Origin of the sequence: Saccharibacillus alkalitolerans, assembly GCF_011090185.1 — a bacterium.
In the GTDB taxonomy this organism is placed as follows: domain Bacteria; phylum Bacillota; class Bacilli; order Paenibacillales; family Paenibacillaceae; genus Saccharibacillus; species Saccharibacillus alkalitolerans.
This window is the reverse complement of record NZ_JAAFGS010000004.1, coordinates 461,374-576,716: the sequence shown is the minus strand read 5'-3', so window position 1 is coordinate 576,716 and position 115,343 is coordinate 461,374. Positions and strand designations below refer to the sequence as shown.

Sequence of the window (115,343 nt, the reverse complement as noted above, 5' to 3'; positions counted from 1 at the left end):
ATCGACCCGGAGCAGCGCGAAGTAAAAGTGTACGGAAAGGTCGTCGAACTGACGCCGAAGGAATTCGATATTTTATACCTGCTCGCCGGCCACCCGAAAAAGGTGTTCAGCGCGGAGAACATTTTCCGGCATGTGTGGGGCGACGATTATTACGAGAGCGGCAATACGGTCATGGTGCATATCCGCACGCTGCGCCGCAAACTCGGAGAGGACGCCGAGAAAAACAAATGGATCAAAACGGTCTGGGGCGTCGGGTACGCGTTCAATGGCTAGATTGACAAGCAGCTTCCGTTTCCGCATGATTCTGCTGCTGGGGCTCAGCATGCTGCTGTCCGGCGGCGTCACGTACGCGATCTACAAGGCGCTGCAGATCTACTATGTGGAAAACGCGAAAGTCGGCGACCCGCTGGCCCAATTCCGCAGGCTGATCCGCGACTTCGGCGACCTGAACTTTTTCCTGATCTTTTTCGTGCCGCTGGCGATCCTGTTCTTTTTCTGGCTCACCAAGCCGTATTCCCGCTATTTCCGCGAAATTTCGATCGGCATCAACCGGCTGGCGAGCGGCGATTTCGAGGGGCGCGTGGAGATCCATTCCAACGATGAGTTCGGCAGCATCGCAGCGGATATGAACGCGGCCGGCGAACAGTTGAAAATGGCGGTGAAGCGCGGCGACTTTGCGGAGAGCAGCAAAGACCAGCTTGTGCTGAATCTCGCCCATGATCTGCGAACTCCGCTGACTTCCGTGCTCGGTTACCTGGACTTCATTCTGCGCAGCGAAGAACTGACGGAAGAGCAGGTTAAGCATTATGTAACGATTGCATTCACCAAATCCCGGCGGTTGGAGCGGCTGATCGACGAGCTGTTCGAGATCACGCGAATGAATTACGGCATGCTGACGATCGATACGCAGCCGTTGGATCTGAGCGAGCTGCTGGTACAGATGAATGAGGAGATGTATCCGGTATTTGAAAAAAGTCTCCTGATCACCCGCACGGATGTCGAGCCGGAGGTGCAGATTCAGGGCGACGGCGAGCTGCTGGCCCGCGTATTCGAGAATTTGCTGACCAACGCGGCCCGCTACGGACGGGACGGCCGGTATGTCGATATCGCCTGCCGGGCCGAAAATGGGGAAGCAATCGTATCCGTGACCAATTACGGAGACTTTATCCCGCCCGAGGAGCAGCCGCATCTGTTCGAGATGTTCTATACCGGTGATCGTGCGCGTACGCAGCAGAGCGGAAGCACGGGGTTGGGGCTGTTTATCGCCAAAAATATCGTGGAACGCCATCAAGGCCGTATATCCGTGCAAAGCGACGCGATTCGGACAGAGTTTGAAGTGCGTCTGCCGCAGGCCGGACCTATCGATCAGGGATAGGTTCGGCTTTTTGTATGGATGGCACGGGAAAGAACGGATGGCGAAGAGGGGTTTGACAATAGAGGTTTACTCGGATAAACTTCTTAGCATTAGGTTTACTTCGATAAACCTTTTTGCGCAATTCGAAATTCAGGAAGTTCGAAATTTGTAGAAGTTCGACAGTGGAGAGAATCCGAAAATGAACGGGGAAAGTGGGAAGAGTCCGATGGAAACGTACAAGCTGTTCGATGCCGAGTACAAGTTTGCCAGTCTGGTATGGGATAACGAACCGATCAATTCGACGGAACTTGTCAGAATCAGTCAAGAAGAACTGGGCTGGAAAAAGTCGACGACCTACACGGTGCTGCGCAAGCTGTGCGAGAGGGGGATTTTGCGCAACGAAGAGGCTGAGGTTACGGCAATCGTCAAAAAAGAAGAAGCGCAGCGGCACGAAAGCCGGGCGGTCGTGGATCGAACGTTCGGCGGTTCTTTGCCGCAGTTCATGACCGCTTTTCTGGGCGGCAAGAAAATATCCGCAGCCGAGGCGCAGGAGCTGAAGCGGATTATCGAGGAGGCGACCGATGAGTGACCTGATCACCGGCCTGTTCCTCAAAATTGTGAATATGAGTGTCACAGCCAGTTATATTGCGGCCTTGGTCATTCTCGTAAGACTGCTGCTGTTAAAGGCACCCAAAGCTTATTCTTACGCATTGTGGTTGGCGGTGGCGGTCCGTTTGATGCTTCCTGTCAGCTTCACTTCGGAATTGAGCCTGCTTCGTCTCGCCGATACCGATGCCGCATCGGCCGCTGGCTACATAGGTACGCTGCCTAAATTTACGGCGGTGGAGAAAGTCGATCTGATCTCCGTCGGTACAGAAAAAGTCGGGACGCTGATCCGCGAGTCGAATTTGCCGGCTGCCGGCATGCTGGACCAATTGGTTCGTTGGCAGTTTCAGCCGGCCAAGGCAGTCTGGATTTGGCTGTTCGTCGCGGCCGCGCTGCTGCTCTACAGCTTGATCTCTTATATCCGTCTTCGGATACGAATTCGTACAGCGACCAAGGTGAGGATCACGGGATACGGACGCGTATACGAAAGCGACCGGATCGATACGCCTTTCGTCTGCGGCTTTCTGAAGCCGAGCATCTACCTGCCTTCCGGCATGGACCCGGACCAACTGCCCGGCATTCTGGAACATGAGCGCAAACATATTTCGCGCGGCGATCATTGGATCAAACCGTTTGCTTTTCTGCTGCTGACTCTTCATTGGTTTAATCCGCTCATGTGGCTGAGTTATCGTCTGATGAGCAGAGATATGGAGATGTCCTGCGACGAAAGCGTACTTCGGAAAATGGGGGCCGGAGCGAAGAAGCGGTATGCGTCGTGCCTGCTGTCGATTTCCGAAGGGAAAGACAGCCAGCTGCCGGGCAGTCCGCTATTTTTTGGCGAAAATGACGTCAAGTCGCGGATTAAGCGCGTCTTGGCCTACCGCCGCCCTTCTGCCCGGATGCCGATTCTGTTCGTTCCGGCGATCGTGCTGCTGATTGTAGGCTGTACAGCCGATCCTGCGCCGCCTTCCGCAGTCCTTCAAGCTCAGAGAACTTACTTGGGCTACGAGGTTGAATCGCTGCGGGAAGGTAAAACCCTGTATGTCGGAAACTTTTCAAAAGTAGGCAATCTGCTGGGGCAGCTGCCCCAGCCTGCCGGACTCCAGTGGGCAGGGATGCGGCTTGAAACGACAGACCGTCCATATGGGATTATTGCCCGCTATAGCCTGGACGATTCCGCAGAGACGGGAGACACGGAGGAACGTTCGGAGCAGGCGGAGCGGGTGCAGGCCTACCGCAATTCGGTTCTGCTGCTGAGCCTGATCGACAATGTGGACCGGATTACGTATTCGCTGCCCGACTCCGACGACCCCTCCGGCGAACAAAAGCTTGACCTGGTCGTTACACGGGAAGAAGCGGAGAAGCGGCTTGGACAGGATGTGCGCCGATATGCCGAAACCGAAGAGGGACTCAAGACATTGATCGACCGCTTGGAGAAGACGGAAGTTGATTCTTTCTAAACTGGAGAAGCGGGGAATATCGCCAGCTTTGTAAGGATCGCCGTTTCCATATTTAAGAAAAATTTTAACTTTGCCTCGCTTTTTCTTAACCGACTTCTTCTATACTTGGGGAAGAGAGCGACGGGAAGGAAGATCGGAATGAAAAAAGGAATAAAAAGATGGGGAGTCATAACAGGGATCGTCGCGCTTCTGCTTGTCTTGGCGGTCTTTAAGCTTCTGGATCAGCGGGGAGTACTGGGCGATCATTACGAATCGGCGGACGGCCTGATTCAGGAGATCGCGCTGCGCAGCAGCGGCGAGAAGCTCAAGCCGGAGGAAAATCGGCCGTACGAGGGCGACCTGCTGCTCGTGAACGGCGATCATCCGGTTCGGGCGGAAGGCACGCAGCCCGACGTCACGGAGCTGTACGGACATCCCGAGCTGACAGGCCGTGCCTCGCTGATGGACAGCGGCATCCGCCTGTCGCGCCGGGTCGCGCTGAAGTTCGTCGTCATGCTGGACGCGGCGGCGGAAGACGGCGTGTCGCATTTTCTGATCAGCAGCGGGTACCGGGACAAGCTGGAGCAGAGCCGGCTGTATAAGGAAAAAGGAGCGGACTACGCCCTGCCGGCCGGGTACAGCGAACATCATCTGGGACTGGCGCTCGATATCGGATCGACGGAAGGGCAGATGGGCGAGGCGGACGAAGGGAAATGGCTGGAGCGCAACGCGGCGAGATACGGCTTCGTGCTGCGCTATCCGGCCGACAAGACGGACGTGACCGGCATTTCTTTCGAGCCGTGGCATTTTCGCTACGTCGGACTGCCCCACAGCGTACTGATGCAGAAAAACGAGCTGGTGCTGGAAGAGTATCTGGATTTGCTGCAGCAGAAAAAGGCGATCTCGACCACGATCGGAGGCTCGAAGTACGAGGTCTGCTACTACGGACCGGACGACCTGTCCGAACTCCGGGTACCGAAAAACCGCGATTACGCCCTCTCGGGCGACAATCGCGGCGGTCTGATCCTGACGGTGTATCCGTAAAAACATTTGAAATCAGACGTGCTCGAACATGCGATCGAGGGCGTCTTTGGCGTCTTCGGCGATAGGAGCGGGGACTTTGATGATGCCGGTCGGCTCGCCGCGGTCGATGCATTCCAGCGACCAGAGCAGATGCGGCAGGTCGATCCGGTTCATGGTGAGGCACGGGCACAGATCCGGATTGAGCGAGACGATCTGCTGCTCCGGATGCCGGGCCGCCAGGCGGCGGACCAGGTTCATCTCCGTTCCGACCGACCATTTGCTGCCGGCCGGCGCTTCGTTGATCCGGTCGATGATATATTTGGTGGAACCGGCGTCGTCCGCGGCCGTCACGACGTCATGCGTGCACTCGGGATGCACGATGACGCGAACTTCCGGGTCCCGCCGCTTCGTTTCTTCGATCTGCGCGGTCGTGAACTTTTCGTGTACCGAGCAGTGGCCTTTCCACAGGATGATCCGGATTTCTTCAGGATCTCGGTCGGTCAGCAGCCGCTGCGCGTAAGGGTCCCATACCGCCATCTCGTCCAGCGGAATGCCGAGCTGATAGGCCGTGTTGCGACCCAGATGCTGATCGGGCAGGAACAAGATCCGTTTCTTCTGCTTCAAGGCCCAGGATATGACCTGACGGGCGTTGGACGACGTGACGGTGGCGCCGCCGCGGCGTCCGACGAACGCTTTGATCTCGGCCGTGGAATTGACGTAGGTCAGCGGCAGGATCGTATCGCCGACCTGTTCGGTCAGCAGGCGCCAGGCGATTTCGGTCTGGGCCATGTCGGCCATATCCGCCATCGAGCACCCCGCCCGCATATCGGGCAGGATGACGGTCTGGTCCGGCTGCGTCAGGATATCGCAGGTCTCGGCCATGAAATGCACGCCGCAGAACACGATATGGCGCGCTCTGGTGTTCTGGGCGGCCAGGCGCGCCAGCTCCAGCGAGTCTCCGGTCACGTCGGCGAATTGAATGACTTCGTCGCGCTGATAATGGTGCCCCGGGATAAGCAGTTCGTCGCCGTACTTCTTTTTAATCTCCGTAACCCGGCGTTCCATCTCCGCGACCGGAAGCTCCCGGTACGCATCGGGCATCAATTGATATTGGGGCATGATTTCATTGAATATGGACATGCGATTCTCCTACCTTTCCGATTCCGGCCCGCGTTCGGAGCCGGGAACGATATCCATGCTGATGTCGAGACTGGTCACCGAATGGGTCAAAAACCCGAGCGAGATGTAATGGACGCCCGTGCCCGCATACGCCGGCAGCGTGCGCATATCGATTCCGCCCGAAGCTTCCGTGACGATGTGCGGCGGGGTCATCTGCGCGAATCGTCTGACCGTATCGGGACCGCAGTTGTCGAACATAATGATGTCCGCGCCCGCGGCGATCGCTTCCTGCAGCTGCTCTTCGTCTTCGATCTCGACCTCGATCTTGACCATGTGACCGCTGTACGCCCGGGCTTTGGCGACGGCGGCCGTAATGGAGCCTTCCGCCGCGATATGATTGTCCTTGATCATGATGCCGTCGTACAGCCCGAAGCGGTGATTGTATCCGCCGCCCGCCGTGACCGCGTATTTTTCCAGCATGCGCAGACCGGGCGTCGTCTTGCGGGTGTCGCAGATGCGGATCGACGGATCGTTCAGCGCCTCGACCGCCCGGCGGGTCGCCGTGGCGATCCCGGACATGCGCTGCAGCAGATTCAGCGCGACCCTTTCTCCCGTCAGCAGGGTGGACGGATTCCCCGTCAGCACGGCGATATTTTCGCCCCGGACGACGGGGTCCCCGTCTTTTTTCAGCAGGGAGACGTCAATGTCCGCATCCAGCAGGGCAAACGCTTCGCGAATCACTTCGACGCCGGCCACAATGCCGTGCTGCTTGGCATGGATGACGGCCTGCTGCGGACCGGAATCCGAGATCAGCTGCGCGCTGAGATCCCCGCTTCCGATATCTTCCATATAAAAGTGTTCCAACATTTTTCTTAAAGGGATACGCTGCATTCGCTGGTGGTCCTTTCTTTGGCTAAAATGGGGGCTGCCGCCGCCTTCGTATGGGTAACGGTCCGGCCCGACCACTCGGAATCGAGCCGCGCCGGGTAATCCGCGCGATAGTGCGCTCCGCGGCTCTCCGTACGCAGCAGGGCGGAACGGACGACAAGGCGCGCAAGCTGCCAGAGACGGGCCAGCTCCGCTTTTTCACGGGTCAGATCGGATAGCGGAACAGACTCAGTCGGCAGATTCCGCAGCCATTGTTCCAATTGGCGCAGTCCTGCGTCATGACGGACGATCGAAGCATGCAGGCTCATCTGCCGCTGAAGCTCGGCCGGCTCCGCCAGCGGAACTTCGAGCGCGCCGAGGTTTTCGGCGGGCGGGAGACGGGAGAACTTCGGCTCCGTCCGTTCCGAGTGCCGGCGCGCCGCATAGCCGAAGCTGTGCCGCGCCGCTCTCTCGCCCAGTACGAGAGCTTCGAGCAGCGAATTGCTGGCCAGCCGGTTGGCGCCGTGCAGGCCGGTGCAGGCGGCCTCTCCGATCGCGTACAGTCCGGGAACGCAGGTGCTTCCCGAGCCGTCGACCTTGATTCCGCCCATCATGAAATGCATGCCGGGAGCGACGGGAATCCTGCCGGCTTCGATGTCGATGCCCGCCCGTTCCAGAATGCCGGTGATGGTCGGGAACCGCTCGCCGAAGCGCTCGCAGCCGCTGATGTCCAGATGGATGTCACGGCCGTTTTGCATCTCCGCGTGAATCGCTCTGGCGACGACGTCCCGCGGGGCCAGATCGCCCAGAGGATGCCGGCCTTCCATGACGGCGCGGCCTTCTTCGTCCCGCAGCACCCCGCCTTCTCCCCGCACCGCTTCGGAGATCAATCCGTAGGTTGTGCCGTTTTTCACCAACACGGTCGGATGAAACTGCATGAATTCCAGATCGCACAATTCGGCTCCCGCTTCGTAAGCGAGCATCAGGCCGTCTCCCGTGATGCCGGAATCCCCGGTGTAGCGGGCATACAGGCTTCCGCAGCCGCCGCTCGCGATGACGACCGCGTCCGCCCGGAACTCGGTCAGCCTGCCTTCGTGCAGAGCCAGCGCGCCGGCGCAGCGGCCTTCTTCCACAATCAGCTTCAATACGGTCGTATGCTCCAGAATCGAAGCGCGTCCCGAAGTCCGGTCGAGCAAGTATTCCATCAGCACGCGGCCCGTGGCATCTCCGCCCGCGTGAAAGATGCGATGGAACGAATGGGCGCCTTCCAGGCCGAGCCGAATGCGGTTCCGCGCGTCCCGGTCGAACGGGAATCCGTCCCGGGCCAGCCGGTTGACGAGTGCGCTGCCTTCCGCAAGAAGATCTTGGACGAGAGCGGGATCGTTATGGCCGTCTCCTGCCGTCAGCGTATCCCGAACGTGCGAATCCACGGAATCTTCGGGCAGGCGGACGGCGGCGATCCCGCCCTGCGCATACATGGAATTGCCGCTTCGGACGGAGGCTTTGGTCAGGAGCCGCCCGCGGCAGCCGCCCGGCAAGGAAGCGATCAGCGAGAGGGCTGCCGCTCCGGCTCCGATAATCAATACGGATGGCTTGGACAAGATGAATCCACTCTCTTCCTTGTTTGTTTATCCCATTTATTTACATGATAAATTACAGGTGTCTTGACACCTATATTTACACAAACATAAACTAAACTCAAGTCCATTTGCATAAACCGCTGGATTTATGCCGGAAGAGAGGTTATCCATGATTTATCTCGATTATGCGGCTTCTTCGCCCCTATGCGAAGAAGCGCTGCAAACGTTAATGACGATGAGCCGCGACGTCTATGCGAACTCGAACAGTCTGCACGACGGGGGCGGACATGCCTCGCATATCTTGGAACGAAGCCGGGAATTCGTGGCGGAATCGATCGGGGGCCGTGCCGAAGGGCTCTTTTTCACGAGCGGCGGCACGGAGTCCAATCTGCTCGCGATTCAAGCGTTGGCGAAGGGGCTGCCTCCGGAACGCAGGCATATTCTGACTTCCGTGCTGGAGCATCATTCGGTCAAACTTGCCTTTGCCGGGCTGTCGGCGCTCGGATACGAAGTGGATTATATTCGGCCGGACGCTTCGGGACGCCTAACGCCGCAGCAGATCGAGCCGCTGCTGCGCCCCGACACCGGCCTGGTCTCGCTTCAGCATGCCAATTCGGAAACGGGGCTGGTGCAGGATCTGCCCGGCATCGGCGCCTTTTTGCATGAGCGCGGCATCCTGCTGCATACGGATGCCGTGCAGTCGTTCGGGAAAATCCGCTTCTCCGCCGAAGAGCTCGGCGCGGACGCGATCTCGATCTCGGCCCACAAAGTTCAAGGCCCCAAAGGAGTCGGCGCGGTGTATATCCGTCCCGGCGTTCCTTACGTTCCCGTCCATCCCGGATCTTTGCACGAACGCGGTTTCCGTCCGGGAACGGTCAATGTGCCGGGGATCGCCGCCTTCGCCTCCGCCGCCGTCTATACGTGCGGCCAGCTCGAAGAACGAGCGGATCGTTATCGGCTGCTCAGGCGGCATCTGAAGGAGCGGTTCCGCGAATTCGGCCTCTCCGCTTATGTGGTGACCGACCGTCTGCCGGGCGGCGAAGCGAACGTTCTGCCCCATATTGCAGGCTGCGCCGGCTTGGGCTACGAAGGCCAATATGTTATGCTGGAATGCAACCGAAAAGGCATCTGCATCTCTACCGGAAGCGCCTGTTCGTCGGGACAGCATGCCGTTCCCGAAACGCTGATCGCGCTGGGGCTGTCGGAGGGCGAAGGCCATTCTTTTTTCCGGATTTCCTTCGGTCCCGACACGACAACGCGGCATCTGGATCTTCTGGTTCGGACGCTGCATGAATTGGAGCAAACCAAGTAAGGCATACACCTACACGAAGAAGGGAGGTTCCTGCCGATCCCTATGGAAGAAATCAAATTGACGGGAGAACAGCGTCGCGGCAAGCTGCTGGAATGGCTCAAGCAGTCGTCTCCGCTGACCGGAAGCGAGCTGGCCAGAAGGGCTTCCGTATCCAGACAGGTCATCGTTCAGGACATGACGCTGCTCAAAGCCCGCAATCATCCTATCCTGGCCACGAGTCAGGGATATCTGTATTTGACGGGCAGCGAAGAGCCGAAGATCGAGAAGGTCATTGCCTGCAAGCATGATCGTTCCCGCACGGAAGAAGAGCTGCTGCTGCTGGTGGATCACGGGGTCAGCGTCGACGACGTGATCATCGAACATCCGGTATACGGGCAGCTGACGGCGCTGATCCGGGTCGGCACGCGCAGCGAAGCGTTCGAATTCATCGAAAAAATCACGTCGACCGGGGCTTCTTATTTGTCGGAATTGACGGGCGGCATCCATCTGCATACGATCTCCGCGCCCGATGCCGACCGAATCGAAAAAGCCTGCGCCGCGCTCCAACAAGCCGGCTTTTTGGTCGAGGACTGAAAGCCGGGCCATACAAGCACAAGCAGGTCAAATAGACGTTCATACCGGAGGCACGGGAGGAATTATGGGGAAAATCAAATTGGCCGTCATCGGCCTCGGCAATATGGGACGGCACATGATCCGCAGCCTGGTGCCGCAGTATGCGGACCGGGTCGAATTGGTCGCGCTGTGCGACAGCCGGGAAGACGTGCTGCGGAGCGAGAGCGAAGCGGCCGGCGGAGCAGCCGCGCCGTCGCTGTATACGGATTATCGCGAGCTGCTGGCGGAAACCGACGCGGATCTGGTCTATATCGCGGTTCCTCCTTCCATGCACTTCGATGCCGCGCGTCTGGCATTCGCACGCGGCATCCATGTCTTTTGCGAGAAGCCGCTCGCGAACAGCCTCGAGGAAGCACAAGAGATGGTGAAGCTGGCGCAGCGGGCGGAAGGTCTGCTGAACGTCGTTCACTTTTCCTTCCCGCTGGAAGCGCCGGTTCTGGAATTCCGGCGGCGGGTCGAACGCGGAGACGCCGGAGATATCCGCAGCATCGATCTGTATCTGGAGTTCCCGCAGTGGCCGAGGGCCTGGCAGCAGAACGATTGGATCTCGACGCGCCGCGAAGGCGGTTATCTGCTCGAAGTGGGCGTCCATTGGATTCAGATGATCCAGCAGACGTTCGGCCCGATCGTAGCGGTGCGAAGCGAGATCGAATTCCCGGAAGACGAGAACCTGTGCGAGAAGACGGTGCGGGGAAGTCTGCGTCTGGAAAGCGGATCGGAGATTCGCGTCACGGGCAGCGACCGCCGCGAAGGCGGCGAACGCGTCTCGCTCGTCGTGCAGGGTTCCGGAGGCACCGTCGCGTTGGAGAACTGGGGCAGCTTGTTCGCCGGCCCGGCCGGCGAAGAGCCGCGGCCGATCGAAGTACCGGAGGAAGACGGCGAACTGCCGATCTTCGGGCAGGTGCTGAACCGACTGGAAGGCAAGCCCGGCACCGCGTACGACTTCCGCGACGGATACAACGCGCAGGTGGTGCTGGAAGCGCTGCGGAATCCGGCGGAAGGTTGGACGGACTTGAAGGAGCGGTTGATCTCGGCAGAAGTCTGAGCATCCCGCAGCCTCGCCGGACGAATGGACGTATTCCAAACCGAAAAAACCCGCCCTCCTGACGGAGAGCGGGTTCCCGGAAACCAAGCGGTTTACAGCCCTCGCTGAAAACCGCTTTTTTTATCGTGCGAATCGATCGTGCCGGAGAAGGCTCAGTGATCCTCCGAATGCCGCTCCCCGACCTGGAAGTCGTCCGCGTGCTCGAACATGTGGCGGACCGTCAGCGCGTCCTGCCCGGTCAGCTTCCGGAAGTCGTCCGTGAACAAGTCCATCTTGCCCTCGCGGATCGCCTGGCCGAACGTAACCATGCCTTCGGACGAGAACGGAGCTTCCGATCCTTCTTGGAATACGCCGTCCGTCGTTCTCGGCACGCCCATGGCGTCGAACACGGCGTAGTTTTCTTCGTCCGTCGTTTCCAGATACGAGACGGAGTGGCCTGTCACTTCGTTGCCGATATGGATAAAGTCCGTGATCGTCATCAGCTCCGGCCCGTTCATGTTCAGAATCGCTTCGTGATACTCGGTCGATGCCAGCGCGTATGCGACCGCTTTGGCGCAGTCTTTACGGGAAATGTAGGCCATTTTGCCGTCGCCCTGGTTGTTTTTCAGCACGCCGTCGCCTTTGACGTACGTAAAGTAGTTGGTGATCATCGCTTCGGCGTATTGGGAGTTGCGCAGGAACATATAATCCAGTCCGACCTTTTTGACGTAGTCCTCGGTGTAGACGTGATCCAGTTTCTCGACGCTCGGATTGCTCTCGTCGTCGGCGTTCACGAGCGACGTGTACACAATCTGCTTCACGCCCGCTTGTTTGGCCGCATCCACGACGTTTTTGTGCGCCCGCCGGCGCTTTTCGCCGACGAACGGCATGGAGATCAGAGCCAGCTTGTCCGCGTTCGCGAACGCCTCGGCCAGTCCTTCGCTATGATTGAAATTCGTGACGTGCGTTTCGATGCCCATTTCCGCGTATTTTTGCAGGGAGGCCGGGTTATAGGCGCAAAAGATCAGTCGGTCTTTATCCACGAGATTGACGAGAAATTCGGCGGCTTGTCCGCCCAGGTTTCCGTCGACTCCGGTCAGCAGCAGTTTATCCATGAGAATCGTCACTCCTCGATCTGTTTTGGTGTCGAATGAATCGGTTCATCTTTACACCCTCATATTATGTGAAAATAATTACAAAGTCTAACGCAAAAACCGAATGACCCATTGGGAAATCAAATCGGTTCGCGAAGATGGTCGAGGAAAGCCGCAAGCGCGGGATTGGCGTTGCCCGCCAGATAGCCGGCTTCGATGCGGAACGCGTGGTGCGAGTCTTCGATCGGAATCAGCCGAATGTCTTCATGCAGCGCGGGCAGCTCATAGCGTTCGGGGAAAAAGCCGATCAGAAGCTCCGTCACGATATAAAAGAGTTCCGTCTCCACGTCGTCGACGCTGCGCGCGATGTCGGGACGGTAGCCGTCCTGCGCGGCATGCTCGATCATGAGGTCGTACGAGCCGCCGATGGCGTCCTGATTCAGCATGACGAGCGGATGGCGGTACAGTTCCTCCTTCGGGATGGAATTCAAGGCATGCAGCGGATGGCCGGTGCCGACCGCCGCGCAGTAGCGTCCCTCGTACAGGGGAACGGTCCGGATGTCCGGTCGGCCGGCGAACTCCGAATCGAATGCCAGCGCAACGTCGCAGATCCCTTTTTGCAGATGATCCGCCGCATCCTTAAGCCGCCCCTTGTTGAGTTCCAGCCGGATGTCGGGATGTTTGCTTCGAAAAGAAGGGATGCGCGGCAGCAGGTTCTGCACGTCGGTCACCGCGGCGTACCGGATGCTGAGCGAGCGGGCCTGTCGGCTGCGGTAGTTGTCCATGTTCGTCTTCATGCGGGCGTACTGCTTCCAGAGGAGGACGGCTTCCCGGTAAAAAAGCATGCCCGCCTCCGTCGGCTCGATCGGCGTTTGTTTGCGGTCGATCAGACGCGCGCCGAATTCGTCTTCGAGCGCGGCGATCTGCTGGCTGACCGTCGTCTGCGAAACGAAATTTTTGCGCGCCGTTTCCGTAAAGCTGCGGCATTCGACAAGGTCGATCAAATAACGGATTTTGCGCATGTCCATGTCGGGGACTCCTTTCTCGGCTTCGGACGCGTCCGAACCGGGCATGAATGGGCCTGGCGAGCAGATCGGGATCAGGAAAAGTCGATATCGAACTTCTCGTAGCGCGCGTCGTCGAACAGATGCCGGAATCCGCGGAACGGCCGGCCGCAGTCCAAGACCATGAGACTGTTCAGCGGAAGCTCGGCTATCCTGTCCGGACGGTTCCACTTCCTCGAATTGAGGATTTGAAGTTCGCGCAGCGCGCCCAGATCGGCCAGGACGTCGGCGTCGACGATGCTTCGGATGCCGTTCAGAAGCAGCGCCTCCAGGTTCGCGAACGGTCGCAGTAGGGCGGTATCGAAGTCGAGCCCCATCCCGAGCAGGGCCAGCGCCCGGAGTCCGGCCGGCGCGTCTTCCAGCCATTCGCCGTTTCCCCCGCCCGAAACGAGCAGCACTTCCAGATCGGGAGCGTAAGAGGCCAGATCGCCGTGCCGGCGCCGGTCGAAGCTCAGGTAGCGCAGGCGGGGCAGCAGCGCTTCGATGCCTTCGAGCGCCGCTTTGCAGTCCGGCGAATCGGCGTCGTCATAAAGGATGAGACTGTCGATCGAGGTGTCGCCGAGCATATCCCAGTCGATCCGACCGTCCGGCAGCGGGCCCTCGGTGTTGATCACCATAAGCTTGCGCAGGCTCTGCGGCAGATCGCCGGGCTGCAGCCGCGTCAGCAGGGCAAGCGGAAGCTGCAGGAAGTCGAGCCGCGAGCAGCCGCCCAGCGCCTTGGGCAGACGGAACTTGGCCGCCTGCATTTGCTTGTATGTAGGCATCAGCCGCAGGGCGAGCGTCCGCGGATCGAGATCCGGCTGCCGGCTCCAGCGGGCCTCCGCCGCGCCGTCATCGACGAAGACTTGACAGTCGGCGGCGCGGCCGACGCACAAGTAATGTTCGCGGTCGATAGCGGTATAAGGTTCGCTTAAACGGTCGAACAAATCCGTATGCACGAAAAGGCCTCCTTTGTCGGAAAACGGGTATATTTCCATCATACCGGAAAAAGGCGGCCGGGCGCCATGCCGCGCCTTTAACCGTAATCGCAGCGCAATCGAACCCTATTTTTTATAAACAAGGAGCTGATTCCATGTCCGTCCCGTCCGCTTACAACGCCGCATCGGATGCGAAAAATCCGCAGAAAGGCCACCGTCTCGCCGATATGCCCGTCCACGATCCGTTTATCCTCGCCGACCGGAGAAGCGAGACGTATTATTTGTACAGCGGGGCATCCCCGCGGCTGAACGGCGTCGATCGCCACGGCGTGCTGTTCTACAAAAGCACGGACCTGGAAGAATGGGAAGGCCCGTACGTCGCGTTCGCGATTCCGGACGGCGTATGGGCGAATCCGCGGCACGGCGCCTGGGCGCCGGAAGTGCACGAGTACATGGGGCAGTATGTGCTGTTCGTGACGCTGCACAACGAAGATCGCCCGCTCGAAGGCGGACCGGTCGACGGATACGCCAGACACTGGCGGGGAACGGCGGCGGCCGTCTCCGATTCGCCGGAAGGTCCGTTCGAGCTGCTGAATCCCGAAGGTCCGGTGCTGCCGCCCGAACTCATGACGCTCGACGGCACGCTGTACCTCGACGAAGGCGGGGCGCCCTGGATGGTGTACTGCCACGAATGGGTGCAGACGCTGGACGGCACGATCGAGGCGGTCCGGCTGACGGACGACCTGTCGTCGACGCTCGGGGAGCCGATCGTGCTGATGCGGGGCTCGGACGCGCCGTGGCTGAAGCCGTCCGCCGGCAGGAAAGCGGCGAAAGCTTCCGGCGGAACCAAACGGACCGAAGGCGGCTCCGAGCCGAGCGAAACGGAAGGCGTGTTCGTGACGGACGGCTGCCAGCTCTGCCGGACTTCGGACGACAGCCTGGTCATGCTCTGGTCGAGCTACGAAGACGGCAGCTACGTGCAGACGATCGCGCGTTCGGAGAGCGGAAGGATCGAAGGGCCGTGGGAGCAGCTCGATCCGCTCGTGAAGGAAGACAGCGGTCACGGCATGCTGTTCCGCGCGTTCGACCGGGAATGGAAACTGGTGCTGCACCGCCCGTTCGCCATGCCGGAGTCGCGGGCGTATCTGTACGACATGAAGGACGCCGGCGACCGGTTCAAGCTGGCGAAGAAGAAGTAGCGGCCCCCGTTCGAACGCCGGCTTCCGAACCGGACCGGACGAAAAGACCGGAAGCGGCGCGGCGGATTCCCGCCGGCTGCCTCCGGTCTTTTGCCGCGTTCCGGCCTTTTTGCCGCGCCGAACCGCCGCTTGCTCCCGACTTTTCTACCTGCCGCCGCGCCTGTCGCGAGGAGTGCCGCCGTCGCCGCCGTTTTGGCGCATGTCCACTCTCAGCCACAGGATGCCGCTGACCAGCGCATACAGCGCGACGAACAGGACGAAGAGGCCGGCGAGCAGATTGTCCAGCATCAGAATGCCGGTGACGAGCAGGATCGCCGCCAGGACGAAGCGCAGAACGGAACGTTTATATTTCATGAGTCGCTCTCCTTTGTATGGAAACTGTCCCACCTGCTACGCGGCAGAAGCCCGATCGGTTTCAAACCGGGGAAGCGGCGCGCAGGCGAACCGGATGTCGGCTGCCGGGCAAATGGTGTACAATGACAATAGGATTTGAATGATTTTTGGTTTATAGTAAATATAGACAAGATATAGACACAAATTTTCCGGAGTGGAGCCTTACTTCTTGTAGCACCCGGGCAGGCAGACCTGCTCTTTTTTGCAAATATACGAGATAAGGAAGGTTTTATATGAGCAGCGTACAGAAAAAAACAGACGTGATCTTAATCGGAGCCGGAGTCATGAGCGCGACGCTGGGAACCCTGCTGAAAGAGCTGGCGCCGGATTGGGAAATCAAGGCGTTCGAAAAGCTTCCCAGCGCGGGCGAGGAAAGCTCCAACGAATGGAACAACGCGGGCACGGGCCATGCGGCGCTGTGCGAACTCAATTACACGACGGAAAAAGCGGACGGTTCGGTCGATATCTCGAAAGCCGTCAATATCAACGAGCAGTTCCAGCTGTCCCGGCAGTTCTGGGCGAACCTGGTCAGCCGGGGATTGATCGCCGACCCGCGCGAGTTCATCCGTCCGATTCCGCATATGAGCTGGGTCACGGGCGAGAAGGACGTCGAATTTCTAAGCAAGCGATTTAAAGCGCTGTCACAGAATCCGCTGTTCCAGGGCATGGAATATTCCGAGGATCAAAGCAAGCTGAAGGAATGGATTCCGCTGATGATGGAAGGACGCGACCCGAACGAAAAAGTGGCGGCGACCAAGATCGATTCCGGCACGGACGTCAATTTCGGCGCGCTGACGCGGCTGCTGTTCGATCACCTGAAAACGAAAGGGGTCGAAGTGCAGTACCGCCACGCGATCCGCGACATCAAGCGGGCGGGCGACGGCGGCTGGCAGGTCAAAGTGCAGAATCTGCAGAACAACAAAATCGAGTATCATCATGCGCGCTTCGTCTTTATCGGCGCGGGCGGCGGCAGCCTTCCCCTGCTCCAGAAGACGGGCATCCCGGAATCCAAGCGGATCGGCGGATTCCCGGTCAGCGGATTGTTCATGGTCTGCAAAGACCCGGCGATCGCCGAGAAGCACCATGCGAAAGTGTACGGCAAAGCGAAGCTGGGCGCGCCGCCGATGTCCGTTCCCCATCTGGACACGCGCTACATCGACGGCAAAAAGGCGCTGCTGTTCGGTCCGTTCGCGGGCTTCACGCCGAAGTTCCTGAAGACGGGCTCCAATATGGACCTGATCGGTTCGGTCAAGCCGAATAACCTGTTCACGATGCTGGCCGCCGGGGCGAAAGAAATGGGACTGACCAAGTACCTGGTCCAGCAGCTCATGCTCTCGAACGCCCAGCGGATCGGCGAGCTGCGCGAGTTCATTCCGGACGTGAAAGACGCGGACTGGGAAGTCGTGACCGCCGGCCAGCGCGTTCAGGTCATCAAGGACACGCCGCAGGGCAAAGGCACGCTGCAGTTCGGCACGGAAGTCGTCAGCGCCGCCGACGGCTCGGTCGCCGCGCTGCTCGGCGCTTCGCCGGGCGCTTCGACGGCGGTGCACGTCATGCTTGAAGTGATGCAGCGCTGCTTCCCGCAGCAGATGCCGCAGTGGGAGCCGAAGATCAAGGAAATGATTCCTTCGTACGGCCTGAAGCTGACGGACCATCCGGAACTGTTCGAACAGATCTTCGATTCGACGGCGGACGCGCTGGGGCTGGAGAAAGTGGCGGCGGTGCGGGGCTGATTTCTACTAAATGACCATAATGTGATGAACCTAATATGTATCTACTTGTTTTTAGTTTATGTTAAATATATCTTTTCAAGGAATTATATTAAAAAAGATGGAAGTGACATGATGGCTGAATTGATACAAGTTTTTGGAGTAAGTAAGGATATGGTATTGAGTTACATTGAAAGAGAACAAGTTGATGGAAAATTCAAGGAAGCATTAGAATCAGACAAGCACATTATAGTTTATGGTTCTTCAAAGCAAGGGAAATCAGCACTCCGCCGAAAGCACTTGACAGAAGAAAATGAAGTTTTAATACAATGCGGGCCACAACACGATACAGCAGGAATATATTCCTCTATCCTAAGACAGTTAGATGTTTTACTGGAAGACTCTTTTTCTGAAAAAAGAGCGAGTAATGGCGAAATAAATGCCAGCATTAAAGTGAAGGCAAAGTTGCCTTTTATCGGCGGTGTTGAAGCTGACCTTGGTGGCAAAAGTGTAGGTGGCTCAGAAACTACAATAGGTTATAAAACTATTGATATAAACTTAGAATTAGCTCAAGATATTGGAGAAGTTATCAAAGAAACTAACAAGAACAAATTTGTTATATTAGAGAATTTTCATTATCTAAATGATGAAGTTCAACAGAAATTAGCCTTTGACTTACGTTCCTTTCAAGAAATCGGCATCAGATTTATTATTTTAGGAATATGGAGAGAAAGAAATCGGTTAAATCAGTTTAATGGTGATTTAGTCGATAGAATTATTGAAATTCCAGTCGAGCCATGGGAAGATGAGGATTTTGAAAAAGTAATTCATAAAGGTTCTAAAATTCTTAATATCGCCTTTTCCGATGAGATCAAAGACAAGATAAAAGAAATATCCTTCGGAAATATTGGAATTGTTCAAGAACTTTGTAAACAGTTCTGTTTAGAATCTAACATTAAAAATTCGGTACGTGATATTGTAACTCTAGAAGATTTAGATAAACTGGATAAAGCAGTGTCAACCAAAGTTAGAGACTATAGTTCAAGACATCACAGAGCTCTAGAGAGTATAGCAGATGCTAGTCGTTTGTATGAAAGAGGGCTTTTCCTGCCTTATTATATAGTGAAAATAATAATACAATCCGATATTGATGATTTAAAGCAAGGCCTTCAGAGGGGTACTATTCATAGTAAGATAAAATTAGCCCATTACCGACCGGATGATGTGCGAAATGGAGACATGACAAATCTTTTACATGGATTAGGTAGTCTTCAAAATAAAAAGAAAATTGTACCGCCTTTGTTTGACTATGATTTGTCTAATAGAACGCTACGTGTGATAGACTCGACATTGCTTTTTTACCTCAAATTTACTGATACTAACACGCTAGTGGAAGAACTTCCTGATCCTTCAGAGAATTTAAGTTAGTTGTTACGTAAGTAGCTTTAAAAGTGCCATTTTAAAAAGAGTGGCACTTTTAATTTATCCGTTTTTGTTTTGTCGCGCGAAGTAATGATTTACTGCTTTTAGCTATGCCATCGTCTTCGTCCCTTTCAGAGTAAATGGAAAATCCTTTCCTTACCATACTGGAAGAAAGTTTCTGCAGACGGCGGGCTGGGATTAAACGGATACCCGGCACGCATTCGTTCAAGCATTGAATTAAGGAGACCGCGCCGGTGGATTGATTCTTCATTTACCCCAGCGAACAGAAAATAAAGAAAGCCGCTTCGAGAAAGGAGCGGTTTTTCGGCATGCGCATTCAAATCCCGCTTCGCGGAATCGGCCAAGCGTTCCTCACACCGTCCGCTTCACGTCGTCCGCGTCGGTCGAACACGCTAATTCTTCCTACGCATCCAACGCGGCGAGCCGCTCTACCAGCGCTTGGCGGATCTCCAGATAAGCATCGCTTCCCAGTGCCATGCGCAGCGGACTATCGCACGCGTCGGAGCGGTCGACGATAGCCTGCGCCATCTTATCGGGATGGCCGATCACAAGCCGGTTGAACATTTTTGGATCGTCCATGCCTGGCATCTCGCCCCTCATCGTGCGGGTAAGCAGGCCGGATTCCTGTTCGCGGTAAACGACCGTCGGCTCGCCGTATTTGGCGCTGCCGGTGACGAACGGCGGCGGATGCCGCCCGGCTGCACTATCGTGGCCCGGATGCTGAAAGGAGCGGCTTCTTTGGCCAGCGCCTCGAACGCGCCTTCGATCGCCCACTTGGTCGAACAGTAAAAGCTATGCCGGGGATCGAATAGTGGCCGGCCATGCTGTAGATTTGGATCAGATGTCTGCGGTCCTGCGCGCGCAGATAAGGCATCGCGGCGCGAGCCGCTCTCAGTGAACCGAGCACGTTCGTATCGTATTGATGCCGGAGCTGCTCGTCGCTGGTTTCTTCGATCGCGCCGGCCCGGTCGCCTCTTTCGAGCAGAATGCGGGCCATAGCGGCTTCCAGACCGCCGGATGCGCAGGTAATGAACCAAGTTTGCATTCCCGTATTTGAATTCCTGTCCAGCATACCCCGGGAGCGGAAAGGCAGCCGCGCGGCGTTTATACGGGTAACAGCGTTAACATGCTAAATGCCGCGCTCCAACATCTCGTCCAGCAGCGTCTCGGCCTATTCGTCGACGGGCACGAATATGCACCAATGCAGCCACGGATGGCTGTCGATCACGTCAGCGGAATGGACGTTGAATTCCAATATTCGGTTCCCGGGTATCCGGAAAAGCGCCCAACTGACCTGCTTTTGCTGGACTTTGTACAGCTCCCACTAGCGACGGAACCATTCGCTTTCCCGTTTCAGATGTTCAAACCGCTCCATGTGCACGGGGTTTTGACGAACCTGCTCCATATGCGTGCGCACCCAAGCCTCGCTGTAGCGGGCGAAGTCTTCCCAATTTACGAGGCGCTCCCGATAATCGGAATCCAGAAACGTCGTATTAAGCATATAGCGCTCGCCTTCCGGTAGGCGGCTGAAATCCGCGACGATAAGTTTGGCGGACTGGTTCCAGGCGAGCAGATCCGTGCCTTCGGAAGTAATGAAGGACCGGTAACGCATCTGGTCGACCCAACGCTGCAGAACCCGGCTGTCGGTGCGCTTATTTTCCGGCGGCGCCGAAGAGGCAGCCGGCTTTGGTTCGGTGAGATCGAACAAATACTTATGCTCCGATTCGTCGAGTTGCAGCGCCCGGATGATATTGAGGAGGATATCGGGCGAATGATTCACTTCTTTGTCCTGTTCCAGCCAGAATAATAGGTTACGCTTATATTTGCGAGATAAGCGACTTCTTCACGGCGGAGCCCCGGCGTGCGCCGACGGCCGGGCAGCGGTCGAATGACCGTGTCTTCCGTCCGCAGGCGCTGTCCGCGCGAACGCGGGAAGCCGCCGAACCGAGCCCGGATGAGGAACGGTACGTTTCCAGGGGATTTCGCCTTTCCGCACAGCGCCTGCCGATTGTCCGGCGCCGCGCGCGTTTTTCTGTATTGCCTTCAGTTTAGACGATCACAGGCCGCAGCACAAAAAGGCCGATGCGGGGGTGGGGGGCTGCATCGGCCTTTTTGGCTTGACGATCATTTGGAGAGAGTCTGCCGACCGGCCTTATTCTTCGATCGGCAGGATATCCATGCCGCCGTCGTCGATCGGCATGATCGTCATCGGCTGCTTCATCTGCTTCATGTAATCGATCGCGTTATAGAGCATAACGGCCGCTTCCGCGCGGCTGATCTCGTCCTGCGGACGGAATTTCTTGTCCGCGTCCAGCTGCACGATTTCGAGCGCGATCGCGAGCTGCGTGGAGCCCAGCGTTTCGATATCGAACTGCTCCTGATCGGCGATTTCCGGAATAAGAATGTTGATCATCGGCAGGCCGCCGGCCGTCTTGAGCGCGTCCATCAGATAATCGACGTAAGCTTCGCGGGTGATTTTGGCCGACGGATCGACCGTTTTCGGAATGCTTACGCCGCTGGCCGCGGCATCGAGGAACGCGGCCGCGTACCAGGCGTCATTCTTGACGGCCGGGAACAGGTCATGCGCCGTCTTGCTCTTGTCGACATCGGGATGTTCCAGCGCCGCGAGGCCGAGGCCGTTCGAGATGAACTGCAGCGCCTGCGCCTGGGTAACCGAAGCTTTCGGGGCGAACGCGTTCGCGCTGACGCCTTTAATAATCCCCTGTTCCTGCAGCGATCGGATCTTTTCCCGGCCGTCCACGTTGTTCAGATCGTTGAACGGAGTCGGAGCGGCCGCGAAGGCGGAGACGCCGATCGAAGCGGTCAGGATGGAGAGAGACATCAGGGAAGCGGCGAATTTCTTTTTCATAAAATAAAACCTCCTAGGGGGGTGGATGGTCGTAAGTCGAAGTGTACCTTATCTGACTACCCAGACGAAGCTTTTTCGGAAAAGGTTGCAGGTTGCGAAAAGTCGAGGCGGAAGGTCCGGGAATCGAAGCCGCGTACAAAAAATGTTACTTTTTGCCGTTCGCGCACATCCAATCCATGTCGACACCCGAACGGGGAGCATCGCATCAAGAGGACCCGGGTCCTTCAAGGAGAGGAAGAACACGATGGCCAATACGGATAAACACCCGGAGCGGGCGGACGTTCATCGGAACGCATGGCGATAGAGCGGGCGGACATCGAGCGCTGCGCCGTTCTGGCGCAGGAAGGCGACGCCGAAGCGTTTTTGCTGCTGATCGAGGAATGGAAAGGACCCATGTACCGGATCGCCAGGAGCATTCTGGGCAGCGACGCCGACTGCGCCGACGCGCTGCAGGAGAGCGTTCTGAAAGCGTACCGGGCGATCGGAACGCTGAAGGAACCGGCCTTTTTCAAAACGTGGATATACCGCATTCTGATTAACGAGTGCAACGATATGCGGCGCAAAAAGTCGCGGCTGTCGCTGCCCGGCGTGCTGCCGGAACCGGCCGTCGAAGAACCCGATTACCGGGCGGTCGAGCTGAGGGAAGCCGTCGATCGGCTGAAGGAGCCGCTGCGTCTCGCCGTCATGCTCGTGTATATGGAAGACATGAAGATCGCCGAAGCGGCGCGGGTTCTGGGCGTCAGCGAGGGGACGTTCAAAATGAGGCTCAAACGAAGCCGGGTCCAGCTGCGCAAGTGGCTGGAGCCGGCGCAGGAGGGGGAGGACGGTTATGAAGCGGCAAAATATCGGGCATGAACGAAGCGGGGAACGGCAGGAAGAAGCGTCTCCGGCGGAGCGGCCGGGGAAGCACGACCCTATGACGAGGCTGCGGCGTACCGATGCGGCGGACATTCCGACGGTCGTCGAAGAACGGCTGGAGGAGACGTATCGGATCATCCGGTCGGGCGAGGCGGGAAGCGTGACGACACCGGATTCCGCCGAAACTCGCTTTGCCGGACGCAGACGCCGCGGAAAGTTCCGTCGGTCGCGAAAAGCTTCGGCGGCGGTCGTTCTCCTGCTGCTCGTTCTGAGCACGGCGGGGCTCGGCTTCCTGTCTCCGACGTTTGCCCAGGTGCTGCAGCGGTTTCCGCTGCTGGATACGTTGTACCGCGACAAAGGATTGGAGTCCACCGTCACGCGGAATCTGATCCAGCCTTACGCGGCGGAGAAAACGGAAGGCGATATTACGATCGGCGTCCGGAACGTCATTTATGACGGAACGCGCATCGTGTTCGAAGTATACCGGAACGCCTCGGACGCGAACGGACGGTCCGGCGGCGCAGGCGCGGCGAACGGGGTGGGCGACCTGTCCGTCCTCTATGCCGGCCAGCCGGTCGGCTTCTCTTATTCGCCCTACGAATCGCCGGGCGACGACGGGGCGGTACGGGGCGGTACTGGCCGCCATCGACCGCCTTCCGGATACGGAGCCGCCCGCCCGCTTCGCGTTGGCGCTGAAGGTCGAGACGCCGGGCGTGAGCGAACCGATCCGGTTCGACGTTCCGGTGGAGCAGAACACGTCGAACACCGTCATCGAGAATCCCCAGATGCCGCGAGAGCTGAAGGCCAGAGGGATCAAGGTGGACCGGATCGTGCTGACGCCGATCGCGACGCAGATTTCGTACCGCTGGACGACGAACGTTCCGTATACGAAGCTTGCTTTCGACAAGCAGAAAGGCTACCCGGCCGCGAACCGGATAACGGACGGTCTCGGCAGCGGCGTCTCCTCGCTCGGCGGGCAGAGCGAAGGGCTGCCGGGAGGGAAGGGACTGCGGGTGCGCGAGTCGTTCATGCCTATCAATAAGCGGGCGGGAGCGCTGAAGCTGCGAATCGGCTTCTTCGACAAAGCCGGCGGCGACAAGCTTGATTGGATCCAGATGAACGTTCCTATTCCGAAAGAAAAATAAAACCGGGACCGCCAGACGCGGAGTCTGCCGGTTCCCGGTTTCGATGGCCGCCTCCTCCGGGAGGTGGTCATTTTTCGCGGTTTGCTCTAAGATGAAAGGAAATTACGGGAGGATGAGCCGATGAAGCAGCTGCTGGACAAGTATCTCGTTCGCTTGACTTCGCTCGGCGAAAGCGAGCGGCAGGCCATTTTGGGCGAGCTGACGATCAAGGTCTATGCCAAAGGAACCGTTCTGTTGGAGCAGGGGGAACCGTCGGATAAATGCTGGTTCGTGCTGCGGGGATGCGTCAGGCAGTACAGCCTCGACGAAGAAGGACGGGAGAGCACTTCGGCCTTTTATACGGAGGAGCAGGCGATCGCCGGATTCGACCGGGGCAATCCGGAAGAAGGTTCGGCATGGTCGCTGACATGCCTGGAGGAATGCGTGCTGGTCGTCGGGGACTTCTCGGCCGAGCCGGATATGTTCGGCCGGCACGCGCAGCTGGAGTCGATGACCCGGCGCATGATGGAGGAGCATCTGGGACGGATGCAGCGCGAATTTGCCGCCTTTATCGCCTCTACGCCCGAAGAACGCTACCGGATGATGCTGCGGCAGCGTCCGGATCTGCGTGAACGGGTGCCGCAGCACCAACTGGCCAGCTATCTGGGGATGACGCCGGAATCGCTCAGCCGGATCAAGAAGAGGATCGCGGACTCCTGACGCCGGCGTCTCCGACATCTTCGGCATTCGGCGCCGGAAGCGGCCGGACTGCCGTTTCCCGGCCGCCCCGAATCAGCAGCCACAAGGCCAGACCCAGTTCGCCGGCCGCCATCGGCACGCTCAGCGCCGTTTCGAGCAGGGCGGGGATTGCCATGCCGCCGGGCAGAAGAAGCCGGGCCAGATGAACGATCAGGTAGCCCGGGCCGGCGATCAGCAGCAGGACGCCGACCCAGCGCGGCATAAAAGCGGCGCGCAGCGCCAGGATGCCGAGAACAAGCAGATGGAGGCCGAACACGACCAGCCCGATCGACCACACCAAATCGAACGTCCCGGTCAGCAGCGCGGCCGAGTCGTCGAGCAGTCCGTTCATGACGGTCTCGCTTCGTTCCGCCCACAGCAGCGCCAGGACCAGGAAAGCCGCAGCCGTGCCCAGAACGGCGGTGTAAGCGAAGCGCAGCCCGGCCGCCAGCAGCGATAGGCCCCGCTGAACCGGCTCGAAGTATACATACAGCGCCCAGGCGGCGACGACGTCGCAGATCAGGATGACCAGCCAGCCGAAGATTTCCGTCCGAAACAAACCGGAAGAAGCTCTAAGATTGGCAGCCGTGGCGGCCGGGTCGTCCGGCAGGATCAGGCGGCTGTGCACGAATCCGTAAGCGTAAGCGGCCGCCGCGGCCATCAGCAGCAGCGAAATTCCCGAAGCGAGCGCCGCGCTTCGGCGGGTTTCGCTGTTTGGCTTGTTTGCGTTCATGAATGTTCCTCCTGTGGGGATGACTTTTACTGCTTTTACTGTAAGGGGAGAGGTTCCGTTCCGCCTTGACTTAAGTCAAGACGGAGTGCGGAGACCGAGAGTGAAACTGACTGTTGTCATATATTATTCTCTTTATCGGATTTTTTTATGAATGAAACGGCACTTGATAAGAGATACATAAAAATTTTATCTTTACAATCTGACCGCAGTCAGTTAAAATTCGGTTCGTATCAAATTCCGAAAGATAACCGGAGGTAAAGATGAGCACAAAGATTTTGACGGCGCCGGCTGCCCGGCTGTGGAGCCGATCTTTTATTTTTATTATGACGGCGAACGCCCTGCTGTTCATGGTGTTCGAAATGATGCTGCCGACGCTGCCGCTGTTCGTGTCCCGGCTGGGCGGGGGCGCGTCGCAGGTCGGCCTGGTCACGGGCATTTTCATGTTTTCCGCGATTCTGATCCGTCCGTTCGCGGCCAAACTGGCTTCGAAGATCGACAAGAAATATCTGCTGATGATCGGGATGGCGATCTGCGCGCTGATGACGGGAGCTTACTACCTGTCGACCGGCGTCGGCATGCTGCTGCTGTTTCGCCTGCTGCACGGCGCCGGATTCGGTCTGGCCACGACGTACTTCGCGACGCTTGCCGCCGAGAACATTCCGAAAGAGCGCCGCGGCGAAGGCATGGGCTATTTCGGCGTAGGCGAGACGGTGGCGGTCTCGGTCGGCCCGTTGATCGGCACGGCGATCTTGACGCGGTACGATTTTCACAATCTGTTCTTCGGAGGAGCGCTCGTTCTGCTGCTGGCGCTCGTCATGACCCTGTTCATTTCGCGGAAGGCGAAATCGGGAACGGCCGACGCGCCGCGGGCGGAAGCCTCCGTCAAGCTGATCGAGCGCAAGGTGCTGTTCCCGTCGCTGCTCATTCTGCTCGTCGGCATCGCCGCCGGATCCATCATGTCGTTTATCGCGCTGTATGCGGCGGAAAAAGGCTTCGGCGTCGTAGCCTGGTTCTTCTTCATTGTCGCCGCTGCGAGCTTCGTCGTGCGCCTCGTCTCGGGCCGCCTGTTCGACCGTTTCGGTCCGGGTTCGGTGCTCGTGCCTTCGGCCTTCCTGATGATCGCCGGCATTTGGATGCTGACGCTGTCGGGCAGCGAAACGATGTTTCTGCTGTCTGCGGCGCTGTACGGCTTCGGATTCGGCGCGGTATTTCCGGCTATTCAGACCTGGTGCGTCAATCTGGTCGAGGAACATGAGCACGAAAACGCGATGGCGTCGTTTTTCAACTTTTTCGATCTCGGGATCGGCGGCGGAGCCATGATTCTGGGCATGGTCGCCTCGGCGTTTTCCTACGAAGTGGTGTATGATATGGCTATCGCGGTTATGGTCGCGTATCTGCTGCTGTATGCGGGATATGCGGCGAGAACCGGAAAAAAGAGAGCTTAACGAGCTCTGCGGAGGGCTGTCATTGAGCAGGGAAAAGATCAAGGAAGTCGCGATTTTGCATTTTAACCGCTACGGCTACGAAGGCGCGAAAATGTCGCAGATCGCCGAAGAGGCGGGCATCCGCAAGCAGTCGATGGCGTACCATTTTTCAAGCAAAAAAGAGCTGCTGACGGAGCTGTACGGAGAAATCGTCGAGGAGGAAATCGCGTTCGTTCGCCGCTATTTCGCGGAAAGCGCGGACGCCGCCTGGGAAGACCGGCTGCACGGGTTTCTTGTCGAGCATAAAAACCGCTTCCTGACGAGTCCCAACGTGAACCTGATGTTCGTCTTCTCCTTTACGACGCCGATCGAAGTTCATGATTACGTGCTGACGCAGTATCGGCGCTATCTGGCGGCGCTGAAAGAAGAAGCGACGGCGCTGTTCTCGGCTGCCGCCGTCGGCAGTCTGCCGCCGGAGGCCTGTACGGTCGCCTACGTCACGATGCTCGACGGGCTCGACGTGCAGCTTGTATACGAGACGAAGCATGCTTACGAGCAGACGCTTTCCATCGTGTGGAATTTGTTTTTAACCGGCATTCGGCACGCGGAACGCAGTTAGAAAAAGACGAACGCGCAAGAAGAGGCGTCCTTCGGCGGAAGGATGCCTCTTCTTCTTTGCACGGGTCCGCTGTTTCAACTCCTTCTTTCCGGTCCTTTTACATACATAGGAAAGAAAGCGATTAGGAGGTCTTTCGATGATTACTGCCGCATCGGCTGCCGTGCTGCTGCTCGTCGCCGTGCTCGCCCTGACCGTCCGCATGCCGGCCGTGCCGACCGCGGGCGGAGCCGCCGTCATGGCGTTCGCGATTTTCACGCAGGGCGTTATCGTTCATTTTGCCGGAAAAGGTTCGGCTTGGGCCGCCGCTTTCGCCGCCTTTACGCTGCTGCTCTGGCTGTGCCTGCTGGCCGCTTATCTGGGCTCGGTCCGGGACGAAAGCTTCAAGGCGCGCCACTGGGACGATCCCGTCGGACGCTTCGCCATCGGCACCTGGATCGCCGGCACGTCGTCCGCCCTGACGGCGGCCCACGTCAACTTCCCGCAGCTTCATCCCGTCCTGGTGCCGCTCGGCATCCTGAACGCCGGTCTGCTGATCTTCTACCTGTTCGGAGCGTCGCTGGCCGCCGGCGAGATCGCCGCCCGCGGGCTGCACGGCAAACTGCACGGCGTCATCCTGCTGACGACCGTCGCGCTGCAGTCCGTGTCGCTGCTGCTGCACGAGCTGTTCGGCGCAAAGGAGTACATGATCTACCGCGTGCTGATTCTGCTCGGCATTCTGTTCTACGCGGCGGGGCTGGCGCTGCTTGTCGTCCGCTACCGCCGCCGCGATTGGAATCTGGCCGACGACTGGCCGGAGACGAACTGCATTCTGTACGGCGCGGTCGCCATCACCGGCGCGGCGGCGTTGAAGTCGTCCGTGTTCCCGGACGGCGCGCTGCTCGGCATCTGGGTCTTCGCGCTGCTGATGCTGCTGGCGGTCGAAGGGACGGAGGTCGTTCGCGCCGTATTCCGAATAAGGAAGTACGGATGGAGCCGGGGAATCGGGGTTTACGCCCCCGCCCAGTGGTCGAGACTGTTTACGCTCGGCATGTTTTACTTTTTCACGCAGCAGGCGGAACGCCTCTTCCCGAAAAATGCGGATTCGATGCTTCATGTCCTCAGAGAGTGGACGCTATACGGCGGGGCGTGGATCGTTTCATTTCTTCTTGCCGCAGAGATCCTGCTTTGGATGTTAAGGGTCTCCCGAAGAACGTCCTCCTCCGAGAAACAACATGCTTAAAATTTTGCGTATAAATATACAAAACTCGCTCCGGAAAGAGTATGATGGAGTCATCGGATTTTTACCTTAGAGAAGAAAACGGAGAGATGAACGATGACCCGATTCGAATGCGATTATACCCAGGGCGCGCATCCGCGCATTCTCCAGCGTCTGCTGGAAACGAACATGGACCAGACGAGCGGCTACGGGACGGACGAATACTGCGAACGCGCCCGCGACCTGATCCGCCGCGAATGCGAAGCGGACGCCGCGGACGTGCATTTCCTTGTGGGCGGCACGCAGACCAACACCACGGTCATCGCGGCGCTGCTGCGTCCTCATCAGGGCGTGTTGTCGGCCGATACCGGGCATATCGCCGGCCACGAGACCGGAGCGATCGAGGCTGCCGGCCATAAAGTGCTGACGCTGCCGCATCAAGACGGCAAGATCACGGCGGAGCAGGTGCGTCGGGCGTACGAGGCGCATGAGAACGACGGAGCGAAGGAACATACGGTTCAGCCGGGCATGGTCTATATCTCGCAATCGACGGAAAACGGTACGGTCTATACGCTGTCGGAACTGGAAGCGCTCAGCGAAGCGTGCCGCGAGTGCGGGCTTCCGCTGTTCGTCGACGGCGCGCGGCTCGGCTATGCGCTGGCGGCGGAAGGCGGCGACGTGACGCTGGCCGACCTCGCCAGACTCACCGACGTCTTCTACATCGGCGGCACGAAGCTGGGCGCGCTGATGGGCGAAGCGGTCGTCATCTTGAACGAAGCGCTGAAGCGGGACTTCCGCTATCTGATCAAGCAGCGGGGAGGTCTTCTCGCGAAAGGTCGGCTGCTCGGCGTCCAATTCGAGACGTTTTTCGAAGACGGGCTGTACTTCGAGATTTCCCGCCATGCGGTAAGCCTGGCGATGAAGCTGCGCCGCGGGCTGGAGGAGCTTGGCTTCGGCTTCCTGCACGATTCTCCGACCAACCAGCAGTTCCCGATCCTGCCGGACGACCTGCTGGAAGGGTTGAAAGCGAAGCATTCGTTCACGATATGGGAAAAGGTCGACGCCACGCATACCGCCGTCCGCTTCTGCACCAGCTGGGGCACGACGGAAACGGAAGTGGACGGGCTGCTGGGGGATCTCGCGGCGCTTCGGCATGCGGCGGCCGGATTGAACGGCAGCGCGGTCTAGGCGGCCCGGCCGCTCAACCTTCGGGCCGTTCGGGCTTCGACTTTCTTCTACTAAGCGCCTTCTCCGCTGTGGTATAGTTAACCTGACAATTCATTTCCTCAACCGAAGGAGAACGGCATGACAGAACTAGTCTACAAGCAGATCGTCGACGACCTGAAGCGCAAAATTCTGGACGGCCGATACGCGGATATGCGCCTGCCCGACGAACGCAGCCTCAGCGAGTCGTACGCGGTCAGCCGAAGCTCGGTAAAGCGCGCGCTGGCGAAAATGGAGAATGAAGGCATCATTTTCAAAAAGCGCGGCTCCGGCACGTTCATCAACCCGCTGTATCTGAAAAACGAATCCGTCTTCAACTACGAAGGCTCCAATCTCGGCGTAACCGACAACTTTCATATGCACGGCAAAAAGCCGGGCATCAAAGTGCTGAGTTTCGAAGTGGTGCCGCCGACGGAAGAACTCCAGCGGGACCTGTTCCTCGAGCGGCACGATTTCGTCTACAAGATCGTCCGGCTGCGGCTGTTCGACGAAGAGCCGTTCATGATCGAGACGGGATATATTCCGATCAAGATCGTGCAGAACTTGAACGAGAGCATTATCGAAGGTTCGATCTTCAACTATCTTCAGGACGCGCATAATATGGCCGTGACCAAGTCGTACCTGTCGATCTTCGCCGAGCCGTCGAATCCGGAAGATCGGGAGCTGCTGAACTTGGCGCCCAACGAGCCGGTCGGCATTATGGAAGGCATCTTTTTCCTCGATAACGGGACGCCGTTCGAGTTTTCGCATATGCGGCTGCATTACAAGTACCTCAAGTTCAATACGTTTGTGTCGGTGCATTAAGCATCGCGCTAAGCAGGCCGGAAACTCCGGTCTGCTTTTTTGTTTTTACATTACCTGCAGGTTAAGTTGTTCATATCTTGTTCACCTTTTTCTAAAATTGGACCGGTTCAATTGTGAAAAAGGTTGAATTCAACCCTCAAAGGAGTAAGATGAACTTGTGAAAAGTGTAACTTAGTCGAAAAAAGCTTGAAGCTTGAACCTCTGAAAAAAGAAGAATGGAAGTGGAGAACATGGGAGTACCGACATTGGAAACGGATTATTCGTCCAAAACTTACCTGAACAAACTTGACGCTTACTGGCGCGCGACTAACTATATCTCGGTAGGACAGCTGTATCTGAAAGACAACCCGCTGCTGAAAAGACCGCTGCAGGCGGACGACGTGAAAATCAAGCCGATCGGCCACTGGGGCACGATTCCGGGCCAGAACTTCATTTATGCGCACCTCAACCGCGTCATCGTGAAGTACGATCTCGACATGTTCTATATCGAAGGACCGGGCCACGGCGGTCAGGTCATGGTCTCCAACTCGTACCTGGACGGCAGCTACACGGAGATTTATCCGGAGATTACGCAGGACGAAGCCGGCATGAAAAAACTGTTCAAGCAGTTCTCGTTCCCGGGCGGCGTCGCTTCCCACGCCGCGCCGGAAACGCCGGGTTCCATCCATGAAGGCGGCGAGCTGGGCTACTCCCTGTCCCACGGCGCCGGTGCCGTTCTCGACAACCCGAACCTGATCGCCGCGGTCGTGGTCGGCGACGGCGAAGCCGAGACCGGACCGCTGGCCGCGTCGTGGTTCGCGAACCGCTTCATCAATCCGATCACGGACGGCGCCGTGCTGCCGATCCTGCATCTGAACGGATTCAAGATCAGCAACCCGACCATCCTGTCCCGTCAGACGAACGAAGAGCTGACCCACTACTTCCGCGGCATGGGCTGGGAGCCGTTCTTCGTCGAAGGCGAAGATCCGGACAAGATGCACCCGCTGATGGCCGAGCAGCTCGATGCGGTCATCGAACGCATCTCGTCCATCCAACGCGGCGCGCGCGAAAACAACGAAGCTTACCGTCCGCTCTGGCCGATGCTGATCTTCCGTACGCCGAAAGGTTGGACCGGTCCGAAGCAGTGGGACGGCGTGCCGAACGAAGGATCGTTCCGCGCTCACCAGGTGCCGATTCCGGTCGACCAGAACCATATGGAACACGCGCCGGCGCTGCTGGACTGGCTGAACAGCTACCGTCCGGAAGAATGCTTCGAAGAAGACGGCCGTCTGAAAGCCGAACTGGCCGAAATTCTGCCGCGGGGCGACCGCCGCATGGGCATGAATCCGGTCACGAACGCCGGCCATCTGATCAAAGATCTTAAACTGCCGAACTTCCGCGATTACGCGCTGGACAATTCCAAGCCGGGCGAAGTGACCGCGCAGGATATGTCCGTACTGGGCAAATATATCCGCGATGTCGTGCTGCTGAACGAAAACAACCGCAACTTCCGCGTCTTCGGACCGGACGAAACGATGTCCAACCGTCTGGCGCCGGTATTCGAAGTGACTAAGCGCCAATGGCTGGATGCTATCCATGAGCCGCAGGACGAGTTCCTGGCTTCGTACGGCCGCGTGATCGATTCGCAGCTGTCCGAGCACCAGGCGGAAGGCATGCTGGAAGGCTACGTCCTGACCGGCCGTCACGGCTTCTTCGCGAGCTACGAAGCGTTCCTGCGCGTCGTTGACTCCATGCTGACCCAGCACTTCAAGTGGCTGCGCAAAGCGACGGATCAAGGCTGGAGAGCGGATATTCCTTCCCTGAACGTCGTGGCGACTTCGACCGTCTTCCAGCAGGATCACAACGGCTACACGCACCAGGATCCGGGCCTGCTCGGCCACCTGGCCGACAAAAAGCCGGAATTCATCCGCGAGTATCTGCCGGCCGACGCCAATACGCTGCTGGCCGTATTCGATACGGTGCTGAACGACCGTCAGAAGATCAACCTGATCGTCTCGTCCAAGCATCCGCGTCCGCAGTGGTTCAGCGCCGACGAAGCGTACGAGCTGGTCGATAAAGGCCTGAAAATCATCGACTGGGCCAGCACGGCCCAAGCAGGCGAAGAACCGGATCTGGTCATCGCTTCGTCCGGTACGGAACCGACGATGGAAGCGCTGGCGGCCATCTCGATCCTGAACGAACGTCTGCCGGAGCTGAAGATCCGCTACATCAACGTCGTGGACCTGCTCAGACTGCGCAGCCAAAAGCTCGACCCGCGCGGACTGTCCGACGACGAGTTCGACGCTTTCTTCACGAAGGACAAACCGGTCGTCTTCGCGTTCCACGGTTATGAAGGACTGATCAAGGACCTGTTCTTCGATCGTCATAACCACAATCTGCGCGTGCACGGTTACCGCGAGAACGGCGATATCACCACTCCGTTCGACATGCGCGTGCTGAACCAGATGGACCGCTTCGATCTGGCGAAGTCTGCCGTGCTGAGCCTGCCGAACGCCGGCGAGCATGCGGCGTTCGCCGCCGACATGGACGCCGTCGTGGCCAAGCACCACCGCTTCATCCGCGAGGAAGGCATCGACCTGCCGGAAGTGGAAAGTTGGAAGTGGACGGGGCTGAAGCGATAAGCATCGCTGCGCGCGCCTTAAAGGAACAGAACCTTTTCGGACACAGGATGCTCATCCCTTCAAAAGGGATATAGGAATAAGGAAAAGATAAAAGCTCGGAATCGGCATACGCCGGATTCCGGGCTTTTTGCGCGGCGCGGGCGTGCAAGGGAAATCGGAAGACTCGAAAACTCGGTAAGTGGCGGGAAGGTTGGGTAAAACCCCCTATAGGGCAATCGCGAGACAGAGACGGCGATTCGACTATCCCATCCGCCAAGGAGGAGTGAGAGAGCAATGAAACCGGAAACTGTACGTCAGAAGCAGGAGTATTCGTCGCCCGCTTACCTGGACAAGCTGGACGCTTATTGGCGTGCCGCCAATTATCTGTCGGTCGGACAAATTTACCTGAAAGACAATCCGCTGCTGCGGCGGCCGCTGGAGGAAGAAGACGTCAAATACCATCCGATCGGCCACTGGGGAACGGTGCCGGGACAGAACTTCATCTACGCGCATCTCAACCGGGTCATCGGCAAGTACGGCCTGAACATGTTCTATATCGAAGGCCCCGGGCACGGCGGCCAGGTGATGGTCTCGAACGCGTATCTGGACGGCAGCTATACGGAAATTTATCCGGAGATCACGCGGGACGAACCGGGCATGAAAAAGCTGTTCAAGCAGTTTTCCTTCCCGGGCGGTGTCGCTTCGCACGCCGCGCCGGAGACGCCGGGTTCCATCCATGAAGGCGGGGAACTGGGCTATTCGCTGTCGCACGGCGTCGGCACCATTCTCGACAATCCGGATCTGATCGCGGCGGTCGTGATCGGCGACGGCGAAGCGGAGACGGGTCCGCTGGCGGCTTCGTGGTTCTCGAACCGCTTCATCAACCCGATCACGGACGGGGCGGTGCTGCCGATCGTGCACGTGAACGGATTCAAGATCAGCAATCCGACGATGTTCGGCAGGCAGACCGACGAAGAGCTGGAGCAGTATTTCCGCGGACTCGGCTGGGAGCCGCTGTTCGTCGAAGGCGACGATCCGGCGGTCATGCATCCGAAGATGGCGGGAGCGCTGGATACGGCGATCGAGCGCATTCAAAATATTCAGCGGTACGCCCGCGAAGATCGGGATCCGTCCCGCCCGATGTGGCCGGTGCTCATTTTCCGTACGCCGAAAGGATGGACGGGACCGAAAGAATGGGACGGCAAAACGATCGAAGGTTCGTTCCGCGCCCACCAGGTACCGATCCCGGCGGACCGCGAGCATATGCAGTACACGCCCGCGCTCATCGAATGGATGAACAGCTACCGTCCGCAGGAGCTTTTTGACGAGCGGGGACGCTTGAAGGAGGACATATCGGATATCCTGCCGAAAGGCGAACGCCGGATGGCGATGAACCCGGTGACGAACGGCGGCAAGCTCGTGAAAGATTTGAAGCTGCCGAATATCGCCGACTACGCCGTCAAGATCGACAAGCCCGGCGCGCAGGACGATCAGGACATGCACGTGCTCGGCGAATACGTCCGCGACGTGATGAAGCTGAACGAAGAGAGCCGCAACTTCCGCATCTTCGGACCCGACGAGACGATGTCCAACCGGCTGTCGCCGGTGTTCGAAGTGACCAAGCGGCAGTGGGTGGCGAAGATCGACGAGGTCAACGACGAATATATGGCGCACGAAGGCCGGGTCATCGACTCGCAGCTGTCCGAGCATCAGGCGGAAGGCATGCTGGAAGGCTATGTGCTGAGCGGGCGCCATGGCTTTTTCGCCAGCTATGAAGCGTTTCTGCGCGTGGTCGATTCGATGATCACCCAGCATTTCAAATGGATGAGAAAAGCGTCCGACCAGAGCTGGAGAGCCGATATTCCTTCATTGAATCTGATCAGCTCGTCGACCGTGTTCCAGCAGGACCACAACGGCTACACGCACCAGGACCCCGGCATCCTGACCCATTTGGCGGACAAGAAAGCCGAATTCATCCGCGAATATCTGCCCGCCGACGCCAATACGCTGCTGGCCGTGTTCGACAAGATCATGAACGACCGCCAGCGGATCAACGTCGTCATCTCGTCCAAGCATCCGCGTCCGCAGTGGTTCGGCATGGAGGAAGCGGCGGAGCTGGTAGAAAAAGGGCTTAAGATCGTCGACTGGGCCAGCACGGCGAAGAGCGGCGAGGAGCCGGATGTCGTGATCGCGGCTTCGGGCACGGAGCCGACGGTGGAGGCGCTGGCCGCGATCCAGATTCTGCATCAGCAGCTGCCGGAGCTGAAGATCCGCTGCGTCAACGTGGTCGACCTGCTGCGCCTGCGCCATCACAAGCGCGATCCGCGCGGGCTGACGGACGAGGAGTTCAATGCCTTTTTCACCGTCGACAAGCCGATCGTGTTCGCGTTCCACGGGTACGAGGGGCTGCTCAAGGACCTGTTCTTCGACCGCGCCAACCGCGATCTGCATGTGCACGGCTACCGGGAAAACGGCGATATCACGACTCCGTTCGACATGCGGGTGCTCAACCAGATGGACCGGTTCAGCATCGTCAAGGAAGCGGTCATGAGCCTGCCGCACGCGGAGCGCCACGTCGACATCGCGCGCGAGATGGACGGAATGCTGGAGAAGCATACGCGCTACATCCGGGAAGAAGGCCGGGACCTGCCGGAAGTGACGGAATGGCGCTGGGAAGGACTGGAGTAAGGGGATCGGGCGAGGAGAGCCGCGAATAAAAGAACCGAGAAGAGGGAAGGCCGCTTCGTAAAAGGAGCGGTCTTTTTAATGTCTTTTTTTGTAAACCGAGTAGTCGCGGACAAAGGGACCGTGTTACGTTGGAAGGGGGACTTTTTAGCAGGGGAAGGAAGGAGGGATGGAGTTGATCGACCTTGCCGCATGGGTGGCGGGAATCGTGATCGCGCCGATTGCGATCGTCGCGGTTCCGGCGCTGATCAGCAGCGGCCGGAGAGAGCGGCGGATGAAAGAGTACGGGGCTTCCTGCTGGGAGTTGGCTTACCACACGGGAGACCTGCCGAACGTTCCGCCCAAGGCGTCCGTGCTGCTCGCTGCGACCCCCGACGGCCTGATCGTCGAATACAAACGCAGACCTGCCGCCGTTCTGGCCTGGAACGACGTGACGGAGCTGCGCGATATTCGTCGAAGCGCGCTGTTGTTTCGCAAAGAAGAGCTGGATCGTCGGGAAGGAACTTTTCAAGGGGTCAAGCTGGGGAAGCTGACGAACCTGGCCGATCAGACGGCGGGACCGGCGATTTTTCGTTCGGCGAAACGTTTCGTTTTGCTGAATTACGAGCAGGACGGGCAGGCCCGAGCGGTATCGTTCGGAAGGCGGGAACTGCCGGAGAACGAGCCGTTCGAAGTGTTTTTCGACAAGCTGGAGCAGATTCGGTCGGACAGGCGACAACAAACGGAGGTGACGTCATGGCCTTGAAAGTTACAGTCCTTTTGCTGGCTATTATGGCGTTTTGGGTGGTCGTCGGAGTCATAGGCGAAATTCTGTGGCACCGTTATGATCGCAAACAGAAAGCTCCTTATCAAGCGATCGATCGTTTTGTCGTGTATCATATGGGCGGCCTTCCCGGCGTACGCAAAAAGGCCAAGATTCAACTGCTGATCAATCGGGACCGTTTGGTCATCAAAGCGCGACGCCGGCCGGCCGTGACCATGAGCACGCGGGACATTCGCAAGATCGACTGGCTCGGGTTCGCGTTCGGAAACGGCGTGTTCGCGGGAGAACTTCCGGAGGAAGAAACGCTGCCGGAGAATCTGAAATTTCTGTCGAAAGTAGGAAGCAGAACAGAATGGACGCTGTTCGGACGCATTCAGCGATACATCGTCTTGCATTACGAGCAGGGCGGCATTCCGTACGCGGTCGCTTTCGGATTCCGGTTCGGGGAAATGGAAGTAGTCGAGAACGAGCCGGTTTACCAATGCCTCGACACGCTGGAATGGTATAAGGAACACAGCTGGAAAAGAAACCCGGAAGACGCGGCGGGAACGGTGAATCTGCGAAAAAAACCCAAGCCAAAAAACGGCAGGGCCGTCTGGCGGCAGGATCCCGGAAGCGGGATGGTCACCGCCGAATGGGAAGAACTGCGCTGAAAGCGGGCGAAGTACCCCGGAAGGACGCTTTGCAAAACGGGAAATCATCGAGAAGGAGGCTGTAAGATGAGCATGCTGGAGATCGGCATCTACCTGTTGTTTCCGGTGTGGATGGCCCTCGGAATGATTATGCTTCTTGCGCTCGGCAGCGTGTTTGCAGGGATCGAATATTTGCGGAAATTCCCTTACAAAGCGCAGGAGCTTTACGGCGCGGGATACTTGAGCGGATTGGACGGGCTGCGAGGGAAGGAAAGGCTTCAGCTTTTTCTGAACGGCGACGCCTTGACGATCAAGCCGTGGTTCAAACCCGCCATCGTCATTCCGTGGAAAGAGGTGATCGAAGTCGAGGAGCTGCTGGGGCCGTCGATGCTCCGATCCGGGCCGAACCATAAGCGGTCGGACGCCGAAATTTCGCAAACGCCGGAAGACCGGGATATAGAAGAGCTGCGAAAAAGGATACGTCTTCGCCGTACCAAAAGATATGTGCTGCTGCGTTACCTGCGTGAAGGGGAATCTCGGATCGCCTGCTTCGCTTTTCGCTGGGAGGACGACGAGAACCCGGATATGGAACCTGTGAACCGCTGTACGGAGTCGCTGAGGTGGTACAAGGAACGCAGTTGCAGAGCCAATCCCAAAGACGCGGTAGGCACCGTGAATTTACGCAAAAAGATCAAGCCCCGAACCGAGCGGCTTGTATGGAAGCAGGATCCCGAGACCGGACGAATGAGCTGCGAATGGGAACAAGGATCGATCACGACGAACCGTGGCTGAGAAGAAAGGTTTTGCAGCCAAGCGGTTTTTTTAAAAATAATACTGGAATAATCGTTCCGGAAAGAGTATACTGACCTCAACGACGAGTGAAGAAAGGAGGAAACGGCATGGCGCGAACCAAAGAGTTCGACCGCGCGCAGGTGCTGCACAAGGCGATGCTGGTCTTCTGGGAAAAAGGATACGACGGCACGAGCATGGCCGATCTGCTGGAAGCGATGGATATCAGCCGGTCGAGCATGTACGAGACGTTTACGGACAAGCATGCGCTGTATCTGGAAGCCGCGCAGCTGTACCGGCGAAACAGCCAGGAGAAGCGGCGGTTCCTGCTGGAAGCGAAATCCGCGAAGGAAGGTATCCGGCAGTACTTCGAGCGTCATATCGACGGATCGTTCCGCGAAGACACCCCGATGGGCTGCCTGGTCACGAACACGATCGTGAACGTCGATTCGCCGGAAGACGAGATCAATCGGCTGATGCGTACCCACTTCGAAGAGCTTCGGATCGCTTTTTACGAGCTGCTGAAGCGCGGACAGGAGTCGGGCGAGATCGAGGCGGACCGGAACATCGACGATCTGGCGTACATGCTGCTGACGATCAACCACGGCATCAACGTCGCGGCGAAGCTGAACAACGGCCGCGAACGGGCGGAATCGATGATTAAGACGGTTATCGGCATGCTGTGAAAAAAACGCGGGATGCCGGGAGCCGATTTTTTTTGACTATTCTGGAACGAATGTTCCGAAATAACTGCGTGAATGAACAAAGACAGCGGCGAACAAAGTCGGAAACGAACCGAGGAAAACAGAAACAGGGTGGGACACGGCAGGCGAAGCGGCGGCGATTGCGGAAGCCTGCAGCCCCGACAATATATTCAAGGAGAGTGAAGAAGATGAACAGAAACGCAAATACGAAAACGAACCCGGCGGCGGACGCCAAGGCGAAAAAGGCAGCGGAAACGAAGAGCGAAAAAGCGATTCCCGGCTGGCTGCTGCTGTTCTTGGCGGCGGCCTGCGGCATCATCGTCGCCAACCTGTATTACGCGCAGCCGCTGGTGGAACCGATCCGCCAGGCGATCGGCCTGTCCGCCGGTTCGGCCGGCCTGATCGTGACGCTGACGCAGATCGGCTACGCCGCCGGACTGCTGCTGCTCGTGCCGCTCGGCGATATTTTGGAAAACCGCAAATTGGTGTCGGTCCTGCTGTTCTTCACCGTCGCCGCGCTGGCTTTATCGGCCGTCGCGGGCAGCGCGCCGCTGTTCCTGCTGGCCGCTCTGCTGATCGGGCTCGGCTCGGTCGCCGCGCAGATTCTCGTTCCGTACGCTTCGCATCTGGCTTCGGAAGAATCGCGCGGCCGCGTCGTCGGCAACGTCATGAGCGGCCTGCTGCTCGGCATCATGCTGGCGCGGCCTTTGTCCAGCCTGCTCGCCGGCTGGCTGGGCTGGCGCTCGATCTTCTATGTATCCGCCGCGCTGATTCTGATGCTGGCGCTCGTCCTGCTGCGCGCCCTGCCTAAGCGGCATCCGGAGTCCGGACTGACCTACCCGCAGCTGCTCGGTTCGATGCGCCGCCTGCTGGTCTCGACTCCGATTCTGCGCCGCCGCGCGGTGTACCACGCGCTGCTGTTCGCTTCGTTCAGCCTGTTCTGGACCACGGCCCCGCTGCTGCTGGGCAGCCCGGCCTTCGGCTTCACGCAGACGGGCATCGCCGTCTTCGCCCTCGTCGGGGTGGCCGGCGCCGCGGCCGCTCCGATCGCCGGCCGCCTGGCCGACCGCGGCCGGAGCTACGGCGCCACGGGCCTTGCGCTGGCGCTGGTAGCGGCAGCGGCGCTGCTGCCGATGTTCGTGCACGCCGGCTCGGTCCTCGCCGTCGGACTGCTGACGATCGCCGCGATCCTCCTCGATCTCGGCGTCTCGGCCAACCTGGTGCTCAGCCAGCGGGCCATCTTCTCGCTCGGCGCCGAAGCGCGCAGCCGCCTGAACGGACTGTTCATGGCGATCTTCTTCGTCGGCGGGGCCGCCGGCTCGGCGATCGGCGGCTGGGCTTACGCCGCCGGCGGCTGGCGTCTGGCGATGATCATCGGCGCCGCGCTGCCGCTGCTGGCGCTGGCGTATTACGTGACGGAAGGACGCTCGGAGCGGCGGCTGGAACGAGTCAGCGAGATGCGCGCGGGGGCGAAGCGGTAAGCGCGCCGTGCGGCGGCCTTGGCGCCGTCGGACGCGCCAGGCGCAGCCGGGAGCGCGGCACATTTTGACCGCTGCCGGCTCGCCCCTGCCGCAGTTACCGCCGGAAGCGTCCCGCTGCTGCCGAAGCACCCGGTCGCCGCTGCCGCATTTGACCGCTGCCTATGGCGCATGCCCCGTCGCGGCTGGTTCGCCTTGTTGACGACGGCGCGTCCTGCTGCCGTCGGAGCGTCCGGTCAATCTGCCGGCGCGCCTTGCCGCCGCCGAAGCGTCCGGTCGCCGCTCATGGCGCATCCCCCGTCGCGGCTGGTGCGTCGCCGAGCCTGTCGCTCCTGCCGCTCTTATCGCATCTTGTACGTCCTGCCATGCGTGCCGCCCGAAGGGCGGCCGCCTGCTATCGGTGCTTTTCATCGCTTCCCTTCCGTCTCCCTATCGCGCTAACCTTCCTCGGCCTTCTAACGGATTGCATGTCCGTTAGAAGGTCTTTTTCGGCTCCGGCACTTCTCTAACGGATCGTATGGACGCTTAGCCGCCAAGAGACCGCCGAAACTGCCGAAAAAGCTTACTTCTGCCCCGCTAAGCGTCACCTCGTTCCGTTAGATTTTCGCAGAGGCCAAATTTCGGCTCTAAGGGTCTCTGTGTTCCGTTAGAACGTTCGGCGGAACCGGCAGAGCCGGAGAATCCGCAGACTGCCCAGCCGGTAGGCCGACGAACTGCCGGAATGACGGAGCGACTTGACGGTCGAGCGGCGCAAGCGGCGCCTTGCCGTCCTACGGACTGCCGCTCCGATGAACCGGGCCGCCGATGAACGACGAATCGCCTCCTTAGCGGTTCGCCCTGGCCCCATATCTCGCGGTTCGGGTGTCCGGCTACCTTCCCTCCAATCCATTGACGATTTCCGCCTTTTGATTTATTATTCATCTATTCAATAAAATTCTTGAATACATGAAACCGGAGGTGCCGCAAGCATGAACGAACGGGAATTCCGGGACGGCGTATTCGGCGAGTTCGCCCGGATCGGAAAATGTCTGTCCAGTCCGAAGCGGCTGGAGATTCTCGATATCTTGTCTCAAAGTCCCAAGTCGGTCGAAGCGCTGTCCAAGAGCACGGCGATGTCCGTCGCCAATGTGTCCCAGCACCTGCAGACGCTGAGCCAGGCCAAGCTGGTCGTCTCGCGGAGACAGGGCAATTTCATTTTTTACGAACTGGCCGATCCTTCGGTCCTTCGGTTCCTCAATTCGCTGTACGGCCTGTCCGAGAATCGGCTGATCGAAGTGAAGGATATCCGCGACCGGTTCATGGATCAGTTCGAAGATGCGGAAGAGGTCACGCTGGAGGAACTGGCAAAGCGCATGGAATCCGGAGAAGTGACGCTGATCGACGTCCGTCCGGCCGACGAGTACGAAGCCGCCCACATTCCCGGCGCCGTTTCCGTGCCGATCGGGGAATTGGCCGAGAAGCTGGAGGCGCTGCCGGCCGATTCGAAGATCGTGGCGTACTGCCGGGGGCCGTACTGCCTCATGTCGGTCAAAGCGGCCGCCCTGCTGCGGGAGCGCGGGTTCCGTGCCGGCCATTTGGACAAAAACGTGCACGACTGGAACGAGTTTCGGCTCGGAGCGGCACGGCAATCGTAACATCCGCGTCAGGCGGATCAAGGAAGGATGTCGAGGACAATGAACGAAACGAATGCCGCGCAGCGGAAAAGGCAGATGATCCGCGCTTACGCGGAATCGCCCGAGAAGCAGAGGAGGCTGTTCCGGCGAACGCTGATCGTCGTGATTCTCTCGCAGATTTTCGGAGGCGCGGGGCTGGCGGCCGGGGTGACCGTCGGCGCGCTGATCGCGCAGGATATGCTGGGAACGGATAATTTCACGGGGGTGCCGACCGCGCTGTTCACGCTCGGATCGGCGGCGGCCGCCCTGCTGGTCGGCCGCTACTCGCAGCGGTTCGGGCGCCGAATGGGACTCGGTTTGGGCTTTATCGGCGGCGGCGTCGGAGCGGTCGGCGTCATTTTCGCGGCCTTGACCGGCAGCATCGCGCTGCTGTTGGTCTCCCTGCTGATCTACGGAGCCGGCAGCGCGACCAATCTGCAGGCCCGCTACGCGGGAACGGACCTCGCCGGTCCGAAGCAGCGTGCGACGGCCGCGAGCATGGCCATGGTGTTCACGACGATCGGGGCGGTGGCCGGGCCTACGCTGGTCGACGTTACCGGGGATTTCGCGGTATCGATCGGCGTGCCGGCTCTGGCCGGTCCGTTTATTCTGGCGGCGGCCGCTTACTTCCTGGCCGGGATCATCCTCCTTGCGCTGCTCCGGCCGGACCCGCTGCTGGTCGCGAAGGAAGCGGCGGCGCACGCCGTGCGCAGCGGCGCTCCTGCCGACAGCCGCATCAAGTCCGCCGACAGCCGCCGGGGCATCACGCTGGGCGCCCTGGTCATGATTCTGACGCAGATCGTCATGGTCGCGATCATGACGATGACGCCCGTACATATGCGGCATCACGGCCACCATCTGAGCGATGTCGGCCTGGTCATCGGTTTCCACATCGGAGCCATGTATCTGCCGTCTCTCATTACCGGCGTTCTGGTCGACAAAATCGGCCGAGTCGCCATGGCGTCCGCTTCCGGGGTGACGCTGCTGCTGGCCGGCGTCACGGCCGCGCTGGCTCCCGCCGACTCGCTCGGCATGCTGATCGCCGCGCTCGTTCTGCTCGGTCTCGGCTGGAACTTCGGCCTGATCAGCGGCACGGCGATGATCGTGGACTCGACCACCGCGTCCGACCGCGCGAAAGTGCAAGGTTCGGTCGACGTGCTGATCGCGCTGGCCGGCGCTTCCGGCGGCATGCTCTCCGGTCTGGTCGTGGCGAATTCGAGCTACGCCGCCCTCTCGTACGCGGGAGGCTTCATGGCGCTCGCGCTAGTTCCGTTCATGCTGTGGAAAGGGCCCAAGCAAGCAAAAAGCGCATAAAAAAGCAGCCCGCCTTTCGAAGACTCGATCGGCGGGCTGCTTTTTTCAAATGCCGGCGGGCTCCTCGTACTTCTGCATAAGATGCTCGAGGTTCTCTTTGACCGCCGGCCATTCCGTATCCAAAATGCTGTAGAACACGTTGTCGTGAACCGGGCCTCCGGGTTCGATGCGATGCTTGCGGAAGACGCCTTCCTTGACGGCCCCGATGCGCTCGACCGCCTTCTGCGAACGAAGATTCCGGCCGCTGACCGAGAACTGCACGCGGAAAACGCCCAACTGCTCGAAGCAGCAACGCAGCAGCAGATATTTGCACTCCGTGTTGACTACGGTGCGCCAATGATCCGGCGAAACCGACGTCCAGCCGATTTCGACGCCTCGGTTGCGGGTGTCGATGTCGCCGATTCTCGTCGTGCCGACGATCGCCCCGGACTGACGGTGGACGATGACGAACGGAATTTGCGTTTGGTTCGCCCGGTGCGCCAGAGCCAGATCGAAATCCTGCTCCAATTCCTTGACGGACGTGAAGTTCTGCCACGTATACTCCCAGATTCGGGGATCGTATAAGACTTCGCACAGCTCTGTCCGATGGCTTTCTTCAAGCGGTATCAGAGAAACGGCGGAGCCGGTTAACGCAGCCTGCGGGTCTATGTTCATATTCTTCCCTGCTTTCCTCTTGTTCTATACGTTCATTTGCACTTTATTATAGAAACTTCGGAGTCGGCATAGAATGAACTTCATCGCTTAATGTATGCACAATCCGGCAAACGTCCGTGGCGCTTCCCGGATACGCTCGGACATCCGCATCAAGGCCCGACTTTTTCCGCCCGCTGATAGATCCCTTTTTCGACCTCGACCGCGATCGCTTTTTCAACCTCCGTGCCGTCGATTTCATGGATCGCCGTCCCGAGCGGAACGCCCTGCCCGTAAATGCCGCCGCTAATCTGCCTATCTTCATCGGAGTAACTCCTTTCTGTCGGTTTACCTTTTGACGAATACACTGGCCTGAATGTTACGAAACCCAATCCCCGAATCTGACATGAAAACGCCTCCAATTATCCGGGTAGTTTGCCGGCTTCGCTTTCCTTTAAAATGTAGATAAGAAAGCGCATTCGAAGGAGGATCTCCATGTCTATCGAGACTCAATATCCGTTTCAAAATCCGTCGCTTCCGCTTGAGGAGCGCGTAAACGACCTCGTGTCCCGCTTCACGCAGGAAGAGAAAGTCGATTTGATGATCCAATACCAGGCCGCCGTCGAGCGTCTTGGCGTCAAACCATACAAGCACGGCACCGAAGCGGCACACGGCATGGCCTGGTTGGGCGAAGCGACCGGTTACCCGCAGCCGATCGGCCTGTCGAGCATCTGGGACGAAGAGCTGCTGAAAGAAATCGGCAGCGCGATCGGCGACGAAGCGCGCGGCTTCTACAAGCGCAATCCGGAGATCAACGGACTGACGCTGTGGGCGCCGACCGTCGACATGGAGCGCGACCCGAGATGGGGACGGACGGAAGAAGCGTACGGCGAAGACCCGATTCTGGCCGGCAAACTGTCCTCCGCGCTCGTGAAGGGCATCCAGGGCGACCATCCGAAGTATCTGAAAGCGGTTGCCACCCTGAAGCATTTTATCGGAAACAATAACGAAGTGGGCCGCGGCGACGCTTCGGTCAGCCTCGATCCGCGCAACATGCGCGAATACTACCTCAAAGCGTTCGAGATTCCGTTCAAGGAAGGCGGCGCGCAGTCGATGATGACGTCGTACAACGCCGTCAACGGCGTGCCGGCCAACCTGAACCCGGACGTCAACGGCATCGTCAAAGGCGAATGGGGCATGGACGGCTTCGTCGTCAGCGACGCGTTCGACGTGTCCGGCACGGTGCGCGACCACGGCTACCTGGAGTCGCATACGGAAGCGGTCGCCCGCTCCGTCAAGGAAGGCGGCATCGACAGCCTCACCGATGACGGCGAGCTGATGAAGTCCTCGCTGCGCGAAGCGCTGAAGGACGGTCAGATCACGGAAGCCGATCTCGATGCGGCGCTGCGCAATACGTTCCGCGTGCGTTTCCGCCTGGGCGAGTTCGACCCGGAAGAAGGCAATCCGTACGCGGCGATCGACGAGTCGGTCATCATGAAAAAAGAGCACGCCGAACTGGCCCGCACCGCGGCGCGCAAGTCGATCGTGCTGCTTAAAAACGAAAACAAAACGCTGCCGCTGCAGGCGGACAAGCTGAACAAAGTCGCCGTGATCGGACCGCTCGGCGGAACCGTCTACCGCGACTGGTACAGCGGCGAACTGCCGTACGCGATCACGCCTTTGGCCGGTATTCAAGAGAAATTGGACACCGCGGGCAAAGGCGGACAGGCGGCATTCGCCGGCGGCACCGACCGCATCAAGCTTAAGTCGAAAAAGAACGGCAAATACGTGGCGCTCCGGCAAACGGAAGAATCGCCGCTTGCGGCATCGGCCGACTCGGCGGACGGCGCCTCCGTATTCGAACTGACCGATTGGGGCTGGGAAAATACGACGATGATCGCGGAAGACAACGGTCTCTATGTCACCACCGACGACCGGATCGTCAAAGCTTCGGCAAACCGGATCTGGGAGTGGTTCACGAAGGAAGTATTCCTGGTTCGCCCGGAAAACGGCAACGCCTCGAACGCGGAGTCTTCGATCACGTTCTCGACGTGGAAAGATACGCCGGTTACGGTAGGCGAGGGCGGCGAGCTGCTGTCCGGCGACGGACGCGGCGAAGAAACGTCGAACGAGATCGACGCGGGCGGCACGTCGGCGCTCGATAACTCGGCGGCGGAAGCGCTGCAGGCCGACGTCTTCGAAGTCGAAAAAGTCACGGACAAATTCGAAGCGGCGCGCCAGGCGGCGAAAGACGCCGAAGTCGCGGTCGTCTTCGTCGGCAACCATCCGCTCATCAACGGCAAGGAAACGATCGACCGTCCGGACATCACGCTGCCGCAGTCGCAGGAGCAGCTGATCAAGGAAGTCATGTCCGTCAACCCGAACACGATCGTGGTCGTGGTCGGCAGCTACCCGTACGCCCTGAACTGGGTCAACGATAACGTGCCCGCGGTGCTGTACTCCACGCATGCCGGCCAGGAAGTGGGCCGCGCGATCGCGGACGTGCTGTTCGGCGAAGAAAACCCGGCCGGCCGCTTGAGCATGACCTGGTACAAATCGGTCGATCAGCTTCCGGAGTTCATGGATTACGACATCATTCAAGGCAATCGCACGTACCGCTACTTCGAAGGCGACGCGCTGTATCCGTTCGGCTACGGATTGTCGTACACGACGTTCTCTTACGAGGGTCTTCGGCTGAATGCCCCGAGCGTAACGGCGGCGGAACGCGCGAAGATCGACCTGACCGTCACGGTGACCAATACCGGCGACCGGGACGGCGAAGAAGTCGTGCAGATCTACGGCCGCGTCGAACAGTCCCGCGTGAAGCGTCCGTCCAAGCAGCTGCTGGCGTTCAATCGCGTCAAGCTGGCCGCCGGCGAAACGAAGGAAGTGTGGTTCAGCATTCCGCTGGCCGAGCTGGCCGTATGGGACGTCACGCAGGAGCGTTTCGTCATCGAAAACGCCGAGTACACGCTGCTTGCGGGATCGTCCTCGGGCGAACTTCCGGTCAGCGCGGCGCTTGAAGTGGCTGGCGAGACCATTCCGCCGCGCGATCTGAAGCAGCTTACCAAAGCGATCAACTACGACGCTTACGAAGGCGTCATTCTCGGCGAATGCCACGAAGGCGGCAGCGCGATCGAAGTCGTCGGCGAGTCGGGCTGGATCGCGTTCAAGGATGCCGAATTCGGCGGCGGCGCAGATTCGGTCGCCATTCGTGCCGCCGGCACGGCAGACGGCACGATCGACGTTCGCCTCGGCGCGCCGGACGGCCAACTTGTGGGCACGGCTTCCGTGGAAGCCGCAGGCGCTCAGCGGTGGAGCGACGTCGTCATCGCTCTGAACGGCGTGAGCGGACGTCAAGACGTGTACGTGGCTTTGAACGGCAAAATTTCCGTCAGCACGCTTCAATTCAACTGATCGGCCGTTTCGATCGACCGGCTTCCCTTCCCGGGAAGCCGGTTTTTTGCGCATTGCGGCAGCTTTCCGGGCAGGCGGCTCTTTTTTGCCCTATAATGAATCGCAGGAGAAAGCCCCATCCATCACCTACAAAGAAAAGAGGCCGTCATGAAAGAGAACAAGAAAACGGCCGCGATCAAAGTCGTTCGCTTCGGCACCGAGCATATTCCGTACATCAACGACATGAACGACGCCTTCCCGATCTTCGGGCGTCTCGTGCCGAGCTTTCGGGACGGCGAATGGACGCATGAAGAAGAGCTGTTCGCGGACGTGCGAATCGCCAGCTTCCCGGACGATCGCCTCGATTGGGACACGTATATCGGCAGCGATCACAAAGCCGTGTTCCTGGCCTTCTACGGATCGGAATGCGTCGGGCAGGTACGCCTCGTGCGCGATTGGACGGGCTACGCCTATATCGAAAACATCGCGGTCCGCGGTTCCCACCGCGGCCGAGGCGTCAGCGGCATGCTGATGGACAAGGCCGAGCAGTGGGCGCGGGAGCAGGAGCTGCACGGTCTGTCGCTGGAGGCGCAGGGCGACAACCTTGCCGCCTGCCGATTCTATCTGAAGCGGGGCATGCGGCTGGGCGGCGTCGATACGCTGAAGCAGGCGTTTAACCCGGAGATCGAGACGACGCTGTATTTTTACGAAATCTTCGAGGAGCCGAGCCTGAACGGAAAGGAATGAGAGCGGCATGAATGGCACGATTCAAGGACTGTTCGAAACGCATATCAACGTGAGCGACTACGAAGCTTCGGCCGCTTTTTACGAAAAGATGCTGGGCTTGATTCCGCTGCATGACGATCCGGCGCGCAGGTCGAAGTTTTACTGGATCGGACGCCCCGGCGAAGCGATGTTCGGCATTCGGGAAAATTATCCGTCGAACCTCGTGCAGCGCCAGCATTTCGCGTTCCGGGTAGCTTTGGAGGATCTCAAAACGGCGCGCGTCCGGTTGGAAGAACGCGGCGTGGAGACGACGAATTTCTTCGGCGAAACGGAAGCGCCGCTCAGCGTGTTCCCGTTCATGCCCGCGGTCTCCCTCTACTTCGACGATCCCGACGGTCATTCGGTCGAACTTCTGGCGATGCTCGGCGATGCGCCGAGACCCGAGCTTGCGATCATGCCCTGGCCGGAGTGGGACAAAATCTGCGGCCGTACGTGAACTCCGACAACGAAAAAGGATCGCGGCGGAAGCAGACCTTGCGAACCCGCCGCGATCCGGCTATTCTAACAATAGTACAATCGTTCTAAAGGAGAGGCATCATGAACAAACGGCACTACGACAGCGGCGAGACCCGGCGGATCATCGCGGAGAAGGCGGGCGAACTTTTTGCTCAAAAAGGGTTTGCGGCGACCTCAATAGCGGACATTTCGCGGGAATCCGGATTCAGCAAGGGGCATATCTATTACCATTTCGACAATAAGGAAAAGCTGTTCGTCGCGCTGGCGAAAGATACGATGCGGGCGTGGGGCGAGAAATGGGCCGCGATCGAGCCGAATTACCGGACCGCGACGGAGAAGCTGCACGCGGTGGCCCGGTTCGCGATGAACAATTACAAAACGCCGCTGCTGCACGTCGGACAGGAGCTGGCGGGCAATCCGAACACCGATCCGGAGACGCTGCGGCAGCTGCAGGGGTTGGCGGAAACGCCGATGGGCGTATACGGAGCCATTTTACGGGAAGGCATCGAAAACGGAGAATTCGGGATCGACGATCTTCCGGGCGCGACTTTCCTGTTCGGCACCTGGATCGGCTCGCTCTGTCCGCTGATTTTCTCCATGGAGACGGAGGCGCTTGAACGGCTGTTCCGGCAGGGGGTCGATATTTTTTTGGGAGGAATCCGGCGGGGTTGACGGTTCCTTTCTCAAGATTAGAACGATTGTACTAATTATTCTAATCGAAACGGAGCGAGGGATATGGAAAAAGGAACGGCACGGCGATCGTCGGAAGCGAAGCGGCGGGTCGCGATCGTCACGGGAGCGGCTTCCGGTATCGGAAGGGCGATCGCGCGCGAATTGGCAGGACGCGGGATAGACGTTTTTATTGCGGATATCGACGGGGCGGGCGGACAGAAAGCGGCGGAAGAGATCGAAAACGCGGGCGGTACGGCAAAATTTCTTCGGCTCGACGTGACGGACGCGGCGCAGGTCGACGAAGCGGTACGGAGCGTGTACGAGGAATACGGCCGGCTCGACTATATGTTCAATAACGCGGGCATTTCGCTCTACGGCGAGCTGTACGATATGACGCAGGCGCATTGGCGGCGCATCGTCGACGTCAATCTGTGGGGCGTGATCAACGGCGTGCAGGCCGCGTATCCGATCATGAAACAGCAGGGCTTCGGCCATATCGCCAACACGTCGTCCGCCACGGCCATGGGGCCGGCGCCGACGGCGGCCGCTTATGCGACGACCAAGCACGCCGTGCTGGGTCTGACGACCTCGCTGCATTACGAGGCGGAGACGTTCGGAGTCAAAGTCAGCGCATTATGCCCTTCTTTCGTGGATACGCCGATCTTCGCAAACAGCGAAGGCGTCAACATGGACGTGGGAAAAGTGCAGGCGCAGATGAGCAAGCAGAAGATGATGAGTCCCGAGCGGTTCGCTCGGATCGCGATTCGCGACCTGGAGCGCAATCGGCCGCTGGTCTGCCCTATGCCGCTGCGGCGTACGATGGACGTGTTCTTCGCCGTCTTCCCGGCGGCGCATCGCGCCCTGATGCGGCTGGTCTGCCGCGTATCGCGGCAAGCCAGAAGCGAGCAGACGGATAAGCGTACCGAAGCCGCCGTATAGCCGGACTGCAGCATTCTGCGTACGGAAAAAACGGCCCCGCTCCCGGCATGATGCCGGAGCGGGGCCGCCGCATTTTCGAAGCCGTATCCGGCGCCACGGAGCGGAAGAGGGCGGAAGAACTAAGCCGCGTCCGCCCGGTCGATATTCCGGAAGCTCAGGTACGATCCCAGGATGCCGATGGCGGCCAGAGACAGCGGAATCGCGACGATCGAGCTGAGCGAGAAACCGCCGTTGTTGGAGTTGACGATCGAGACGATGAAGATCGAGGCCACGATCGTAGCGGCTACCGAGCGGCGGGGCAGTCCGACGAGCAGCGGCAGCAGACTCATGCCCGCGGCGCCGACGCCCTGCAGCAGGACGAAGCCGACATGGCGAAGCAGATCGCTTGTCGCGAGCTCGCCGCCCACCTGTCCGGCATAGCTGTTCACGGTCAGCAGCAGCGCGTCGAGCAGCAGATTGCCGAGCACGATATTGGCGAAGCACCAGGCGAAGACGATGGACAATTTGGCAAAAATCAGCTGCTTGCGGCTCACCGGGTAGGCGAACAGCAGCGACATCGTTTTGTCTTTGAATTCGCCGATGATAAGCTTCGACAGCAGGGCGGACGCATAGATAATGAAGGTGGCGCATACCATCGTGTTCACGACCGTCAGAATTTCGAGCTGGTTTCTGAAGGCGGGGGAAGAAGACTCGCTGCCTTCGAAAAAGTACAGCAGCAGCAGGAATGCCGCGATTGCCGCGTAGGCGATCAGCGCCCCGTAGACGTAACCGCGAAGGCTTGCTTTTTTAAGCTCCAGCTTGACGAGGTGCATCATGATTGTCTCCTCCTTTGATCATATCGAAGAAATATTCTTCCAGCGAGTGATGGCGGCGGTTGATGGATTCGATCGGCACGTCGTTCAGGATGAGCGTCTTGGACAGCGTCTCCTGGGAAACGTTCATGTCGTATACGCGCAGAACGCGTTCGCCGGTCTGCTTGAAGCGTTCGATGCCGAGCTTCTCGGTCAGGACAAAAGCGGCCAGCGCCGCGTTCGGCGTCGCGATCTCCACATAATCCGTTCGCGAGGCGCGCAGCTCGTCCAGCGACACTTCGCGGATCAAATGCCCCCGGTCGATTACGCCGATGGTGTCGGCGATCTGCTCGATCTCCGACAGCAGATGGCTGGAGATCAGGATGGAGATGCCCCATTCGTCGCGGAGCCTGCGGAACAGGCTGCGCATCAGCTGAATGCCTTCGGGGTCCAGGCCGTTGATCGGCTCGTCGAGCAGCAGCAGCTCCGGCCGGGTGCAGATGGCCCGGGCGATCGCCAGGCGCTGTTTCATGCCGAGCGAGAATTCCTTGACCGGCTTATTATCCACGCCGATCAGCTGGACCATGCGAAGCGCTTCGCCGATCGCTTCCTTATTGTGGTAGCCCATGTATTCGGCGTGCAGGTCCAGGTTCTGCGCGGCGGTCAGCCGCTCGTAGAAGACCGGCGTCTCGATCAGATGCCCGATCCGTTTCAAATGCTCGTTCGATCCGGGCATCAGTTTTTCCCCGAACAATTCGATCTCGCCGCCGGTCGGGCGAACGAGCCCGAGCAGCATCTTCATGACCGTCGATTTGCCCGCGCCGTTCGGCCCTAAGAATCCGTAAATCTCGCCCCGCTTTACCGTGATGTCGACGTTCGATACGGTCTCCGTCGATTTATAGCTTTTGCTGAGCATCCGGGTGCGTATGGTGTTCGTCATGGCCCTGCTCACTCCTCGTCGTTTGATTTCCTTCATGCTTTCATCTTATCGGCCGGGCCTGTCTTTTCCCTGTCGCGTTTCTTACTTATTTCTTACGTTCGCTAACATGGGCTTTCGGCGAGGACGGAAACGTAAGCGTGAAGGCGGTGCGGACTCCGGGCTCGCTGGCAAGCGTGACGGAGCCGCCCAGGCGTTCCGTCAGCCGCTTGACGATGGCCAGTCCCAGACCGCTGCCCTGGAAGCCGCGGTTGCGGGAATTTTCGAGCGTATACATGCGCTCGAACACGCGAAGCTGTTCGGAGGCCGGGATGCCGCGCCCGCGGTCGGTCACTTCGATTCGGACGCTCTCTTCGGACTCGGTCAGATGCAGGCCGAGGTAGGCGCCGTCCGAGCCGTAGCGGATCGCGTTGGACAGCAGGTTGTCCAAAATGCGGTCCAGCGCCTCGGCGTTGGCGTAGATTCTTGCCGGCCGTTCGGGCAGATCGATGTCGACCCGGAAGCCGCGGTCCTGCAGCAGATCGAAATAGCCGAGAATGCGCTGGCGGCACAGTTCGGCGGCATCCACCATCGTCAGCGGGAGATCATAGTCGTCCGATTCCAGCTTCGACAGATCGAAAAAGGCATTGATCCGTTCGTGAACTTCGACCGTCTTGCGATACACCTGCCCCAGCATGGCGCGGCGCTCTTCTTCGCTCAGATCCGAACTGCGGTCCAGCACTTCGGCATAACCCATGACGACGGTCAGCGGCGTCTTCAGGTCGTGGGACACGTTGGCCAGCATCCGGCGCATCGCCTGTTCGGTTCGGGCGTGACTCGCGGAAGCTTGAGCGGCCCGTTCGATTACCCGATTGATCGAGCCGAGCAGTTCCCGAAGCTCGGATTCCCCCGTCACGACGAGCAGCCGCTCGGGGCCGGGCACGTAGTCGGGATTCGCAAAAGCGGCGAGTTTGCCGTTCATATAGGCAAGATCCCGCCGCATCTTGCGCACGCGCAGCTTCTCTCCGATATACAGCCCGAGCAGCACCAAGGTAGGCAGCAGAAAAATCCACCACAGATTCGCCATGTTACAGCTCTCCCAGCCGGTAGCCTATGCCCCAGAGCGTGATAAGATAGCGCGGATTCGACGGATCGTCCTCGATCTTCTCGCGCAGCCGGCGCATATGGACGTTGATCGCGTTGTCGTCGTTGTAATATTCCTCGTTCCAGACCTGCTCGTACAGCATCGCTTTCGTATAAACGCGGGAAGGATGCTGCATCATCAGTTTCAGGATCTGGAACTCTTTGGCCGTCAGACGAACTTCTTCCCCGTTCTTGCGCACGCTGAAGCTGTCCGGATCGACGATCAGATCGCCGGCCTTCAGCAGCCGGTTTTCTTGCGCCCGCGGCGCGGCCTGCGCTTCCGGCGCCGAATACTGCGTGGCCCGGCGGATCGAAGCTTCGATCCGGGCGGACAGCTCGATCAGCGAAAAAGGCTTGGCGATATAATCGTCGGCGCCGAACCGAAGTCCGAGCGCTTTCTCGACTTCGTTGTCCTTCGCCGATACGATGAGGATCGGCACCCGGCTGACGGCGCGAATCTGCTGCAGCACGTCCATGCCGCCGCGTCCGGGCAGCATCAAATCGAGCAGCACCAGGTCATAGCGATCCGCTTCGAACTGCTCCAGCGCCCGGTCCCCTTCCCGCACGACCGTCGAACGGTAGCCCTCCTTCGCCATGTAGTCCGCTACCATGCCGCTGATGCCGGCGTCGTCTTCGATAATAAGCAGATTTCCTTCCACTGCGTTTTCCCCCTCCTCGAGCTTCCGTTCCGTAAAGGCCCCAAACTGGAAATGAGCGCCATTCTCCTTTACTGTAAGGGAGAAGGATAAATTCAACAAGGAGGCCTTTCCCATGACCGATATTTCCGTTAACCGGACCGCCGGATGGAATTTCGATAACAGCTATGCCCGACTCCCGAACGTGTTCTACAGCCAGCTGCCCCCCGTTCCGGTGCAAGAGCCGAAAGCCGCCTTCCTGAACGATAAATTGGCGGCCGAATTGGGACTCGATCCCGAGTGGCTGCACGGCGAAGAAGCGGCCGCGATCTTCGCCGGTAACGCCCTGCCCGAAGGAGCCGAGCCTCTGGCTCAGGCTTATGCGGGCCATCAATTCGGCGGCTTCACCAAGCTGGGCGACGGCCGGGCGATCCTGCTCGGCGAGCAGCTGACCCCGGACGGCCGCCGCGTCGATATTCAGCTTAAGGGCTCGGGCCGCACGCCGTTTTCCCGCGGAGGCGACGGCCGGGCCGCGCTCGGCCCGATGCTGCGCGAGTATATCATCAGCGAAGCGATGCACGCTCTGGGCATCCCGACGACCAGAAGCCTCGCCGTGATGGCGACGGGCGAGAACATCCGGCGCGAGAAGCCGCTTCCGGGCGCGGTGTTGACCCGCGTCGCGGCCAGCCATCTGCGCGTCGGCACGTTCCAGTACGCGCTGCAGTGGGGCGGAGTCGATGCGCTGCGCGAGCTGGCGGACTATGCCATCGGACGCCATTATCCGGAGATCGACGCGGCCGACCAAGCAGCGTCGCGGCGCGAAGAAGCGGCGGCCGGCACGGGCGCCGAAGGGCGCTACGCGCGCTTTCTGCACGGCGTCATGGAACGCCAGGCCGCGCTGATCGCGCAGTGGATGCTGGCCGGATTCATTCACGGCGTCATGAACACCGACAACATGACCATCAGCGGCGAGAGCATCGATTACGGGCCGTGCGCCTTCATGGACGCTTACGATCCGTCGACCGTGTTCAGCTCGATCGACACCGGAGGCCGCTATGCTTACGGCAACCAGCCGCCGATCGCCCTGTGGAACCTGACCCGACTGGCGGAGACGCTGGTTCCGCTGCTGGACGAAGACCAGGATCGCGGCGTCGAGATCGCGCAGGGCATTCTCGGCGGGTTCGAGCGCATGTATCTCGACACCTGGTTCGACGGCATGCGGGCCAAGCTCGGCCTGACGGGCCGGGAAGAGGAGGACGAGCGTTTGATCGCGGATCTGCTCGATCTGATGAAGGCGTTCCGGGCGGATTACACGAATACGTTCGTCGGGCTGACGTTCGACGCGCCGGCATCCGGCGCCGGAGAAGCGGAGACGGCAGGAGCGGCGCGCAGCGATGCCGATGCCGGCGCCACGCCGGATGAGCGGCAGGACGCCGCGGGCAACGCCGAGCTGGATTATGCCGGCCTCGATGAGGCCTCCGGCGGCTCGGGCTCTGCCGGAGCGGGCGCTTCCGCCGCCGTTCGCCCGACTTCCTTCCCCGGCGCGGACGCCCTGCTGTCCAGCGGCGAATACCGCGCTTGGCGCGCGCGCTGGGAAGAACGGCTGATCCGGCAGGGAGCTTCCGCGGCCGAAGTGCGCGAGCGGATGCTCGCCAGTAATCCCGCCGTTATCCCGCGCAACCATCGCGTGGAGGAAGCGCTTGACGCCGCCTGGAAAGAAGGCGACTACGGCCCGATGCATCGGCTGCTGGACGCGCTGTCCCGTCCGTACGCCCACACGGCGGATCAGGCGGAATACGCGCAGCCCGCGCCGGACGACGGCGACGGATACCGGACGTTCTGCGGGACCTGACAAGGAAGGAACCGGCAGGAATCGAAAGGCCGCCGGCAGCGGATTCGTATCGCCTGCCGCCCGGCCTTTTCTTTTTTGATGTTCCCGCGCGCCTTCTGCCTCCGGTTGGATTATAATAAAGGCTAAGATGGGCCCGAACGTATCCGCCTATTTCCGAAAACGTTTGCGACAACCCGGCGGATGCGCCGAATATTTTGCGAAAAGAGGGTAAACCGACGATGATCAGACCGACCGAAGACCAGCAGTATTACGAACTGACAAGCCCGACCGCGCTGCCTAAGGCGTCCGGATTTCTGTGGAACAATCAGATGATGATCCATATGAACTGCCGCGGCTATGCCGTCGCCCAATTCATGCAGCCGGAGCCGGCCAAGTATTCGCACGCGCCGAACCTGGAAGCGAAAACGTTCATGCAGCCGGAACAGCCGTATTACGCGCATCACCCGGGCCGATTCCTTTTTATTAAAGATGAAGAGAGCGGTTACATATTTTCGGCTCCGTACGAACCGACCCGCCAGGTTCCGGACAAGTTCGTGTTCGCCGCGGGCAAGCACGATATGATCTGGACCGTCGAACATTGGAATCTGCGCATACAGATGACGCTGACGCTGCCGAAAGAGGGCGCGGCCGAATTGTGGCAGATTAAAGTGACCAACACGGGCAGCCGCAAGCGCAAAATCAGCCTGTATCCGTATTTCAGCGTCGGCTATATGTCGTGGATGAACCAATCCGGCGAATACGTCCCGGATCTCGGCGCTATCGTTTGTTCCTCGATTACGCCGTATCAGAAAGTACAGGATTACCCGTCGATCAAAAACCTGAAGGACAAAACTTATCTGCTGGCGGAGCGCAAGCCCGACGCGTGGGAAGTCAGCCAGGAGGCGTTCGAGGGCGAAGGCGGCATCATGCGTCCGTCGGCGCTGGAGGCGGGAACGCTGGCCTGCGGCGACGCCCGCTACGAGATGCCGGCCGCCGTCATGCAGTACCGGACCGAACCCGAACCGGGGGAAGAGCTGACGTACCGTTTCGTATTCGGTCCCGCGAAGGACGAAGCGGAGATTCGGGGAATCCGGGAGCGGTATTTCGGTCTTCACGGGGAAAGGGAACAGGAGGCGCGGGAGCCCGGCGGCGCGGAAAGCGGGAACGAACCGCGAAGCAGCACCGGATCGAACCGGGAGAATGAAGCGGCCGCTGCGGACTTTTCCGAAGACGGATTCGAAAAAGCGGCCCGGGATTACGCGGCATACGTGGCCGAAGGCCGCGGCGTCCTGACGATCGACACGCCGGACAAGGAGCTGGACAACTTCGTCAACCACTGGCTGCCGCGGCAGATGTACTACCACGGCGTGACCAACCGGCTGTCGACCGATCCGCAGACGCGCAACTACCTGCAGGATCATATGGGCATGAGCTATATCGATCCGCGCAGCACCCGGCAGGCTTTTCTCACCGCGCTGTCCCAACAGCGTCCCGACGGCTCCATGCCGGACGGCATCGTGCTGTACGAAGGCGCCGAATTGAAGTACATCAACCAGGTGCCGCATACCGATCACTGCGTATGGCTTCCGGTCTGCCTGGTCACGTATCTCGACGAGACCGATGATTACGCGCTGCTCGACGAAGAAGTGACGTACGCGGGCGGCGAAAAGTCGGGCACGGTATTCGAGCATATCGACCTGGCCGTGAAGTGGCTGATCGGCGACCGCGACGACCGCGGCCTCAATTACATCAATCAGGGCGACTGGTGCGATCCGATGAATATGGTCGGCTACAAAGGACGCGGCGTGTCCGGCTGGCTGACGATCGCGACCGCCTACTCGTGCATCGTCTGGGCGGACATCTGCGAGCGCGGCGGCCGTTCCGCGGAAGCGGAAGATTACCGACAGCAGGCGGAGGAGATCAACGGCGCGGTCAACCGCCATCTATGGGACGGCGACTGGTACGCGCGCGGCATCACGGACGACGGCGTGCCGTTCGGCATCAGCGCGGACGAAGAAGGACGCATCTTCATCAACCCGCAGGGCTGGTCGCTGCTCAGCGGCGCGGCGGACGGTGAGAAGAAGGCCAAGCTGATCCGCGCGGTGGAGGAGCAGCTCGAAAGCCCGTACGGCGTGGAAAAGCTCGCGCCTTCGTACACGGCCATGCGCGAGGACGTCGGCCGGGTCACGCAGAAGCATCCGGGCTCGGCGGAAAACGGAGCGGTGTACAACCACGCGGCGGCTTTTTACATCTATGCGCTGTACGCGGTCGGAGAGAAGGAGAACGCCTACCGCCTGCTGCGCAAAATGCTGCCGGGCACGGACGAGGCGGACATTCGCCGGCGCGGACAGCTTCCGGTGTTCATCCCGAACTATTACCGGGGCGCCTACCGCCAGTTCCCGCGCACGGCGGGGCGCTCCAGCCATCTGTTCAATACGGGGACCGTTCCGTGGGTCTACCGCTGCCTGGTCGACGGATTGTTCGGCGTCCGGGGCAAGCCGGACGGCCTGCGCATCGCGCCGCAGCTGCCGGCGGAGTGGAACGAAGCTTCGGTCGTGCGTGCGTTCCGCGGCGCGGAATTCCGCATCGCGATGAAACGCGAAGCGGGCGTGAGCGAAGCGGAAGTGTATGCCGACGGCCGCCTTGCCGCGGACGGCATCGTGCGCGGCCTTCGGGCGGGCGAGACCTGCGAAGTGACGGTCAAGCTCCCACTGTAAGGCGGCGGGCGAACGGACATGTCCGGCAGCATCCTGCCGGACGGCCCGAAAGAAAAGGCTCCTCCCGGTGTGGGAGGAGCCTTTTCGGTAGGTCTGCGGCGCGCCGCGTTCAGGCGTGCGCCCGTTTCGAGCGGCTGCGCGCAACGCCTTCGGCCAGCGCGTAAGCGGCGAAGATCGCGAACGACGCGGCGTACACGGCCGAGGTCGAAGGCAGAAGCAGCAGGATGACGGCCGCCGCTGCTGCGAACGCGATCGTGCGAATCAGCGAACGGCGAATGTGCGCGGGACTTTTGCCCGGCAGGAAAATGATCGCCGCGGAAGCGGCGTACATCGCGAATCCGGCCAGCGAGAGCCAGGCAAAGCTGCGCGTCGTCAGCTCGTGGTGGAAGCCGTAATGGACGACGTTGGCGATCAGGCCGAGCGACATGAAAGTCAGCAGATGGCCGTAGATAACGGACTGGCCCGAGCTTTTGCGGTCTTCTGCCGCGATATGCTCCGACGATTCGAAGTAATGCCACCAGAGCGAGACGGCGATTCCGAAGCCGAGCACGGCCGTCAGAATCGTGTCGAAGCCGGCGTGGCCTTCGCGCAGTCCGTTCACGATAACGAGGATCAGCTCGCCCAGCAGAATGATGGTCGCCAGCCCGTAGCGTTCGAGCAGATGCGGATGATGCACCGGCAGATGGCTCAGCACTTTTTTGCGGGCCAGCAGCGGGAGCAGGATGTCGAGGAAGATCCCGAAGTACAGCACGAAAAATTTGGCTTCGCCCGGCACCAGCACGGAAGCGAAGCTGATCAGCGCGCCGCCCAGAAAAGCGAGTCCCAAATAGCGGGCGATGCGGCGGGGTTCCCCTCTCTGCTGGATCCAGGTACGGACGTACATGAATACCGTGGAGAGACGAATCCCGACGTAACCGAGCATGAAGGCCAGATAGTACGCGTCGAAGTCCAGATTGATGCTGGCCGCCATGACGATCACGAACGCCATCTGGACGAAATAGGCGATCCGCTGCGCCGTGTCGTCTTTGCCGAAACGGTTGACGTAGACGGTGAAGCCGGTCCAGGCCCACCAGAGCGGTACGAAGATCAATATGTATTTCAAAATGACGTCCGCCGGAATGGCGCCGTGATGCGAGTGCGCCAACACGTGGGCGGTGACGGAGACGGCCGCGACATAGATCAGGTCGTAGAACAGCTCCAGCCAGGTGACTTTCTTATGGGAGATGTTCGAGATGGAGATCACGCATCCTTTCCTTCGGCTTCGATTTTTCCAGTCGAAGTCAGTATAGCAGCGATTTTCCTATCCGCCCAGCCCCAGCCGCGAGGCCATGCTGTAGCCGTTGGGCCCGGCATTGTACCGTTTGCGCAGTTCGATCAGATTCGGACCGAACGTCGCTTCCAGCGTGTCGCGGTGCGCCTGCATCAGCTCGTAGATATACAGGTCGTGCACGATAACCTCCGTGATCGGCATGACGAGTCCCGGATGCACGGTCCAGGCGGCGCGGCTGTCCGCGCCGAGCGACACGATGCCCGCGACGACTTCGCGGTCGTCCGCGCTGACGACGATCCAGCGTCCGCCGTATTCGCGCGTGATCTCTTCGCTCGAGTCATGCGGGTAGACGCTGGCGAAGTCGAAGTCCAGTTCGCCGTAGACGACGAGCAGCACGTCCAGCCCCCGCTGCGCGGCGCCGCGCAGTTCCTGCTCCAGCAGCTTCGCCTCCTCCGGCCAAATCTCCAGCAGCACCCGCGTTTCGGCGCGCCGGATCGTATCCGCCGCGCGCTCCAGAATGGCGTCCGCGCCGGTGATGTTCCAGATGTTTTCGCGGTTGGAAGAGACGAAGGAGTAATGCTCCAGCGCCGTTTCCGCGGCTTCGAACGACGATTCCGCCCGCCGCTTTTTCAACCGGATCAGTTCCTGCGGCGGCAGCGGCGTATACAGCGAAGGGTCTTCGTGACTGATCAGCACTTCGCCGCGCTCGACCAGTCCGCCCAGCACCTCGTAAATTTTGGAGCGAGGCACGCCCGAGCCGAGCGAGACGGCATAGCCCGACAGCGGCGACTTGTCCAGCAGCGCAAGATAAGCCTTGGCTTCGTATTCGGTAAAGTTCAAATCCTGAAGCATCTTGATAATCTCGGGTTTCATACGCAGGCCTCCCAGCGGTCTAGTTCCGTAACGACATTATCCCACATCCGGCTTGACACCGTACAGCGCCGATGCTATATCTGTATACTAGTGACTACAAAAGTAGCGACTATATAAATAGCAGAGTCGCGGGAAGACGGAGGTGCGAAATGGGCTTGATCGCCGGTGAGCGCAAGCAGAAGGAAGCAGCGGCCGAGGAAAGGAACGGCGGCGCGGAACGGAAGGGCGAAATTCCGAAGCCGAAAGCGGAAGCCGAACGGCCGGATGGGACGAAGCGGCGGGAAGAGGCTCCGGAGGAGCAACCCGGCGTGACGGTCGGAACGACTCCGCAGCTGGCAGGCGCCCTGGCCGCGGACAGCGGACACGGCGGCATAAACGCTGACGCAAGCGGCATTCAAGGGGGCAGACTTTCGCATACCCGCACGCTTTACCTGATTGCCGCGTTAATAGCGATTCTTCTGTGGAGCACTTCTTTTGTCGGCACGAAAATCGCGTATGCTTCGTTTCCTCCGCTGACGCTGGGCGCCGCGAGGTTCGCGATCGCCTCGGTCATTCTGGGGTTTATCATCGTCGTCCGCCGCGAATTCGCGCTTCCCGCTCCGAAAGATCTGGGTATGATGGCGCTGAGCGGCCTGCTCGGAACGACGATCTATTTCGCGCTGGAAAACATCGGGGTGCAGCTGACGACGGCGTCGAGCGCCGCTCTGATCGTCGCTTCGTACCCGGCGGTGACGGCGCTGTTGGAATTCTTTTTTTACCGAACGAAAATTTCGTGGATGCGGGGGATCGGAATCGCGATGGCCGTCTTCGGGGTGTATCGCATCTCGGGCGGAAGCGGCGCAGAAGGCGGGACGCACGAGCTGACCGGCAATCTGCTGCTGATCGCGGCGGGCTTCGTGTTCGCGGTCTACAACTTCGCCACGCGGAAAGTGGTCGGGCGTTATTCGATGGTTACGGTGTCGTTTTATCAGACGATTGCCGGCACGATCGCTTTTATCCCGCTTGCGCTGATCGAAAGAGACGTGTGGCGGGCGCCGACGGGCGAATCGCTGTGGATTCTGCTGTATCTCGGCGTGTTCTGCTCGGTCGCGGCCTTCATGCTGTACAACTACGGGCTGCGCGGGCTGACCGCCGGAACGGCGATGGCGCTGATGAACTTCGTGCCGATCTTCGGCGTGGCGCTGTCGATCATCCTGCTCGGCGAAACGCTTCGTCCGGGCGACTGGATCGGCGGGATCATCGTGATTCTGGGCGTGGTGCTGAGCGTAAGGGAGCGGCCGAAGAAAGCGAAAGGAATTTGAGAAGAGCCTATTCGATGTGAAAAGGAGCGTCCCCGCAAGGGGACGCTTCTTTCCTGTTTCGGCTCGGCGCCGGACAGATCCGCTCGTTCTTTCGTCGTTTTCAGGCGGCGGCCGCCAAGACAAAACATCCCAGCGAAGCCGTGCAGCAGATCGTTCGCACGTGATTCCATCTTGTCCAGACGACAGCGTAATGAGCCCAAAAGGCCTGCCCGGCGCTGCTGTCTGCCGGAAGCGCGGCCAGACGGCGGTTCAGCGGCACATTGAATGCGGCGGTAATGCCGAAACCTCCTGTCAGATAGAGCAGCGCGCCCGTCAGCATCCACGGCGAGCGGGATTCCCGTTCAAGCCCGAAGAACACGGCGACGCAGAGAGCGGACAGCACCGCGGTACCGAAGAACAGCAGCAGGAACGGACGGTTGAGGATCGAAGCGTTGATGCCCTGCATGGCGGCCATGCCCCGGTTATTCTCCATGCGGACAAAGGCGGTCATTGCCGAATTCGAGAAGACGAAGAACAATCCGGCCATAAGGCCCGTTCCCAAGGCGCAGACCAGCAGCAGAGCATCAAACCAGACGTTCTCGAAGCCCGCGTCCGTCGTCATGCCCGATCCCACGCGCCGGAAGCGGCAGCGCGGCGCACATAGTCGGAAAAATCCGTCGGATCGTGCCCGGTCGCTTCGCGGACGCCCGGCTGAGGCTCGGCATTGCGGCCGTCCAACACGCGGCCGAACAGGGCGTCCATGACGAACACGATGTCCTCGGGCACGTTCTGGCTGCGCAGCGTTTCCAGAAAAGCGGCATGCGGAATGCGGACATAATCGATGCGGCGTCCCGAAGCTTCGCCGATTTCTTCGGAGGCCCGGGCGAACGACAAGGAGCGCGGCCCGGTCAATTCGTACACCTTGCCGGCATGTCCTTCTTCCGTCAAAGCGGCGAAAGCGGCGTCCGCGATATCTTCGGCGTCGACGAAAGGCTCCGGCACGTCGTCGGCCGGCAGCAGGATCGAGCCTTCCAATACGCTGTGCAGCAGGAAGCTTTCGCTGAAGTTTTGAGCGAACCAGCTGGCGCGAAGGACGGTCGTGTCGCCTCCCGCCGCGAGGGCGGCAAGTTCGCAGCGCCGGGCTTCTTCTTCGCCGCGGCCCGACAGCAGCACCATCCGGCGAACGCCGCTTCGGACGGCCTTTTCGGCGAACGCGCCGATCGCTTCTTCCGCTTCCGGCACGAGCAGATCGGGATAATAAGTCATGTACACCTTCTCCACGCCGTCCAGCGCGGCCTGCCAAGTCTCGGGATGATTCCAATCGAACGGCGTCTGCCCCGAACGGGAGCCGATCCGCACCGGAACCCCCTTGTCGATCAAACGCCGGGCGACCCGACTTCCGGTTTTGCCGGTACCTCCGATGACCAATACGGGCGTGCCTGAGCTCATGTTCATTCTTTTTCCTCCTCTACATTTGTTTGTACATACAAATTATGAGATAAAAAGCGCCGTGCTTTTCATGCAGTAGGCGCTTTTGACTCTGAAATGCCGCCCGCCGCCCGTTCAGCTTCGGATGCAGGCGTCAGCTTTCGCGTTTTCCTTCCAGCTTGTCGCTCGCTTCGTACAGCTCCAGCGTGATCCGGTCGCCGTATTCGACGCCGAGGAGAGCGCCGTAGCGTTCGCGAAGCGAATCCCAGCATCGCTCAATTTGGGCTTCGAGCGATCTGCCTTTGTCGGTCGAATAAATGCGGGAAAGCCGGCCTTCCGTCTGATTGTAAATAAGCCCGCGTCCGATCATTTTCTCGATCAACCGGGTCACGGTAGACGGCTGAAGATGAAGCATCTCGCCCAGCCGTTTTTGGGTAATGCCTTCCTGCTCGTACACGGCCATCAGCAGAAAAGCTCCGTTGGGCGACAGTCCGCAGGAAGCGAACTCGTCTTCCGCCATTTTCGTCAGTACCCGTCCCAGGCGATTGGCGGTGAAGTAAAGGCATTCTTTCAAATAAGTATCCAGCAATATGTTCCCTCGCCATCTTCTTTTTTTCATTATTGTTTGTACATACAAATATAAAGCAATTCCAGAATAAGGCAAGGGTTATTTTGTTTTTCGCAAAATAAATAGGGTTCCCGGGACCCGAAACAAGATTAGGCTATTCGGTTTGCGGTCGAAAGATTCCTTATCGTATAATGTTCATTAAACGGAACACTGTTTCACTAAATGAAACTTAACTTTGGGAGGGACCGCAAAATGGACAGCAAACAGCGTTTTTCCGAGCGGGTAGAGGCTTACGTTAAATACCGCCCGGGTTATCCGGCGGAAGCGCTCGATTATCTGTATAACGAATCCGGCTTCGCGGAGGCGGAGAAAATCGCGGATATCGGAGCGGGAACCGGCATCTTTTCCGGGCTGCTGTTGGATCGGGGCAGCGAGGTGATCGCGGTAGAGCCGAACGGCGATATGCGAAGCGCGGCGGAAAAAGAATTAAGCGGCCGGCCGGGTTATCGGACGGTCGACGCCGCTGCCGAGCGGACCGGGCTGCCGGACGGCAGCGTGTGCGCGATCGTGTGCGCGCAGGCGTTTCATTGGTTCGACCGGGAGGAGGCGCGGGAGGAGTTCCAGCGGATTCTGAAGCCCGGCGGCCCGGTCGCGCTGATCTGGAACAACCGTCTGACCGAAGGCTCGCCGTTCCTCGAAGCGTACGAGCGGCTGCTGCAGGATTACGGAACGGATTATCATCAGGTGAACCATCGGAACACGTCGAATATCGAAACGGAAGAACTGGAACGCTTTTTCGGAGAAGGCCGGATGACGCTGGCGAAGTTCGTCAACCGTCAGGTATTCGACTTCGAAGGACTGAGCGGCCGCTTGAATTCTTCGTCGTACGCCCCCGCGCCCGGACACCCGAACTACGAGCCGATGATGGCCGAGCTGCGCCGGATCTTCGACGCCACGCAGCAGGACGGACACGTCTTTTTCGATTACGAGACGGAAGTGTATTGGGGAAGATTCTAGACCGCGCAGCTGGAAAAGGTTTCGAGGTTCCGATTCGGCCGGTATGCGTAGGTGCGCTTGGACACGAACAGGCGCGAATCAAGCAGAGTTCCGACGAATAAGTCCAAATATCCGCTTATTTGCCGGGAATATTGCATGTAGGAGAAAATAAGTCCGAATATCCCCTTATATAATGTGAGATAAGCCGATAACCCGTTTTTTTCGCAAAATAAGGGGATATCGGCTTTTATTTTTGATAAGGGGGTGCGGGATGAAGAATAAGGGGAGTATTGCGCTTATTTAAAGATAAAGCGGAGACGGCACGCCTCGTCAAACGCGTCCCGATCCCTGTTGCCTCCGATTCCCGCCCAGACTCATCAGCAGCACGACCGCGATGATGCAGGCCGTGCCGCCCCACTGCCAGAGCCCGAACGGCTCGTGCAGCCAGACTACCGTCGTCAGCACCGCCGCGAGCGGCTCCAGGCTGCCGAGCACGATCGTCTCCTGCGGCGGCAGGCCGCGCAGGCTCTCGATATAGAACCAGAATGCGAGCGTCGTGCCGAAGATCAGTACAAAAGCCAGATAGCCGTATCCTTCGGCATCAAGCGCGGGCCATGGGGAATTCCACGGCGGCCGAATCGCGGACAGCGCCAATCCGCCGACGGTCATCGCCCAGCCGACCACGACAAGCGAGTCGTATTTGCGCAGCAGAGGCACGGCCGCCAGCGTGTAGAAAGCGGCCGCGACCGCCGACAGCACGCCCCAGACGACTGCCGGCGCAGGAACGGACAGCGACGACAGCGAGCCGTTCGTCAGCAGCATGAAGCAGCCTGCCAGGGCAAGGGCTGCGGTCGTCATCTCCCGCGCAGTCGGTGCTTGGCGGCTTCGCAGCAGCACATACAGCAGGGCGACGAGCGGAGAGAGGTACTGAAGCAGCGTCGCGACCGCCGCGTTGCCGTAGCGGATGGACGTCAAGAAGGTATACTGGACGGCCAGCATGCCGGCGAGGCTGTAGATCAGCAGCATCGGGGCGGTACGGCGGTCCCTCCAGATTCCGAGAATCTGGCCGCGGTCCTTCAGCGCAAACTGCAGCAGAAGCAGCAGCGGACCGGCGACGAGCAGCCGGATATTCACCAGCCAGGCGGAATCGGCGCCGTAATGATGCATCAGCTTCTGCGAGACGGTTCCGCCGACGCCCCACAGGGTCGCGCCCGCGATGACGAAAAACAGTCCCGTTCGACGGCTGGATACGCCGCGCAAGCCCTCGGCTGCGGTCGCGGTTTTTCGGCCTGAGACCGCGTCCGTCGAAGCGTCCGACAGGGCTGCCCCCGCCGCTTCGCCGTATCTCTTTTTTCCGCCGTTCGTCTCTCCCGCTCGTTCTTTCATCGTCGTCTTCATCCTCCCTTTCGGCGTCCATTTCTTCGCGTTCCAACATCCGAAGCCGACGCCCATACGCCGCTGTCGCCTGTCGTTCTATCGTGATAGGATGATTTTAGTCGGAAAAAACGCCGAAAAATACGCAAATATTCGGTAAAACTATCGAGATATTGAGGTGAGCACATGCAGGTTCGGGAGTTTCCCATCGAAAGCGGCAGCCTGCGCGAGCTGACCGCGCACCGTACGGCGCTGCTGCCGGTCGCCTGCTACGAAACGCGCATCGACCGGCATATGCTCGGCCATATTCCGCTGCACTGGCATGACGAAGTTCAATGGGTACGGGTCGAACGCGGGGAAGGCGTGTTTCGGGTCAACGACGAAGAGCCGACGCTGAGAGCGGGAGAAGGATTGTTCATCAATGCGGGCTGCCTGCACGGAGCGGAAGACCGCGCCCGTTCGGGCTGCGTCTATCTGTCGCTCGATGCCGCGCCGGCCTTTCTGCTGCCGCCGGAGCTGCACAGTGCCTATCTGGCCCCGTACGTGGGCGCCGCCGGCCTGCCGTATCTGCGCTTCGCCGGCGATACGGAGGGGGGAAGAGGGATGTTGGAAGGGATCGGGGAGGCGGAGCGGCTGCTCCGGGAGCGGCCGCCTTTTTACGAACCGGAGATCGTCGCCCGGCTGGCGGAGCTGTGGCGCGGCGTGATTGCGGGCGGACCGCAGCCGAAGCCGAGCGGAGAGCGGCGGCTGAGCAGCGAACGGATGAAGAGCATGCTGAACTGGATTCACGTCCATTATACCGAGCCGGTGCGGCTGGCGGATATCGCGCGGGCGGGGAATTTGAGCCGGTCCGAGTGCTGCCGCTATTTCAACAAATTCTTGGGCGGAACGCCGCTCGGCTATGTGACGGACTACCGCATTCGGCGGGGGATGGAACTGCTGCGCGGAGACGCCAACGTCACGGAAACGGCCTATCGGGTCGGATTCGCCGGCGTCAGCCACTTTATCGAAAAGTTCAGAATGAAGACGGGCATGACGCCGCTGGCGTACAAAAAAAGGGAGGAAAGCTCGAACGGATCCCCGTCATCGACGTAAGCGGAGCGGCCCGGAAAGACTTCCTGCGGCCGCTGCGATATCCGCCGAACCATCCGCGCGGATGCCGGCCGGACACATTGATCCCCGGCACGGACGAATCCGACCGGGGACGGAGCGCGCTGCCTCATGCTTCGCGCTTATTCGGGTCCTTTTCCCAGCACCTCTTCCATCTTCTTGAGCTTGCGATAGACGACGGAGCGGTCTATTCCCAGACGCTTGGCGGCTTCCGCCGCATTGCCTCCGCACTCGGTCAGCATCTGCTTGATGAAGCGTCCTTCCGTAAGCGCGGTAAAGTCTTTGAGCGAGCCGGCGCGTTCCCGGTTGCGGCCGATAAAATGGTCGAGCGCAAAAGCGTCCGCCATGCCGTCTTCGTCGGATAAGGCGCCGGACGGGACGCTGCCGGTGATGACCAGCCGTTCGATGTAATTGCGCAGCTCCCGCGCGTTGCCGTGCCAGGGCTGATCCAAAATATGCCGAAACTCCTCCGCGCCCAGCATATAGCGCTTGCCGTAAGCGGCGTTAAAATGCGCGATGAAACTCGACGTCAGGCCGACCAGATCGGGCTTGCGGCTGCGCAGGGGCGGAATATGGATCGGAATGACGTTGATCCGGTAATACAGGTCTTCGCGGAACTGCCCCTGCTGCACCATGCTCCACAGATCGCGGTTGGTGGCGCAGATGACCCGGCAGCAGACCGGGATCGGCTCCGTGCCGCCGATGCGGCGCAGCTCGCTGCTTTCGAGCACGTGCAGCAGCTTGGCCTGCATATCGAGCGGCATCTCCGCGATCTCGTCGAGGAACAGCACGCCGCCGGCGGCCAGCTCGACCAATCCTTTTTTGCCGTCTTGGGCGTCCGGCGTCCGCGCCTCGCGCCCGAACAGCTCGTATTCGAACGAGTCGGCCGGAATGGCCGCGCAGTTGACGGGAATGAACGGACCGTTCCACTTGGCGCTTTTGCGGTGGATATACTTGGCGACGATCTCTTTGCCCGTGCCGGATTCGCCGAGAATCAGCACTTTGCTGTCGTAGGAGGCGATCTGGTTGCAGACCTGGATAATCTGCTTCATGGCCAGGCTCTCGGCGATGATGCCCGCGGCGCTGTCCGCGTCCGGGCGATGATGGCGCCGCGCTCTTGCGGCCGGCGGAGGGGCCGAGGCGGTCTGCTCGCGCATCGGCTCGCCGGGATAGCTGTTGGAACCGGTGACGACGAGCTGAACTTCGCCTTCCTGATTAAGGATCGGGGTGGCGGTGGACATGACGTTGAATCCTTGGACGGTACGGATGACCATCGAGACTTTCTTTTTCGTTCCGATCGCTTTCATGGTGACGGAATCGCTGTAGTAGCCGGCTTTGACGAGATCCTGGACGTTATATTTCAGCAGTTCCTCGAGCGGGATGCCGATCGTGAGCGCCGTGAATTCGTTGGAAATGAGAATATTGCCCCAGGCGTCGGTAACGAAAAGCGTGCCGGGCGATTGACCGTCGATCAAGCCGGCATATTCGTCGGCCCGGATATCCCCGCTTCGGTTCATAACGATCACCTCTCGGATTGGAATGGCAGGCGGCGGACGCCGCTTGCTAAGTCATACGTAACACAAAGCGCGTCGCCGGGTAAAGGGCAAAGTTCGCCTTTTGCCGTATGACGGCATAAAAAAGCCGGGAAGGCTTCCGAAAGAAGTCTTCCCGGCCGAAGCCGCTTTGCGAGCGGTACGAACTTAAGCTTGAACCGGCGTCTTCGCCGTAATGGTCAATCCGCCCAGACGCTGAAGCAGCAGCTGCGCTTCTTCGAACATGCCCGTGATCATCTCTTCGACGGAAGTCAGCTCGTTGCACAGACCGGCGATCTGTCCGGCCATGACCGAACCGCGGTCGGTATCGCCTTCGAATACCGCGCGGCGCAGGGAACCCAGACTGATCTTCTCCAGCTCTTCGCGCGAAGCATGCTCGTTCTCCAGCTTGAGGAACTCGGCGATCATGCTGTTCTTGATGCTGCGCACCGGACCGCCGATGCTGCGGCCGGTCACGGTCGTGCTCGTGTCGTCGGCGTCGAGCACCGCCTGCTTGAAGTTCTCGTGCGTCGGGCACTCGAACGTGGTCAGGAAGCGCGTGCCGACCTGCACGCCCTGCGCGCCGAGCGCGAATGCCGCCGCGATTCCCCGTCCGTCGGCCACGCCGCCTGCCGCGACGACCGGAATGGACACGGCGCTTACGACCTGCGGAACCAATGCCATCGTCGTCGTTTCGCCGACATGGCCGCCGGCTTCGGTACCTTCGGCCACGAGCGCGTCCACGCCGAGCGCTTCCATCTTTTTGGCGATCTTGACGGACGGAATGACCGCGATCACCTTGATGCCGTGTTCTTTAAGGGCTGCCATATACGGAGCCGGCGTACCGGCGCCCGTCGTGACGATCTTGACCTCTTCTTCGACGATCACCTGAATCAGTTCGGGAATGTTCGGCATCATAAGCATCAGATTGACGGCAAATGGCTTGTCGGTTGCGGCTTTGACTTTGCGGATTTCTTCGCGCAGCACGTCGGCGCTCATGCCGCCGGAGCCGACAATGCCGAGGCCGCCCGCGTTCGATACGGCGCTGACGAGCGGCTCGCGCGCGATCTGCGCCATGGCGCCCTGGAAGATCGGATATTGGATGCCCAGCAGTTCGGTAATAGTCATGATTGATTCCTCCGATTTTTAAAGTAAATTTTGAAGTAATAACGAAGCGTTCGGCGCCCGAAGCGGAGGCTCTTTCGTTTATCGAAAGGAATCTTCGAGCTTCGGACGCCTTGCTTCCTATACAGGAATGGGATGTGACTCTCGGAACGTGTATCGGTTGACGAGCGGATTAAGCGGCCGCGGTGAAGCGATCCGAAATCATGCCGCGCGGGTCGGCTCGATCGGCGCCGCCGCCTGTTTTTTCTCCATCGCCTGATAGACGAAAGTGAGCGCGAAGCCGATCAGGGCGATGACGAGCGCGATATAGAACGCGTTGGTGAAAGCGCCGTTGTTCGCGGCGGCGACCGAACCGGCGATGCGGGGACCGAAGAACGCGGCGCCCGAGTAGCCGATAAAGGTCACGCCGTAGTTGACGCCGTAATATTTCATGCCGAACTTCTCGCCGACGATCGAAGGGAAGATGCCCATCGTGCCGCCGAAGCAGAGACCGATGCCGATGATGGCGACCGCGAATCCCACCACCGAAGACGACAGAGCGATGGTCAGCATCATGGCCGCGATGACGATATAGATCGCCATCAGGCATTTGGTGCGTCCGATACGGTCGGATACCGCGCCCCAGACGATGCGGCCGAGGCAGTTGCTGAGCGAATACAGGCTGACGAACAGGGCAGCCGTAGCGGCGGTCAGGCCGAACATCGTTTGGCCGATGATCGAGGCGTTGGACGTTACCATCATGCCGGACAGCGCGCCGATCAGGAACAGGCAGGCGATGACGTAGAAGATCGGTTTGCGGATGATTTCGGTCCAGTTGTAATTGATTCCGCCCGGACGTCCGGCCGTAACCGGCGGTGTCCAGCCCTGCGGAACGTAGCCGACCGGAGCGGCTTTGACCAGCGTGCCGCAGCCGAGGATAATGACCAGGAACGCGGCGCCGAGCATCATCATGGCCGATTGCACGCCGGAGCCGGTGATCAGGGAGTTGGCGATCGGGGCGATCACGATCGTGCCGCCGCCGTAGCCGGCCGTAACGAGACCGGCTGCCAGGCCCCTTTTGTCCGGGAAGAGCTTGACGGTGTTGCCGATGGTGGCCGAGTACACGATGCCTTGGCCGATACCGGTAACGACGCCGTAAGTCAGGTACAGCATCCACGGCGCGCTGGCGAGACCCGACAGGATAAAGCCTACGCCGAACATGGCGCCGCCGAGGAAGATGGCGGTACGGGCGCCGCCTTTGTCGACGAGCTTGCCGCCGAGTATCATCGGAATCGGCGAGATGGCCGCGTTGATGGTGAAGGCCATCATGATTTGCGGCATGGTGGCGTCGAATACTTTGCTGAGCGGCATGGCGAACACGCTGAACGCGTAGATCGAGCCGACGCAGATATTGATCAGAACGGAAGCGATCAGGATGGTCCAGCGGTTAAGCTGCGGTTGTTGAACGGTTGGATTCATGGCTTGGTATCTCCTCGTTATGGGGAATTAGCCGACGGTAACCGGCTCTTGCGGCGCTTGCCGCGATTTGCGCTCTTCGATGATCGATTTCAGACGGCCCCACGACTCGCGGAACATATCCGGGTCCATCGGTTTGAGATCCGCCGCGATCGCGGGTTCGAATTCCATCTGACCCAGGATGTCGCGCTGAAGGTCGATGCCCGGCGCGATCTCGGTCAGCGTCATGACGCCTTCGCGAAGTTCGAATACGGCGCGTTCCGTGACGTAGATGACGGGCTGGCCGACTTTGGCGGCGTAGGAGCCGCTGAACGTTACCTGCTGCACGTCCTTCAGGAATTTCTTGGCTTTGCCTTCCTGCACGATCTGAAGCCTGCCGTCTTCGACCCGGACTTCCAATCCTCCGGCCGTGAACGTTCCGGCGAACACCAGCTTCTTGGCGGCCTGCGAGATGTTGATGAAGCCACCGCAGCCGGCGACCCGGGTGCCGAATTTGCTGACGTTGACGTTGCCGAACCGGTCCGTCTGCGCCAGGCCGAGCACCGACAGGTCGATGCCGCCGCCGTCGTAGAAGTCGAACTGCGAATCGTGATCGACGATCGCTTCGGAATTGTAGGCGTGGCCGAAATCTTTCAGTCCGGCCGGGACGCCGCCGACCGATCCGGCTTCCGTGGTCAGAATCAGCTGATCGCTTACGCCTTCTTCGGCGGCTACCGTGGAGACGTTGACCGGGATGCCGACGCCGAGGTTCAGAATCGTGTTCGGCTGAAGTTCGGCGGCGGAGCGCCGGGAGATCACTTTGCGCTCGTCAAGCGGAAGGGTCTCGATATCTTCGAGCGGTACCTTCACATGGCCGGAGAAGGCCGGGTTGTACTGGGTGTTCTCCGTTTGGAAATGGTTCTCCGGCTTGGCGATGACCAAGTGGTCGATCAGGATGCCCGGCACTTTGACGTCTTTCGGGCTCAGCGTGCCGTTCTTGGCGACCGTCTCGACCTGCGCGATGACGATGCCGCCGGAGTTGCGCACAGCTTGGGCGATCGGGAGCACTTCCATATGAAGCCCTTCCTTCTCCAGCGTCAGGTTGCCGTTCTCGTCGGCGACCGTGCCGCGGATCAGCGCGACTTGAATCGGGAACGTCTTATAGAAGAGCCATTCCTCGCCTTCCAGCTCGATCACCTTCACCAGGTCTTCTTTCGACGACGGCGACATCCGGCCGCCTTCGAGCCGCGGATCGACGAACGTCTCGAGGCCGACCTTGGTAATGACGCCCGGACGCTTGGCCGCGATCTCGCGGAACAGCTGCGTGATGACGCCCTGCGGCAGATTGTACGCTTCGCATTTGTCTTCCTCGATCAGCTTGGCCATGCCCGGCGAAGCGATGGCGATGCCTCCGATCCAGCGTTTGATCAATCCTTCGTGCCCGAGACGGCTCATGCCTTTCTCGCGGCGGTTGCCGACGGCGCTGGCGTGGATCACCGTCAGATTGCGCGGCGCCCCGCTGTCCAGGAAGCGCTGTTCGATCGCGATCCCCATTTCTTCCGCCCAGCAGGAGAGGCCGAAGCCGCTCGCCGCCACCGTATCTCCGTCCTTGATCAGCGCTGCCGCTTCCGCGGCCGTAATCACTTTAGACATGTGTACTCACTCCTCTATAAGAATGGATAAGCCATTGTTTCCGATAATGTGAATGTATTCACTTTATGCCGCGAGAGATAATGTGAAACCTTTCACTTGCAGAATAACGCCGGAGAAAAAGATCGTCAACGGCATTAGGGATGTCCCGGGAGCGCTCCGGAAAGTGTAGCAAAAAAGCGACGGAGATTAGCGGAGACAGGTGAAAAGTACGGTGATTTTCATTCGAACTCAATCTCATCCGTTCAGAAATCGGGGTTGGGAGGCTTGGAAGGTTGCTCGGATCGGGCGTAAAGGGACAAAGAAAAAGGAAGCGGGTCGTCGCAAAAAAGCGACATTTTTCGAGAGAAGAACGATCAGGGAGTGTGCGACCGTCCAAAAAGGGCGAGGACTGAGCAAGAACAAAGAGACGGCTGCGAACCGTCGCACGATTCAGCGGCCGGGAGAAACGACGCGGGACTCCATAAAAATGGCGGAATCGTGACATCTGCGAGATAGGCATTTTTGCAACAGACGCGGGAGCGCCAACAGCCGCATCCGCTCGCCGGAAAGCGAAGGATGCGGCCCGTTTTTTTACATGAAATCGAAAAAGTACCGTACAACGTGGAAAAATACCGGCGCGGTGTAAGTTAGGCTGTCGATCTGGCTTAAGTATCTTTTTTTCGGCGCGCCGCCTTTGTCTTCGTCCCCGTTCAGCAGATCGCGCTTCAGCACGGAGACGGTCAAGCTGCCGAAAAACGCCGCGAACGACAGCAGAACGCCGAACCAGAAAGCCGCGGGCATGCCGAACGGAGTGAGATAGGGAGCCAACGCCAGCGCCGCGCCGGTCGTGACGATCAGGGCGCCGACGAAGCCTTCCCAGGTCAGGTTGGGATTGGCTGTGGGGACCACTTTCTTTTTGCCGAGATAGAGCGAGATGACCGTATGGACCACATCGTGCAGCTGGGTCAGGACGACGAGGAACAGCACCAGTCCGCCGCCGTATTCCGGCGTCGCGAACTGGAAATAGGCCAAGTGGCTGAGACCGAACACCATGAGCATCAGCCCCCACTGGGTCGAGCTGACGCTGCGCAGGAAGCCGAACGTGCCTTTGCCCAGCAGGCGCGGAATCGGCAGCACCAGGAATACGTACAGCGGGATGAACACGATGAACATGCCGTACCAGCCGACGTAGATCCAGTAGAACTGCACGGGAATGGCGAGATACGCCCACAAGAACAGCCTGCGATCGGCTTTGCGGGTGCCGCGGATCATCGAGAAATATTCCTGCAGGGCGAAAAAGCAGAGAATCATCAGCGAAACCAGCGAGACGGCGGGCGTAAAGAGCGTCGCGAGGCAGAAAATGAAGAACATGCCCCACCAGGCTTTCATGCGGGTACCGATGGTCGAGTAATCTTTGTCCCGGTGGCGCCGGCTGACGAACGCGTACACCAGATTCGCGACGATCAGCACGGCCAGCGCGAGCAGCAGAACGACATAGGAGCTGAACAAATTATCACCAACTTAGGGTTGAAATAGCAGTCCGTGGAAGCTTACCTATGTTATCATAAAGGAATCATTCAAAAAGGCGCAATACGAATCTGACGCCGGGAAAAAGCGGATTCGGGCCGCTTGCGCCGCGCAGGAGGGAGATCCGCGATGACCGATCGACGGTCTGTATACATTCTGCTGACGAACACGGGCACGCTGTTTACGAGAATGATCCAGGTCTACACGCGGGCGCCCTACAACCATGCGTCGATCGCGTTCGACCGCGGGTTGACGGAGCTGTACAGCTTCGGCCGGAAAAATCCGTACAACCCGCTCGACGGAGGCTTCGTGCGCGAAGATATTCGCACGGGCACGTTCAGCCGCTATCCGAATACGACCTGCGTCATCTATGAGCTGCAGGTGAGCGAGCGCGAAGTGGAGAAGATGAGACGGGTGCTCAACGTCTTTATCCGCAGCCGGGAAAAGTACCTGTACAATCTGCTCGGCATTGTCGGCGTGGCCCTCAAAGAACCGGTAGAGTTCAGCAACTCGTACTTCTGCTCGCAGTTCGTGGCGGAAATTTTGCGGCGGTCCGGAATCAAAATCTGGGATAAGCTGCCCGCGCTGGTGACGCCGGACGATTTCCGGCGGAGCGAGCGGATGAAGCTGGTCTACGAAGGGCTGCTGAGCGCTTATGAACATTCGGCTGCCGCGGAAGAAGCCGCGGCGGGCGTCAAGCCGGAATAAGCGCGAAGGCGAAGCGGGCATGCGGCGCAGGGCACAGAGGGCAAGACTTGAAAAAAGGAGAGAGTGCGTTGAAAATCGGAAGAAACGACCCGTGCTTCTGCGGTTCGGGCAAAAAGTACAAGAAATGCTGCATCGACAAAGATCCGAAATTCGTCGACTCCGCGAAATTCGCCGAGCTCCGGAAAGCCGATCCGGCCTTCTCGCCGCGGAGCCACTATACGGGCCGAATCGCCGAACTGAACGGCCGGCTGCAGGAAGAGGGGCGCTCCGAGGCGCTGGACGCCGGGCTGATGGCTCTCGCGGGCGACCTGCTGGAAGATCTGGAGAGCGGGCGGCTGCACGCGGTCACACCGTACGGCGAAGGCTTCCGTCCGACGGAACGACGCCTGCTCGAGGCGCTGGCGAACCGCGTCTGGAGCGGACTGGTTTTGGGCGGATTCGAGGAGCAGGACGTGCTGCGTCCGCTGCTGGCGTTCTCTGCGGAAGCGCTGAAGCAGGGACTGGGCGAAGAGGCGAAGATTGCCGGAGCCGTATTGGTTACGGACGAAGCCGGCGGACTGACGGACTGGACGCTTACGCCGCTCGAAGGAGCGGGAGAGCCGGAGGGGTTCGAGCTGGACGTGGAAACGCGCGGGCAGCAGTGACGGACCGGAACCTTGTCTCCGTCTATACGGGCGTATGCCAAAAGAGGACTTCCCACGTAGGCGGGAAGTCCTCTTTTTTGGCCGTTCGGAACAAAGCGAGGCGAAGATGCGCATGAAATCACGCTTAACTGCCGCTCTCGATCGACCGAATCAGCCCTTTCATTTCGTCGATCTCGCGAAGTTGGGCCTCGATGATGCGGTTGGCCAAGTCCTGAACGCGCGGATCGGAGAGGTGAGCGCGCTCGCTGGTCAGCACGGCGATAGAATGGTGCGGGATCATCGCCTTCATCCAGGCGACGTCGTCGACCGTAGCCTGGCTGCGTACGAGCCATAGCGACACGCCGAATACGGCGGCGCTGCAAACCAAGATGAGAGCATTGACTTTGCGGTTGGCATACATCTTCCACATGAACCCCATCATGATGAATGCCATGGCGGCACCCATCATAACGGCCATGTAAGCGCGCGTTTCGCTGAAGAAGATATGGTTCAACTGGAAGATGTTAAAATACATCAGCGCAAACATAACCAGCGTAGAGACGAGAATCATGAGTCCGAACTTGGCATAACTTTGTTTGTGCATAGTCACGGCTCCTTTGCGTTAAACTTTTGCATAACATTCGTTTTACCCAAAGAAGAGCGTGTGATGCACGGTTGAACCGAAATTTTTATGAAGCTTAAGGCGAGTAGCCTGGAATCAAGCCGGAAAATGCACGCCGAACGTCGTTTTCTCGCCGGGCGTGCTCTTGACCGAGATCCGTCCCTTATGCCGCTCGACGATCGACTTGGCGATCGCCAGCCCCAGGCCGTGCCCGCCCTGCGAGCGGGTCCGCGACTGGTCGGTGCGGTAGAAGCGGTCGAACACGCGGGGCAGGTGCTCGGCGGGAATGCCTTCGCCGGTGTTGGTCACGGCGATTACGATCTCGCCGTGCTCGCGCTTCAGCGTAACGTCGATCGTCCCGCGCGGATCGGCGTATTTGATCGCGTTGTCGAGCAGGATCATCGTCACTTGGACGATCTGCTCGCGGCTGCCGACGATGCTTAAATCCGGTTCGATGTCGTAATTCAGCGACAAATCTTTCTCGAAGATGACGGCTTCCATCGTCAGCATGACATTTTCGACCGCGTCGCTGAGATCGAATCGGGACTGGATCAAGTGCGAGCGCGAGTCGTCCATCTCGGTCAGATACAGCAGGTCGCCGGTCAGCTTCGCCATGCGCTCGGTCTCCGACTTGATGTAGCGCAGCCATTTCTCCTGGCTGCGGACCGTCTCGCCGCCGTTCGCGAGCAGCGCGTCGGCGTTCGTGTTGATGACCGCCAGCGGCGTCTTCAGCTCGTGAGAAGCGTCCGCGATAAACTGCTTCTGCTTCTCGAACGCTTCGCGTACCGGCCGGATCGACCGATTGGCGAAGAACCGGCTGAAGAAGAACAGCACGACCAGCATGCCGAGTCCTACGGCGGCGAAGGTATAGATCAGCGTCGTCAAAATCTGCTGGCGCGCCGTCGTGTCGATGAAGACGTACATCGTACCGTCTCCCGTCCGCATCCGGTTGAACGTCCAGCGGCTGTCGCCCAGCGTGAAGCCGCCCCGGTCGCGGTCGATCCGCGCCGCCTGCTCCAGCGCCTCGGCATAGAAATCGTCGGTCATCGCAAACCGCGACTCCGATTCCGTCAGAGCGCCGGCCGAGTCGGTCCGCAGCATGAACGAGATGGAACGTTCGGGCGGCGTGCCGCCGCCGAATCCGCCGCCGGTCGGCGGCCCGTCCTTATCGCCGCCGAATCCGTCTCCTCCGGAGTTCCCGGAAGACGGCAGGCTGCCTCCTGTTAACGAACCGGCCGCCGCCGAATCGTTCAAGCCGTTTCCGCCCCGAGGATTGAAGCCGTTCGCGCCGGTGCGATACCTATCGGTCGTCCGCTCCAGATCCATGCCGATCTCGCCCTGTACCTGCCGGTACGTGATCGTGTAGATGGTCGCGAAGGCGACCAGCATGATCATGACGATCGTGACCAGATTGACGATCAGGAAGCGGTCGCGCAGCTTTTTGAACAGCGGATTGGATAGATCGTGTTTACGGCCGGTGCCGAGGTCTCGCTCCATTATCCTTTGCCCTCCTCCAGCACGTAGCCGACACCGCGGATCGTCGCGATGCGCGTGTCCGAGGCGAGGAAGTTCAGCTTTTTGCGCAAAAAGGAAACGTACACTTCCACGTTGTTATGTTCCGCTTCCGAGTCGAATCCCCACAGCTTTTCGATGATTTGCTCCTTCGACGTCACCGCCTGCTTGCGAAGGATCAGCAGCTCCAGCAGTTCGCTCTCCTTCGGATTCAGCTTGATTTCCTTGCCCCGCACCGTCAGCTTCGGATTCGAAGCGTTCAGCTCCAGGTCGCCGAATTTCAGCGCGTCTTCGGGCATCACTTCGCCTTTGCGCCGCATCGCCGCCCGGATTCTCGCCATCAATTCGTCCGAGGAAAAAGGCTTCGCCACGTAATCGTCCGCCCCGTGATCCAGCCCCGCGATTTTGTCGGGGATCTCGCCTTTCGCCGTCAGCAGAATGACCGGAACGGCCATGCCTTCGGCCCGCACCTTTTTGAGGATGCTGATTCCGTCCCGCCCCGGCAGCATGATGTCGAGCAGCAGCAGATCGTAAATGCCGCTGAGCGCGTAATCCAGCCCGTCCTCGCCGTCATGCACGACATCGACGGAATAGTTGTTCTTTTTCAAAATTTGGGACAAGGCTTCCGCCAGATGTTCTTCGTCTTCCACGATCAAAATTCTCATATCTCGTCACCCTTTGTTTGAGTTTCGCCTGCATGTACGCTTTCGTTTATCGACTGTCTTCATTATATCGGGCGACCCTTTAATGAACCTTAAGGTATTCGGGTTCTGAAAAGAATCGTGTCGCAAAGAGAACCGGCCTGTCGGTTCTCTTTTTCTATGGGTGGCTGATCTCATTTTACAAACTTCGCAATCTTTAAGATTCGCTAAAGGTTGCCGGCCTAAGATACGGACATGGCAACTGAACACCGATAATCACACAGCGAAAGGAACGATGAATCATGGCGATCGAAGTCTTCAACCGGTACGAGAGCAAATACCTGATGGATCATGCGGCCTACGAGCGAATCTACGGCGCGCTGCTGGAATATATGGAGAAAGACGAATACAACAAAAACGAGTTCTACTGCATCAGCAACCTGTATTTCGACACTCCGCACGATTCCCTGATCCGGCAGAGCCTCGCGAAACCCAAATACAAAGAAAAACTTCGCCTCCGCGCCTACGGCGTGCCGAACGAAGACGCGAAAGTGTACCTGGAGATCAAAAAGAAAGTGTTCGGCCTGGTCAACAAACGCCGCACGGCGCTCAAGCTGAGCGAAGCTTACGAATTCGTCCGCACCGGACGGCCGCCGAAGCTTCAGCCCTACATGAACGCTCAGGTGCTGAGCGAGATCGAATATTTCCTCCGTCTGTACGACCTGGAGCCGAAAGTGTATCTGTCCTACGACCGCAAAGCGCTGTTCGACAAGACGAGCCGCGACCTGCGCATCACGTTCGACACGAATATCCGCTGCCGCCGCTATGACGTGAATTTGGAATGCGGCGATTACGGCGAGCAGCTGATGGAACCGAGGCAATGGCTGATGGAAGTGAAAGCGGAGAAGACGGTGCCGGCCTGGCTGTCCAAGATGCTGTCGGAGCACGGCCTGTACCGCACGAGCTTCTCGAAATACGGCAACGAATACAAGAAGCTGGTCAAGAGCCGCCGAGCGCTGACCGAGCTGCAAACGAATCCAAACCTGACTCTTAACCCGAATCCTCAAGTCGGCGCGCTCCGCGATCTGCCGAACTTCGAACAAGCCAACGAAAAGGAGATTGTGCAATATGCTTGATTCCATCCTCAACAGTACGACCACAAGTACGACAGACTTGACTCTGACGAATGCTCTGGTCACGATCTGCCTGGCGATTCTGCTGGGTGCTATTATCAGCCTGACTTATATGAAAACGAACAAGACCACCTATACGCAGGGCTTTACATTAACGCTGGTTATCCTCCCGATCGTCGTCGCCGTCATCATCTTGATGATCGGCAGCAACGTGGCCCGCGCCTTCAGCCTGGCCGGCGCGTTCTCGATCATCCGTTTCCGCAGCGCGGCGGGCGATCCGAAAGACATCACGTACGTCCTGTTCACGATGGCGGCCGGTCTGGCCTGCGGCGTCGGATCGCTCGGCTACGCGGTACTCTTCACCGTCATTCTCTGCGCCGTCATGTTCGCGCTCAGCGTCTTCAAGTTCGGCGTGAAGAAATCCCAGCAGAAGACGCTCAAAGTCACCATTCCGGAAAACCTCGGTTACGAAGAAGCTTTTGAAGAAGTGTTCCGCAAATTCGGCGTGCAGCACGAGCTGAAGAAGATCCGCACCACCGAACTCGGCAGTCTGTACGAACTCGTCTACTCCGTCACCATGGACCGGCAGGTCAATCAGAAAGCGTTTCTCGATTCGATCCGTACCCGCAACGGCAATCTCGACCTGTCGCTGACGATGGCTCCTCCGGTAACGGCGGAATACTGAGCATCGGGCGGTCGGCTGCTCGGCCGAAACTTTGCTCTCGAACGCGGTTTCGGAACAACCGGGACGGTTTATAGAAATGAATGTAAAGGCGTCCGTCTTTCCTGAAATTCCAAGGGAGAGGCGGGCGTCTTTTTCATGGATTTATTTTTATTGCAAATGCAACAAAAATTCGATATATTGCGGAATATATGGCGAAGCTCGATCCGGAGCCGCCGATTGCCGGAGGTGAGGGGAATGACGGACATTTTGCGCGAGATCGGCATGATCGCCCGGTCTCTGGATTCCATCAGCAACATCGAATTCAAGGAATACGACCTGACCAAGGGACAGTATCTGTACCTGGTCCGCGTCTGCGAACATCCCGGCATCATTCAGGAGAAGCTGGCCGAGATGATCAAAGTGGATCGCACCACCGCGGCGCGGGCGATCCAGAAGCTGGAGACGAACGGGTTCGTGGAGAAGCGAGGCGACGAGCGCAACCGCAAAATCAAGAAATTGTTTCCGACGAAAAAGGGAGAGGACGTCTATCCGGTCATCAAGCGGGAAAACGTCCATTCGGACGGCGTCGCGCTGGCGGGGCTGTCGGCGGACGAAGCGGAAACGGCGGCCCGGCTGCTGCGGAAGATTCGCGCCAATGTGGAAGCGGACTGGGACTTCGTGAAAAAAGGCGGCAAAAGGGAATATTGAACAGAAGCGAAAGGCGGAGGCACACATGACCACGGAACTTCGAAAATGCGGCGTATCGGATCTGCCGGCGCTGCGCCAAATCGGCATCGAGACCTTCAGCGAGACGTTCGGGGCGCAGAACAAGCCGGAAAACATGCGGGCGTATTTGGAAAAAGCGTTTCACGAGCAGCAGTTGGAAAAAGAGCTGTCGACGGAAGGTTCGGCGTTCTTTTTCCTGTCGGTCGAAGGGGAGCTGGCCGGATTCTTGAAAGTGAACGTCGGCGTCGCGCAGTCCGAGCCGATGGGCGACGACGCGCTCGAGGTCGAGCGTATTTACGTCCGGTCGGCTTTTCAGAAAAAAGGCCTGGGGAAGGCGCTGATCGACCAAGCGTTCCGGCTCGCCGAAGAGCAGGGCAAAACGAAAGTCTGGCTGGGCGTATGGGAGAAGAACGGCGGCGCCGTCGCTTTTTACGAAAAAATGGGCTTCGAACGGATCGGCGCGCATTCTTTCTTGATGGGGGACGAAGAACAGACCGACTGGATTATGACGAAAATGCTGGATAAGAGCCTGTAAACCGGAGACTTCGAACGCCCCTGCGGCGACTTGAAGGAAATCCGCCGATCCGCGCCGAGCTTGACCGCAGCGGCGACGGGAAAAGCCCGCCCCTTTTCGGGAGCGGGCTTTTGGCGTGGAGAAATTTCGATTCTCGATCCGACTTTAAGATTCGCTAAAGCTTCCTCACCTAAGATAAGGGCAAGGCAAACGACAACCCATACGACAGTCAACCTCGGCAGCATCTCATATTCGACTAAGAAGGGAACGATGATAGATGAGAAAAACAACGAAGATCGAGAAAACGAAAAAGTTCCGGGCGAAAAAACAGACGAACCTCGTCATTTTCTTGGGCGCGATGCTGACGCTGTCCGCATGCGGCTCGGCGGCGGACACGGCCGAAACTGCGGCGGCAAACGCTGCAGCAAAGGCCGCGACTGCGGCTCAGGCGAGTTCTTCTTCCGCAGCCGCAGCGACCGCCTCGGCAAGCCTGAGCGGATTGAAGGCGGCAGACCTGGTCTCGCTCGGCGACGAGAATTACGCGGCGGATTGGGACGAATCCGACGCCGTGACCATCAAACTGGCCGGGGCGAGCGCTTCCGTGGACGGAGCCGGCGCCGAAGCGGCGAACGGATCGGTGACCATTACGGCGGCCGGCACTTACGTACTCAGCGGGTCGCTCTCCGACGGACAGATCGTCGTCGATACGGCCGACGCGGAATCCGTTCATATCGTTCTGAACGGCGCGGATCTGACGGACGGCGACGGCGCTCCGATCTATGTGAAAGCCGCCGAAAAAGTCATCCTGACGCTCGCGGAAGGCACCGTCAACTCGGTAACCGACGGCGTGACCTATACGCTGAACGAAGACGAAGAGCCGAGCGCGGCGATTTTCAGCAAAGCGGATCTCACGGTCAACGGCACCGGCAGCCTCACCGTGACGGCGAACTATAAGGACGGCATCGCGAGCAAGGATGCCCTGAATATCGTAAGCGGCACGATCGACATCAAGGCGGCGGACGACGGCATCGTCGGCAAAGACCGGGTATACGTCGAAGACGGCACGGTCACGATCGACGCGGCCGGCGACGGCATCAAATCGACCAACGATAAGGATGCGGAAAAAGGCTTCGTGGCGATCAAGGGCGGCACGTTCGAGATCAAGGCGGGCAATGACGGCATCCAGGGCGAAACGAACGTCGTCGTGGACGGCGGCGATTTCAATATCGCGACCGGCGGCGGACATGCGAACGGACCGGAGCATACCGAAGCAATGGGCGGAGGCTTCGGAGGAGGAGGAAACTTCGGCGGCCAGCGGCCGAGCGGAGGGATGCGCGGTCCGGGCGGAACCGGCGATCCGGGTACGGGCCAAGGCCCTGCCGTGGACGGCAGCGGAGCCGCTTCCGGCACGGCGACGAGCACGGACGGCACGACGGACGGACCGCCCGCGCTGCCTGACGGCGAGCGGCCGACGGACGGCGGAACGCCTCCGGCCATGCCGGACCGGGTCTCGACAGGGAGCGATTCGAACGCGGCGGCCGATGCCGATTCGGCAGCGAGCAGCAAGGCAGCCGCTGACGCTTCGACCGGCGAATCGGACAGCATGAAAGGCATCAAGGCGGGGACCGTTCTGACGATCAACGGCGGAACCTTCGCGATCGACTCGGCGGATGATGCGCTGCACAGCAACGGCTCGACCGAAGTCACGGGAGGCGACCTGCAGATCTCGACCGGCGACGACGCGCTGCACGGCGAGACGGCGCTGACGATTACGGACGGCACGATTGACGTGAAGACCAGCTACGAAGGTCTGGAAGCCGAAAATATCACGATCGACGGCGGCGATATTCGCGTCGCAGCGAGCGACGACGGCGTCAACGCGTCGGAGGCTTCGACGGCGAGTGCGGACACGGCGGCTTCTGACGAAAACGCGGATACGACGGTTGGCGCGGCTTCTGCCTCCGTTTCCTCGGCGAAGGCCGTAACGGCTTCCGCTTCGGCCGATACGAGCGCAAGCGTGACGACCGCAAGCGCAGCCTCGACCGCGGCAAACGGCGATACGTCGACCGATACCGCTCGCGGCATGGGCGGAGGAGGCTTCGGCGGCGGCATGGGCGCCGGCAGCGCGCGGCTGACGATCAACGGCGGCACACTGGTCGTCAACGCCGAAGGCGACGGTCTCGACGCCAACGGTTCGATCGCGATGACGGGCGGAACCGTGACGGTGTACGGCCCGACGAACGACGGAAACGGATCGCTCGACTACGACGGAACTTTTGTAATCAGCGGCGGCACCCTGCTCGCGGCCGGCAGCGCGGGCATGGCCCAGGCGCCGAGCGATACTTCTTCGCAGCTGTCGGTCGCGATGACCTTCGCCGATACGCAGGCGGCCGGCACGCAGGTCGACGTGAAAGACGCCGAAGGCCGTACGGTCGCGACGGTCGCGCCTTCCAAGGAATTCCGCGCGGTAATCGTCAGCTCGGCCGAGTTGAAAGACGGCGGCACATATACCGTATCGGCCGGCGGCAGCGACGTCGTGACCTTCACGATCTCGGGCAGCGTGACGACCTGGGTGAACGAGTCGGGCGTGACGACGGGCAATACGGGCGGCATGGGCGGAGGCAGACGGTAAGACAGGCCCAAGCGTGCGTATCGAATGAAACGACGGAAAGCGAAACGAAGTGCCCGAGCGGCGCTTTGTTTCGCTTTTCTGCTTCGCTGGAACCAGTTGGACCGGCAGGACGCCGGGCATCGAAGCGTCGAGCTTGAATTTGGGACTTGAGGCGGGCGGGGAAAGGGGACTTCGAGAATTTGAACGAAGGACGGATACGTGATATATTTTTAAAAATAGGAACACAAGTTCCCTTTTCGGACATTTTTGCCGCTGTGTGAGGATTGCCGAATTTTCCAGTATAATATTAACAATCACGACCCATAACGCAAGGAGGCGCTGTAATGCTTGAACTGACCGCATCTTATATCGATTCGCTCGCTCCGAACGCCGCCGCCGTCAAGAACGGCCGAGGGCTGGTTCAGAAGAACAAATTCGTCAAACTGAACATCTCCGAGGAAGGCAATCTGCTGTTCGGCGAATGTTCCGGCAGCGGCAAATCGAACTATGTCTGCTCGGTCGACTTCGTGACGCCGGACAATCCGGTATCGCGCTGCAGCTGCCCGAGCCGCCAATTTCCGTGCAAGCACGCGCTCGGCCTGATGTACGCCTATGCGGACGGAACGGCGTTCGAGAAGGCATCCGTTCCGGAAGACGTCGCATCCAAGCGGGAGAAGGCCGAAAAGCGCGAGGAGACCAAGGCGAAAAAAGCGTCCGAAGACGCGCCGGCCAAGCCGAAGAAGGTCAACAAAGCGGCGCTCAAAAAGAAGATCGGGCAGCAGCTCGAAGCGCTGGACGAACTCGAGAAAATCGTGCTCTCGCTGGTACGCGGCGGGTTGGGAACGACGAACGCGCGGACGGTCAAGGATCTGAACGACCATGCCAAACGGCTTGGCGGCAGCTATTTGACCGGGGCGGAAAACGAACTTCGCCGGCTGGCGCTGCTGCTGGAGCAGGGCGACCGCGAACAGGGTTATACATACGCGGCGGAGCAGCTGACTCTGCTGAACGCTTTTATCAAAAAAGGGCGCGCTTATCTGCAGGCCAAACAGGAAGACCCGGAACTTGCGCCCGACGCCGAATCGACGATCGAGGAATGGCTGGGGCGCGCCTGGCAGCTGTCGGAGCTGAAGGAAGCCGGGCGCGTCACCGAAAACGCGGAGCTGCTGCAGCTTGCGTTTTACAGCTATCGGGACGAAGCTCGCAAAGAGTTCGTCGACACCGGTTTCTGGCTGGAACTCGGCAGAGAACGGGTCCATCGCACCGTGCAGTACCGCCCGTTCAAGGCGGCCAAGCACATGAAAGAGGAAGACAGCTTCTTCAGCGTGGCGAAGATCGCCGAACTGTACCGCTATCCCGGCGGCATGAACGCCCGCGTGCGCTTCGAAGGCATGCTGCCGCGTGAGGCGGCGGAAGCCGATTACGAGTCGGTTCGTTCCGCGGCGTCGGCGTCGATCGCCGAAGCGGTCAAAGCCGTGAAGAATCAGCTTAAAGATCCGCTGGCCGACCGTTCCCCGGTCGTGCTGCTGAAAGCTTCGCGCATCGCCCGGACGGAAGCCGGAGCCTTCGCGCTGGTCGACGAATCCGGCGCCGCGCTGGAGCTCGGAGACATCTACCGGCTTCCGCAGCCGACGACGCCGCTGCTCCCCCTGGTCGATCCTTCCCTGCTGGACGACTGCGCGGTGCTGGCGATGTTCGAGCATCGGATGGATACGGGACAGCTGGTCGCCCAGCCGCTGACGCTGATTCAGGGCGACCGGATTATGCGCCTGCTGTATTGAGAGACGCGCCGCGCGAGAGAAGATCGAACCGGAAATCGGACCTTGTCCGAATTCGAATACAAGGGAGGAGCAAACGATAATGAGTACGACTTTGCTGCAGGAACTTCAAGGCGAACTGCGACGCCTGTACATCGCGGGCAGCGATCTGGCCGCTGAAGATTTTCGCCTGAAAAAGCTGGAGCCCAAGCTGGCGCAGCTCGGAGAACGGGCGCCGGTGTTCAAGCGGATGGCCGAGGACGTGGCGGCGCTGACGGGACCGTCGGAGCCGGAAGCGCGCGCGGCGAAGCTGCAGGACGTGTCGCTGCTGCTGAATTCCGTGCTGTCGACGCAGGGCCGTACGGCCGCCGAAGGCGTGACGGAAGAAAAGCCGGAGAGCGCGGGTCTGGCGGAGCTGACCGCTTCGCATTCCTACCGCCAGCTCGCGGAAGTGCAAAACGCGCTGTCCACTTCGGGCGGAGGCCGCTACGAAATCGTGACGTCGGCGTACCAGCAGGGCTTGTTCCGCGACCTGCGGCTGTTCCCTTTTGCCGTCAAAGCGTTGAACGATTCTTACTCGGAATTGGCGGACTACGCCGTTCGTTACATCCTGCCTTCCTACGGCAGGGCGATCGTGCCCTATCTGCTCGAAGGACTGAACATGCAGGGCGGCCGCGAGGAAGAGCGCCGGCTGGAAGTCGTGCGTCGATTGGGCGTCGATCCGGACGACAAGCGTTCGCTCGAACGGTTGGTGGCGGCGGCCGAAGAAGGAGCGGACAAGGTGCGCGCCGCGGCGATCGCCTGTCTGGGCTCCCATCCGGACTTCGAGGAGCGGCTGCTGGAATGGTCGCTGGACAAAAAGAAATCCGTGCGCGAAGGAGCGCTGGCGGCGCTGGCCGTCCGCGATTCTTCCGCGGCGCGCGACCGTCTGTACGAAGCGTTCACGGGCAAGGACGCGGTGCCCGCGGCCGAAGCGATCGGCGCGGCTCCTTCGGCGGACATGATCGCGCGCCTCGTTCCGCTGTACGAGGAGCGCCTGCGCAGGGAGCATGCCGGCGAAGACGACCGGAAAAGCAAGGATAAGCTGTGGAAAGAGCTGGAGCCGTTCACGATCGCTTTCCGGCATGCCAAACATCCGGAGCTGGAGCGTTTGTTCCTGGACATGGCCGCGAGCGAACAGGATTATCCTTCGCTCGGCCGTCTCGATTTCTCGGAACATCTGCGCGTAATGAACCAGGCCGCGGGATATTTGGAAGACGCGGACACCGACGAAGCTTTGGCCGTGCTGCAGGCGCTGGAAGAACGGGACCCGCTGTATCTGCAGTTTGCTTTCCATGCGACCAAACGGCTGCGTCCCGCGTCCGAGCTGTACGACCGCTACGCCGGAACGGGCCGCGGCCGCCTGCGCGAAGCCGTCTCCAAAAAAGCGCAGCAGATTCAGAAGAAGCTGATCGAGACGCTGCGGGAGGAAGTGTACGCCTACGAAGGCTATGTCCGCAAGCGCCTGCCCCGGGAACGGGTGGAAGCGGAATGGGACCGCCGCTGGCTGGGCTGGCTGATCGACCGCAACGAACTGGAACTGGTAGCGGCGATGGCCGTTCCGGGCGAACCGAAGCTGCTGCCGTACCTGGAACAGCAGATCGAGCGTTCGAGCAACAATTATTACGCGGACTACATCTTCACGGCGCTCGACCAGGGAGGATTCGACGAAGACACCAAGTACGAACTGCTGATGCGCTGGATGGAACGGAAGGACTGGAAAAAAACCTACAGCGTCTACCGCGACGAATCCGAGCTTCTGCTGCGCATTCCGGACCGCTTGGCAGGCTCGGCGGCGGACCGTCTGGAGCCGCTGGCGAAGGAAGCCCGTACCGAATACGTCAAGGAAACGATGCAAGAGATCGTGCATTCGCTCCGGCGGCGCGCCGAATCGGCAAACTAAACCGCCGCGGCAGCCCGGCCGTTCCGGGGGGATTCGACTGCCGGGACGCTTCGGAGCCGCCGCATTCCGTTTTTCGCGTTAGACGATCGCAAATCGAGAGGAGAATGAGCCATGGCCGCAGCCAAGACGAAAGAGCAGGACGCGATGCGCCTGCCCGCCGAGCTTCTGTATCAACAGGAAATCGAGGCGCTGAAAAAGGAAGACAAAGGAGTCGTGCCGCCCGGCTGGCAGATGTCGCCGAAAGCCGTGCTGACCTACATTACCGGAGGGAAAGCCGGCAAGCTGGACATCACGCCCAAATACATAGGCAACAGACGTCTCGTCGAGATGGCCATCGCCACGCTCGTGACGGACCGCGCGCTGCTGCTGATCGGCGAGCCGGGCACGGCCAAATCGTGGCTGTCCGAAAATTTGACGGCTGCCGTCAGCGGCAATTCCGGCCTCGTCGTGCAGGGAACGGCGGGCACGAGCGAAGAGCAGGTGCGCTATTCGTGGAACTACGCGATGCTGCTGGCGAACGGCCCGACGCCGGAAGCGCTGGTGCGCAGCCCGATCATGCGCGCCATGGAAGGCGGAAGCGTGGCCCGGTTCGAGGAAATTTCGCGCTGCGCGTCCGAAGTGCAGGACGCGCTGATCTCCATCCTGTCCGAGAAGACGGTCTCGGTGCCGGAACTCGGCAGCGAGACGAGCGCGCGCAAAGGCTTCTCGATCATCGCGACGGCGAACACGCGCGACCGCGGGGTCAACGAGATGTCGGCGGCCCTTAAGCGCCGCTTCAACATTATCGTGCTGCCCGCGCCGTCGGACCTGGAGACGGAGCTGTCCATCGTCAAGAAGCGGGTCGGCGAGATCGCCGCTTCGTATCAGCTGCAGGCGGCTCCTCCGGCCGACGAAGCGCTGCTTAAGGTGGTCACCATCTTCCGGGAACTGCGCAGCGGCATGACGCTCGACCGCAAGGAGAAGTTGAAGTCGCCGGGCGGCGTCATTTCGACGGCGGAAGCGATCTCGCTGCTGACCAACAGCATGGCGCTGGCCGCAAGCTTCGGCAGCGGAGAGATGACGGACGAAGACCTGGCGGCCGGGCTTCAGGGCGCGATCGTCAAGGACGACGACAAAGACAAGCTCGTCTGGAAAGAATATCTGGACAACGTCATGAAGAAACGGGGATCGGAGTGGCGCGGGCTGTATCAGGCGTGCAGGGAGATGAACGAGTGAAGGCGGCGGACGTCAAAGTGTCCGTCTTCGGCGTCCGGCACCTGTCCCCCGGCGGTGCCTGCCATCTTCTCGATTATTTGGACCGGATTAAGCCGACGGCGGTGCTGATCGAAGGGCCGTCGGACGCGAGCGGCATGATCGGCGACCTGGTGCAGCCGACGACCGTGCCGCCGGTCGCGGTGCTGGCGTTCACGGACGAGATGCCGGTGCGAACGGCATTATGGCCGTTCGCGGTCTACTCGCCCGAGCTTCAAGCGATGCGGTGGGCGTCGAAGCGCGGCGCGCTTTGTCAGCTGATCGACCTGCCTTCCGGCGCGGCGCTTGCGCTGCAGCATCTGCGGCGGGGCGATTCGGAAGATCGCGGCGGGCGACGCGAGACGGACGAAGCGGAGCCTGCCGAGGAAGCGGAACCTGCAGCGAATGCGTCGCCGAACGCGGCGGCCGAGCCGGAGGGGGCCGAAGAGCTTGAGGCCGGCGAAGTTTCCCGATCGATCTACGAACGGATCGCGGAGCTGGCCGGCGAACACGATTACGAGACGTACTGGGAACGTCACTACGAGCACAATGCCAACCCGGACGCATACCGCGACTCGATCCTCGCTTTTTCGGCGCAAATGCGCGAGCTGGGAGAAGAGCGCGAGCGGTCGGAGCAGCCGGAGGAACACGCGTACAATTACGTGCGCGAAGCCTATATGCGCCGGCAGATCCTGAAAGTGATCGAAGCCGGACACGATCCGGCGAAGATCGTGGTCGTCTGCGGCGCTTATCATGCGGCGGTACTGGAGAACCCGCTCGAAGGCGCGATGACCGACGCGGAGTTCGAGGCGCTGCCTTCGCGCAGCTCCAAGCTGACGCTGATGCCGTATTCGTATTACCGGCTGTCCAGCCTGTCCGGCTACGGCGCGGGCAACAATGCCCCGCATTATTACCAGATGATGTGGGAAGCCATGGAATCGGGAAATCCCGACGAGCTTCCTCGATTGTACCTGTCGACGGCGGCGCGTACGCTTCGGGCTTCCGGGACGCATCGGTCGACCGCCGAAGTCATCGAAGCGGTGCGGCTGGCCGAAGGACTGGCTTCGCTGCACGGAGGCAGCGCGCCGACGCTGCTGGAACTTCGCGACGCGGCGCAGACGCTGCTGGGCCGGGGCGAGCTGTCGGTGGTCGCCGAAGCGCTGGTTCGGGTCGACGTAGGAACGGAGATCGGCAGCCTGGCCGAAGGCGTCAGCCAAACGCCGCTGCAGGACGACCTGAACCGGGAGCTCAAAAGGCTCAAGCTGACCAAATACAAAACGGCGGTCGCGGCGGACCTGTCGCTCGATCTGCGGGAGAATCGCCGCGTCTCGTCGCAGGAAGCCGCTTATCTCGACTTGAACCGTTCCTTTCTGTTCCACCGGCTGGAGCTGCTGGAAATTCCGTTCGTGCGCTCCAGGCAGGCAGGTCCGGAACGGGCCGTTTGGGCCGAAGATTGGATCGTCCAATGGACGCCGGAAGCGGAAATCCGCGTCGTGGAATCGACGCTGCTCGGCGAGACGATCGAGATCGCCTGCGCGCATCGATTGCGAGAAAAACTGGAAGCCTGCACCTCCATAGCGGAGGCGTCCGCGCTGATCGACACGGCCGTACGCTGCGGCATGACCGCGCAGATGGAAGACGGGCGCCGCGTGCTGCAGAGCCTGGCGGCGGACAGCCGCGACACGGCGCAGATCTCGGCCGCGGCTGCCCGGCTGTCGGGCATCGTCGCTTATGGCGACATTCGGCGAGCGGATACGGCGCCGCTCGTGCCGCTGCTGGAGCAGCTGTTTTTCCGCGGCTGCCTGTATTTGTCCGACGCGGCGAACTGCAGCGACGAAGCGGCCTACGGCATGATCGCCGCCATGAGCGATCTCAACAAGATCGCCCAAGAACACGACGATGCCGTGGACACGGCGCTCTGGTCGCGCGAACTGAGCGAGCTGTCCGAACGCGACGACCGCAATCCGAAGCTGTCGGGCTTCGCCTGCGCCCTGCTGCTCGAACGCGGCGAGATGAGCGCCGAACAATGCGCCGCCGAAGTGTCGCGGCGGTTGTCTCCCGGCATCCCGTCGGATCTCGGAGCGGGTTGGTTCGAAGGACTGTCCATGCGCAACCGTTATGCGCTGCTGTCTCGGATGAGCTTGTGGTCGCAGCTTAACGAATATATCAATTCGCTGGACGACGACGAATTCAAACGCGCGCTCGTGTTCCTGCGCCGCGCGTTCAGCTCGTTCTCTGCACACGAGAAAACGATGATCGCCGAGACGATGGGCGAACTGTGGGGCGTGAACGCGGAGCAAGCCGCGGAGATCCTGACCGGGGATCTGAAGGGGGAAGAAGACAAGATGCTGGACGAATTGAACGATTTCGACTTTGGAGACTTTTAATATGGCGAATACATTCGATAATAGCGGCAACGAGACGAATGGCGTGAACGACGCGAGCGGGGCGAACGATATGAACAGCATGTACGACGCGAACGAATCGAACGAGGCCGAGGATAGCAAACAGCAGGCGCATTCCGTTTCCCGCTGGCGCTTGATCTTGGGCGAAGCCGCCGAAAAGCATCTCGAAAGCATGAACGGGCCGGGCGGCCTGCGCTTGACGGAAGAAGAAGCGATCATGGATGCGGCGCTGGCGGCGATCTACGACGATACGGACGGCAGCCAGGGAACTTCCGTAGGCGGCTCGGGAAAAGGTTCCGGCAGCAGCGGCGGGGGACGCGGCGCGGGCAGCGGAAGAGGTTCGGTCAATCTGTCCCGCTGGCTCGGCGACGTACGCAATCTGTTCTCGGAGGATGTCGTCTCGATCATTCAGAATGACGCGATCGAGCGGCGGGGCTGGAAGCAGCTGCTGTTCGAGCCGGAACTGCTGTCTTCCGTCAAGCCGGACATTCAAATGGTCGGGACGTTGATGGCGCTCAAAGGCAAAATTCCGGAGAAAACGAAGGATACGGCCCGCATGCTGGTCAAAGCCGTCGTGGACGAGCTGATGGCGCGCATGAAGGAAGATATGCGGCGAGCCGTGACGGGCGCCTTGAACAAACGCCAGCATACGCCGCTGCCTTCGCTCAGCGGACTCGACTGGAAGCGGACGATCCAGCGGAATCTGAAACATTACGATATGGAACGGAAAATGATCATTCCCGAGCGGTTTTATTACTTCGACCGAGCTCGGCGCAGCAAAGAATGGACGGTCATCCTCGATATCGACCAGAGCGGCTCGATGGCCGAGTCGGTCATTTGGGCGTCGGTAACGGGCGCGATCTTCGCCAGCATGCCGGCGCTGGACACGCGGGTCGTCGTATTCGATACGGAAGTGGTCGATCTGACGGAGCAGTGCGCCGACGACCCCGTCGACATGCTGTTCGGCATCCAGCTCGGCGGCGGAACCGACATCAACAAGTCGGTCGCGTACTGCGAGAACTTTATCGAAGACCCCAAGAAAACGCTGTTCATCATGATCACCGACCTGTACGAAGGCGGCAATCAGGCGGCGCTGGTGCGCCGGATGCGCGAAATGCGCGAATCGGGCGTGCGCACGCTGTGCCTGCTGGCGCTCTCCGACGGCGGTCGTCCGTTCTACGACGAGCGGCTGGCGCGGCTGCTCTCCCGTGACGGTACGCCGTGCTTCGCCTGCACGCCGGGCATGCTGCCGGAGCTGGTGGCGGGCGCGCTTCAGGGGCAGGACATGAGCGCCTTGGCGAAAAAGCTGACGTCGGAAAAAGGCTGATCGGAAAAAATGTCGGAAAGCGGCCGTTCGAGAGAGGCTGTTCGAGGAAGCTTGCGAGTTTGACGGGACGGCGGACGGTCGCGGCTCCGAGGCGGCGGAGCCGGATGCGCCGAAAGCGAAAATCCGGCGCGTCCTACCCGCCTGCCGCCGGATTACCGATCCTGCGACGCCCATCCCGCAATGTACATCCCGCGACGCCCATCCCGCGACGTACATCCCGCGATACACATTCCGCGGTGCACATTCCGCATATTGAATATCCTGCGGACTGCATGTCCTGCAGAGCGAACGTCCTGCGGCTGAGGCGCCGAGCACCGGAAGTTGGGCTTGCGGCACGCCTTATTCCGTACGCAAAAAAGGCTTTGCCCTTGCCGGGCGAAGCCTTTTTTGGTTCGAGAAACCGGGCTCTCTAAATCGGAGAGCCCGGTTTCTTTTGCCTGCGCGCATGTCGGCGCTCGGAAGCACCCGCTTCGTCACCTTGCTTCACCGCTTCGCTAGGCCGGAAGGAATTGTTCGCCGTTCTGCACAAATAACTGCGTATAAGCAGTTATTTGCGCTTTGCACGTCTGATTGCGAGAAATAACTGCACCAGAGCAGCTATTTTGCAAAAAAGCACGCGAAAAGAGAGCTTAACGATCAAATAGCTGCTCTCACGCAGTTATTTTCTTAAAACAATCGTTTTTGAGCTGAATAAGTGCTCTTTCGCAGTTATTTGGAATCGGCGCACGAAATTTACTTGCAGGCAAGTGCTCCTTCGTCGCCCCGATCCCGACTTATTCGTCTTCCGGCTCCGCGTCTTCCGGCACGATGACCTGCACATGCGAAGGCAGAATATGCAGCTCGATCGGCAGCGCGGGTCCCGGCTCGCCGTCCACGTTGGTCTTGACGGGTTCCGTCGACGTGACGCTGACGCGCTTGGTCGTGAAATACTCGACATCCTTGTGTCCCTTGAGATTGCCCAGAAGCAGCGATACGCCCGCCGTCAGCGTATTGAAAAAGTTCAGGTCGTGCAGAATGAAGCAGTGCAGCAGGCCGTCGTCGACCTCGGCATCCGGCGCCAGATTTTCGAAACCGCCCACGGAGTTGGTCAGGGCGGCAATGAAGATCGGCGCGTCGCCTTCCCATGTGCCGCCGTCGTGCGTGATGGACAGCGGCGAAACGGAGCTGCCCAGCAGTTCTTTGGCGCCTTCCCGGAAGTAAGCGAAAGCGCCGAACTTCGACTTGTCTTCCGAGGTAACGGACGAGAGCGCATCGGCGAGCGAGCCGGCGGCGACCACGTTGGCGAACAGCTGGTCGTTGATGCGGGCCATATCGACGCGGCGCAGCCGCGAAGAAGTCAGCGTATGGATCGCCTGCTCGGGATCGAGCGGAATATGCAGCGCCCGGGCGAAATCGTTCACCGTGCCGAGCGGCACGACGCCGAGCTTCGGACGATGCTTCTGGTCGAGCAGCCCGTTGATCGTCTCGTGCAGCGTGCCGTCTCCGCCGATGGAGACGACGAGATCGAATTCCTGCTTACAGGCGTCGATGCAGAAGTTGGTCGCGTCGAGTTCTTTGGTCGTCTCGTTGACGACCACGTCGTAACCGGCTTCTTCGCGCAAAATGTCTTCGACTTTACGGAGGTATTCAAGCGCCAGCTCTTTGCCGGACGAAGGATTGATAATAATCATGGCCTGCTTCACGAAATGCTGCCCCCGTTCTGATAGGAAATGGATGTGCTTGCTACTTCCCTTTTACCCAGAAAAAGGGCGTGCGGCGCGCGAAAGAGGCGGCAGCCGAAAAAAGCGTCGGAAAAATCGGGTACAATGGGCATGACGAAACAGCGTCCCATTACGAAGCCAGGAGAAGGAGCGAGACAATGAGCGGAAAAAGAGAGCAAACAGGCGAACTGCGGCAGCGCATCGAGCGGCATATCGAGGCGATCGGCGAATTCACGGCGACGCCCGGAGAAGGAACGACCCGGCTGACTTTCAGCGAGCAGGACCGTCAAGCGCGCGATTATATCAAGCGGGTGATGACCGAATACGGACTCCATGTCCGCGAGGACGGCTTCGGCAATATTTTCGGCAGACTCGAAGGAGCGATCGAGGGCGCGCCCGCCGTGCTGGTCGGTTCCCACTTCGACTCGGTGCCGAACGGCGGCTCTTATGACGGACCGGCGGGCGTGGTCGCGGGGCTGGAAGTCGCGAGACTGTTCCGGGAAAACGGCTTGAAGCCCAAGTATCCGCTCGAAGCGGTGGCCATGATCGAGGAAGAAGGCGGGCGCTTTATCGGCGGGCTGCTCGGCTCGCGCGCCATGCTCGGCATCGTAAGCGCGGAGGAGTTTGCGGCGACCAAGGACAAAGACGGAATCGCGACGGTGGAGGCGATGCGGGCGATCGGGCTTGATCCGGCGCTGCCCGGGAAACGGGAAGCGGCCGACATCAAGGCATTTTTGGAGCTGCATATCGAACAGGGGCCGATTCTGGAGGAAGAGGGCATTCCGATCGGCATCGTGGAAGCGATCGTCGGGCTGACCCAGATCCAGGTGACGGTAAAAGGCAGAGCCGGGCACGCCGGTACGACGCCGATGGATCGCCGCGCGGACGCGCTGGCAGCCGCTTCGAAGATCGTGGCGAAGCTGCCGGAACTGGCCGAGGAACAGGGGAACGGCACGGTCGCGACGATCGGACGCCTGAACGTGTATCCGAACGGGGCGAACGTCATTCCGGACAAAGTCGTGTTTACCGCCGATCTGCGCGCGGGGCGCGAGGAAGACGTGCTCGGCATATTGGAAAAAGCGGAAGCGCTGGCGAACTCGGCGGCAGGAAACGGCATCGAGGTGGAGATCGAGCGTCAGCTGTACATCCGGCCCAAACGGATGAGCGGCACGGTGATAGCGCTGCTTGAAGCGGGCAGCAGGGAGCGCGGCATCGCGTACCGCCCGATGAACAGCGGGGCGGGGCACGATGCGATGATCTTTTCCGATTATACCGATGTCGGCATGCTGTTCGTTCCGAGCCGCGGCGGGATCAGCCACCATCCGGCAGAGTGGTCGGACGCGGGCGATCTCGCGCGGGCGGTGGAAATTTTATACGATACGGCCAGAGCGCTGACGGAAGCGGAATAAACTCGGCCTGCGAACCGTCGGAAGATATTCGTTTTTCCGCCTTGAAGAAAGACGGTTGGCATGGCACCATAAGAAGAACGTACGCTTAAGATAAGAAGAAACGGGGAATGAATCGAATGAACGAACTGCCTAACTGCCCGTCCTGCGGGTCCGCTTATACTTACGAAGACGGCAGCCTGCTCGTGTGCCCGGAATGCGCCCACGAATGGATGCCGGGAGCGGAGGCGGGCGACGGCGCGGACAGCGCGAAAGTCGTGCGCGACGCCAACGGCAACGAGCTGCGGGACGGCGATTCCGTCACGGTGATCAAAGACCTGAAAGTCAAAGGAAGCTCTTCCGTGCTGAAGATCGGCACCAAGGTCAAAAATATCCGCTTGGTCGACGGCGATCACGATATCGACTGCAAGATCGACGGCTTCGGCGCGATGAAATTGAAATCGGAGTTCGTGCGGAAGGCTTAACGAAGCGACGGCGTTTGGGATAGGCAGGGACCGGACAAGAGCCGGTCCTTTTGTCGTGCGCAAAAAGATTTGTTCCGCGAAGGACGTTGGCGGTAAGATAGAAGGCGAATAAGATAGAAGGCGAATAGCATCCGAACAACAAACGATAAAGAACGAGGAATTTGGAGGACTTTACCGATGAAGGACGATTCGATAAAAGCGGACGGGGCTTCGCCCGATTACCGCAGCCGCTACAGAGGCGACTGCGAAAACTGCTTCGGCCTCTGCTGCGCCGCCCTGCCGTTCGCGGCCTCGGTCGATTTCGCGATCGACAAAGCGGCGGGGGAACCGTGCCGCAACCTGCGGGAAGATTTCCGCTGCGGCATTCATACGAAGCTGCGCGGCAGCGGCTTCCGGGGCTGCACGGTCTACGACTGCTTCGGGGCGGGGCAAAAAGTATCGCAGCAGACGTTCGGAGGGGTAAGCTGGCGCGAGCGTCCGGAGACGGCGCGCGCCATGTTCGCCGTGCTGCCCGTCGTCTGGCAGCTGCACGAACTGATGGTGTACTTGGAAGAGCTGCTCGGCCGCCCGGCGGCCTCGAAGCTCCACCCCCGGCTCCGCGAGGAGCTCGCCGACACCCGGCGCCTCACGGAGCTTGAACCCGACGCTCTGCTTGCGCTGAGCGTCTCCGCGCAGCGCGCGAAGGTGAACGAGCTGCTGCTCGAAGGCAGCGAGCTCGTTCGCGCCGAGGCGCTGCGCCGCCGGGCTGCGCGCGGCGAAGAGCCTTCGCGCGGAGCGAAGCCCGCGCGAAAGGGCGGCCGCAAAGGCCGCAGACCGGCCGTCGGCCGGGGCGCCGACCTCGTGGGCGCCGACCTGCGCGGCGAGGATCTGCGCGCCGCGAACCTGCGCGGCGCCTATTTGATCGCGGCGGATCTCCGCGATGCGGACCTGCGCGAAGCGGATCTGATCGGCGCGGATTTCCGCGACGCCGATCTGCGGGGCGCCGACCTCACCGGCGCCCTGTTCCTGACGCAGGTCCAGGTGAACGCGGCCAGAGGCGACGCGTCGACGATTCTGCCGCCGGGCCTCGAGCGCCCGGGCCATTGGACGGCCGCCGGCTGAATCCGGCGCCGAACGTTTCGGCTTTGCCGATGCTTTTGCTTTTGCGAAGCGGCGCTAACCGCCGATATGCGGCGCGAACGCCGTTTTCCTACTTTTTGATCGGGAGGTTGGTTGAACCATGAAACATAATCGTCTCGGAAACAGCGGGCTGTGGGTCTCTCGGCTCGGACTCGGCACCAACGCGTTCGGCAAGAGAGTCGACGAGGAGACTTCGATCCGCGTCATTCACGCCGCGCTGGACGGCGGCGTCAACTTCGTCGACACGGCGAACATCTATGCCGGCACGGAGTCGGAGCGGATTATCGGGAAAGCGCTGGAAGGCCGCCGCGACGGGGTCGTGCTGACGACCAAGGCCGGTCTGCCGCGCGGCGAAGCGCCGGACGAGCGCGGCTCGTCGCGCCGCCATCTGCGGCGGGAGCTGGAAGAAAGCTTGAAGCGGCTGAACACGGACTACGTCGATCTGTATCAGATCCATACGTTCGATCCGTATACGCCGCTGGAAGAGACGCTGCGCACGCTGGACGATTTCGTTTCCTCGGGCAAAGTCCGCTATATCGGCGCATCGAACTACGCCGCCTGGGAATTCATGAAGGCGCTCGGCATCAGCGAGCGCGAAGGCTTTGTCCGCTACATTTCCAGCCAGACCTGCTATTCGCTCGCGGACCGCACGCCGGAAAACGAGCTGATTCCGATGTGCCTCGACCAGGGCGTCGGCATCATCCCGTATTTTCCGCTCGCGGGCGGCATTCTGAGCGGCAAATACGGCGGCGAAGAAGCGGCGCCGGCCGGTTCGAGAGCCGAAACCGATCCCAACTTCCGCCGCTTCTTGAGCGACCGCTATCTGGAATTGGGCCGGCAGGTGAGCGAACTTGCGGCGGAAGCCGGCACGACGCCGGGCGTCCTGTCGTTGGCTTGGCTGATGCGCCGTCCGGCCGTCTCGACGGTCATCGTGGGCGCCACCCGGCCGGAGCAGGTGGAAGCCAACCTCGAAAGCGTCACCTTCGAACCGGACGCCGCTTTGCTGGAACGGCTGGACGCGGTCAGCGAGCCTTTCCGGTCGGGCGAGCCTTTTGCGGTATACCGGCTGACGTAAAAGGTCTTGAACCGCTCGGCCGGCGCGACGAATAGACCCGGCCTTGTCTGTGCCGTTAAGTTCCGGGAGAGGAAGATGGCGATGAAATTTGTGTTGGCGCCCGATTCGTTCAAAGAGAGCATGACGGCCAAAGAAGCCGCCGAAGCGATGCGCAGCGGCATCAAGCAGGTGTTTCCGGATGCCGAGTGCGTCATGGCGCCGATGGCGGACGGCGGAGAAGGAACGGTCGAATCGCTGGTCGACTACACGGGAGGCCGCATGATCCGGCTTCGCGTGACCGGCCCGCTGGGCACCCCGGTCGACGCGGAATACGGATTGTCCGGCGACGGACAAACGGCAATTATCGAGATGGCCAGCGCGAGCGGCATTCATCTGGTGAAGCCGCAGGATCGCGATCCGCTGCTCACGACCACTTACGGTACGGGCGAGCTGATTCGGGATGCGCTGGACCGGGGAGCCCGTCATGTCCTGATGGGAATCGGAGGCAGCGTGACCAACGACGGCGGAGCGGGCATGCTGCAGGCGCTGGGCGTATCGCTGACGGACGAGGAAGGCCGCGAGCTTTCCTTCGGCGGAGGCGCGCTGAACCGTCTACGGCGTATCGACGTGTCTGGGCTCGATGTCCGGCTGCGGGATACGCGTGTAGAAGTCGCCTGCGACGTGACCAACCCGCTGACCGGGACGAACGGCGCTTCCCGCGTGTTCGGCCCGCAAAAAGGCGCCTCGCCCGAAATGGTCGAGGAACTGGACCGCGGCTTGTCGCGTTATGCGGACGTTATTTTCGAACAGACCGGACGCGACGTATCGAAAGCGGCCGGAGCGGGAGCGGCAGGCGGATTGGGAGCCGGGCTTCTGGCTTTTCTGGATGCGGAATTGAAACGCGGAGTCGAGCTGGTCATCGAGTATACGGCTTTGAAGGAACAAATGAAAGGAGCCGACTACGTGTTTACGGGCGAAGGGTCGATCGATCGTCAGACCCGCTTCGGCAAGACGCCCTACGGCGTGGCGGATGCCGCCCGGGAACTCGGGATTCCGGTTATCGCTTTTGCCGGCCGGATCGGGGAAGGCGCCGAAGAACTGTACGACTGCGGATTCACGGCCGTAATCGGCATCCTTCGGGAAGCCGGTTCCCTTGAGCAAGCGCTGCAGGAGGGCAGAGCCAACCTGGCTTTTGCCGCGCAGAACATCTGCCGCGCGATCCGGCAGGCGTCCGAAACCTAGAAATTCAGCCTCCGGTCATACGGGAAAAAGGAAGGTCCGAGCGAAAGCGGCCGCAGCAAGAACGACTTCCGAGCAACCTCTGCCATTCAAGGCGGAGGTTTTTTCGTTCTGCGCGGATTCCCCCGCCGCGCCGGGGAGCGAAGTTTGCGGTGCCGTCCCGAAAGCCCGTAACGTTGTCGGATGATGCGGCGTCTTCTAAGTAACAAAAAATTCGGGAATCGTCTTCTCCCAAGACGATTTTTTTCGTTTTACTGCAGGGGGAGACGGGGGTGCGAGCGTTCATAGAGAAAGAAAAAAACACGGCGTACGAATATGTTAACAATTGTTTAGGATTGTTTAATCCGGAATTCGAATGTATTTTAAGAACAGATGGTATGATAGAGGGCATTCCCACCGGTCAAAATTCAATCGAAATCGAGGGACAGGTATGAAAATTTTGATTACGACCGAATGCTACAGGCCGATCATCAACGGAGTCGTCACCTCGGTGGTCAATTTACAGAGCGAATTGGAGCGGAACGGGCACGAAGTGCGCATTCTGACCCTCTCGCCGAACGGGCATTCGTTTGTGCAGGACGGCATTACTTATATCGGCTCCGTCAAAGCGCTGTATCCCGGCGTCCGCACCGCGCTGCGGGTGCATCGCAGGGAGCTGCAGCCGCTGCTGGACTGGCAGCCGGACGTGGTCCATTCGCAGTGCGAGTTCAGTACGTTTCGCATGGCAAGGTACATAGCCGGGACATTGCAAATCCCGATCGTTCACACTTATCATACGGTCTACGAAGATTATACTCATTACTTCTCGCCGAGCCGGACCTGGGGAAGAGCCGCGGTGGCCTGGTTCTCCCGGAATACGTTGAAGCGCGTGCAGTGCGTCGTGGCGCCGACGGAGAAGGTACACAGCCTGCTGACGGGTTACGGCGTACCGGGCGATATCCAGGTCGTGCCGACAGGCGTCGATCTGGAGCAGTTCCGGGCGGAACTTCCGCCGGAACGTCGCCTGCTTCTTAGAAAAAACCTGGGGTTGACCGAAAAAGATCTTGTACTGGTCTCGGTAGGACGATTGGCGAAGGAAAAAAATCTCGAAGAAATTTTGCGCTTTACGTCGGAATGCCGGTATCCCGGATTGAAGCTGCTGATTGTCGGAGACGGTCCGCACCGGCACGCGCTCGAGCGTTATGCCGCGGAGCTGGGCCTCGGCGACCGGGTCGTGTTCGCGGGAATGGTCCAACCGGGCGAAGTGGCCGATTACTACCGGCTGGGAGAGTTGTTCGTCAGCGCTTCGAACAGCGAGACGCAGGGGCTGACTTACATCGAAGCGATGGCGTCGGGACTGCCGGTATTGTGCCGCCGGGACGACTGCTTGAAGGGGGTCGTGGACACCGGAGTCAACGGATGGCAGTACGAATCGTTCGAGCAGTTCGAAGAGGCGCTGGCCTCGGCGTGCCGCGACAGCGGACTGCTGGCCGAGCTCGGCCGAAATGCGCGCCGCACCGCTCTGGAGCGATATTCGTCCTCGGCTTTCGCCGCGAGCGCGGAACAATTGTATGCCCGCGCCGTCGCCGCTTACAGTCCGCAGCCGAGCCGTTTATTCCTGCCGGCCGCCACCAAAGCCGCGATCAAATAACACGAAGAATCGGGGGAACCGACCATGAAGCTTTTTTCGATCCGCCATATGATGAACGCTTCGACCGCCGCGGGCCTTGCCGCCTGCGCAGCCTGCATCGTTTACGGCTTCTACACCGGGATCTTCCGCTCGCAGGAAGCGCTGGAGGCGTTCTTGGCCGGCTTCGGCGTATGGGCGCCGCTCATTTTCGTGCTGTTCCAGGCGGTTCAGGTCGTCATTCCGATTCTTCCCGGCGGAATCGGCTGCGTGGCCGGCGTGCTGGTCTTCGGCCCGATTGCCGGTTTTATCTACAATTACGTGGGGATCTGCCTCGGTTCCCTGGCCGCCTTCCTGCTGGCGCGCCGATACGGGAAGCCGATTATCGAGAGCATGTTCAGCCCGAAACTGCAGGCGAAATACAAGCATTGGACGGAAGGGCGGCGTTTCAATAACTTGTTCGCCGTCGGGATTTTTATGCCGATCGCGCCGGATGACTTCCTGTGCTACCTGGCGGGAACGACGAAGATGACGTTTCGCCGCTTCACGACGATCATCCTGCTCGGCAAGCCGCTGGCGATCGCGGCCTACAGCTTCGGCTTAAGCGCGGCCATCACTTATTTGGCGAGACTGTTCGGAATCGTTTGACCGGAAGGGAAGGAAGAAACGCATGAAAATATTGTTGTACGGCGGGTCGCTCAACACCGTCAGCCGCAGCGGAGTCGGCGAGGCTGTGCGCCATCAGCGCGAAGCGCTGGAACGGCTGGGGATCGATTACACGATGGACGAACGGGAAGGCTACGATATCGCGCACTTGAACACCATTTTTCCCGACTCCCTGCGCATGGCGCGGAGGGCGAAGCGGCAGGGAAAAAAAGTCGTTTACCACGCCCACTCCACGATGGAAGATTTCCGCAATTCGTTCATCGGCTCCAATCTGGCGGCGCCGCTGTTCAAGCGCTGGATCATGCGCTGCTACCGCAGCGCCGATCTGCTCATTACCCCGACGGAATACGCAAAAGGTCTGATCCAGGGCTACGGCGTGAAAAACCCGATCGTCAGCCTGTCGAACGGGGTGGACAGCGCCTTTTTCGCGCCCGACGCGGAAGCGGGACGGAGATTTCGCCGCAAGCACGATCTGGCCGACGACGCGAAGGTCGTGCTGTCGGTCGGCCATTACATCGAGCGCAAAGGCGTCCTGGACTTCGTCGAGCTGGCGCGCCGGATGCCGGATCATCAATTTTATTGGTTCGGCTACACGCCGCTTTATATGGTTCCCGCCAAAATTCGCGAAGCCGTCGAAACGAAGCTGCCGAACCTGCACTTTCCGGGCTACGTGAGCCGGGACGAGCTGCGCGACGCTTACTGCGGCAGCGATTTGTTCCTGTTCGCGACGCACGAAGAAACGGAAGGCATCGTGCTGCTGGAAGCTTTGGCCGCAGGCATTCCCGTGTTGGTGCGCGACCTGCCGATCTACGCCGACTGGCTGGAAGACGGCGGGACGGTGTACAAAGGCCGAAGCCTGGATAAGTTCGAGCGGGGCATCCGCGGGATTACGGAGCGCTCGCTGCCGGACTTGACCGAGAACGGACGCAAGCTGGCGCTGGGACTCGATTTGGACGCGGTCGGCCGAAGGCTGGCGGAATTGTACGGAATGGCTCTGCACAGCGGCGGACCGGAAAAGCTCCAGGCGCAGATTCTGCGGCCGGAGCTTTGAGATAACGGAACCCGTACTCCGATCGGGACCGTATTCAAGCCCAAGACTCGGATACGCATCAAAAAAGAACCTCTGCGGCGTTCTGTCCGCGTATTCTCGAATACGCGGATGGAACGGCAGAGGTTCTTTTTGTCTTTGGTCATTCGAAGGGGCGCAGCAGGGCTGCATTCCACCCTATTCGGCAGCTTACGGCAGCTTGTTGCCCGCCGCGCGGTAGATGCCGTACCATTCTTCGCGGGACAGCTTCACTTCGCTCGCCTTGATGCAGTCTTTGATACGCTGAACGTTCATCGTGCCCGTAACCGGCTGCATGTTGGCCGGATGGCGGAGCAGCCAGGCGATCGCGATCGTCGTGTTGCTTACGCCGTGGGCTTCCGCCACCTTATCGATCTCCGCATTCAGTTCCGGGAACTTCTCGTTGTCCAGGAACACGCCTTCGAAGAACCCGTACTGGAACGGCGACCAAGGCTGGATCGTGATGTCGTGCAGGCGGCAGTAATCGAGAATGCTGCCGTCGCGGTCGACGGATTCGTCGATCAGCATGTTGACGTTGACGCCGTTCGAGATCATGTTGGCGTTCGTGATGCTCAGCTGAAGCTGGTTGGCGACGAGCGGCTGCTTCACGTACTTTTTCAGCAGCTCGATCTGCATCGGCTTCTGGTTGGACACGCCGAAGTGGCGGACTTTGCCGGAAGATTCCAATTGATCGAACGCTTCGGCCACTTCTTCCGGCTCGACGAGCGCGTCCGGACGGTGCAGCAGCAGGACGTCGAGGTATTCCGTGTTCAGCCGCTTCAGGATGCCGTCGACGGACGACAGAATATGTTCTTTGGAGAAATCGAATTGTCCCTGGCGGATGCCGCACTTGGACTGAAGAATCAGCTTCTCGCGCACGGACGGGCTCATATGTACCGCGTCGGCGAAGATTTCCTCGCACTTTCCGCCGCCGTAGATGTCCGCATGGTCGAAGAAGTTGGCTCCTTCGTCCAGCGCCGTCTGCACGAACGTTTCCGCTTCCTTTTTGTCGAGCGAGTCGATGCGCATGCAGCCGACAGCGACTACGGGTACGTCGAGATTGCTTGTTCCGAGCTTGATCGTTCTCATGATTCGTATTCCTCCTCGTATTTGGCGGATATCGGCTTGGGGCCGAAGGTTCGTTACTTTAAGGACGTTAATTACTCAAACAAACCAATTCTGACACATAAATAAAACGTTTTCAAGGCGAACAGAAAGTTTTACGTGATTTTATGCTTATGTGATCAATGGAAAATGCCCAGCCACACCGCCAGCACGATCGCCGTCAGCAGCATTTTTTTCTCGCAGGCCGTTACCGCCGCCGCATCGCGTACGTCGACCTTCGCCAGCCAATAGACGGACAGGGCGGCTGCGACGAGAATGCCGGCCGCCCCGGCCCAGCGTCCCGACCAGGCGAGCCAGATCGCGGACAGTCCGATGAGCGCGAAATACGCGACGGCCGGAAGGCGGGCGAAGGCGGGGCCGAAGCGGTCGGCTGCCCAGACGACGCTTGTCCGCTTAACCGGAGAAGCCTGCCGATCCGCCTCCAGGTCGGGAATGTGATGCACCATCACCCAGGCGATGCAGTACACGGCGTTGATCCAGGCGTTCTGCACGGCCCAGTCCGGCAGGCCGCCGAGCAGCAGCCACGCTCCGCCCAGTCCCAGCGCGAAGGTGGAAGGAAAGGTGCTCAGCCATTCGCCCGCGAACGGGATATAGGCCAACCGCAGCGGCGGCGCCGAATAGGAGACGGCGCCCCATATGCCGATCAGCAGCAGAACGGCGAGCCGCGCCTGACCGAACGCGATTAGGAGAATCGCGGAGGCCAGCAGGACGGCGGCCAGCCCGAAGCCGAACCGGCCGACGGCTTCGGGCGTCATGCGGCCATTCTGGATCACGCGGCTTCCGCCGGACAGCATGGCGGGACTGCGGTCGTCCGTGCCGGAACGGTAATCCGTGTAATCGTTCAGCGCGTGCGTCAGCAGGCCGTGGATGAGCAGGCAGCCGACCAGCAGCAGCATCGCGGTTGTCAGCGCATGGGCGGCCGGAACGGCGGGATCGAGAAACAGCGGATACATGCCGGAGAAAATGATCACGACGCTCGAAGCGCCGACCGCGGCGGGACGCATGAGGTGAAGACCGTTTTTCAGAATGGACACGGCAAAATGGGACAAGGGGTCAGCTCCTTTCCGGATCGGGTCTATTTTATATATCACCTGCGAGAGAGCGGAGAACCAAATATCGCCCTTCCGAAAGCTTGCTTCTGCGAAAAATATATAAAATAGCAGAATTTTATAAAAGATTCATTCATCTGGGAGGGGTTATATAGAGAAGGGAATACCATTCGAGCTTGAGAAGGGAGACTTACCCGCATGATGACAAAAGTCAGAACGATGTTTCTCGCCTTGATGCTTGTGTCCGCTTTCGGTACGGCCTCCGCCTTCGCGGAAGGCGCAGAGACGGCTTCCGCCGGCACGACGTACAGCACGGCTGCCGCAGAAGTGGAAGAAACGACCGACGATGTCGTGAACGAAGCTACCGACGACGACGGAGACAACGGACTTTGGGGCTTGCTCGGTCTGCTTGGTCTGCTGGGTTTGCTCGGTCTGCGCCGCAAACACAACGATCACGACGACAGAACGACTCGCGTCACCCGCTAAGAATGGTTGAAAGTTGAACGGATCTTCCGAGAAATCGGGAAAAAGCGTCTCTGCGGCGAATAGGCCGCGGAGACGCTTTTTGGGCTTGAGTGCCGAAGTTCTTTTTGCTGCCGGCAGGAAAGGCTTCTCTACTGCGCCGTATACCCGCCGTCCACCACAAACTCCGATCCGGTCGAGAATTTCGATTCTTCCGAGGCGAGGAACAGCGCCATGTTGGCGACGTCTTCGGCTTCGCCGAGATGGCCGATCGGATGCAGCGAGGTCAAGTATTTCATCGCTTCCGGATCGCTGCCGATCATCGGCGTCTTGATGTAGCCGGGATGGATGCTGTTGACGCGGATCTTGTACTGGGCGGCATGCAGCGCGGCCGACTTGGTCAGGATGCGCACGCCGCCTTTGCTGGCGTTGTAGGCGGCGATGCCGGGATCGCCGATCAATCCTTCGATGGAGGAGACGTTGATGATCGAGCCGCCGTTCTCTTTCATATGGATAACGCCGTATTTGGTGCCGAGGAAGACCCCGTTCAAGTTGACGTCGATCACCTTTTTCCAGTCGTCGTAGCTCGTCTCCTCGACATTGCCCCGCAGCCCGATGCCGGCGTTGTTGAGCAAGATGTCGACCCGTCCGAACGCTTCTTCCGCTTCCTTGAACACGCGCTGCCAGTCTTCTTCGAGCGTCACGTCGTGCTTGAGGAAGACCGCTTTGCCGCCCGCCGCTTCCACCTGCGATACCGCATCGTCTTTGCGCGTATCGGAAATGTCCGTCAAGACGACGTTGGCGCCCTCCTGCGCGAAACGAATGCCGGACGCGAGACCGATACCCGAAGCGCCGCCCGTGATTAAAGCCGTTTTACCCTGCAGTCTGCTCAATTTCATTCATCCTTTCTGCTCGTAAAATGCTTCTTCCTTATTTTTTTACCCAAAACTTGAGAGGATCGTAAGAAACGGGGCCGAAAAGCAAGCGACAGGGCCTGTTTTGGTTTACATATACTTATAAAAAAGGAAAGGGTGATGGATATGCCGCTTGGATGGTTGTTTCTGGCGCTGCCGGGCATCGCGTTGATACTGCTGGGGATCATGTACGTGAAAAAAGGGCTTCTTCCCGTTCCCGAACCTTACAAGAAACACGGCGGCGGCGCGGTCGCGGATGCGGCGGCCCGTCAGAAAACGGCAAACTTTGCGGCCGGCGTCGCTCTGCTGATTGCCGGAGCGATTCTGATTCTGTTTTTCGCGGCGGTATTGTCCATGTTCCCGCTTTTCTGATAAAAGGAAAACTTCTTACCCGTACGCAAAGGATGCCGGGGCGGCATCCTTAGGTTGCCCTCGAAAGGTACGTAGACGCGGGAAGCGAGCAGACTCCGAGAAAAATTCGTTAGTGTATGCTTACGAAGTGCCTTTCTTCGAAAGGCTGTAGGTCGCGTGTTGAAATCGAGAAAAAGGATTGAATTTTGATGGAATTTTCTCGATTTCAAAGGCGAACACTGTCAGCGTATGCTTCCGAAGCGGCTTTCTACGAAAGCCTGTACTTCACTGAATTTCTCTCTCCGTCTTCTCGCTTCTCGTCACGTTGGGTTTTCTCGATACGCAAAGGGTGCCGGAGCGGCATCCTTTTTGCATGATGAAAGAATGCCGCGGAAATAAATAGGAGGATGAATCATGACTTTATTGATGCTTGCGGCGCTGATCGTCGGCCTCGTCTTCATCTTGCGCGGAGCCGCCGCGGCTTCGCTTATTCCGCAGGGGAAGCGCCAAGGTTCGAATCGGCCCGGCGGGCCTGCGCAGGTCGAGGGCGATCCGGAGGGCCGGCCGCAAAACGAAGAAGATGCGGAAAGGCGAAAAGGGATAAAACGTCTTGTGATCGGTTTGATCGTGATTGTGTTCGCGCTGTTTGCTCTGCCGGTGGTCTATCTGTTCTTCGCCTACGGCATCTCCGCATGACTTTTACATAAAAAGACTTGAAATTTCAGGACGGAAGGCTGATAATGAGTATATAAAATAATTATAGTTACTTACTTTAATAAATATATACAGCCGCTGTTCGAATGATCGGCTTATCGAAAAGGAGATTCAATCATGGAAATCGGCATCAGTACTTTTGTGGAAACGACGCCCGCGGACGGAAACGGACCGACGATCAGCCACGCGGAAAGAATCCGTCAAGTGGTCGAAGAAATCGTGCTCGCGGACAAAGTGGGACTCGACGTATTCGGCGTGGGCGAGCATCACCGGATCGATTACGCGGCGTCCGCGCCGGCGGTCATTCTGGCCGCGGCCGCGGCCCGCACGGAGAAAATCCGGCTGACGAGCGCAGTGACGGTGCTGTCCTCGGCGGACCCTGTTCGCGTGTTCCAGGACTTCTCGACCGTGGACGCCATCTCGAACGGCCGCGCGGAAATCATGGCGGGCCGCGGCTCGTTCATCGAGTCGTTCCCGCTGTTCGGCTACGATTTGAACGATTACGACGAGCTGTTCGACGAGAAGCTGGAACTGCTGCTTCAGATCCAGGCTTCGGAAATCGTCGATTGGAAAGGCGGACACCGTCCGGCGATCAAGAGCCGGGGCGTGTATCCGCGTCCGGTGCAGGAGAAGCTGCCGATCTGGATCGGCAGCGGCGGCAACCAGGAGTCCGTCGTGCGCGCCGGACTGCTGAATCTGCCGCTCGTGCTGGCGATCATCGGCGGCCGTCCGACGCAGTTCGCGCCGCTTGTCGATCTGTACAAGCGCGCCGCCGAACACGGCGGACACGACGCCTCGCTGCTGCCGGTCGCTTCGCACTCGCACGGCTTCGTCGGCGAGAGCGACGACGAAGCGGCGGATAAATTCTTCCCGTCGATGCGGTACGCGATGACGGTGCTGGGTAAGGAACGCGGCTGGGGCCCTTACACCCGCCAGGGTTACGACGCGCTGCGCGGGCCGGAAGGTTCGCTGTACGTAGGCAGCCCGGAGACGGTGGCGAAGAAGATCATCCATCTGCGCAAAAAAGTCGGCATTACCCGCTTCATGCTGCACACGCCGGTCGGCACGATGGGCAATCACGACGACGTGCTGCGTTCGGTGGAACTGCTCGGCACGAAAGTCGCTCCGATCGTGCGCGAAGAGATCGCGGCTTGGGAAGCGGCGGGACAGCCGGCGGACTAAGCCGAGGCGGCCCGCAGGCCGGCGGCGATCGTTATGAGGCATGAACCGCGGACGATCCTCGGAATCGGACGGGGACGTTCATGAACAAGAAAATGAAAGCCGTTCAGGCCCGCGCCCGCAGCGCGGGCCTTTTGGCGTTGTTCGCTCGCAAGCGCGATATTTTCGTTTGTTTCATAATATTCCTTTACAGGAATATTCGAATCGGTCATATTGGACGTAATCAATCCGACAGAACCGGGGAAGAGGTGATCTTGCGCGGGTTCGGAAGGGCTGGGCATTCGGAATCGGAATAAATCCGGAAAGGAGCCGATCCGCCGAGCCGCGCAAAAACGATATGGACGAAGACCATACAGCCGTATTCGCGGCACTGGCCGAACCGAGCCGCATGCGGATCGTGTCGCTGCTGCGCGGCGGCCCGCTGACGGTAGGCCAGATTGCCGAACGCCTGGAGATCCGGCAGCCGCAGGCTTCGAAGCATCTGAAGGTGCTGCAGCAGGCGGGCTTGGTGGACGTGGAGGCAGAGGCGAACCGCCGACATTATCGGCTGCGGCCCGAACCTTTTCGGGAGCTGGAAAGTTGGTTGGCCGGTTACCGGGAGCTGTGGAACGAACGTTTCGATCGATTGGACGATTATTTGCGGACGATGGAAGATTGACGGCTGCACCCATTTCGCTATTCCGAGGAGGCATTCGATATGACCGAAATGACCGCAAGAACCGAAGGATTGGAATTTGTGCTGGAACGGGTATTCCAAGCGCCGAAGGAAAAAGTGTTCGCCGCGTTCACGCAGTGCGAGCACTTGAAGCACTGGTGGGGACCTAGAGGCTGGGAGCTGACCGCCTGCACGCTCGATCTGCGTCCCGAGGGCGTCTGGCATTACTGCATGACATGCAGGGACGAGAGCCAGGGAGATTTCTTCGGCATGGAATCGTGGGGCAAAGGCGTCTACCGCGAGATCGACGCGCCGAACTTTTTCGTCTACACCGATTACTTCTCCGACGCCGAGGGCGGCATCAACGCGGAGCTGCCTCCGTCCGACGTGACGATGATCTTCGAAGAAGCGGAAGGCGGCGGAACCCTCGTCAAAGCGCGGACGAAATACGATTCGGAAGAGTCGCTCAAGACGGTCATCGAAATGGGCATGGAGCAGGGCGTTCGGGAAACATGGGATCGGTTGGAGGAATATTTGAGATAAGAAAAGAAAGCGAAAACGCCCGTCCGAACGATGCGATCAGCATCCGCCGGCGGGCGTTTTTATGTTTTTATGCGGCTGGGTCGAAAAAGGGGCGACCTGGGCAGGCCGAGCGTGCCACCTCATTGGCTCAGCTTGGACTTGCCGATCAGATACGTGGTGAAGCCGAGCATTCGGTTCATCAATTTTTCCATCAAGCGTCATCCTCCCAAAATAACCGATTGAGATCCGTTCCGAGCGCTTTCGCCAAACGGATGCACAAATCGAGCGAAGGGTTGCATTTGCCGTTTTCGATCAGATTAATCGTTTGCCGGGCCACTTCGACCTGTCGGGCCAACTGCAGCTGCGTCAGTCCGGCCGCTTCCCGGTATACTCTCACTTTGTTCATCACGGGCCTCCGCTGTTATAAGTACATTATATATGACACTGGAACGAAGTCAAATATATATGACATTCAGGTTTGCTTATTTGAATACTTTCTTCTGAAGAAGCGCCAGCGCCCGTTCGATCTCTTTCAGTTCTTCCCCCGACAATCCCGCGATCTTCCGCTCGAATCCCTGCTGCGCCTGCGCGAAGATCCGGTCCAGCATCGCCTGCCCGTCCCCGGACAACCGGAACAGTTGGCGCCGCCGATCGGCGTCGTCGACCGCCTTTTCGCATAATCCTTTTTCCAGCAGCTTGCGCAGCTCTCGGCTCGTGTTGGGCAGAGAAAGATCGACGCAGTCCGCAATCTGGCTCGGAGTCACCGGCTGGCTGAACATCATATATTCCAGGATTTTATATTGGACGGGCGTCACGTCTTCGTTCTTCACGCCCCGGGTCATCTCGTGGGACACTTCATGCACCGAGGACGCGAAGGAGACGACTTTTTGAAATAAATCGCTGTGGCTCATATTCTCACCTCTTACGTTCAACATAGCAAAAAAGTTATCTTTAAACAATTATCATTTGACAACTATATAAAAGCTGTGCTACCTTTTTGTTATCAAATGACAACTAAAGGGAGGCTGCTCGAATGAACATGCTGGCGATTTACGTCCATCCCAATCACCAAAGTCTGAGCCATGCATTCCTGCGCGAGGTGCTGCGGGGAAGCGAAGAGAACGAGAACGTAACGGAAACGCGCGTGCTGGACCTGTACGAAGAAGGTTTCGACCCGGTGCTGGTGTTCAACGAGAAAAAAAGAAGACGCGATATGCATGCCGATCCTCAGCTTTCGCGTCACCGGGAACTGCTGCTGTGGGCGGATAAGATCGTGTTCGTGTATCCGATCTGGTGGGGACGCCCGCCGGCCATGCTGATGGGCTTCATCGACCGGATGTTCGCTTCGAACTTCGCGTACCGCGACAAGGGGGGCATGCTGCCTGAAGGACTGCTGAAGGGCAGATCGGTCGTCTGCATCTCCGTCATGAAAGGGCCGACCGGATATTTGCAGTACTGGCTGGGGAACGCCCACCGAATTCTGATGCGCAAGGCGCTGTTCAATTACGTCGGCATCCAGAAGGTGAAGTTCTTCGAGTTCGGCAATATGGAGAGCCCGAAAGGCAAGCATGAGCGGAAGCTGGATAAGATTTATCGTTATTTCCGAGCGGTTGCGGCATAGAGTCCGAACTTTCGACACGCGAAAAAAGAGAACGGCCGCATGGCCGTTCCTTTTTTCATCTTTATTCTAAGCCCTAAACAGGCTCGCAGAGCGTAGGGGAGTTCTGTGCGGAAGCGTCAGCGTTCGCCTTTGAAACCGGGAAGCCTCCTACTCGGTCTCATTCAAGCTTCCCGGTTTCGACAGCGGTCGGAACGGAAGCTTCCCGAAGCTCTTCCTAGCCTTTTAGAATCTCCCCGGCATCTTCTTCACGACCGCTTCCGACAGGTCGTTGCCCGTCATCCACATATGGTTGTAGCCGATGCGCAGCGCGTGGTAAGTCTTGGAGTAATTGCCGTTATGATACGAGTCGATCGCCGTAATGACGTGGGCGCCGTGCATGGCGTTGGCTTGGTACGTCATCGTTTTGTCCAGCGGCAGGCGGTTCACCTGGAACGCGGTCAGCTTGGCGACGAAGTCGGCCAGATCGGCTTTCGCGGCTTTGCGTCCCGCCTCGTTGCCCGCCAGCGTCGCCCGCAGGTAGGCTTGATAATCGGCGATATGGCGGTTCCACTGCTGATTGAACGTCTTGGCGGCTCCGGCGCCGAACAGGCTGCGGTGCGTGGCGGTCAGCGCGGCCGTGTTTTTGTCCAGGGCGGCTTTGGCGTTAGGATAATCCGGCGCTTTGTCATGAGCTTTCTGCAGGACGAGAATCGACAAGATCGTATGCTCGCCGAGACCTTGTCCCATCTGCTGACGCAGATAAGCGGCGTCCGTCTGCGTCGTCGTGCCGTCGAATCTCGCCGGGAATTGCTTGACGATCGAGGTCGCCATCATGGCGCCGATCTTCGCGGTGCGCGCGTAAGCGTTATGCGCGGCCGCATAAGCGGTTCCGTATTTGCCGGCGGCGTAACCGTCGAACGACTGCAGCAGATACTGTTCGTGCACGAGCAGATTTTTTTCCAGCGTCTTGCGGTCGAGCTTGGGATTAAGATTGTTCAGTACGGTCGCCATGCCGGCGGCGTTCGCTCTCAGCGCGGCCGTGGCTTTTTTGCGTGCGGCGTCGTTCTTCGCGGCGGTCGCGTCGACGTAATCCATCAGCAGGGCGATATGGGCGTCCCATCCGCTGCGGAACGTCTGGGCGGCGCTTTTTCCGTACAGGTCGGAAACCATCATGGCGACCGTGTTCGAATTGGCGTTCAGGGTATTCATCGCTTCGCCCGCGTCAGGCGCTTTGTCGAATCTTTTTTGCATGGCAATGACGGTGTAATAAGCGTGTTCTCCGTGGACTTTCGCCATCGTCGTGCGCAGGTCGGCGGCCGGAGTCTTGGTCGTGGGCGCCGATGCGCCGAAAGCGGTTGCAGGAAGGGCCGTCAGGACAAGGCAGAGCATGAGCAAAAAGAGAGGGCGAAGCGGCTTTTTCATGGATGAGTCTCCTTTTTTTCGTGGAATGACTGTCGTTTAACTTTAAAGATAAATAGACCCCTTGAACCAGGCTTCGGAAAATGTTGTGGAAATTTTTGTTAGTTAGGGAGCTCGGCATGAAAAGCCCACGACGTCCGCGCGGAAAACGGCTTTCCGGAATTTGTATTCCTCTTTCGAAAATGCTATCGTAAAGCCCGTAAAGCGAGGCAAGGCGGCATGTTCATCTGAAACGTAAACGGAGGCGAATTTTATGAAAGCGCTGTTTATCGGGGGAACGGGCACCATCAGCACGGAGATCACGAAGCTTTTGCTGGAACAGGGGCATGAATTGTATCTGCTCAACCGGGGCAACCGCAACGACGGACTGCCGGAAGGAGCGAAGATTTTAAAAGGGGATATCGGCGACGAAGCGAAGGTGACGGAGCTGATCGCGGACCTGGAATTCGACGTGGTCGCGGACTTTATCGCCTTCGTGCCGGAGCATGTGGAGCGGGATTACCGGCTGTTCAAGGATAAAACGAAGCAGTACATCTTCATCAGCTCGGCTTCGGCTTACCAGTCGCCGCCGTCGGATTACCGCATTACGGAAGGCACGCCGCTGGCGAATCCGTTCTGGGAATATTCCCGCAACAAGATCGCCTGCGAAGACTACCTCATGAAGCAGTACCGCGAGCAGGGCTTCCCGGTCACGATCGTGCGGCCGAGCCATACGTACAGCGAGCGGTCGGTACCGGTCGGCGTGCACGGAAGCCGGGGGCCGTGGCAGGTGCTGAAGCGGATGCGGGAGGGCAAACCGATCATTATCCACGGCGACGGCACGTCGCTCTGGACGGTGACGCACAGCCGGGATTTTGCCAAAGGCTTCGCCGGACTGATGGGCAATATCCACGCGACCGGCGATTCGGTGCATATCACGTCGGACGAATCGGTGACCTGGAACCAAATCCACGAAATCATCGCGTCGGAGCTCGGCGTCAAGCCGAACTTCCTGCATGTGCCTTCGATCTTCCTGGACGCGTGCAGCGACGAAGATTACCGCGGCAGCCTGCTCGGCGACAAGGCGAACACGGTCGTGTTCGACAATGCCAAGCTGAAGCGCCTCGTGCCGGAATTCGTCGCGACGACGAGAGCCGACCAGGGGCTGCGCGAAGCGGTTCGCTTCATGCTGGAGCATTCGGAAGCGCAGCAGGAAGATCCGGAATTCGACGCCTGGTGCGATAAAGTCGCTGCGGCGTTGGACCGGGCCATCGCGGAAATCCGGAGCTGAGCGACGACATTTTCGGCCGTCCCGTCCTATGGACGGGACTTTTTTTCGTCTGGACTTCGCCGCCGAAAGAACAAAAATTATCCATTTAATGGTTGGGTTTTATAAGCTGAACTGCTATATAATAGAGGAAACGCTCAATAGGCACGATCGCGACGAACCCGTACGGAACGCGTCCGACGACGCAAGTTGGCCGTTACGCTAAAATCGCTTTTACAATCCCGGATGGAGCAGGTGAAGATGGCGCAGCAATTACTCGTATACGTAGCAATCATTCTCATGGGAGGCGCCCTCAGCCTTTTTCTTGCGGTTTATGCGCTGATCCGTTTTCGCAATGCGCCGGGAGGCACTTATTACGTGCTTGCTGCATTGATGGCTTCCGTTCTGTCTTTCGGCTACGCGCTCGAACTGACAAGCGACGATCTTGAGCAGATCAAGTTCTGGATCGGCATCGAATACTTTTCCCTGCCGTTTCTGCCGGTCTTTACGCTGCTTATGTGCCTGGAGTATGCGGGAGTCGCCCTCGGTCCGTGGAAAAAAAGGGCTCTATTCGTCATTCCGGCGCTGACCTTCGTACTCCAGCATACGAACGACTGGCATCATTTGTACTACACGTCGGTCGGACTTCGGCCGGGGCTCGATTTCCCGATAGTCGAACTGGGACGCGGCCCCTGGTACATGGTGCATACTCTCTTCTTGTACGGCTGTTTCGTGCTGTCCATGACCGTGCTGCTGCTGCGGATGCGCCGGGCCCGCCGTCGCTTCCGTCTTCAGATGACGGCCATGACGGCGGGGCTGCTCGTGCCGATCGTCGGCAACCTGTATTATTTGGCCGGGACGAGTCCCTACGGGATTGACCTGGGGCCCGTTTTTATCAGCGTCTCTTTCGTTTTTCACAGCATGGCCGTCTTTCGGTTCCGCATGTTCAACGTGGCGCCGATCGCGAGGGATATCGTATTCGAGAGCATGGGCGACGGGGTGCTCGTTCTGAACGAACGCGACGTCGTCGTCGATTATAACCGGGCCATGCTCGAATTGGCGCCCGGTCTGACCAAGAGGAGCATCGGAGATGCGGCGGCGGAAGTGCTGGCCGACCACCCGGAGATCGCGGAATGCATCGGGCACGGCCGCGAATGCGACTTGAAGCTTGAAGCGGCGGGGCCGCTGTACGTGCATGTCCGCTTTTCGCCGATCCAGGACCGGTACGGGCGCCGATCGGGCAGCATCGTGACGTTCGTGCACATTACGGAGCGGGTCATGCTGGAACAGGAGTTGAAAAAGCTGGCGAACACGGACGGCCTGACGGAACTGCTGAACAAAAAAGCGCTGA

General features: G+C 59.6%; 105 protein-coding genes and 1 pseudogene (2 of these 106 only partly in view). 68 read left to right on the top strand and 38 right to left on the bottom strand.

What is annotated here, in order from left to right:
* From GYN08_RS14390 to GYN08_RS14370, 5 genes are all read left to right on the top strand, one after another.
* Positions 1-273, top strand: partial view of a response regulator transcription factor gene (locus tag GYN08_RS14390; RefSeq protein ID WP_166275346.1) — the 3' portion only. It extends 420 nt beyond the left edge of the window; only the last 273 of its 693 coding nucleotides appear in the window; the start codon falls outside the window, past its left edge; it ends in the stop codon at positions 271-273.
* A complete protein-coding gene (locus GYN08_RS14385; protein WP_166275344.1) occupies positions 266-1,375 on the top strand; it encodes a sensor histidine kinase in 1,110 nt (369 codons plus the stop codon). Before GYN08_RS14390 ends, GYN08_RS14385 begins: the two co-directional genes overlap by 8 nt.
* A 205-nt stretch (positions 1,376-1,580) precedes the next feature.
* Entirely contained in the window at positions 1,581-1,943 is a 363-nt protein-coding gene (locus GYN08_RS14380; protein ID WP_166275639.1) for a BlaI/MecI/CopY family transcriptional regulator, read from the top strand.
* On the top strand, positions 1,936-3,420 hold the full coding sequence (locus tag GYN08_RS14375) for a M56 family metallopeptidase (protein WP_206023751.1): 1,485 nt from the start codon (positions 1,936-1,938) through the stop codon (positions 3,418-3,420). Before GYN08_RS14380 ends, GYN08_RS14375 begins: the two co-directional genes overlap by 8 nt.
* A gap of 138 nt (positions 3,421-3,558) precedes the next feature.
* The gene (locus GYN08_RS14370; RefSeq protein WP_206023750.1) at positions 3,559-4,443 is read left to right on the top strand and encodes a M15 family metallopeptidase; all 885 of its coding nucleotides are present in this window, start codon (positions 3,559-3,561) and stop codon (positions 4,441-4,443) included.
* 12 nt (positions 4,444-4,455) lie between these two features.
* Here the strand turns inward: GYN08_RS14370 and nadA are convergent, their stop codons facing one another.
* The 3 genes from nadA to nadB are packed head-to-tail and all read right to left on the bottom strand — an operon-like array spanning position 4,456 to position 8,009.
* A complete protein-coding gene (nadA, locus tag GYN08_RS14365; protein ID WP_166275342.1) occupies positions 4,456-5,562 on the bottom strand; it encodes a quinolinate synthase NadA in 1,107 nt (368 codons plus the stop codon).
* A 9-nt stretch (positions 5,563-5,571) separates the two neighbouring features.
* Positions 5,572-6,432 carry a carboxylating nicotinate-nucleotide diphosphorylase gene (nadC, locus tag GYN08_RS14360; protein ID WP_166275340.1) on the bottom strand — a complete coding sequence of 287 codons (861 nt, stop codon included), beginning with the start codon at positions 6,430-6,432 and terminating at the stop codon, positions 5,572-5,574.
* Positions 6,414-8,009: an L-aspartate oxidase gene (gene nadB / locus GYN08_RS14355; RefSeq protein ID WP_166275338.1), complete on the bottom strand. Its 1,596-nt coding sequence runs from the start codon at positions 8,007-8,009 to the stop codon at positions 6,414-6,416. Before nadB ends, nadC begins: the two co-directional genes overlap by 19 nt.
* A 148-nt stretch (positions 8,010-8,157) precedes the next feature.
* Here nadB and GYN08_RS14350 point away from each other — a divergent pair, with 148 nt between their 5' ends.
* The 3 genes from GYN08_RS14350 (at position 8,158) to GYN08_RS14340 (ending at position 10,957) form a co-directional block, all read left to right on the top strand.
* Positions 8,158-9,300, top strand: coding sequence for an IscS subfamily cysteine desulfurase (locus GYN08_RS14350; RefSeq protein ID WP_166275336.1), 1,143 nt, complete (start codon positions 8,158-8,160; stop codon positions 9,298-9,300).
* A gap of 42 nt (positions 9,301-9,342) precedes the next feature.
* Positions 9,343-9,873, top strand: a complete 531-nt coding sequence (locus tag GYN08_RS14345; RefSeq protein ID WP_166275334.1) for a transcription repressor NadR — start codon at positions 9,343-9,345, stop codon at positions 9,871-9,873.
* Between the two features lie 64 nt (positions 9,874-9,937).
* The gene (locus GYN08_RS14340) at positions 9,938-10,957 is read left to right on the top strand and encodes a Gfo/Idh/MocA family protein (RefSeq protein WP_166275332.1); all 1,020 of its coding nucleotides are present in this window, start codon (positions 9,938-9,940) and stop codon (positions 10,955-10,957) included.
* Between the two features lie 152 nt (positions 10,958-11,109).
* Here GYN08_RS14340 and GYN08_RS14335 read toward each other — a convergent pair whose 3' ends face one another.
* The 3 genes from GYN08_RS14335 to GYN08_RS14325 all read right to left on the bottom strand — a co-directional run bounded on the left by GYN08_RS14335 (position 11,110) and on the right by GYN08_RS14325 (position 14,032).
* Positions 11,110-12,051: an NAD(P)H-binding protein gene (locus GYN08_RS14335; protein WP_166275330.1), complete on the bottom strand. Its 942-nt coding sequence runs from the start codon at positions 12,049-12,051 to the stop codon at positions 11,110-11,112.
* A 119-nt stretch (positions 12,052-12,170) separates the two neighbouring features.
* Complete coding sequence (locus GYN08_RS14330) at positions 12,171-13,058, bottom strand: LysR family transcriptional regulator (protein ID WP_166275329.1); 888 nt, start codon at positions 13,056-13,058, stop codon at positions 12,171-12,173.
* A gap of 71 nt (positions 13,059-13,129) precedes the next feature.
* A complete protein-coding gene (locus GYN08_RS14325; RefSeq protein WP_166275327.1) occupies positions 13,130-14,032 on the bottom strand; it encodes a hypothetical protein in 903 nt (300 codons plus the stop codon).
* Positions 14,033-14,166: 134 nt separating this feature from the next.
* Between GYN08_RS14325 and GYN08_RS14320 the strand changes: the two genes are divergently transcribed.
* Complete coding sequence (locus GYN08_RS14320; RefSeq protein WP_166275325.1) at positions 14,167-15,210, top strand: glycoside hydrolase family 43 protein; 1,044 nt, start codon at positions 14,167-14,169, stop codon at positions 15,208-15,210.
* A gap of 144 nt (positions 15,211-15,354) precedes the next feature.
* Here GYN08_RS14320 and GYN08_RS14315 read toward each other — a convergent pair whose 3' ends face one another.
* Entirely contained in the window at positions 15,355-15,564 is a 210-nt protein-coding gene (locus GYN08_RS14315; protein ID WP_166275323.1) for a hypothetical protein, read from the bottom strand.
* Between the two features lie 272 nt (positions 15,565-15,836).
* Between GYN08_RS14315 and GYN08_RS14310 the strand changes: the two genes are divergently transcribed.
* Both GYN08_RS14310 and GYN08_RS14305 read left to right on the top strand, forming a co-directional pair.
* Positions 15,837-17,336 (top strand): malate:quinone oxidoreductase, encoded by a 1,500-nt coding sequence (locus GYN08_RS14310; protein ID WP_166275321.1) that lies wholly within the window; start codon positions 15,837-15,839, stop codon positions 17,334-17,336.
* Positions 17,337-17,444: 108 nt separating this feature from the next.
* Positions 17,445-18,740 (top strand): hypothetical protein, encoded by a 1,296-nt coding sequence (locus GYN08_RS14305; RefSeq protein ID WP_166275319.1) that lies wholly within the window; start codon positions 17,445-17,447, stop codon positions 18,738-18,740.
* A gap of 417 nt (positions 18,741-19,157) precedes the next feature.
* Here the strand turns inward: GYN08_RS14305 and GYN08_RS23760 are convergent, their stop codons facing one another.
* From GYN08_RS23760 to GYN08_RS14290, 4 genes are all read right to left on the bottom strand, one after another.
* Complete coding sequence (locus tag GYN08_RS23760) at positions 19,158-19,334, bottom strand: hypothetical protein (protein ID WP_235946258.1); 177 nt, start codon at positions 19,332-19,334, stop codon at positions 19,158-19,160.
* A 124-nt stretch (positions 19,335-19,458) separates the two neighbouring features.
* Positions 19,459-19,800, bottom strand: a complete 342-nt coding sequence (locus GYN08_RS23755; protein WP_235946256.1) for an SDR family NAD(P)-dependent oxidoreductase — start codon at positions 19,798-19,800, stop codon at positions 19,459-19,461.
* A gap of 279 nt (positions 19,801-20,079) precedes the next feature.
* On the bottom strand, positions 20,080-20,535 hold the full coding sequence (locus GYN08_RS23750; protein ID WP_166275317.1) for an MmyB family transcriptional regulator: 456 nt from the start codon (positions 20,533-20,535) through the stop codon (positions 20,080-20,082).
* 372 nt (positions 20,536-20,907) lie between these two features.
* Complete coding sequence (locus GYN08_RS14290) at positions 20,908-21,624, bottom strand: S-layer homology domain-containing protein (RefSeq protein WP_166275315.1); 717 nt, start codon at positions 21,622-21,624, stop codon at positions 20,908-20,910.
* Between the two features lie 294 nt (positions 21,625-21,918).
* Here GYN08_RS14290 and GYN08_RS14285 point away from each other — a divergent pair, with 294 nt between their 5' ends.
* From GYN08_RS14285 to GYN08_RS14275, 4 genes and pseudogenes are all read left to right on the top strand, one after another.
* Positions 21,919-22,479: an RNA polymerase sigma factor gene (locus GYN08_RS14285; protein WP_166275313.1), complete on the top strand. Its 561-nt coding sequence runs from the start codon at positions 21,919-21,921 to the stop codon at positions 22,477-22,479.
* Positions 22,454-22,894: pseudogene (locus GYN08_RS24125) on the top strand (hypothetical protein); the annotation flags it as partial. The gene GYN08_RS14285 and the pseudogene GYN08_RS24125, both read left to right, overlap by 26 nt.
* A gap of 40 nt (positions 22,895-22,934) precedes the next feature.
* Positions 22,935-23,627 carry a hypothetical protein gene (locus tag GYN08_RS23745; protein ID WP_235946254.1) on the top strand — a complete coding sequence of 231 codons (693 nt, stop codon included), beginning with the start codon at positions 22,935-22,937 and terminating at the stop codon, positions 23,625-23,627.
* 120 nt (positions 23,628-23,747) lie between these two features.
* On the top strand, positions 23,748-24,326 hold the full coding sequence (locus GYN08_RS14275; protein ID WP_166275309.1) for a Crp/Fnr family transcriptional regulator: 579 nt from the start codon (positions 23,748-23,750) through the stop codon (positions 24,324-24,326).
* Here the strand turns inward: GYN08_RS14275 and GYN08_RS14270 are convergent.
* Positions 24,301-25,077, bottom strand: coding sequence for a DUF4386 domain-containing protein (locus tag GYN08_RS14270; protein WP_166275307.1), 777 nt, complete (start codon positions 25,075-25,077; stop codon positions 24,301-24,303). The two genes, GYN08_RS14275 and GYN08_RS14270, sit on opposite strands and share 26 nt — an antisense overlap.
* Positions 25,078-25,337: 260 nt before the next feature.
* Here GYN08_RS14270 and GYN08_RS14265 point away from each other — a divergent pair, with 260 nt between their 5' ends.
* From GYN08_RS14265 to GYN08_RS14200, 14 genes are all read left to right on the top strand, one after another.
* Positions 25,338-26,522, top strand: coding sequence for an MFS transporter (locus tag GYN08_RS14265; protein WP_166275305.1), 1,185 nt, complete (start codon positions 25,338-25,340; stop codon positions 26,520-26,522).
* Positions 26,523-26,544: 22 nt separating this feature from the next.
* Positions 26,545-27,120 carry a TetR/AcrR family transcriptional regulator gene (locus GYN08_RS14260; RefSeq protein WP_166275303.1) on the top strand — a complete coding sequence of 192 codons (576 nt, stop codon included), beginning with the start codon at positions 26,545-26,547 and terminating at the stop codon, positions 27,118-27,120.
* A gap of 136 nt (positions 27,121-27,256) precedes the next feature.
* Complete coding sequence (locus GYN08_RS14255) at positions 27,257-28,339, top strand: hypothetical protein (protein WP_166275301.1); 1,083 nt, start codon at positions 27,257-27,259, stop codon at positions 28,337-28,339.
* Between the two features lie 93 nt (positions 28,340-28,432).
* Positions 28,433-29,503 carry a threonine aldolase family protein gene (locus GYN08_RS14250; RefSeq protein ID WP_166275299.1) on the top strand — a complete coding sequence of 357 codons (1,071 nt, stop codon included), beginning with the start codon at positions 28,433-28,435 and terminating at the stop codon, positions 29,501-29,503.
* A 117-nt stretch (positions 29,504-29,620) separates the two neighbouring features.
* Positions 29,621-30,343 carry a GntR family transcriptional regulator gene (locus tag GYN08_RS14245; protein WP_166275297.1) on the top strand — a complete coding sequence of 241 codons (723 nt, stop codon included), beginning with the start codon at positions 29,621-29,623 and terminating at the stop codon, positions 30,341-30,343.
* 230 nt (positions 30,344-30,573) lie between these two features.
* A complete protein-coding gene (locus GYN08_RS14240) occupies positions 30,574-32,964 on the top strand; it encodes a phosphoketolase family protein (protein WP_206023749.1) in 2,391 nt (796 codons plus the stop codon).
* Between the two features lie 273 nt (positions 32,965-33,237).
* A complete protein-coding gene (locus GYN08_RS14235) occupies positions 33,238-35,631 on the top strand; it encodes a phosphoketolase family protein (RefSeq protein WP_166275295.1) in 2,394 nt (797 codons plus the stop codon).
* Positions 35,632-35,797: 166 nt separating this feature from the next.
* On the top strand, positions 35,798-36,373 hold the full coding sequence (locus tag GYN08_RS14230; RefSeq protein WP_166275293.1) for a hypothetical protein: 576 nt from the start codon (positions 35,798-35,800) through the stop codon (positions 36,371-36,373).
* Positions 36,364-37,044, top strand: coding sequence for a hypothetical protein (locus GYN08_RS14225; RefSeq protein ID WP_166275291.1), 681 nt, complete (start codon positions 36,364-36,366; stop codon positions 37,042-37,044). Before GYN08_RS14230 ends, GYN08_RS14225 begins: the two co-directional genes overlap by 10 nt.
* Before the next feature lie 66 nt (positions 37,045-37,110).
* Positions 37,111-37,815, top strand: a complete 705-nt coding sequence (locus tag GYN08_RS14220) for a hypothetical protein (protein ID WP_166275289.1) — start codon at positions 37,111-37,113, stop codon at positions 37,813-37,815.
* Between the two features lie 107 nt (positions 37,816-37,922).
* Positions 37,923-38,498: a TetR/AcrR family transcriptional regulator gene (locus GYN08_RS14215; RefSeq protein WP_166275287.1), complete on the top strand. Its 576-nt coding sequence runs from the start codon at positions 37,923-37,925 to the stop codon at positions 38,496-38,498.
* A gap of 206 nt (positions 38,499-38,704) precedes the next feature.
* A complete protein-coding gene (locus tag GYN08_RS14210; protein ID WP_166275285.1) occupies positions 38,705-39,997 on the top strand; it encodes an MFS transporter in 1,293 nt (430 codons plus the stop codon).
* A 965-nt stretch (positions 39,998-40,962) separates the two neighbouring features.
* On the top strand, positions 40,963-41,628 hold the full coding sequence (locus tag GYN08_RS14205) for a metalloregulator ArsR/SmtB family transcription factor (RefSeq protein ID WP_166275283.1): 666 nt from the start codon (positions 40,963-40,965) through the stop codon (positions 41,626-41,628).
* A 39-nt stretch (positions 41,629-41,667) separates the two neighbouring features.
* A complete protein-coding gene (locus tag GYN08_RS14200) occupies positions 41,668-42,960 on the top strand; it encodes an MFS transporter (protein ID WP_166275281.1) in 1,293 nt (430 codons plus the stop codon).
* 45 nt (positions 42,961-43,005) lie between these two features.
* Here the strand turns inward: GYN08_RS14200 and GYN08_RS14195 are convergent, their stop codons facing one another.
* Positions 43,006-43,614, bottom strand: a complete 609-nt coding sequence (locus GYN08_RS14195; protein WP_166275279.1) for a GNAT family N-acetyltransferase — start codon at positions 43,612-43,614, stop codon at positions 43,006-43,008.
* Between the two features lie 471 nt (positions 43,615-44,085).
* On the opposite strand from GYN08_RS14195, the gene GYN08_RS14190 reads away from it, so the two are divergent.
* The 5 genes from GYN08_RS14190 (at position 44,086) to GYN08_RS14170 (ending at position 49,839) form a co-directional block, all read left to right on the top strand.
* The gene (locus tag GYN08_RS14190; protein WP_166275277.1) at positions 44,086-47,007 is read left to right on the top strand and encodes a glycoside hydrolase family 3 protein; all 2,922 of its coding nucleotides are present in this window, start codon (positions 44,086-44,088) and stop codon (positions 47,005-47,007) included.
* 147 nt (positions 47,008-47,154) lie between these two features.
* The gene (locus tag GYN08_RS14185) at positions 47,155-47,733 is read left to right on the top strand and encodes a GNAT family N-acetyltransferase (RefSeq protein ID WP_166275275.1); all 579 of its coding nucleotides are present in this window, start codon (positions 47,155-47,157) and stop codon (positions 47,731-47,733) included.
* A 7-nt stretch (positions 47,734-47,740) separates the two neighbouring features.
* Positions 47,741-48,208 carry a VOC family protein gene (locus tag GYN08_RS14180; RefSeq protein ID WP_166275273.1) on the top strand — a complete coding sequence of 156 codons (468 nt, stop codon included), beginning with the start codon at positions 47,741-47,743 and terminating at the stop codon, positions 48,206-48,208.
* Between the two features lie 101 nt (positions 48,209-48,309).
* Positions 48,310-48,900, top strand: a complete 591-nt coding sequence (locus GYN08_RS14175; RefSeq protein WP_166275271.1) for a TetR/AcrR family transcriptional regulator — start codon at positions 48,310-48,312, stop codon at positions 48,898-48,900.
* A 63-nt stretch (positions 48,901-48,963) separates the two neighbouring features.
* Positions 48,964-49,839, top strand: a complete 876-nt coding sequence (locus tag GYN08_RS14170; protein WP_166275269.1) for an SDR family NAD(P)-dependent oxidoreductase — start codon at positions 48,964-48,966, stop codon at positions 49,837-49,839.
* A gap of 119 nt (positions 49,840-49,958) precedes the next feature.
* On the opposite strand, the gene GYN08_RS14165 is transcribed toward GYN08_RS14170, so the two are convergent.
* The 4 genes from GYN08_RS14165 to GYN08_RS14150 all read right to left on the bottom strand — a co-directional run bounded on the left by GYN08_RS14165 (position 49,959) and on the right by GYN08_RS14150 (position 53,348).
* Positions 49,959-50,654 (bottom strand): ABC transporter permease, encoded by a 696-nt coding sequence (locus GYN08_RS14165; protein WP_166275267.1) that lies wholly within the window; start codon positions 50,652-50,654, stop codon positions 49,959-49,961.
* On the bottom strand, positions 50,626-51,570 hold the full coding sequence (locus GYN08_RS14160; RefSeq protein WP_166275265.1) for an ABC transporter ATP-binding protein: 945 nt from the start codon (positions 51,568-51,570) through the stop codon (positions 50,626-50,628). The genes GYN08_RS14165 and GYN08_RS14160 overlap by 29 nt, the downstream gene beginning before the upstream one ends.
* An 85-nt stretch (positions 51,571-51,655) precedes the next feature.
* The gene (locus GYN08_RS14155; RefSeq protein WP_166275263.1) at positions 51,656-52,633 is read right to left on the bottom strand and encodes a sensor histidine kinase; all 978 of its coding nucleotides are present in this window, start codon (positions 52,631-52,633) and stop codon (positions 51,656-51,658) included.
* Between the two features lies 1 nt (position 52,634).
* On the bottom strand, positions 52,635-53,348 hold the full coding sequence (locus tag GYN08_RS14150; protein ID WP_328802948.1) for a response regulator transcription factor: 714 nt from the start codon (positions 53,346-53,348) through the stop codon (positions 52,635-52,637).
* A gap of 112 nt (positions 53,349-53,460) precedes the next feature.
* Between GYN08_RS14150 and GYN08_RS14145 the strand changes: the two genes are divergently transcribed.
* Together GYN08_RS14145 and GYN08_RS14140 are read left to right on the top strand one after the other, a co-directional pair.
* Positions 53,461-55,176 carry a protein adenylyltransferase SelO gene (locus GYN08_RS14145; protein ID WP_166275259.1) on the top strand — a complete coding sequence of 572 codons (1,716 nt, stop codon included), beginning with the start codon at positions 53,461-53,463 and terminating at the stop codon, positions 55,174-55,176.
* A gap of 218 nt (positions 55,177-55,394) precedes the next feature.
* Positions 55,395-57,872 (top strand): GH36-type glycosyl hydrolase domain-containing protein, encoded by a 2,478-nt coding sequence (locus tag GYN08_RS14140; protein ID WP_166275257.1) that lies wholly within the window; start codon positions 55,395-55,397, stop codon positions 57,870-57,872.
* A 109-nt stretch (positions 57,873-57,981) separates the two neighbouring features.
* Here GYN08_RS14140 and GYN08_RS14135 read toward each other — a convergent pair whose 3' ends face one another.
* Positions 57,982-59,115: a low temperature requirement protein A gene (locus GYN08_RS14135; protein WP_166275255.1), complete on the bottom strand. Its 1,134-nt coding sequence runs from the start codon at positions 59,113-59,115 to the stop codon at positions 57,982-57,984.
* A gap of 57 nt (positions 59,116-59,172) precedes the next feature.
* Complete coding sequence (locus tag GYN08_RS14130; RefSeq protein WP_166275253.1) at positions 59,173-60,015, bottom strand: TrmB family transcriptional regulator; 843 nt, start codon at positions 60,013-60,015, stop codon at positions 59,173-59,175.
* Positions 60,016-60,164: 149 nt separating this feature from the next.
* Between GYN08_RS14130 and GYN08_RS14125 the strand changes: the two genes are divergently transcribed.
* Complete coding sequence (locus GYN08_RS14125) at positions 60,165-61,316, top strand: DMT family transporter (RefSeq protein WP_235946252.1); 1,152 nt, start codon at positions 60,165-60,167, stop codon at positions 61,314-61,316.
* Positions 61,317-61,416: 100 nt separating this feature from the next.
* On the opposite strand, the gene GYN08_RS14120 is transcribed toward GYN08_RS14125, so the two are convergent.
* The 3 genes from GYN08_RS14120 to GYN08_RS14110 form a co-directional block, all read right to left on the bottom strand.
* The gene (locus GYN08_RS14120; protein ID WP_166275251.1) at positions 61,417-61,917 is read right to left on the bottom strand and encodes an anthrone oxygenase family protein; all 501 of its coding nucleotides are present in this window, start codon (positions 61,915-61,917) and stop codon (positions 61,417-61,419) included.
* Positions 61,914-62,750: a Rossmann-fold NAD(P)-binding domain-containing protein gene (locus GYN08_RS14115; RefSeq protein WP_206023748.1), complete on the bottom strand. Its 837-nt coding sequence runs from the start codon at positions 62,748-62,750 to the stop codon at positions 61,914-61,916. The genes GYN08_RS14120 and GYN08_RS14115 overlap by 4 nt, the downstream gene beginning before the upstream one ends.
* A gap of 127 nt (positions 62,751-62,877) precedes the next feature.
* Positions 62,878-63,312, bottom strand: a complete 435-nt coding sequence (locus GYN08_RS14110) for a MarR family winged helix-turn-helix transcriptional regulator (protein ID WP_166275249.1) — start codon at positions 63,310-63,312, stop codon at positions 62,878-62,880.
* A 231-nt stretch (positions 63,313-63,543) separates the two neighbouring features.
* Between GYN08_RS14110 and GYN08_RS14105 the strand changes: the two genes are divergently transcribed.
* Positions 63,544-64,308, top strand: a complete 765-nt coding sequence (locus GYN08_RS14105; protein ID WP_166275247.1) for a class I SAM-dependent methyltransferase — start codon at positions 63,544-63,546, stop codon at positions 64,306-64,308.
* Between the two features lie 309 nt (positions 64,309-64,617).
* Here GYN08_RS14105 and GYN08_RS14100 read toward each other — a convergent pair whose 3' ends face one another.
* Positions 64,618-65,673 (bottom strand): DMT family transporter, encoded by a 1,056-nt coding sequence (locus tag GYN08_RS14100; RefSeq protein ID WP_166275245.1) that lies wholly within the window; start codon positions 65,671-65,673, stop codon positions 64,618-64,620.
* Between the two features lie 174 nt (positions 65,674-65,847).
* Here GYN08_RS14100 and GYN08_RS14095 point away from each other — a divergent pair, with 174 nt between their 5' ends.
* A complete protein-coding gene (locus GYN08_RS14095; protein WP_166275243.1) occupies positions 65,848-66,756 on the top strand; it encodes an AraC family transcriptional regulator in 909 nt (302 codons plus the stop codon).
* A gap of 137 nt (positions 66,757-66,893) precedes the next feature.
* Here GYN08_RS14095 and GYN08_RS14090 read toward each other — a convergent pair whose 3' ends face one another.
* The 5 genes from GYN08_RS14090 to GYN08_RS14070 all read right to left on the bottom strand — a co-directional run bounded on the left by GYN08_RS14090 (position 66,894) and on the right by GYN08_RS14070 (position 74,003).
* On the bottom strand, positions 66,894-68,288 hold the full coding sequence (locus GYN08_RS14090) for a sigma-54 interaction domain-containing protein (protein WP_166275241.1): 1,395 nt from the start codon (positions 68,286-68,288) through the stop codon (positions 66,894-66,896).
* Between the two features lie 183 nt (positions 68,289-68,471).
* Positions 68,472-69,431 (bottom strand): DUF561 domain-containing protein, encoded by a 960-nt coding sequence (locus tag GYN08_RS14085; protein WP_166275239.1) that lies wholly within the window; start codon positions 69,429-69,431, stop codon positions 68,472-68,474.
* 198 nt (positions 69,432-69,629) lie between these two features.
* Entirely contained in the window at positions 69,630-70,886 is a 1,257-nt protein-coding gene (locus GYN08_RS14080; protein WP_166275237.1) for an L-lactate MFS transporter, read from the bottom strand.
* 27 nt (positions 70,887-70,913) lie between these two features.
* Positions 70,914-72,515 carry an acyl CoA:acetate/3-ketoacid CoA transferase gene (locus GYN08_RS14075; protein ID WP_166275235.1) on the bottom strand — a complete coding sequence of 534 codons (1,602 nt, stop codon included), beginning with the start codon at positions 72,513-72,515 and terminating at the stop codon, positions 70,914-70,916.
* Between the two features lie 570 nt (positions 72,516-73,085).
* On the bottom strand, positions 73,086-74,003 hold the full coding sequence (locus GYN08_RS14070) for a phosphatidate cytidylyltransferase (RefSeq protein WP_166275233.1): 918 nt from the start codon (positions 74,001-74,003) through the stop codon (positions 73,086-73,088).
* A 147-nt stretch (positions 74,004-74,150) separates the two neighbouring features.
* On the opposite strand from GYN08_RS14070, the gene GYN08_RS14065 reads away from it, so the two are divergent.
* Together GYN08_RS14065 and GYN08_RS23740 are read left to right on the top strand one after the other, a co-directional pair.
* Positions 74,151-74,729, top strand: a complete 579-nt coding sequence (locus GYN08_RS14065; RefSeq protein WP_166275231.1) for a C40 family peptidase — start codon at positions 74,151-74,153, stop codon at positions 74,727-74,729.
* 68 nt (positions 74,730-74,797) lie between these two features.
* Positions 74,798-75,373 carry an SEC-C metal-binding domain-containing protein gene (locus tag GYN08_RS23740; protein ID WP_235946248.1) on the top strand — a complete coding sequence of 192 codons (576 nt, stop codon included), beginning with the start codon at positions 74,798-74,800 and terminating at the stop codon, positions 75,371-75,373.
* A gap of 124 nt (positions 75,374-75,497) precedes the next feature.
* Here GYN08_RS23740 and GYN08_RS14055 read toward each other — a convergent pair whose 3' ends face one another.
* The 3 genes from GYN08_RS14055 to GYN08_RS14045 form a co-directional block, all read right to left on the bottom strand.
* Entirely contained in the window at positions 75,498-75,956 is a 459-nt protein-coding gene (locus GYN08_RS14055; RefSeq protein ID WP_166275229.1) for a DUF305 domain-containing protein, read from the bottom strand.
* Between the two features lie 114 nt (positions 75,957-76,070).
* The gene (locus tag GYN08_RS14050; protein WP_235946247.1) at positions 76,071-77,471 is read right to left on the bottom strand and encodes a sensor histidine kinase; all 1,401 of its coding nucleotides are present in this window, start codon (positions 77,469-77,471) and stop codon (positions 76,071-76,073) included.
* Entirely contained in the window at positions 77,471-78,151 is a 681-nt protein-coding gene (locus GYN08_RS14045) for a response regulator transcription factor (protein ID WP_166275227.1), read from the bottom strand. Before GYN08_RS14045 ends, GYN08_RS14050 begins: the two co-directional genes overlap by 1 nt.
* A gap of 278 nt (positions 78,152-78,429) precedes the next feature.
* On the opposite strand from GYN08_RS14045, the gene GYN08_RS14040 reads away from it, so the two are divergent.
* The 10 genes from GYN08_RS14040 to GYN08_RS13995 all read left to right on the top strand — a co-directional run bounded on the left by GYN08_RS14040 (position 78,430) and on the right by GYN08_RS13995 (position 92,436).
* Complete coding sequence (locus GYN08_RS14040) at positions 78,430-79,263, top strand: polyphosphate polymerase domain-containing protein (protein WP_235946246.1); 834 nt, start codon at positions 78,430-78,432, stop codon at positions 79,261-79,263.
* Complete coding sequence (locus GYN08_RS14035; protein ID WP_166275225.1) at positions 79,256-79,945, top strand: DUF4956 domain-containing protein; 690 nt, start codon at positions 79,256-79,258, stop codon at positions 79,943-79,945. Before GYN08_RS14040 ends, GYN08_RS14035 begins: the two co-directional genes overlap by 8 nt.
* Before the next feature lie 234 nt (positions 79,946-80,179).
* Entirely contained in the window at positions 80,180-80,632 is a 453-nt protein-coding gene (locus GYN08_RS14030; RefSeq protein ID WP_166275223.1) for a MarR family winged helix-turn-helix transcriptional regulator, read from the top strand.
* Between the two features lie 25 nt (positions 80,633-80,657).
* The gene (locus GYN08_RS14025) at positions 80,658-81,185 is read left to right on the top strand and encodes a GNAT family N-acetyltransferase (RefSeq protein WP_166275221.1); all 528 of its coding nucleotides are present in this window, start codon (positions 80,658-80,660) and stop codon (positions 81,183-81,185) included.
* A gap of 256 nt (positions 81,186-81,441) precedes the next feature.
* Entirely contained in the window at positions 81,442-83,796 is a 2,355-nt protein-coding gene (locus GYN08_RS14020) for a carbohydrate-binding domain-containing protein (RefSeq protein WP_166275219.1), read from the top strand.
* 323 nt (positions 83,797-84,119) lie between these two features.
* The gene (locus tag GYN08_RS14015) at positions 84,120-85,556 is read left to right on the top strand and encodes an SWIM zinc finger family protein (RefSeq protein WP_166275217.1); all 1,437 of its coding nucleotides are present in this window, start codon (positions 84,120-84,122) and stop codon (positions 85,554-85,556) included.
* A 79-nt stretch (positions 85,557-85,635) separates the two neighbouring features.
* Positions 85,636-87,474, top strand: a complete 1,839-nt coding sequence (locus GYN08_RS14010) for a HEAT repeat domain-containing protein (protein ID WP_166275215.1) — start codon at positions 85,636-85,638, stop codon at positions 87,472-87,474.
* A gap of 111 nt (positions 87,475-87,585) precedes the next feature.
* Positions 87,586-88,689 (top strand): AAA family ATPase, encoded by a 1,104-nt coding sequence (locus GYN08_RS14005; protein WP_166275213.1) that lies wholly within the window; start codon positions 87,586-87,588, stop codon positions 88,687-88,689.
* The gene (locus tag GYN08_RS14000; protein ID WP_166275211.1) at positions 88,686-91,091 is read left to right on the top strand and encodes a DUF5682 family protein; all 2,406 of its coding nucleotides are present in this window, start codon (positions 88,686-88,688) and stop codon (positions 91,089-91,091) included. Before GYN08_RS14005 ends, GYN08_RS14000 begins: the two co-directional genes overlap by 4 nt.
* Before the next feature lie 79 nt (positions 91,092-91,170).
* A complete protein-coding gene (locus tag GYN08_RS13995; RefSeq protein ID WP_166275625.1) occupies positions 91,171-92,436 on the top strand; it encodes a VWA domain-containing protein in 1,266 nt (421 codons plus the stop codon).
* A 773-nt stretch (positions 92,437-93,209) separates the two neighbouring features.
* Here GYN08_RS13995 and GYN08_RS13990 read toward each other — a convergent pair.
* The gene (locus GYN08_RS13990) at positions 93,210-94,118 is read right to left on the bottom strand and encodes a diacylglycerol/lipid kinase family protein (protein ID WP_166275209.1); all 909 of its coding nucleotides are present in this window, start codon (positions 94,116-94,118) and stop codon (positions 93,210-93,212) included.
* 176 nt (positions 94,119-94,294) lie between these two features.
* Between GYN08_RS13990 and GYN08_RS13985 the strand changes: the two genes are divergently transcribed.
* From GYN08_RS13985 to GYN08_RS13950, 8 genes are all read left to right on the top strand, one after another.
* Positions 94,295-95,545 (top strand): Zn-dependent hydrolase, encoded by a 1,251-nt coding sequence (locus GYN08_RS13985; RefSeq protein ID WP_166275207.1) that lies wholly within the window; start codon positions 94,295-94,297, stop codon positions 95,543-95,545.
* A gap of 116 nt (positions 95,546-95,661) precedes the next feature.
* Positions 95,662-96,006: a zinc ribbon domain-containing protein YjdM gene (locus GYN08_RS13980; protein ID WP_166275623.1), complete on the top strand. Its 345-nt coding sequence runs from the start codon at positions 95,662-95,664 to the stop codon at positions 96,004-96,006.
* A 177-nt stretch (positions 96,007-96,183) separates the two neighbouring features.
* Positions 96,184-97,107 (top strand): pentapeptide repeat-containing protein, encoded by a 924-nt coding sequence (locus GYN08_RS13975; protein WP_166275205.1) that lies wholly within the window; start codon positions 96,184-96,186, stop codon positions 97,105-97,107.
* Between the two features lie 118 nt (positions 97,108-97,225).
* Complete coding sequence (locus GYN08_RS13970) at positions 97,226-98,200, top strand: aldo/keto reductase (protein WP_166275203.1); 975 nt, start codon at positions 97,226-97,228, stop codon at positions 98,198-98,200.
* An 81-nt stretch (positions 98,201-98,281) separates the two neighbouring features.
* Positions 98,282-99,421: a glycerate kinase gene (locus tag GYN08_RS13965; protein WP_166275201.1), complete on the top strand. Its 1,140-nt coding sequence runs from the start codon at positions 98,282-98,284 to the stop codon at positions 99,419-99,421.
* 427 nt (positions 99,422-99,848) lie between these two features.
* Positions 99,849-101,048, top strand: coding sequence for a glycosyltransferase family 4 protein (locus tag GYN08_RS13960; RefSeq protein WP_166275199.1), 1,200 nt, complete (start codon positions 99,849-99,851; stop codon positions 101,046-101,048).
* A gap of 24 nt (positions 101,049-101,072) precedes the next feature.
* Positions 101,073-101,672 carry a TVP38/TMEM64 family protein gene (locus GYN08_RS13955; protein WP_166275197.1) on the top strand — a complete coding sequence of 200 codons (600 nt, stop codon included), beginning with the start codon at positions 101,073-101,075 and terminating at the stop codon, positions 101,670-101,672.
* A 22-nt stretch (positions 101,673-101,694) separates the two neighbouring features.
* Positions 101,695-102,741: a glycosyltransferase gene (locus tag GYN08_RS13950; protein ID WP_166275195.1), complete on the top strand. Its 1,047-nt coding sequence runs from the start codon at positions 101,695-101,697 to the stop codon at positions 102,739-102,741.
* A gap of 186 nt (positions 102,742-102,927) precedes the next feature.
* Here the strand turns inward: GYN08_RS13950 and GYN08_RS13945 are convergent, their stop codons facing one another.
* Complete coding sequence (locus GYN08_RS13945; protein WP_166275192.1) at positions 102,928-103,845, bottom strand: aldo/keto reductase; 918 nt, start codon at positions 103,843-103,845, stop codon at positions 102,928-102,930.
* Positions 103,846-104,000: 155 nt separating this feature from the next.
* Positions 104,001-104,930: a prenyltransferase gene (locus GYN08_RS13940; RefSeq protein ID WP_166275190.1), complete on the bottom strand. Its 930-nt coding sequence runs from the start codon at positions 104,928-104,930 to the stop codon at positions 104,001-104,003.
* A 198-nt stretch (positions 104,931-105,128) separates the two neighbouring features.
* Between GYN08_RS13940 and GYN08_RS23495 the strand changes: the two genes are divergently transcribed.
* The gene (locus GYN08_RS23495; protein WP_206023747.1) at positions 105,129-105,416 is read left to right on the top strand and encodes a WGxxGxxG family protein; all 288 of its coding nucleotides are present in this window, start codon (positions 105,129-105,131) and stop codon (positions 105,414-105,416) included.
* A gap of 128 nt (positions 105,417-105,544) precedes the next feature.
* Here GYN08_RS23495 and GYN08_RS13930 read toward each other — a convergent pair whose 3' ends face one another.
* On the bottom strand, positions 105,545-106,291 hold the full coding sequence (locus GYN08_RS13930; protein WP_235946245.1) for a glucose 1-dehydrogenase: 747 nt from the start codon (positions 106,289-106,291) through the stop codon (positions 105,545-105,547).
* A 135-nt stretch (positions 106,292-106,426) separates the two neighbouring features.
* On the opposite strand from GYN08_RS13930, the gene GYN08_RS13925 reads away from it, so the two are divergent.
* The 5 genes from GYN08_RS13925 (at position 106,427) to GYN08_RS13905 (ending at position 109,748) form a co-directional block, all read left to right on the top strand.
* On the top strand, positions 106,427-106,678 hold the full coding sequence (locus GYN08_RS13925) for a hypothetical protein (RefSeq protein ID WP_166275188.1): 252 nt from the start codon (positions 106,427-106,429) through the stop codon (positions 106,676-106,678).
* Positions 106,679-107,071: 393 nt separating this feature from the next.
* The gene (locus tag GYN08_RS13920; RefSeq protein WP_166275186.1) at positions 107,072-107,353 is read left to right on the top strand and encodes a hypothetical protein; all 282 of its coding nucleotides are present in this window, start codon (positions 107,072-107,074) and stop codon (positions 107,351-107,353) included.
* A gap of 135 nt (positions 107,354-107,488) precedes the next feature.
* Complete coding sequence (locus tag GYN08_RS13915) at positions 107,489-108,553, top strand: LLM class flavin-dependent oxidoreductase (RefSeq protein WP_166275184.1); 1,065 nt, start codon at positions 107,489-107,491, stop codon at positions 108,551-108,553.
* Positions 108,554-108,887: 334 nt separating this feature from the next.
* Positions 108,888-109,208 carry an ArsR/SmtB family transcription factor gene (locus GYN08_RS13910; RefSeq protein WP_166275182.1) on the top strand — a complete coding sequence of 107 codons (321 nt, stop codon included), beginning with the start codon at positions 108,888-108,890 and terminating at the stop codon, positions 109,206-109,208.
* A gap of 39 nt (positions 109,209-109,247) precedes the next feature.
* On the top strand, positions 109,248-109,748 hold the full coding sequence (locus GYN08_RS13905; RefSeq protein ID WP_166275180.1) for an SRPBCC domain-containing protein: 501 nt from the start codon (positions 109,248-109,250) through the stop codon (positions 109,746-109,748).
* Positions 109,749-109,938: 190 nt separating this feature from the next.
* Here GYN08_RS13905 and GYN08_RS13900 read toward each other — a convergent pair whose 3' ends face one another.
* Positions 109,939-110,133 carry a helix-turn-helix transcriptional regulator gene (locus GYN08_RS13900; protein ID WP_166275178.1) on the bottom strand — a complete coding sequence of 65 codons (195 nt, stop codon included), beginning with the start codon at positions 110,131-110,133 and terminating at the stop codon, positions 109,939-109,941.
* Between the two features lie 76 nt (positions 110,134-110,209).
* Positions 110,210-110,638 (bottom strand): MarR family winged helix-turn-helix transcriptional regulator, encoded by a 429-nt coding sequence (locus GYN08_RS13895; protein WP_166275176.1) that lies wholly within the window; start codon positions 110,636-110,638, stop codon positions 110,210-110,212.
* A 122-nt stretch (positions 110,639-110,760) separates the two neighbouring features.
* On the opposite strand from GYN08_RS13895, the gene GYN08_RS13890 reads away from it, so the two are divergent.
* Positions 110,761-111,348 (top strand): NAD(P)H-dependent oxidoreductase, encoded by a 588-nt coding sequence (locus GYN08_RS13890; RefSeq protein WP_166275174.1) that lies wholly within the window; start codon positions 110,761-110,763, stop codon positions 111,346-111,348.
* 222 nt (positions 111,349-111,570) lie between these two features.
* Here the strand turns inward: GYN08_RS13890 and GYN08_RS13885 are convergent, their stop codons facing one another.
* Positions 111,571-112,749, bottom strand: coding sequence for a hypothetical protein (locus GYN08_RS13885; RefSeq protein ID WP_166275172.1), 1,179 nt, complete (start codon positions 112,747-112,749; stop codon positions 111,571-111,573).
* A 250-nt stretch (positions 112,750-112,999) separates the two neighbouring features.
* Between GYN08_RS13885 and GYN08_RS13880 the strand changes: the two genes are divergently transcribed.
* Positions 113,000-114,016, top strand: a complete 1,017-nt coding sequence (locus tag GYN08_RS13880) for an SDR family oxidoreductase (protein ID WP_166275170.1) — start codon at positions 113,000-113,002, stop codon at positions 114,014-114,016.
* A gap of 237 nt (positions 114,017-114,253) precedes the next feature.
* Positions 114,254-115,343, top strand: the 5' portion of a protein-coding gene (locus GYN08_RS13875; RefSeq protein WP_166275168.1) for a histidine kinase N-terminal 7TM domain-containing diguanylate cyclase. The gene runs 482 nt beyond the window's last position; only the first 1,090 of its 1,572 coding nucleotides appear in the window; the start codon lies at positions 114,254-114,256; its stop codon lies off the right edge, out of view.

Coding starts and splice junctions, on each gene's coding strand:
- GYN08_RS13995 (WP_166275625.1), top strand. CDS start 91,171: ATGTACGACGCGAACGAATCGAACGAGGCCGAGGATAGCAAACAGCAG.
- GYN08_RS14145 (WP_166275259.1), top strand. CDS start 53,461: ATGACCGATATTTCCGTTAACCGGACCGCCGGATGGAATTTCGATAAC.
- GYN08_RS14225 (WP_166275291.1), top strand. CDS start 36,364: ATGGCCTTGAAAGTTACAGTCCTTTTGCTGGCTATTATGGCGTTTTGG.
- GYN08_RS14305 (WP_166275319.1), top strand. CDS start 17,445: ATGATGGCTGAATTGATACAAGTTTTTGGAGTAAGTAAGGATATGGTA.
- GYN08_RS14345 (WP_166275334.1), top strand. CDS start 9,343: ATGGAAGAAATCAAATTGACGGGAGAACAGCGTCGCGGCAAGCTGCTG.
- GYN08_RS13980 (WP_166275623.1), top strand. CDS start 95,662: ATGAACGAACTGCCTAACTGCCCGTCCTGCGGGTCCGCTTATACTTAC.
- GYN08_RS14205 (WP_166275283.1), top strand. CDS start 40,963: ATGAACGAACGGGAATTCCGGGACGGCGTATTCGGCGAGTTCGCCCGG.
- GYN08_RS14095 (WP_166275243.1), top strand. CDS start 65,848: ATGCAGGTTCGGGAGTTTCCCATCGAAAGCGGCAGCCTGCGCGAGCTG.
- GYN08_RS13885 (WP_166275172.1), bottom strand. CDS start 112,749: ATGAAAAAGCCGCTTCGCCCTCTCTTTTTGCTCATGCTCTGCCTTGTC.
- GYN08_RS14105 (WP_166275247.1), top strand. CDS start 63,544: ATGGACAGCAAACAGCGTTTTTCCGAGCGGGTAGAGGCTTACGTTAAA.
- GYN08_RS14270 (WP_166275307.1), bottom strand. CDS start 25,077: ATGAACGCAAACAAGCCAAACAGCGAAACCCGCCGAAGCGCGGCGCTC.
- GYN08_RS14285 (WP_166275313.1), top strand. CDS start 21,919: ATGGCGATAGAGCGGGCGGACATCGAGCGCTGCGCCGTTCTGGCGCAG.
- GYN08_RS14215 (WP_166275287.1), top strand. CDS start 37,923: ATGGCGCGAACCAAAGAGTTCGACCGCGCGCAGGTGCTGCACAAGGCG.
- GYN08_RS14190 (WP_166275277.1), top strand. CDS start 44,086: ATGTCTATCGAGACTCAATATCCGTTTCAAAATCCGTCGCTTCCGCTT.
- GYN08_RS23495 (WP_206023747.1), top strand. CDS start 105,129: ATGATGACAAAAGTCAGAACGATGTTTCTCGCCTTGATGCTTGTGTCC.
- GYN08_RS14380 (WP_166275639.1), top strand. CDS start 1,581: ATGGAAACGTACAAGCTGTTCGATGCCGAGTACAAGTTTGCCAGTCTG.
- GYN08_RS14120 (WP_166275251.1), bottom strand. CDS start 61,917: ATGACGACGGACGCGGGCTTCGAGAACGTCTGGTTTGATGCTCTGCTG.
- GYN08_RS14220 (WP_166275289.1), top strand. CDS start 37,111: ATGAGCATGCTGGAGATCGGCATCTACCTGTTGTTTCCGGTGTGGATG.
- GYN08_RS14030 (WP_166275223.1), top strand. CDS start 80,180: ATGACGGACATTTTGCGCGAGATCGGCATGATCGCCCGGTCTCTGGAT.
- GYN08_RS14210 (WP_166275285.1), top strand. CDS start 38,705: ATGAACAGAAACGCAAATACGAAAACGAACCCGGCGGCGGACGCCAAG.
- GYN08_RS13880 (WP_166275170.1), top strand. CDS start 113,000: ATGAAAGCGCTGTTTATCGGGGGAACGGGCACCATCAGCACGGAGATC.
- GYN08_RS14090 (WP_166275241.1), bottom strand. CDS start 68,288: ATGAACCGAAGCGGGGATATCCGGGCCGACGAATATGCCGGCTTGATC.
- GYN08_RS14310 (WP_166275321.1), top strand. CDS start 15,837: ATGAGCAGCGTACAGAAAAAAACAGACGTGATCTTAATCGGAGCCGGA.
- GYN08_RS14015 (WP_166275217.1), top strand. CDS start 84,120: ATGCTTGAACTGACCGCATCTTATATCGATTCGCTCGCTCCGAACGCC.
- GYN08_RS14140 (WP_166275257.1), top strand. CDS start 55,395: ATGATCAGACCGACCGAAGACCAGCAGTATTACGAACTGACAAGCCCG.
- GYN08_RS13920 (WP_166275186.1), top strand. CDS start 107,072: ATGACTTTATTGATGCTTGCGGCGCTGATCGTCGGCCTCGTCTTCATC.
- GYN08_RS14125 (WP_235946252.1), top strand. CDS start 60,165: ATGGGCTTGATCGCCGGTGAGCGCAAGCAGAAGGAAGCAGCGGCCGAG.
- GYN08_RS13965 (WP_166275201.1), top strand. CDS start 98,282: ATGAAATTTGTGTTGGCGCCCGATTCGTTCAAAGAGAGCATGACGGCC.
- GYN08_RS14170 (WP_166275269.1), top strand. CDS start 48,964: ATGGAAAAAGGAACGGCACGGCGATCGTCGGAAGCGAAGCGGCGGGTC.
- GYN08_RS14010 (WP_166275215.1), top strand. CDS start 85,636: ATGAGTACGACTTTGCTGCAGGAACTTCAAGGCGAACTGCGACGCCTG.
- GYN08_RS14255 (WP_166275301.1), top strand. CDS start 27,257: ATGATTACTGCCGCATCGGCTGCCGTGCTGCTGCTCGTCGCCGTGCTC.
- GYN08_RS14275 (WP_166275309.1), top strand. CDS start 23,748: ATGAAGCAGCTGCTGGACAAGTATCTCGTTCGCTTGACTTCGCTCGGC.
- GYN08_RS23745 (WP_235946254.1), top strand. CDS start 22,935: ATGACGGAACGCGCATCGTGTTCGAAGTATACCGGAACGCCTCGGACG.
- GYN08_RS14320 (WP_166275325.1), top strand. CDS start 14,167: ATGTCCGTCCCGTCCGCTTACAACGCCGCATCGGATGCGAAAAATCCG.
- GYN08_RS13930 (WP_235946245.1), bottom strand. CDS start 106,291: ATGAAATTGAGCAGACTGCAGGGTAAAACGGCTTTAATCACGGGCGGC.
- GYN08_RS14195 (WP_166275279.1), bottom strand. CDS start 43,614: ATGAACATAGACCCGCAGGCTGCGTTAACCGGCTCCGCCGTTTCTCTG.
- GYN08_RS14250 (WP_166275299.1), top strand. CDS start 28,433: ATGACCCGATTCGAATGCGATTATACCCAGGGCGCGCATCCGCGCATT.
- GYN08_RS14085 (WP_166275239.1), bottom strand. CDS start 69,431: ATGACTATTACCGAACTGCTGGGCATCCAATATCCGATCTTCCAGGGC.
- GYN08_RS23755 (WP_235946256.1), bottom strand. CDS start 19,800: ATGCAAACTTGGTTCATTACCTGCGCATCCGGCGGTCTGGAAGCCGCT.
- GYN08_RS14025 (WP_166275221.1), top strand. CDS start 80,658: ATGACCACGGAACTTCGAAAATGCGGCGTATCGGATCTGCCGGCGCTG.
- GYN08_RS14265 (WP_166275305.1), top strand. CDS start 25,338: ATGAGCACAAAGATTTTGACGGCGCCGGCTGCCCGGCTGTGGAGCCGA.
- GYN08_RS13975 (WP_166275205.1), top strand. CDS start 96,184: ATGAAGGACGATTCGATAAAAGCGGACGGGGCTTCGCCCGATTACCGC.
- GYN08_RS14245 (WP_166275297.1), top strand. CDS start 29,621: ATGACAGAACTAGTCTACAAGCAGATCGTCGACGACCTGAAGCGCAAA.
- GYN08_RS13915 (WP_166275184.1), top strand. CDS start 107,489: ATGGAAATCGGCATCAGTACTTTTGTGGAAACGACGCCCGCGGACGGA.
- GYN08_RS14165 (WP_166275267.1), bottom strand. CDS start 50,654: ATGATGCACCTCGTCAAGCTGGAGCTTAAAAAAGCAAGCCTTCGCGGT.
- GYN08_RS13910 (WP_166275182.1), top strand. CDS start 108,888: ATGGACGAAGACCATACAGCCGTATTCGCGGCACTGGCCGAACCGAGC.
- GYN08_RS14315 (WP_166275323.1), bottom strand. CDS start 15,564: ATGAAATATAAACGTTCCGTTCTGCGCTTCGTCCTGGCGGCGATCCTG.
- GYN08_RS14330 (WP_166275329.1), bottom strand. CDS start 13,058: ATGGACATGCGCAAAATCCGTTATTTGATCGACCTTGTCGAATGCCGC.
- GYN08_RS13950 (WP_166275195.1), top strand. CDS start 101,695: ATGAAAATATTGTTGTACGGCGGGTCGCTCAACACCGTCAGCCGCAGC.
- GYN08_RS14115 (WP_206023748.1), bottom strand. CDS start 62,750: ATGAACATGAGCTCAGGCACGCCCGTATTGGTCATCGGAGGTACCGGC.
- GYN08_RS14235 (WP_166275295.1), top strand. CDS start 33,238: ATGAAACCGGAAACTGTACGTCAGAAGCAGGAGTATTCGTCGCCCGCT.
- GYN08_RS13955 (WP_166275197.1), top strand. CDS start 101,073: ATGAAGCTTTTTTCGATCCGCCATATGATGAACGCTTCGACCGCCGCG.
- GYN08_RS13945 (WP_166275192.1), bottom strand. CDS start 103,845: ATGAGAACGATCAAGCTCGGAACAAGCAATCTCGACGTACCCGTAGTC.
- GYN08_RS14185 (WP_166275275.1), top strand. CDS start 47,155: ATGAAAGAGAACAAGAAAACGGCCGCGATCAAAGTCGTTCGCTTCGGC.
- GYN08_RS13985 (WP_166275207.1), top strand. CDS start 94,295: ATGAGCGGAAAAAGAGAGCAAACAGGCGAACTGCGGCAGCGCATCGAG.
- GYN08_RS14375 (WP_206023751.1), top strand. CDS start 1,936: ATGAGTGACCTGATCACCGGCCTGTTCCTCAAAATTGTGAATATGAGT.
- GYN08_RS13905 (WP_166275180.1), top strand. CDS start 109,248: ATGACCGAAATGACCGCAAGAACCGAAGGATTGGAATTTGTGCTGGAA.
- GYN08_RS14340 (WP_166275332.1), top strand. CDS start 9,938: ATGGGGAAAATCAAATTGGCCGTCATCGGCCTCGGCAATATGGGACGG.
- GYN08_RS14370 (WP_206023750.1), top strand. CDS start 3,559: ATGAAAAAAGGAATAAAAAGATGGGGAGTCATAACAGGGATCGTCGCG.
- GYN08_RS14040 (WP_235946246.1), top strand. CDS start 78,430: ATGGCGATCGAAGTCTTCAACCGGTACGAGAGCAAATACCTGATGGAT.
- GYN08_RS14065 (WP_166275231.1), top strand. CDS start 74,151: ATGACCGATCGACGGTCTGTATACATTCTGCTGACGAACACGGGCACG.
- GYN08_RS14080 (WP_166275237.1), bottom strand. CDS start 70,886: ATGAATCCAACCGTTCAACAACCGCAGCTTAACCGCTGGACCATCCTG.
- GYN08_RS14230 (WP_166275293.1), top strand. CDS start 35,798: ATGGAGTTGATCGACCTTGCCGCATGGGTGGCGGGAATCGTGATCGCG.
- GYN08_RS13960 (WP_166275199.1), top strand. CDS start 99,849: ATGAAAATTTTGATTACGACCGAATGCTACAGGCCGATCATCAACGGA.
- GYN08_RS23760 (WP_235946258.1), bottom strand. CDS start 19,334: ATGGACGATCCAAAAATGTTCAACCGGCTTGTGATCGGCCATCCCGAT.
- GYN08_RS14055 (WP_166275229.1), bottom strand. CDS start 75,956: ATGCACAAACAAAGTTATGCCAAGTTCGGACTCATGATTCTCGTCTCT.
- GYN08_RS14100 (WP_166275245.1), bottom strand. CDS start 65,673: ATGAAAGAACGAGCGGGAGAGACGAACGGCGGAAAAAAGAGATACGGC.
- GYN08_RS14175 (WP_166275271.1), top strand. CDS start 48,310: ATGAACAAACGGCACTACGACAGCGGCGAGACCCGGCGGATCATCGCG.
- GYN08_RS14290 (WP_166275315.1), bottom strand. CDS start 21,624: ATGAAAAAGAAATTCGCCGCTTCCCTGATGTCTCTCTCCATCCTGACC.
- GYN08_RS13970 (WP_166275203.1), top strand. CDS start 97,226: ATGAAACATAATCGTCTCGGAAACAGCGGGCTGTGGGTCTCTCGGCTC.
- GYN08_RS14045 (WP_166275227.1), bottom strand. CDS start 78,151: ATGAGAATTTTGATCGTGGAAGACGAAGAACATCTGGCGGAAGCCTTG.
- GYN08_RS14130 (WP_166275253.1), bottom strand. CDS start 60,015: ATGAAACCCGAGATTATCAAGATGCTTCAGGATTTGAACTTTACCGAA.
- GYN08_RS14385 (WP_166275344.1), top strand. CDS start 266: ATGGCTAGATTGACAAGCAGCTTCCGTTTCCGCATGATTCTGCTGCTG.
- GYN08_RS14020 (WP_166275219.1), top strand. CDS start 81,442: ATGAGAAAAACAACGAAGATCGAGAAAACGAAAAAGTTCCGGGCGAAA.
- nadA (WP_166275342.1), bottom strand. CDS start 5,562: ATGTCCATATTCAATGAAATCATGCCCCAATATCAATTGATGCCCGAT.
- GYN08_RS14050 (WP_235946247.1), bottom strand. CDS start 77,471: ATGGAGCGAGACCTCGGCACCGGCCGTAAACACGATCTATCCAATCCG.
- GYN08_RS14335 (WP_166275330.1), bottom strand. CDS start 12,051: ATGGATAAACTGCTGCTGACCGGAGTCGACGGAAACCTGGGCGGACAA.
- GYN08_RS13890 (WP_166275174.1), top strand. CDS start 110,761: ATGAACATGCTGGCGATTTACGTCCATCCCAATCACCAAAGTCTGAGC.
- GYN08_RS14240 (WP_206023749.1), top strand. CDS start 30,574: ATGGGAGTACCGACATTGGAAACGGATTATTCGTCCAAAACTTACCTG.
- GYN08_RS14350 (WP_166275336.1), top strand. CDS start 8,158: ATGATTTATCTCGATTATGCGGCTTCTTCGCCCCTATGCGAAGAAGCG.
- GYN08_RS14200 (WP_166275281.1), top strand. CDS start 41,668: ATGAACGAAACGAATGCCGCGCAGCGGAAAAGGCAGATGATCCGCGCT.
- GYN08_RS13900 (WP_166275178.1), bottom strand. CDS start 110,133: ATGAACAAAGTGAGAGTATACCGGGAAGCGGCCGGACTGACGCAGCTG.
- GYN08_RS14075 (WP_166275235.1), bottom strand. CDS start 72,515: ATGTCTAAAGTGATTACGGCCGCGGAAGCGGCAGCGCTGATCAAGGAC.
- GYN08_RS13925 (WP_166275188.1), top strand. CDS start 106,427: ATGGATATGCCGCTTGGATGGTTGTTTCTGGCGCTGCCGGGCATCGCG.
- GYN08_RS14180 (WP_166275273.1), top strand. CDS start 47,741: ATGAATGGCACGATTCAAGGACTGTTCGAAACGCATATCAACGTGAGC.
- GYN08_RS14160 (WP_166275265.1), bottom strand. CDS start 51,570: ATGACGAACACCATACGCACCCGGATGCTCAGCAAAAGCTATAAATCG.
- GYN08_RS14035 (WP_166275225.1), top strand. CDS start 79,256: ATGCTTGATTCCATCCTCAACAGTACGACCACAAGTACGACAGACTTG.
- GYN08_RS14005 (WP_166275213.1), top strand. CDS start 87,586: ATGGCCGCAGCCAAGACGAAAGAGCAGGACGCGATGCGCCTGCCCGCC.
- nadC (WP_166275340.1), bottom strand. CDS start 6,432: ATGCAGCGTATCCCTTTAAGAAAAATGTTGGAACACTTTTATATGGAA.
- GYN08_RS14155 (WP_166275263.1), bottom strand. CDS start 52,633: ATGGCGAATCTGTGGTGGATTTTTCTGCTGCCTACCTTGGTGCTGCTC.
- GYN08_RS13895 (WP_166275176.1), bottom strand. CDS start 110,638: ATGAGCCACAGCGATTTATTTCAAAAAGTCGTCTCCTTCGCGTCCTCG.